The following is a 90277-nucleotide window of genomic DNA, read 5'->3' on the forward strand; positions in this document are numbered from 1 at the left end:
TGCTAAAGGCCTGGCCAGTCGGCCAAGCCTTGCCCAAGGCCGATCAGGTGCTGACTTTCAAACGTGGAGAAGCGCCACGCCTCAACGATCAACCGCTGCTGGAGATCACCGACAACCACGGCTGGAACGAGATCAATCAGATGCCACTGTTCGGCGATAACCCGTTGATGGGCGCCGAAGTTTTCAGTCGCGCCGATGGTGAGCAAGTCGCGGTGATCGCCTATGGCCCAAGCCTGACGCAGGTATTCAGCGAACGTTTCGCCAATTACGCGGTGGCCGTGCTCATCCTGATGCTGGCGATGCTCGGCGCTTCGCAACTGTTGATCCGCTTCCTGCTCAGCCAGCTCAACACGTTGAAAGATGTGATGTTGCATGTCGAAAAAAGCGGTGACCTTTCCGCCCGGGTGCCGCTGGCCTGCAAAGACGAAGTCGGGCAGATGGCCAATGCCTTCAACGCGATGCAGGCTGGTTATCAACGCGTAGTCACCACTGTCGCCAACACCGCGCAGCAACTGGATGTCGGTGCCGCGCGCCTGGCATTAAGCATGAACGAAGTGCGTCACGGCATGCTCGGTCAGCAAAGCGAAACCGATCAGGCCGCCACGGCGATCAACGAGATGACCGCCACGGTTTATCACATTGCCCAACACGCCGGCGCCACCCGCGATCTGTCGCAGACCGCCGACGGTCTGGCGGGCAGTGGTCAGCAAGTGGTGGCCCGGGTGCAGCATTCGATTGCCGGGTTATCGAGCGGCGTGCAGCAGACCGCCGAGATGATCCAGCGTCTGGCCGAGGACAGCCAGAAGATCAACGGCGTGGTCAGCGTGATCCACAGCATCGCCGAACAGACCAATCTGCTCGCGCTCAACGCCGCCATTGAAGCGGCCCGGGCCGGCGAGATGGGCCGCGGTTTTGCGGTGGTTGCCGATGAAGTGCGCAACCTCGCCAAGCGCGTACAGACCTCCACCGATGAGATCACCACCATGGTTTCGGCGTTGCAGGCCGGCACGCGCGATGCGGTGGATTTCATGCAGGAGAGTTCGTACAAGGCTGACGACTGCGTGCAGCAGGCGCAAGAGGCTGGCGAAGCACTCGCGGAGATCACCGGAGCGGTGGCGCAGATGCGTGAGAGCAACACGCAAATTGCCGTGGCGGCGGAGCAGCAGAGTCAGGTGGCCGAAGAGATGAATCGCGCGGTGGTGAGCATTCGCGATGTGACCGAGAACACCGTGCAACAGACGGTGGATTCGGCGACGACCAGTAATGAGTTGGCGACGTTGGCCGGGGAATTGAGCAAGGCTATCGGGCAGTTGAAACTTTAAGGGCCCTATCGCGGGCAAGCCCGCTCCCACAGAATCACTGGTGTGCACGGAATCTGTGTTCGGTGGAGATCCCTGTGGGAGCAGGCTTGCCCGCGATGGTGTCAGCCAAACCAGCATCAAATATGACCATTGTCCCTATCACTGCAATAGCCAAGCTTGATTCGCCGCCCTCCCCGCCCCGGCCTATTCTTCAACCCATGTGTTCAACATGGATCGAGGAGTAGTCAACATGGGCAAACGTCACCCCAACCTTCCCGCGTGGCAATGGCGCGCTTACCCGGGCAATCATCAGCACCCGACCAATCTGGTGCTGCACCTGATTGCCGTGCCGTTGTTCATCGTTGCGTTTCTGCTGATCGTGTCCGGGGTGTTCAGCCTGAGTCTGGCCAGCGTGGCCATCGGCGTGATCGGTATCGTCGCGGCGCTGGGTTTGCAGCGTCACGGTCACAGCCTGGAGGCGCAAGCCTCCGAGCCGTTCAGTGATCGCAAAGATGCCGTGTCACGGTTGTTGGTTGAACAGTTTCTGACTTTTCCGCGCTTCTTTTTCAGTGGAGGCTGGTGGCGCGCCTGGCGTGAGCGCCACCGTCGGCATTGAGTCAGGCGAAGATCGCGACGGTCTGGCGGCTCATCGCAATCAACTGACCTTGCGCGCTCCACAACTTGGCGGCGACGTGGCCGTAACCGTCGGCGGCGTATTCGATGTCGGCGAGGTATTTGCACCAGTCCAGCGTGCTCAGATCATGTAACGGCTGAACAAACTCAATGGTCCAGGTCAACGTGCTACCCGGTGCCGGCTTCTTCAGGTACGGCAGCAACGCCGGTGGCCACGCATCGACCAGCGCCAGCAGATGCGCCTCACTGACCGGCTCTTCCCTCACATCCCCGCGCAACCGCACCCAGCCGCCCATCAGCCGTGATGGAGTACCGGTGAACGGCATGCCGCCTACAGTCCAGCGCATTGCCAGATGGCGCATGAACTCAGGCGTTACGCCTTTGATGTAGGGCAACTCCGGACATTCGTCCCAGTGTTTCATTTCTGCTGCCGGATAGGCTTCAACCGTCACTTCCGAAGGCCGCGATGCACCGAAGCTGCCTTGCACTATCGTCACCACCTGACCGTTCTGCATGGCGCGCCCCAGCACTTGGCTGACCGCTTTGCCTTCACGCAGCACATCCACCTCGAAGCTCACCGGGACTTCAGGTTCGACCGGGCCGACAAAGGTGATCGCCAGCGAACGCACCGGGCGATCTGCCGGCACCCTGGCGCGCATGGCTTCGTATTGCAGCGCAGCCACCAGACCACCAAAACTGGCGCGACCCTGACCCCATTCGGCGGGAATGGTCAGTTGCGGATTGCGGCGGACCGCCTCGAGCAGATCACAAAAGCGCATGGCAACCTCGGAAAGCGAAAAGTGAATGCGGGGATCTTAACCAGCCAAAGAAAGCGCCGCATCGTCTATTCCGGTCAAATGCGCTGACAGAAAGGCCTTAAACCCATATCAGCCACACTGAAATCCCTTGTAGGAGTGAGCCTGCTCGCGATAGCGGTCTGACAGCCAACACAGTTGTTGAATGTCAGACCGCTATCGCGAGCAGGCTCACTCCTACAGGGGTTTTGGGTTGATTCAGGATTATTTGAAGCAAGTCGAACTGAGTTTTTCGAGGACGCGATCGGCTTTGCTTTCGGCCTTGATCATGGTCGCTTGCCACGTCGCGACGCAGGGCTGCAAGTCCGCTTCCTGCTCGGCTTTCGCCAGCCACTGCCAGCAATCGTGCCAGTCACCGAGCGCGCCTTGGGCTGACTTCAAACGCTCCAGCGCCGGTTGCGGCAAGCGATCCAGTTCGGGATAGGCTTCGATGCCATAGCGCACGCGCTTGATCAGCAGACGCAGACGATGGCGGTCATGGGCCGGATCGTGCAGCGCCTCGTCGAGTTTCTGCCATTGTTTGCCGAGGCGTTTTTCGATGCGTTTATCCAGCCCCTTGAGCAAGCCTTGACGCTGGGATGCGCGCAGAAAACGCGGGAACGCATCGAGCATCATCAACAGCGAAGCCACCTCCTGACTCGCCGCCAGTGCCGGATAGGCCTCGGCCATTTGCACCAGACGCCGTTGCGCGGCTTCAGGCTGATCGTGTTGAAGCAGATACGCCGCGAGCACTTCGCGATCACGCCACGGCGTGGTCAACTGGCCGACCGCCGATGCCGCGCCCTCCAACTGCTCGACACCCGGCAAACCACGCAACGGCCGCAACAGGCTGCGCAAGCGCCGTACCGTAGTGCGCAGATCGTGCAGCGCTTCGGGGTCGGTACGTGCAGTCAATCGCGCCTGACAGGCCAGCAGCCGCACTTCCAGGCTCAGGACATGGGCCACCAGACGATCAACCAATGCAGACATCACTTGCTCCTGATTCAAATGGCTTTGCGGATGAGTCTGCCGTTGTGTCGCAGCCGCATCCTTGCGCTACGTCAGCAGCTTAGCGTCCGGCGCGGGATTCGCGAATGTAGAAACGCGCCTTCTCGGCCTTGTTGCTGCACCCTTCGAAACCCTCGAATTGCTGTTGGGTCTTGGCGGCCGTCAGCAACGACAGGGCCTTGGAGTAGCTGACCGTACCGGCGAAACCTTCGGCCTTGGCCAGATCCAGTTCATGCCACGCCGCATCGAGCTGGCTGCCACAGCTGTCGCGGTAAGCGGTTTTACCGGCGCAACCGGCCAATGCCAGAGCCATCAACGGCACACAGATCCAGGCTTTCATCACTTACACCTCAAAATAGGTCAACAGTCGTGCGGGTAAGACGGTCAGGCGGCGAAAAAGTGCCTTGCCGGCGCTTGAATCCGCGCAACTGAGAAGGATAGCGCTGAAGGGTCATGCAGTATCGAAAAAACGACGTCAGCGGCGCACTCAACGACTTCGGCGATTGAGCCAGCCCGGCGATGGGTGCATTGTGGAACCTTGTCGGGAGGAAGCTGGATGAAAAAACGAGTCGCACTGGTGCTGGGCTCCGGTGGCGCCCGGGGTTATGCCCATATCGGAGTCATTGAAGAGATCGAGAAACGCGGTTACGAAATTGCCTGCATTGCCGGGTGTTCGATGGGCGCGGTTGTCGGCGGGATCTACGCCGCCGGCAAACTCGACGTTTACAAAAACTGGATCGAAAGTCTCGATTATCTGGATGTGCTGCGCCTGGTCGACGTGAGCTTCCGCCTCGGCGCGATTCGTGGCGAAAAGGTCTTCGGCCAGATCCGCAAGATCGTTGGCGAGATCAACATTGAGGACTTGCGCATTCCCTATACAGCCGTCGCCGCGGATCTCACCAATCAGCAAGAAATCTGGTTTCAGGAAGGCTGCCTGCATCAGGCGATGCGTGCCTCGGCGGCGATTCCCAGTCTGTTTACTCCGGTCATGCAGGGCAATCGGATGTTGGTCGACGGCGGCATCCTCAACCCGCTGCCAATCGTGCCGGTGGTGTCGAGTCACTGCGATCTGATTATCGCGGTCAATCTCAACTCGACCAACCAGCGCCATTACAAATTGCCGGTGATCCAGCGTCCTGCGGCATTTCGCAGCCGGTTCGACAGCCTGATCAGTTCGCTGGGTTCGAAGATGCCGTTCCGCCGGACACAAGCTGAACAGTTACTGCGACTGGAACAGGAAGCCTTGCGCGCCGAGGCCGCCGACATCAACCCGTGGCTCGAAGGCGCCGAACCCGAAGCCCAGCAACCCGCCGCCGCGCCCGAACGCGAAGGCGCGCCGAAATCCGCCACCGGATCATTCATCATCGATAACGTCGGCCCGGCCTCGCTGCTGGATTTGATCCACCAGAGTTTCGAGGTGATGCAGACCTCGCTGGCGCAGTACAAGATTGCCGGATACCCGCCAGATATCCTGATCAATGTGCCGAAGCGGGTTTGCCGGTTTTTCGAGTTCTACAAGGCGCCGGAGTTGATCGCGTTGGGACGCGAGATTGCGCGGGATACGCTGGATCGGTATGACAGCGAACAGAGCAGAGAGCCCTGAAGTTTTCCGCTGACTTCAGCGGCCCCATCGCTGGCAAGCCAGCTCCCACAGGTTTCACGAGTGTGGCTCAAATCTGTGCATCACATCGACAACTGTGGGAGCTGGCTTGCCAGCGATGAGGCCGGAAAAGACAACACAACATTCAAAGATTGTTGTCACTGATCAGTCGATACCCGACCCCCGCCTCCGTCACGATAAACCGCGGCTGCGTTGGATCATCCGCCAGTTTCTGGCGTAAATGCCCCACCACAATCCGCAGATAGTGACTGTCCTCGGTATGCGTCGGCCCCCAGATATCCTTGAGCAATTGCTGCTGCGTGATCACCCGCCCAGGATGCCGCGCCAGTTGCGCCAGCACCGCATATTCCTTGCGGGTCAGCGCCACTTCGGCGCCGTCCAGCAATACGCGCCGATACGCCAGATCCACCGTCAGCGGGCCGAAATTCAGCGCTGCCTGCTGCGCCTCGCCCGCCGGTGCCTGGCGCAACAAGGCGCGCACCCGGGCAAGAAACTCCTGAATGCCGAACGGCTTGGTCACGTAATCATTGGCGCCACCATCCAGCGCCTGGACTTTCTGCCCTTCGCTGGCGCGCACCGACAGCACCAGCACCGGCGCCGTGGCCCACTCGCGGAACTCGCGCAGCACCTGCTGACCGTCCATGTCCGGCAGGCCCAGGTCAAGCACCAGCAAGTCCGGTTTGTTCAGCGCCGCTTGCGCCAAACCCTCGGCACCGGTACCGGCCTCGAGCACTTTGTAGCCTTGTGAAGCGAGGCTGATGCGCAAGAACTTGCGGATCTGCGGTTCGTCGTCGATTACCAAAATGGTCGCAGTCTGGCTCATNCGATAGCGGTCTGACATTCAACAACTGTGTTGGCTGTCAGACCGCTATCGCGAGCAGGCTCACTCCTACAGGGGTTTTGGGTTGATTCAGGATTATTTGAAGCAAGTCGAACTGAGTTTTTCGAGGACGCGATCGGCTTTGCTTTCGGCCTTGATCATGGTCGCTTGCCACGTCGCGACGCAGGGCTGCAAGTCCGCTTCCTGCTCGGCTTTCGCCAGCCACTGCCAGCAATCGTGCCAGTCACCGAGCGCGCCTTGGGCTGACTTCAAACGCTCCAGCGCCGGTTGCGGCAAGCGATCCAGTTCGGGATAGGCTTCGATGCCATAGCGCACGCGCTTGATCAGCAGACGCAGACGATGGCGGTCATGGGCCGGATCGTGCAGCGCCTCGTCGAGTTTCTGCCATTGTTTGCCGAGGCGTTTTTCGATGCGTTTATCCAGCCCCTTGAGCAAGCCTTGACGCTGGGATGCGCGCAGAAAACGCGGGAACGCATCGAGCATCATCAACAGCGAAGCCACCTCCTGACTCGCCGCCAGTGCCGGATAGGCCTCGGCCATTTGCACCAGACGCCGTTGCGCGGCTTCAGGCTGATCGTGTTGAAGCAGATACGCCGCGAGCACTTCGCGATCACGCCACGGCGTGGTCAACTGGCCGACCGCCGATGCCGCGCCCTCCAACTGCTCGACACCCGGCAAACCACGCAACGGCCGCAACAGGCTGCGCAAGCGCCGTACCGTAGTGCGCAGATCGTGCAGCGCTTCGGGGTCGGTACGTGCAGTCAATCGCGCCTGACAGGCCAGCAGCCGCACTTCCAGGCTCAGGACATGGGCCACCAGACGATCAACCAATGCAGACATCACTTGCTCCTGATTCAAATGGCTTTGCGGATGAGTCTGCCGTTGTGTCGCAGCCGCATCCTTGCGCTACGTCAGCAGCTTAGCGTCCGGCGCGGGATTCGCGAATGTAGAAACGCGCCTTCTCGGCCTTGTTGCTGCACCCTTCGAAACCCTCGAATTGCTGTTGGGTCTTGGCGGCCGTCAGCAACGACAGGGCCTTGGAGTAGCTGACCGTACCGGCGAAACCTTCGGCCTTGGCCAGATCCAGTTCATGCCACGCCGCATCGAGCTGGCTGCCACAGCTGTCGCGGTAAGCGGTTTTACCGGCGCAACCGGCCAATGCCAGAGCCATCAACGGCACACAGATCCAGGCTTTCATCACTTACACCTCAAAATAGGTCAACAGTCGTGCGGGTAAGACGGTCAGGCGGCGAAAAAGTGCCTTGCCGGCGCTTGAATCCGCGCAACTGAGAAGGATAGCGCTGAAGGGTCATGCAGTATCGAAAAAACGACGTCAGCGGCGCACTCAACGACTTCGGCGATTGAGCCAGCCCGGCGATGGGTGCATTGTGGAACCTTGTCGGGAGGAAGCTGGATGAAAAAACGAGTCGCACTGGTGCTGGGCTCCGGTGGCGCCCGGGGTTATGCCCATATCGGAGTCATTGAAGAGATCGAGAAACGCGGTTACGAAATTGCCTGCATTGCCGGGTGTTCGATGGGCGCGGTTGTCGGCGGGATCTACGCCGCCGGCAAACTCGACGTTTACAAAAACTGGATCGAAAGTCTCGATTATCTGGATGTGCTGCGCCTGGTCGACGTGAGCTTCCGCCTCGGCGCGATTCGTGGCGAAAAGGTCTTCGGCCAGATCCGCAAGATCGTTGGCGAGATCAACATTGAGGACTTGCGCATTCCCTATACAGCCGTCGCCGCGGATCTCACCAATCAGCAAGAAATCTGGTTTCAGGAAGGCTGCCTGCATCAGGCGATGCGTGCCTCGGCGGCGATTCCCAGTCTGTTTACTCCGGTCATGCAGGGCAATCGGATGTTGGTCGACGGCGGCATCCTCAACCCGCTGCCAATCGTGCCGGTGGTGTCGAGTCACTGCGATCTGATTATCGCGGTCAATCTCAACTCGACCAACCAGCGCCATTACAAATTGCCGGTGATCCAGCGTCCTGCGGCATTTCGCAGCCGGTTCGACAGCCTGATCAGTTCGCTGGGTTCGAAGATGCCGTTCCGCCGGACACAAGCTGAACAGTTACTGCGACTGGAACAGGAAGCCTTGCGCGCCGAGGCCGCCGACATCAACCCGTGGCTCGAAGGCGCCGAACCCGAAGCCCAGCAACCCGCCGCCGCGCCCGAACGCGAAGGCGCGCCGAAATCCGCCACCGGATCATTCATCATCGATAACGTCGGCCCGGCCTCGCTGCTGGATTTGATCCACCAGAGTTTCGAGGTGATGCAGACCTCGCTGGCGCAGTACAAGATTGCCGGATACCCGCCAGATATCCTGATCAATGTGCCGAAGCGGGTTTGCCGGTTTTTCGAGTTCTACAAGGCGCCGGAGTTGATCGCGTTGGGACGCGAGATTGCGCGGGATACGCTGGATCGGTATGACAGCGAACAGAGCAGAGAGCCCTGAAGTTTTCCGCTGACTTCAGCGGCCCCATCGCTGGCAAGCCAGCTCCCACAGGTTTCACGAGTGTGGCTCAAATCTGTGCATCACATCGACAACTGTGGGAGCTGGCTTGCCAGCGATGAGGCCGGAAAAGACAACACAACATTCAAAGATTGTTGTCACTGATCAGTCGATACCCGACCCCCGCCTCCGTCACGATAAACCGCGGCTGCGTTGGATCATCCGCCAGTTTCTGGCGTAAATGCCCCACCACAATCCGCAGATAGTGACTGTCCTCGGTATGCGTCGGCCCCCAGATATCCTTGAGCAATTGCTGCTGCGTGATCACCCGCCCAGGATGCCGCGCCAGTTGCGCCAGCACCGCATATTCCTTGCGGGTCAGCGCCACTTCGGCGCCGTCCAGCAATACGCGCCGATACGCCAGATCCACCGTCAGCGGGCCGAAATTCAGCGCTGCCTGCTGCGCCTCGCCCGCCGGTGCCTGGCGCAACAAGGCGCGCACCCGGGCAAGAAACTCCTGAATGCCGAACGGCTTGGTCACGTAATCATTGGCGCCACCATCCAGCGCCTGGACTTTCTGCCCTTCGCTGGCGCGCACCGACAGCACCAGCACCGGCGCCGTGGCCCACTCGCGGAACTCGCGCAGCACCTGCTGACCGTCCATGTCCGGCAGGCCCAGGTCAAGCACCAGCAAGTCCGGTTTGTTCAGCGCCGCTTGCGCCAAACCCTCGGCACCGGTACCGGCCTCGAGCACTTTGTAGCCTTGTGAAGCGAGGCTGATGCGCAAGAACTTGCGGATCTGCGGTTCGTCGTCGATTACCAAAATGGTCGCAGTCTGGCTCATGAATTCACATCAACAGAAAAGATTGGCAAGAGAGTAGCGCACACGGATTCAGGCTTCATCGTCCATCCCCGGTTGCGCCTGCAACGGCAGGTGCAGGGTGATGCAGGTGCCGCGCCCGTCGATGCCGTCGGCAACGCTGATCCGTCCGCCATGCGCACCGACCATGCCCTGACAGATCGCCAGGCCCAGCCCCGTGCCCTGGCCGCCGCGATCCCCGCGTGCAGCGGTGTAGAACATGTCGAAAATCTTCGCTCGCTCGTCCTCGGGAATCCCCGGTCCTTCGTCACTGACCGAGAAGAAAATCTCTTGATCATTCGCTCCCGCGTTCAATTGCAAACGACCGTGAGGGGGCGAGAAGCGCGCAGCGTTTTCCAGCACATTGACCAACGCCTGCTCGATCAGCGCCGCATGCACGAACAACAATGGCAACTCGGCCGGCACATCGGTGCTGACCTGCAACGGTGCGAGCACCGCGCGCAGGCGATTGAGTGAACTGCCGACGATGTCGGCCGGCGACACCCAATCCCGCGCCAACTTCAGCGCGCCATGGCCGAGCCGGGTCATGTCGAGCAGATTCTGGATATAACGATCAAGACGTTCGGCCTCATCGCGTGTGCCTTCGAGCAGCTCACGACGATCCTCCAGCGGGATCGCTTCGCCGAGGGCCAACAGACTGTCAATGCTGCCGCGCATGGAGGTCAGCGGTGTGCGCAAATCGTGGGATACCGAGGCGAGCAAGGCGCTGCGCAGTTGCTCGGTTTCGCCGTGCAGGCGCGCCGCTTCCAGATCGTCCGCCAGTTGCGCGCGGGCCAGTGCTTGCGCCAATGGCTGACTGAGCGCGGTGAGCAAACGACGACGCTGGCCACTCAGAGTCTGGCCCTCTTTGGCGCAAACACCGAGCAAGGCCAACGGCCCGTCTTCGACCGACAGCGGCCACCACCACCAGCGACCGAACGGCAACGTGCCCGTGCCCATGCCGGCCGGTTGATCGTGCTGCCAGGCCCAGTCGGCGGCGGCGCGTTCGGACTCGGTGAATTCCAGTGGCCCGCCGGTCTCGACTTTCCAGCCACCCTGGCCGTCGCGATTGAGCAGACACAACTGCAGATCGCTCCAGCCATTGAGGTGCTGCGCGGCGGCGCTGACTACCGCTTGCCGATCAGTAGCAGCGGTGAGTTTGCGCGACAGATCGAGCAGCTCGCTGGTTTCTTCCTGGGTGTCGCGCAACGCCTGCAATTGCCGACGCTGACGTGCCGCGAGATTGCCGGTGAGCGCCGCCATCAACAGGAAGAACAGCAAGGTCAGCACGTCTTCTTCGCGCTGGATGCTGAAGGAAAAATTCGGTGGGATGAACAGAAAGTCGTAGGTCAGAAACGACAACGCCGCGCAGGCCAGCGCCGGGCCAAGACTGCTGCGCACCGCCACCAGCAACACTGCCGCGAGGAACACCAGCGAGATATTCGGCAGCGGCAACACACTCGACACCGCCCACGCCAGGGCACTGGCCAACACCGTGGCGACCAGCGCGAGCGCGTAGTCGAACCACACCAGTGTCGGCGCTGATCGGGGGCGCGGTTGATGCTGCTCCTGATCGCTGTCGAGGACGTTGATTTCCAGACCATGAGCCTGACGCAACAAGCGTGCAGCCAAGCCGCCACCGAACAAGCGACGACGCAGACGCGGTCGCGATTGGCCGACCAGCACCAGACTCGCCCGGCGTTCAGCGGCATGCTGGATCAGGGTTTTCGCCACTTCGCCGGCACGCAGCAACACCACTTCGCCGCCGAGGCGTTCGGCGAGTTGCTGGGCACTTTGCAGACGCAGACGCGATTGCTCATCGCGCACCGTGCCGTTGTCGACGTGCACCAGACTCCACGGCAAATGCCGACGCTGCGCCACCCGACTGGCGTGACGCACAAGGCGTTCGGCCTGCGCATCGCCATCGACACCGACCAGCAAACGTCCGCGCACCGCCGGCGCGGCCTGACCGAGTTGCCGATAGCCCTGAGCGAGATCGTTATCGACCTGTGCGGCAGCGGTTTGCATCGCCAGCTCGCGCAGTGCGGTGAGATTGGTCTGGGTGAAAAATGCATCGATCGCAGCGCGGGCCTGCTCCGGCACGTAGACCTTGCCTTCGCGCAGTCGCTCAAGCAATTCGCGCGGTGGCAAGTCGATCAGCAGCAGTTCGTAGGCTTCCTGCAGCACCCAGTCGGGCAGGGTTTCGCGCACTTGCACACCGGTGATGCCGCGCACCTGATCGTTGAGGCTTTCGAGGTGCTGGACGTTGACCGTGGTGAACACGTCGATGCCGGCGGCGAGCAGTTCCTGAATGTCTTGCCAGCGTTTGGTGTGGCGACTGCCGGGAGCGTTGCTGTGTGCCAGCTCATCGACCAGCACCAGTTTCGGTTTGGCGGCGAGGATGCCGTCGAGGTCCATTTCTTCCAGCATCACACCACGGTATTCCGAGCGCACCAATGGCTGCTGCGGCAGGCCGCCGAGCAGCGCTTCGGTTTCGGCGCGGCCATGGGTCTCGACGACCCCGGCGATGACTTTTACGCCCTGGCGCAGTTGGGTGTGGGCAGCCTGGAGCATCGCATAGGTCTTGCCGACGCCGGGAGCGGCGCCGAGAAAAACCTTGAGTCGGCCACGGCCGTCGCGGGGCAGGTCAGCTAACAGTGCGTCGGCGCGGCCGGAGTCGCTCATGCTTGATCTCTTCAGTCAGATGTTGATCGTTCCCACGCTCTGCGTGGGAATGCAGCCGGGACGCTCTGCGTCCCACTAATGCAGACGCGGAGCGTCCATTGATGCATTCCCACGCAGAGCGTGGGAACGATCATCTTCTACAGTTTTTCCAGTGCCATGTTCAGCTCAAGCACATTCACCACCGGCGGCCCTACCAACGGCTGTTCGATGTGCGCATCGAGCAGTTGCTGCAAGGTCGACACCGGCAGATTGCGCGCTTGCGCGACACGCGCCAGTTGATAGGCAATTGCCGCTGGAGGCAAGTGCGGATCGAGGCCGCTGCCGGAAGTGGTCAGCAGCGCCAATGGCACTGGACCTTGCCCGGGAACCTGCAATTTGTTGGCGTCGTCGATCACCCGTGTGGCCAGTGCCGGATTGCTCGGCGCCAGGTTGCTCGCGCTGCTGGAAACCGTCGCAAACGCACCGGCCGATGGCCGTGGGTGGAACCAGGCATCGCCGACAAAATCCTGGGCGATCAGAGACGAGCCGCGAACCTTGCCATCGGCGTCGTGAACCAGACTGCCGTTGGCCTGTGCGGGGAACGCGACTTGCGCGACGCCAGTCACCACCAGTGGATAGGCAACGCCGGTGACCAGGGTCATCAGCACCAGCAGGCTCAGGGCCGGACGTATCATTGTGGACATTTCAGAATCCTCGAATTCGTTGGGCAAACTTTGGTGGAGTGTCAGGGAATTCTTTTCCCCCTCACCCCAGCCCTCTCCCCCAAGGGGGCGAGGGGGAAAGGGAGCCGAACATCGCATTGTTCAAAACCTCAGTTCGACTCGATCTCTCAGGTCGGTGCAGCCCCAAAAAACACCTCGGTCAGTCCCCTCTCCCTCCGGGCGGTCCGACGTTTCGGGAGGGTCAGGGTGAGGGGCTCTTTGCAGCCTCACACCAGATGCAACGCCGTCAGCAGCATGTCGATCGCCTTGATCCCCACGAACGGCACCACAATCCCGCCCAATCCATAGATCAGCAGATTGCGTCGCAACAACGCCGCCGCACTCGCCGCCTGCACTCGCACGCCACGCAATGCCAACGGAATCAGCACGACAATGATCAGCGCGTTAAAGACGATGGCCGACAGAATCGCGCTCTGCGGGCTGGTCAAGTGCATGATGTTCAGCACGCCCAGTTGCGGATAGATCGAGGCAAACAGCGCCGGCAGAATCGCGAAGTATTTGGCCACGTCGTTGGCAATGGAAAAGGTCGTCAACGCACCGCGTGTCACCAGCAATTCCTTGCCGATCTGCACCACGTCCAACAGCTTGGTCGGGTCGCTGTCGAGGTCGACCATGTTGGCCGCCTCGCGTGCCGCTTGCGTACCGTCGTTCATCGCCATGCCGACGTCAGCCTGAGCCAGCGCCGGAGCATCGTTGGCGCCGTCGCCGCACATCGCGACCAGGCGACCGTCGTTCTGCTCATGACGAATACGCGCAAGTTTTTTCTCCGGGGTCGCTTCGGCAAGGACGTCATCGACGCCTGCCTCGGCAGCAATCGCGGCAGCGGTCAGCGGGTTGTCGCCGGTGACCATCACCGTGCGAATCCCCAGTTTGCGCAGTTCGGCAAAACGCTCGCGGATACCTGGCTTGACCACGTCCTTGAGATGGATCGCGCCGAGCAATTTACCGTCGGCACACACCAGCAACGGCGTGCCACCGCTCTGCGCGATCTTGTCGATTTCCCGCGACAGCGCCGGGGCCAGATCGGCGCGTTTCTGGCCGAGGAAATTCAACAGCGAATCCACCGCGCCCTTGCGATACACGCGGCCCTGATAGTCGACACCGGACAAGCGGGTTTCGGCGCTGAACGGCACAGCGGTCAAAGTGTCCAGCGACGGCTCAGGTTGCGGATGCAGACCGCGCAGGTACTCGACGATGGATTTACCTTCGGCGGTGTCATCTGCCAGCGAGGCAAACAACGCCCCCTCGGCCAGATCACGACCACTGACACCCGGCGCGGCGTACACCGCGCTGCAACGACGGTTGCCGAAAGTAATGGTGCCGGTCTTGTCCAACAACAACACATGCACATCACCCGCCGCTTCCACCGCACGTCCGGATTTGGCGATCACGTTCAGGCGCACCAGACGATCCATCCCGGCGATACCAATGGCCGACAGCAAGCCACCGATGGTGGTCGGAATCAACGTGACCAGCAGCGCCACCAGGAACACCAGCGGCAAGCTGCCATTGGCGAAGTGGGCGAACGGTTGCAGGGTCACGACCACCAGCAGGAAGATCAGGGTCAGGCCGATCAGCAGGATATCCAGCGCCACTTCGTTCGGGGTTTTCTGGCGTTTGGCGCCTTCGACCAGCGCGATCATGCGGTCGAGGGTCGACTCACCGGGGTTGGCGGTGATCTTCACCAGCAGCCAGTCGGAGACTAGTCGGGTGTTGCCGGTGACCGCCGAGCGATCGCCGCCGGACTCACGAATCACTGGAGCGGATTCACCAGTGATTGCCGCTTCGTTGACCGCCGCAATACCCTCGATGACTTCGCCGTCACCGGGGATCATTTCCCCCGCTTCGACGCGCACGATATCGCCTTTACGCAAGCTGGCTGCGGGCACAACCTGGAAGCTGCCATTGGCCTGTTTGCGTCGAGCGCTGAGGCCTTCGCTGCCGGCCTTGAGGCTGTCGGCGCGGGCCTTGCCGCGACCTTCGGCCAAGGCTTCGGCGAAGTTGGCGAACAGCACCGTGAACCACAGCCACAGGGCGATTTGTGCGGCGACGAACGTCGGTACGACATTGTCCGGAATGAAGCACAACACGGTGGTGAAGATCGCGGTCAGTTCAACCACCAGCATCACTGGCGAGCGCACCAGTTGCCGAGGGTCGAGCTTGACGAAGGCTTGCACCAGCGCCGGTCGCCACAGGGCCGAGATCGCGGTTTTCGCTTGTTCCGGTGCCTTGGCGGCAACGGGTTTGATTGCGGGCATATTCATCATTCAGTCCTCAGAAGCCCATGCTCAGATGTTCGGCGATAGGGCCGAGCGCCAGGGTCGGCAAGAAGGTCAGGCCGCCCACCAGCAAAATGGTCACGGTCAACAGGGTCACGAACAGCGGGCCGTGGGTCGGGAAGCTGTTCTGGCCGATCGGTGCGGTTTTCTTCATCGCCAAGCTGCCGGCCAGTGCCAGTACCGGAAGGATGTAACCGAAGCGCCCGATCAACATGCCCAGACCGAGCATCAGGTTGTGGAACGGTGTATTGGCGCTCAGGCCACCGAACGCCGAACCGTTGTTCGCGCTGGCCGAGGTATAGGCGTAGAGCAATTGGCTGAAACCGTGCGGGCCGGGGTTGCTGATGGTTGCCGCAGGGCCTGGCAGAACGGCGGCAATCGCACCGAGCACCAGCACGCCAACCGGCATCACCAGGAGCGTGACGACCAGCAATTGCACTTCCCGCGCCTGCAGTTTCTTGCCGAGGTATTCCGGGGTGCGGCCGATCATCAGGCCGGCGAGGAACACCGCGATGAGTACGTTGAGCAACATGCCGTAGAGCCCGGCACCGACGCCGCCGAAGATCACTTCGCCGACCATCATGTTGACCAGCGCCACCATGCCGCTGAGCGGGTTGAGGCTGTCATGCATGCCGTTGACCGAACCGTTCGACGCCGCCGTGGTGGTCACCGACCACAGCACAGTGGCGGTGGTGCCAAAGCGCGCTTCCTTGCCTTCCAGCGGCGCAGTCTGTTCGACAGCGGCGTTGTTCAGGGTTGGATTCGGTTGATATTCGGCCCACAGCGAAGTCGCGCCACCGATCAGGAACAGCGCGAGCATGCAGGCGATGATCGCGCGGCTCTGACGCAGGTCTTTGACGTAATGGCCGAAGGTGAACACCAGCGCTACCGGGATCAGAATGATCGAAGTGACTTCGAACAGGTTGCTCCACGCGGTCGGGTTTTCGAACGGGTGCGCCGAGTTGACGCCGAAGAAACCACCACCGTTGGTGCCCAGTTGCTTGATCGCAATCTGGCTGGCCGCAGGACCCAGCGGGATCACTTGATCAACGCCCTGCATCGTCACGGCATTCACATATTGCGCGAAAGTTTGCGGCACGCCCTGCCAGACCAGATACAGCGCCAGCAGCAGGCACAGTGGCAACAAGCCGTAGAGGGTGGCGCGGGTCATGTCGACCCAGAAGTTGCCAAGGGTCTTGGCCGACTTGCGACCAATACCACGGCACAGCGCAACCAGCACAGCCAGGCCAGTCGCGGCGCTGACGAAGTTCTGCACGGTGAGGCCGACCATCTGACTCAGGTAGCTGAGGGTCGCCTCGCCGCTGTAGGACTGCCAGTTGGTGTTGGTCATGAAACTGACGGCGGTGTTGAACGCTTGCGTCCACTCCTGGCCCGGCAGGTTTTGCGGGTTGAGCGGCAGATGATCCTGGAACAACAGGATCGCAAACAGCAGCAGGAAACCGGCGAGGTTGAACGCCAGCAGCGCCAGCGTGTATTTCTGCCAGCTCTGTTCAGCCTGCGGATCGACCCCGGCAATGCGATAACAGCCGCGCTCGACCGGGCCGAGAATCGGCGTCAGCCAGGTGCGCTGACCTTCCATCACTTTGTAGTAGAAGCGCCCGAGGAAAGGCGCCGGCAGCAAGACCACCGCGAAGAACGCGAGGATCAGCCAATAGTCATAACTGTGCATAGCCGCTCCTAGTTCCGGTCCGCGCGCAACAGCGCAACCAACAGATAAATGAACAGTCCCACTGCCAGCAGCAGGGACACCCCGTCCAGAACGCTCATGGAAGATCTCCGTGTTACGGCGTATTGCCGCGTGTGGAGGCATTGTCGGAAAGGAGGCTGTAAAGGAACGAGACCGAGGGGATTGGCTGGGCATAAAGAAAGCGTAAAGAGTCGGTTTATGCGTTCGTTACAGCCAGGTTTTGCGCTGGCTGGGCCGGCCTCATCGCGGGCAAGCCCGGCTCCCACAGGTTTCGCAGTGAAAGCAGATTCTGCGATCGGCACAAAACCCTGTGGGAGCGGGTTTGCCCGCGATGGCGGCAGTACAGACAACATCGCACTCAACTGGCGCACAGAAATGTGCTGGTCAGGCGGCGAACATCCTCGATACGACAGCTTTCAGCACATTACGACCTGATTCCCCGCAATGGCACGCCCGCTGCACACAGCCTCCCCCGAGCTTTCCAAACCTTCAGGGAGCAAACACATGAACACACAACTCAAACCTACCCTGGGCACCTTGCATCTGTGGGGCATCGCTGTCGGGCTGGTGATTTCCGGGGAATACTTCGGCTGGAGTTATGGCTGGGGCGTCGCCGGAACACTGGGATTTCTGGTGACTTCGTTCATGGTCGCGACCATGTACACCTGCTTCATTTTCAGCTTCACCGAACTGACCACGGCGATCCCTCACGCGGGTGGACCGTTCGCCTACAGCCGCCGCGCTTTCGGTGAAAAAGGTGGATTGATTGCCGGGCTGGCAACGCTGATCGAATTCGTTTTCGCGCCGCCGGCCATTGCCCTGGCCATCGGCGCTTACCTGAATGTGCAATTCCCCGCTCTTGATCCGAAACACGCGGCGGTCGGTGCTTACATCGTGTTCATGGGGTTGAACATCCTCGGCGTGAAGCTGGCGGCAACCTTCGAGTTGATTGTCTGTGTTCTGGCCGTCGCCGAGTTGTTGGTCTTCATGGGCGTCGTCGCACCGGCGTTCAGCTTCAGCAACTTCGCCCTCAATGGCTGGGCGGGTTCAGATGTGTTCGGGGCGCCGGCGATTGCCGGAATGTTCGCGGCGATTCCGTTTGCCATCTGGTTCTTCCTCGCCATCGAAGGCGCAGCCATGGCCGCCGAAGAAGCCAAGGATCCAAAACGCACGATTCCCAAGGCCTATATCAGCGGCATCCTGACCCTGGTGTTGCTGGCGATGGGCGTGATGTTCTTTGCCGGCGGCGTTGGCGACTGGCGCACCCTGGCCAACATCAATGACCCACTGCCGCAAGCCATGAAAACCGTGGTCGGCGACAACTCCGGCTGGCTGCACATGCTGGTGTGGATCGGCCTGTTCGGCCTGGTGGCAAGTTTCCACGGGATCATCCTCGGTTACTCGCGCCAATTCTTCGCCCTCGCCCGCGCCGGTTACCTGCCGGCCTCACTGGCCAAGCTGTCGCGCTTCCAGACCCCGCACCGCGCAATCATTGTCGGCGGCATCATCGGCATCGCCGCCATCTATAGTGACGGCCTGATCAATCTCGGCGGTATGACCCTCACGGCGGCGATGATCACCATGGCCGTGTTCGGCGCCATCGTGATGTACATCATGAGCATGCTCAGCCTGTTCAAACTGCGTAAATCGGAACCGAATCTGGAGCGTACTTTCCGCGCGCCGTGCTATCCGTTGATTCCAATGATTGCATTGGTGCTGGCGGTGGTTTGTCTGGTGGCGATGGCCTGGTTCAACGCATTGATCGGGCTGATTTTCCTCGGCTTCATGGCCGTAGGCTTCGGCTACTTCCTTCTTACCGGCCAACTGCGCGCCAACGCACCAGCCGATGCCATGCTCACCGGTCTTTAGGATTTGATCGCATGCAACAGGCATAACGGGCCTAGAATGGAACCACTGCGAACTGATCTCGCTCAAAAGTTATATGCAGCGGTTCACGGCGAAATCCTCGCCCACCGATCTGCCTTTAAGGAGAGCCGTTATGCCTTGGTATGCCTGGTTGATTCTGGTCGTTGCAATCGGCTCGATCGTTGGCGGGTTGATGATGTTGCGAGACACCGCCAACAAGGTCGAACTGACCGATGAAGAACGCAAGCGCGTCGCGCAACGCAACGCGGAAATGGACGCGAAAGAAGCGCAAGACCGCTAAAGAAAACCCCGCCTGAATGGCGGGGTTTGTTTTTTCAGATCCGTTCGGACCTGCCTGCATGCTTTTTAGAAGTAGAAGTACAGTCACCATCTAATTTTCCTTGGTTAAGATGGGGGCATTGTTGCGGAGAGCTCCAAATGCGTTACTCGCAAGACCACAAAGCCCAGACCCATCAGCGCATCATCAAGGAAGCCTCGGCACGATTTCGCAAGGACGGCATCGGCGCGACCGGTCTGCAGCCACTTATGAAGGCATTGGGTTTGACCCACGGCGGTTTCTACTCGCACTTCAAATCCAAGGATGAGTTGGTCGAAAAGGCACTGCAGGAAGCGAGTGATCAGGTTGATGGGCTTTGCGCGGAAATCTTTGCGCAAGAAAATCCGCTGCACGTGTTTATCGACACCTATCTGTCCGAATGGCATCAGACCTCCCCGCAGGAAGGCTGTCCTCTCCTGACCATCTCCTCGGAACTGGGTCTGCGCGGACAACCCAGCCCGACCAGCGATGCCGTACTCAACGCGCGACTGGGGCAGATCGATAACACCCTTGAAGGTGACAATCGTGCCGACCGCGCCATCGTCATCATGTCGACCCTGGTCGGCGCTCTGTTGCTGTCACGCAGTGTCGCGGATGCCGAGTTTGCGCAGCGCATTCTTGACGTCACCCGCGACCATCTCAAACAGTCGGAAGACTAATCCTGCCAACGCTTGAATAGCACGCTGGCGTTTACCCCGCCGAAACCGAAGCCATTGGACAAGGCATATTCGATCGGCATCACCCGGGCCTGGCCATGGACAATGTCTACCCCTTCGCTCGCAGGGTCGGGGTTTTCAAAGTTGAGCGTTGGCGGTACGACCTGATCACGAATTGCCAGTAATGTGAAGATCGCTTCAAGCCCGCCGGCAGCGCCAAGCAAATGTCCGGTGGCGGACTTGGTTGAGGTCACAGCGATTTTGTTTTCCTTGCCGAATACGCTTTTAATCGCCGCCAGTTCCCCCAGATCACCCACCGGTGTGGACGTGGCGTGAGCATTAAGATGCTGCACCTGAGCCGGCTTAACGCCGGCCTGAGCCAGCGCCAACTCCATTGCGCGCCCTGCACCGCTGCCGTCTTCAGGACCCGCTGTCAGGTGATAGGCATCGGCCGTGGTGCCGTAACCTACCAACTCCGCCAAGGGTTTCGCGCCACGGGCCAAGGCGTGCTCCAGAGATTCGATCACCAGCAGGCCCGCGCCCTCGCCCATGACAAAGCCATCACGACCGCTGTCGAACGGTCGCGAGGCGCGCTGTGGGGTGGCGTTGTAGCCACTGGACAGCGCCCGAGCTGCCGCGAAACCGGCAAGGCTGACCCGATCGATCGAAGCTTCCGCTCCACCGCATACAGCGATGTCGGCTTCACCGGCACGAATCAATCGCGCAGCGTCACCAATCGCTTGAACTCCGGCGGCACACGCCGTCACCGGCGCGCCCAGCGGACCTTTGAGGCCATGCTGGATCGATACGTGACCGGCCGCCAGATTGACCAGAAAAGAAGGAATGGTGAAAGGCGACAAACGACGCGGGCCTCGGCTGTCTGTCGTACGTACGGCATCGGCAATCGCCCCGAACCCGCCCACACCCGAGCCGATAATCGTCGCGGTGCGCTCGCGGCTTTTCTCTTCAGACGGATGCCACCCAGCCTGCTCCAGCGCCTGCCGGGCGGCCTCCATGGCAAACAGAATGAAGCGATCCATCTTCTTCTGTTCTTTGGGCGGCGTGGCGCGATCCGGATCGAAACCGGCCTCGGCATCCTCTTCCACGGTTGGCACCCTGCCGCCGACACTGGTGGGCAAGTCAGCGACCACAGCTTCAGGCAAATTGCGCAGGCCCGAACGCCCTTCCAGCAAACGCTGCCAGACAACTTCGACACCGCTGCCCAAGGGTGAAACCAGGCCCATGCCTGTGACGACTATTCGACGCTGATCCATACCGCGTGTACCTCTGACCGATTGAGGAAAACTTACTTGTAACGATTGGCTGCCGAGCTACGGGAAAGGTTCGGTACCATGACGTGCCGCGCAGCGACAAAGGCTTGCCACTCGCCCGCATCCGGCAGGGACGGGATAGTAATGAGTTCCCCCTGATCCAGACCTGCCAGCGCGGCATCGACCATCTCGCCGGCCTCCATCACCATTTCGGCCGGGATAGCGCTGGCGTCGATCCCTGATCGCTCCCAGATTTCCGTACGGGTAACACCGGGCAGCACCGCTTGCACTTTGACGCCGGTGCCATCGAGCTCGGCATTCAACGATTGTGTGAGGCTCAGCACGTAAGCTTTGCTGGCGCTGTAGGTCGCATTGAAACGCTCCGGAAACAGCGCCACCACCGAGGCAATATTGATGATCGTGCCGCGACCGGCCTTGGCGAAACTCGCTGCGGCCGCAGAGGCCAGCAACGTGACGGCGGTAATATTCAACTGGATCAGACGCTCCAGCTGTTCCGCATCGGAGTTGGCTAACAACCCGTCCGCCGCCACACCGGCGTTGTTCACCAGCAAACTGATGCTTGAGTCACTGCGCAGTCGTTGCTGGAGTTTCAGCACATCATCTTTCTGCGTCAGATCCGCCTTCAGTACCTCGACCTGAACGCCATGGGCATCACGCAACTTGCTCGCTGCACTTTCCAGACGCACCTGGTCACGGGCGACCAATAGCAAATCAAAACCGCGAGCCGCCAGTCGCTGCGCGTAAATCGCACCAATACCGGACGATGCGCCAGTGACGAGCGCTGTACCTTGGGACTGAACAGAATTCATGAACGTGCTCCTGACATGCATAAGGGACATGGCCTCCTGTTTGATCGAAGGCAACGGAAATTATTATAGGCATAATTTTTACGTAATATGATAGCCGTAATTCTCAGTTTTCCGATAAACGCCTCAACACCGTCTCCGCCTAGCCTTGTTCACCTGAAAACAAAAAGGCCGGTCAATGACCGGCCCCTTGGCGTTGAACAATCAGCTTAGTTCACTTCCAGCTTATCGCGATTGCGATCCAGGATCGCCTTGCCGATCCCCTTCACTTCCAGCAACTCATCCACCGATGCGAACGGCCCGTTTGTTTCACGATAAGCAACAATCGCTTTGGCCTTCGCCTCGCCTACACCGGACAGCTCCTTTTGCAGCGTTGCTGCGTCGGCACCATTGAGATCGACTTTTGCACTTTGAGAAGGTGTCGCAGCGTCCATCACCATCGGCGCCTTCGCTGGCTCGGGGGGTGTGGCAGGTGCCGCAATTGCTGCAATCGACGCGCTGGTCAGGAAAGCGAATATCAGGGAGTAGAAGTAACCGGTACGCATAAGTGACGCTCCATCATCATTTGAGAAAGCAGCTTTTCCCAAGCTGCTATTCAAAAGTAGGTCATGGATGGAGCATGTCAAAAATGCGTGCGTTACAGGATGTGAAACAATCAGGGTTCGAGACGGCGTTGCTGGTAGATCCAGTCGACGATCTCGCCGTCGGGGGTGTAGCCGCTGACAGTTTCGCGCAGGAGTTGGCGAACGCGGGAATAATCGTCTTTCTCAACGGCAAAAAGCAGATCGCTCAATCTGATTTTCAACACATCCCAAGGCAGATGATCCTCGTTGGCCGTCATGATCATCGGGTGTGGTGTAGCGGCTACGTTATCGCCGATCAACAATTCCTCGTAGAGCTTTTCGCCTGGGCGCAAACCGGTGAACGCAATGGAGATATCGCCTTGAGGATTACGTTCAGAACGAATGCTCAGACCGGAAAGATGAATCATCTTCTCTGCCAATTCGACGATTCTCACAGGTTCTCCCATATCCAGAACAAACACATCGCCGCCCTGACCCATTGAGCCAGCCTGGATGACCAGTTGCGCAGCTTCAGGAATGGTCATGAAATAGCGGGTGATCTTCGGGTGAGTGACCGTGAGAGGGCCACCGGATTTGATTTGACTGTGAAATAGCGGGATCACCGAACCAGATGACCCCAGCACATTGCCAAAGCGCACCATGGTAAAACGCGTCTTGTTGACCCGAGATACTTTGTCGTTATCGCCAAACAACACGGGGGCAATTTCACGGCTGAGAGCTTGCAGGGTCATCTCGGCCAACCGCTTCGTGCTGCCCATGACATTGGTCGGACGTACGGCCTTGTCCGTGGATATCAAGACAAAATTGGAAACCCCGGACTGCAACGCTGCCTGAGCAGTATTAAGCGTCCCGATAACATTATTGAGCACACCTTCGGCAATATTGTGTTCAACCATGGGCACGTGCTTGTAAGCCGCCGCATGGTAGACCGTTTCAACTTTCCAGGTCTTCATTACATCCAGAAGTTTGTCCTGGTGCCGAATGGAGCCCAGGATCGGCAACAGACGGACAGTCACCGACTCCCGACAGCCCCGCTGCTCCAATTCAGACAGAATGCTATAGAGATTGAATTCGCTGTGCTCGAACAACAGAAGTGTTGTCGGACCAAGTGAGAAAATCTGTCGGCAAAGCTCTGCACCAATCGAACCGCCAGCGCCAGTGACCATCACTGTCTTGCCTTTGATACACCGTTCAAGCAAGTCCGCTTGCGCTGGTACCGAATCGCGTCCCAGAAGGTCAGCAATATCTACTTCCTGAATGTCTTCGACCTTTACTCGACCGCTGGCAAGGTCGGTGAAGTTGGGTACGCTTCTGACGTGCAGCGGGAAACGCTCCAGAATAGTGAGGATTTCTCTACGTCGCGCACGGGTAGATGAAGGTAAAGCCAAGAGAATTTCCTGCGCGCCCGTCACGTCGATCATCTGCTGGATATGTTTGGGCTTGTACACTTGAAGACCCGAAATTGATCGGTCGGCAATGCTGGCATCGTCGTCGATAAAAGCCACCGGGCGCATCACCTTGCCCATACGCAGTGCTGCCACAAGCTGGTTGCCAGCAACACCGGCCCCGTAAATCGCAACTTTGGTCAACCCGTTGTCACGGTTGGCAAACGGCACGTGCTGAGCCGCACTGAACCAATCGCCCATAAAATACTGGCGCATGCACAGTCGCAATCCACCGATAATGACCAGGCTGAGCCACCAGTAGTTGAACACGATGGAGCGCGGTACCACAGACTCATGATTGCTGTACCAATACACCACGAGCGCCAGAATCAGCGAAGACAAACTGACAGCCTTGATAATGGCGATCAAGGCATCGTTACCGAAGTAACGCATGACCGCCCGATACATGCCGAAGCGGATAAAAAGAGGAATTGCGACGACAGGAGCGCAGACAAAAAGCCAGAAATGCACCCTGAACGGGTTGTACATATCATCAATACCCAGACGAACGATGAACGCCAACCACAAGGCAGTCCAGACCAAAAAAATGTCTGTGCCGACCTGAATCAATCGTTTCTGACGCCGGGGGAGCGCTAACAGACGCTCTCTGACCTTGTCCATAAACTCTTCAAACACCTCAGAATTCTCCCTTCAGCTGCGCTCAAGCTAGTGAAACCTTATAAGCCCATCCCACTCACTTTAAAACCAAAAAAACAGATTTGGTGACCCGTCTTTTTTCGTCAGCATCACCGTCGTCCCTTCAGAACCCGATCCTCGCCACACCCAAAATAAAAATTCATTGGCAAATGCCCCCGGCCATCCGATCGAATCTGAGCAAGTGAGCAGCCTTAAATCCTACAAAGAAAGGTAGATTGACGCAGAAAAGGTGTGGGAAATGCAAACGTATGAACCTTCCTTATGGTGAACCGAAGTGGAGGCTCACGGTAGAGGTGAAAGCCAAGCGTACACAACAAATCGATTGGTACGGTATCGCACCATTCGGGCTGTCAAAATACGTTTGTTGCTGTTTATTCGAAATATCTGATGTGTGTTCAGGAAATAATCGATTCGGCATTAACCCGGTCAACACCACTTCATCGAGAAGAAACCAGAACGTTATCATCGGAAGCGACGCGCTCTATTCGCGACTCACCGCATTATATTCTTAGAGTTTTACGCCCAGCCTCAGATATCGAAGAAAATTAGCCAATGACGCAAAAGCCTTGCATGAAACTTAATAAATGCGGTAAAGCTCACTGTAACTAAAGAAACAAAAAATCAATCGGGATGATGAGATCACCCCGGATAGACCAAAGCCAAAAAACATTTAACCCAAAACTACAGCCCCGAGGACTTTATCCAGTTATAGGTTTCAAGTATTCCATCCTGCCAAGCAACCTGAGGACTCCACCCCAAATGGGTTTTGGCGCGATTAATGTCCAAAATGCTTACAGGAATATCCATATTCCGGCCAGGCAAATAATTAACGGCGATCGACTTTCCGACCGTATGTTCTAGTGTCGAGATAATCTCATTGATACTGATACCCGCGCCAGAACCAATATTGAAGACCTTATAAGGACTACTATTACTAAGTGCCAGTTCAATAGCATTGACAACGTCATCAATGAATACGTAATCCCTTACAACTCCACCATCCCCCCAAACATCTATCGGCTCATCGTGTATGGCGTGTTGAAAAAACGCCGAAATGACACCCTGATTCTTTTTGTTGGTCTGATACGGTCCATATGGATTGGCAACACGCAGAACACAATAGTCAAGTTTGTACAGATGATAATATAGAGAAAGGTACTTCTCAATGGTGAGCTTGCTGACGCCATAGGCGGTTATTGGGTTGTTTTCGGAGGCTTCGGGAGTCGGAATGACTGATGGAACGCCATACACCGTTCCACCCGAAGATAAAAATACTATCTTCTTCACCCCGGAATTTACGCATGCATCTAACAGATTCAGCGTCGATACAACATTCGCCTGAAGATCAGCAACACGATTAATATTTGCACTTGCTGGCGTAGAAGCGTTAACCAGATGAATCACTGTATCGCAATCACCAATTGCGTTCGCAATCTGGTTGGCGTCGGCAAAATCACCCTCAATCCACTTGCATTTCTTGAATGCATCCTTATACATGGGATTTCGACCGAAGGCTTTGACATTGGGGTATTTCTCCCCAAGCTTTTCGCAAAGACGGGAACCAATAAATCCGCTGGCGCCTAAGACTATACAACGAGGATTGTTATGCATTACCGGGCCCTGCAAATTAGTTATCAATTTCAATTAACGCATTCTTGAGCTTTTCAGCTTCTAATTCCCAACTGGAAAAATTCGCAGTCTCCAGTCCCTCAGAGCGAATTGCAGCATGCGTCTCTGGGCTCTGTAACAGCTCACAAATTGCGTCAGCGAGACGTTCAGGTACTGCTTCAGTCAGGATGGAATTACGATCATTCAACAGCCACTCAGTGCAAGGAGCACGATTGCTGACAACAGGCACCCCACACGCCATCAACTCTAGCGGAAGGAGCGACAGATTCGTAAACGAGAGCACAAGAGCCACATCGCACTGGTTGTAGAGATCGGGTAGATCACTAACTTTCATGGTCCCGGCATTCACGTGAGCGAACGGTATTTTAAAGGACGAAACGTCCCAACCGGCAAATATAACCTCCACATCGGGAATTCGCTTGACTACTTCATTCAACGTAATCAACCCAAGCTCAAAGGCGCGCCGCGGAGTAGGAGGACGGGCATAGAAGAAGACCTTTTTCCCAGTTGTTCTTTTCGCCTCTTTGACTTTATACAAAGCACGATCATATGAAAAACCAATAGGATATGCATCAGCCCCATATTCCGCTCGAAGCTTGTTTGCCAGCCAATCTCCGGCAGTTATACAGTTGAATCCGAAAGAATATGTAGCTTCGGCCAGCGCAGACTCCGATCCGACAGCATAAAAATAGGGCTCAAAATCCTGAACAAAATAACATTTATGCTTGGCATTTTGAAAGTTGCGAACATAGTAAGCGGTCTGCCAGGATGTTGCCATCATGTAGTAAGAAGCCGGAACAGAAGCCAGACCATCATACACTTGAGCTTTTAATGGGAAAAACCAGTCAGAAATCTGTCTCTTTGCTTGTTTAATGTCGTATTCCGGGTGAGACCCGACGATTACAACCCGACACTCGTAGCCGAGCTTCTCTAGCAGGAACACAAAACGGAAAATATTGAGGTGCCCGCCTGATCCTTTGCCATAAGCAGGTACAACCCATGTAACCGTGTTTGCTTCAGCACTCCCTTCCACATAGGTCACACCTGAAGGTTGGTAGAGTGCAAAATCATAAAAACCAAGAACATCATTCTTTGTAAAAATCGCCGACTTGTTTGACTCGATGCTTTCAATCGTTTTCTTTACCAGGGGCAGCAGTCCGTGCGTACGATAATAGCTTATCGCTTGCTTGGCTTTGTTCTTCGCGACTGTAAAATTCATGGAAATCCCTACTGAGCAAATAACTTTTTATCGCGAGATATACGGCTGACAATTGCGGCGGGTATTCTGTCACCTCGTGCTCCCAAGTAATGTCCCAAAACCCGCATCACATTATCCACCAACGCGTGAAGGACGATTCCGGGGGAGCCTTTCAGTAATCCTGTTTTTTTGGCGAAGCTGATGTCTCTCCGACTCAGTGCGGCAACAGAACGGATCATGGACTTGAGATCTGGAGAAAGAACGTAGCCGAAAAAACGCCGAAACGCATAGCTCTCATCGAAGCTGCGCTGGAAGCGCTCGAACAACGTGTAGTCATGAGAATGATAAACCGCGCCAGCTTCGGAGTACGCTTTGCGATACCCAGCCTCGATAATAAGCTTGGCCCATGCCTGATCCTCAGCAAAGTCAACATCCGGATAGGGTATGGACTCCCATACCGAGCGCCTGATCAACGCATTATTGTCCGAAAAAAAATGTAAAAACTGCCTGTATCCAACATCATTGGCATAACGACTTTCATCTTCCATATGAACGATCGGAAAGGAGTCAAAACCGCCGAAATGAAGTTCCAGTTCTCTTTTTGTGAAAATTGACGCGTTTGGGTAAGCTATATGACGACCAAATACTCCAGCAATTCTTTCGTCGCTTTCTGCGCAAGAGACCAAGTTAGCCAACCAGTCATGATTAACAGGCTTGGCGTCATGAGTAATAACCGCGACAAACTCACCCCTGGATTTCGAGATAGCAAGATTGCGTGTGCGGCCATGGCCAAACTCAATGGAAGGAATCTCGATTAGCGACGCCTGAGGAAAACTTCGTACAAACTCAACCGTGCCATCTTTAGAACCGGAATCGATAACTATTATTTCAAATGGCCAATCGGTTTTTTGCGCAACAACCGCGCTGAGAACGTCCTGAAAAATCATCCCAGGGTTCTTTGTAGGTATTATGACGGAGGCTTTTATGGTGTTCATATTAGGCTCTAATAGCAACGGACATGCTATTCAGTTAATTTTCATCCGTGCATTACGTATTTGTATCAGTTTTCGACCATTTTCCGGGAAATGCACACCTGAATACGGCCATCCAACAATTTGTACTCCGCCCAGGGCAAAAACGAAGTTGTTTCCATATGATTGAGCCAAAAAATCTATGGATTTTTCAGCGCCCCATATTTGACGAACACAATGAGAAGATTCCAGCAGGTTCATTGTGGCAACGGTATGCGCAGAAAAGGATTCGCCGAGACGTACCCTGGTACAGGCGAACAATCAATTTGCTCAGATCCTCGCGCCAATGCTGAGCGATCCAGTGGGTGCCGCCGCGGTTGACTGGCATAACCTGACATTAATGGCCGCCCTCATGAGCAGAAAACTATTGAAAACGCTTGTACATTATCATACGCAGGCCAGAGAGGCATTCGGTGAGGGCATGCAGCAGCTCGGCGAGACAGCCATTCCCGTGTTTGGCGCAGCGCAAACTCTTGAGCCTTCATATTTTCCCGAGGCAGGCCGCGACGATCAAGCTGATGTTGGCCGCGTGCGTCTGACGATAGATACCAGCCCTGTAGAACTCACATAGCCGCCCTTTGAAGCCCAGGGTACGCCCGGCTTCAAAGTGTTCAAGCGTTGCTCGGGCTTCTTGAGTCATCAATGGATAAAAGGCCCTGAGAATTTCGAGATTCGCGTCATTCCACTCGACAAATCGCCCCGAGAGCATATTGCGGACCCTAAAGAGGCGATCTTTGTAGCTCGCATTCGCCCCGATAATGTTACCCCCATGCTGCCGATAGTCCAGAGTTGCTCCAGAGTCGTAGAACGTGCAGCCACCGCACGCAGTGACCAATAAATACGCAAGCCAATCATGCGCTACCACCGTGGAATCCTCAGGAACGCTCAAAAGGACTTCCCGAGCAGCCTGATTGATCAGCATGGTATTCGCACCCGCAAGGCTCTGGACGAGTGCGTTCTGAAAAGATGGCGGACGAGCGAAAAGAGGGGAGAATCCGATCGGACTACCCTCGGCATCAGTCAGCCTGGTTCTTGAACAATATAATGCCGGCTTCTGCTCTGGCATGGACGCCAAACGGACCACGCTGCGCTCAAGCTTGTCATCGAACCAGACATCATCCTGATCGCTAAACGCGTAATAACGCGCTTGCACCTCAGGTCTTTTGAGGAGCGACATGAAGTTCTTTGCGAAGCCTTGGCAAGGCCCGTCAAAAACGAATAGCTTGCCGCTCCCCCAGCGACGCTGATATTCATCAAGTATATCGCGCGTCGAATCAGCAGACGAATCGTCCGAAACGTAAAGCGTCCAGTCACGATAGGACTGCCGACCGAAAGAGTCTAACTGCTCCCGCAGGAATGAAGAGCCGTTGTAGGTGCACATCAGTATTGCGACATCGGCGCGCTCTTCATCAGCACCTGCGCCCTGCAACTCAGGTAAGTCGCTTACCAACCCAACGCCGCGACCCTTATCTTTTTCTGTAAGCTGGATTTTCAAAGATTTATTCGCTAGCAAATTGCCCATTGTAACCCTAGCGATGACGGAGGTCGAAGCGGATATTTGCTTCCCATTGATTTAGCCAAACCGAGGCATCGGTAAAGTCTGCTTTGCGAACTGATCATCACTTTTTTGGAGTCAAGCATGCCGTCGTAGCGCAATGGGTGCCTCGCCCGCCATTGGCATTTGAGGTTCAGCCTGGGGGGAATACCCCTTCCGTCCCAGCTGAAAGCCCAAAACCAGGCTTCTTGAAGCTGCCGCGTGCCATCCAGGGGGGTGCCCACGCCAATCAATGTGGACAGGCAGCCGCGCCGAACTGATGGCAATAGAAAATTCACCCACTCTAGATTACAATCTGCGGCGCTATGGCCAGCAGCTACTTTACAGGAGTCAAAGGCGAGCGCCGGATCGGATTCAATGAATACGAAAATGAAAACACAACCCTACCCTTAGATAACACTTTAGGGGAGTAAGCCAAGTTTCAGGAATAGAGAATGACGTCGGTCACAGGCGGTGGAGGGTTGATAAATGCAAAACTTATGCAGGACTTTCAGCCTGTATCTGATCGAATGGTCAAATTCATCAAGGAAGTTAACTATTCGGATAAACGCAAGAACGCACTCCCACAACATCGGGATGAAGCACGTTTTTTCATGCGAATTTTGATCAATTACTCCCTGTTTGTTTCTGCTATTCCTGACCGCGCGCAGGCTGATTTCCTTAGCCATGTGCAGGGCAACAGCGCCTTGCGAAAATCTCAGGATGGAAAACCTGGACCTCTCGCCACGCTTTCCGACTCCTTGGCAAATACAGATTGTCGTAAGCGCCTTGATCAGCACTTAGCGAGCCACATCTAATGCAGGCCCAGTCTACCTGTGACCGCGGCCCGCACCTCAAGAGGCTAAAGCGCCTCTCACCCCCTGAAACACATTTGGCTATCAACATTCGCGGCTGCAGCCAGACTGCCTCGGACCAGAGATGACCAGCCAGATGTGATTTTGCCCTTGAGGAAGGCGATGTGACACCTCCTCGCATACTTAAACATGACGTTACCGCACGCAAACTAGCGAGCACAGCGTGGACACACAAAGAGGTATATCTATGATTTTAGTTACAGGTGGAGCAGGCTACATTGGCTCGCACACTGTCATAGCTCTTGCTCAGGCGAGCTGTAAAACGCTGATTCCAGACAATTTTTCCGACAGCCATCACTCTGCTCACGACATACTGGAACCCCGTCCGAACTTCATCGGAGGTGACATCCGGAATAGTGTTTTGCTGGAGAGTGTTTTCAAGCAGCACCTTGGCTCCTCCCATGCAGAAAGTGTTTGGGGCTGGAAGACGAGCCGTGACCTAGAGCAGATGTGCGCAGACAGTTGGCGCTGGCAAGAACGAAACCCAGAGGGATACCAATGAACCCACACGCCAATCAACCTACCTCCATCTTCGCGTTGACCCGAAGCCTTTGTACCAATCGTCGGTTGATCATGCAGATGATCAAGCGGGAGGTGGTAGGACGCTACAAAGGGTCTATGATGGGCCTGCTTTGGTCATTTTTGAACCCTGTTTTCATGTTGCTTATATATACCTTCGTTTTTTCGGTAGTATTTAAAGCACGCTGGAATGTTGACACTGGGGAAACAAAAACTCAGTTTGCTGTCGTCTTGTTTGTCGGAATGATTGTACAAAGCCTGTTTGCCGAAGTACTGAATCGAGCACCAGGGTTAATTATCGGCAATACTAATTATGTAAAAAAAGTAGTGTTTCCTCTGGAGATACTTCCGGTGATCAGCTTGGGGGCCGCACTGTTCCACTGCGCAGTTAGTTTCATTGTGCTGTTGGGAGCCTTTGTTATTTTGAACGGCTTTTTACATTGGACAGCTATTTTTGCACCACTCATTATCGTGCCATTGATAATCATGACACTAGGGTTTGCATGGATGCTGGCGTCGCTCGGAGTTTTCCTACGCGACATTGGGCAAACCATCGGCGTACTAATGACGGTTATGACCTTTCTTGCCCCGGTTTTTTATCCTGTCAGCGCCTTGCCTGAAAACCTCCGACCTATAATGAACGCCAACCCATTAACGATGATCATCGAACAGCAAAGGGCGGTGTTGATTTTTGGGCAAATGCCGGACTGGTATGGGTTAGGAATATATACGCTAGTGGCGATCGCCATTGCTTGCCTGGGCTACGCCTGGTTCCAAAAAACGAGAAAAGGATTTGCTGATGTCCTCTGATGTCGTAATTTCTGTAGAAAACGTTTCCAAGATGTACCAGGTGTACAGCAAGCCGAGCGATCGGATGATGCAAATGATCTATCGCGGTCATCGCCAACTGTATAAGGAGTTCTGGGCTCTTAACGACGTTAGTTTCGAAGTTCGACGCGGCGAAACAATTGGCGTGATTGGACGTAATGGGTCAGGAAAATCAACGTTACTCCAAATCCTGGCGGGCACCTTGACACCCACATCAGGTAAGGTAGCTATCAACGGACGCGTAACTGCTCTTCTAGAGTTGGGCTCAGGTTTCAACCCTGAATTTACAGGCCGTGAAAATATCTTTCTGAACGCTACAATCCTGGGCGTTTCGCAAGAAGTCGTAGAGAACAAATTCGATGAAATCGCTGCATTTGCCGACATCGGAGATTTTCTCGAGCAGCCAGTGAAGACATACAGTAGCGGGATGTACGCACGTCTTGCTTTCGCTGTCGCAATATCCTTCGAGCCTGAAATTTTAATCGTCGATGAAATCCTGTCGGTCGGTGACGTATTTTTTCAAGCCCGCTGCATGCGCAAGCTAGATGAGTTCCGAGAAAACGGGGGTACTGTGTTCTTCGTTACTCACGACACCCATGCGGTCGAGCGAGTATGTACACGAGCCATCGTTCTCAGTCACGGGAAGAAAGTGTTCGAGGGCGGTACGGCCGATGGCGTGACGGTGTACTACAAAATGAGCCGGGAAGAGGCAAAAGCCCCGACCAAGCAGGTCGATTCGAGTACCGTAACAACTGCTCAATCAGAGGAAAAGCACTCCCAGCTGGCCGAACTTGAGTCTATTGACATTCGGCGAGACCATGTCGTGGGTGATCACAGCGCGCTCATTGAAGAAGTGTATATAACCGATGATGAAGGCGTTCAGCGCTCGAATTTTGGTATAGGGGAATGGATGACCGTTCGCCTGGTCGTGAAGTTTAATGCAGCCTTTGACTCGGTGGATTTCGGTGTCGGCATTCGCGACCAGTCGGGCACATTGATTGGGGGGGCACACTCAATGTATGAAAACTCATCGATTGGCCCAATAAAAGCTGGAGAACGACGCTGCCTTTTAACCAAGATCAAGCTTGACGTGGCACCACGCGAATACTTGCTAATCGCAGGAATAGCGCGACACGACTCCCTGCAAGTTTACCAAGAGTGCTATGGACTCTACGATTTTTGCGCTATCAGCGTGACTGGCAACAAGAAGTTCTGGGGAGAGGTCGCGCTGCCAAGCAGCACGGCAGACGAAGGCGAGCCGACCTCCTCGCCCGAATCAACTGTGTAAATATCGTTTAAAAACATCGTACCTTACATTCGTAGAGATATTTTTCAGGCCTATGTCAAAATTTAACTTCGAAAACGAACTAATCGCCACGCAAGAGCATGAATTACCAGCGATTGGTCTGCATTTTACAACGCCTGAGCGTAATTTTTCCTCCGAAGGTGAGGCACGCTCCGTTAACGTCATTTACGAAGACGCCCAGAATAACGACGTAGTCTGGCAACCGGATGTTCTCTGGGAGGCGAGAAATATAGCTGATCGCCAGGGAATCACCCATGTGATCGATATCGGGTGCGGTGGCGGCCATAAGCTCGTTCACTATTTCCAGGGTGGCGGATATGACGTCATGGGGATCGACTATCATGGTTCCCTATCCCTAAGCCGCGCCGCCTATCCTGAATGGCAATGGGTAGAATGTGACCTGACATCCTGGGATGATCTTTCCCGAATCTCACTGGAACTGACGAATACAGCTCCAGTCGTCATGATTTTGTCAGATGTAATCGAACATTTGACCGACCCAAGACCTCTGGTCGCATGGATGCGCGCGCAATTAATCGCGCGCCCTGGCAGCCGTCTAGTTGTATCAACTCCTGATCGTACACTTCTCGATTATGAAGACGTAAATAGCCGACCTGAGAACAAATCACACGTCCGGGAATGGTCCTTTACGGAACTTGAACGTTATTTCGTCTCAAGTGGCTTGGAGATCATCCGATCAGGGCATACTCGTGCGAATCAATACGATCCGGTTATCTCTACGATTTTCATTGAATGCGCTTGCTCCGAAGAGTTCTACAAAGAATTCCTTATCGACGTTGGCTTACTGCATGGCGATGAGTGGCCACAGCATCTTCTAGTGACTACGGAATACGCCGGAATTCACAACACTGGAGGAATTGGTACATTCGTTCGAGAGCAACGAGAGTCTTACGGCTACGACAAATCACTTTGCTTGTTCGGCGGCGTAGCTAACGGACTCACCCAGGAAATTCTGCGTGCTGAAAAACTTGTGTCCACTTCAATGTTATTGGTTGAATCCGACATACAGTCCTTACCTTTAGAAGATCAATTTCTAAAAGCAGTGCAGCAATTTCTATTTTATTTTCCTGATATTTCGACAATTCAATATGGCGATTATCAAGGTATCGGCTGCCGAATCGCTCAGGCGAAACAAACAGGGTTGCTGCCGCAAACGATCAGAATTATCGCCCACTGCCATGGCATAACCCATTATCTTGAGAATGCGCATGAATCGTGGCTCGGACTATCCCATTCGGGTACGGCCGAAAAAGAAAAAATTTCTGTGGAAGGTGCTGACTTAGCAGTCTTCCCTACTACCTTCCTGCGCGAGCTTTATGCTGAAGCCGGCATTAACGTCCCAGCGGAAAACAATGTCCTGCTGCGCTACCCTCTTCATAGCCCAGTCTCTGAGCTTGACGCATCGACCAAGATTGATACGTTGATTTTTTACGGGAAACGTTCCCGTATGAAAGGCTATGACTTGCTCCTGGACTCCCTTGCTGGCGTGGATGTAGAGCAATGGAAAAAAGCCGGGATTACCACCATTTGCCTGATCGGGCCTAAAGTTCATGGCAACCCACAAACAGATTCCATGCTTGAGGTATTGCGAGAGCATTATCAGGTTGAGGAATTTTGTAATTTAAGTCGGCAGCAGGCGATTGATACTTTACACGAGCGAGCGCACCGCGCGATTTGCCTGATGCCCTATCTTGGTGACAATCATCCCTACGCACTACTTGATGTTGCCTTCTCCACAACTGTCCCGTTGATGGCCAACGCCGGCGGGGTTCCTGAAATGATCCCCGAGGAATTCCGAAGCATTTGTTTAGCCGACCCCAATGCTTTGAGCTTCCGCGCGCGAATTCATGGCCTCCTCTCATTGTCGTCAGCTGCATTTCATGATTTGCGAGAGTCCTTCGTTTCGACGATGGCTCAAACTCAAAATGATATCAATGAGTTGGTCAAGGCGTTCCCTGGAGATCAGCAGCCCAAGCTACTTGCAGGGAACACAGGCGAAGCCACGATAATTGTTCCTGTATTTAATACACCGCTTGATTACATCGAAGACCTCATTTTCGGAATCAACAATCAAAGCCTGAAACCAGCAGAAGTTGTTTTCGTCGATGACGCGTCAGAGGAAGATTACGTTGATGGATTGCAAAGTCTGGTAAAAGAACATCTGCTATTACCATACCGGATAATACGGCACCCCCAGAACAAGGGCTTGGCTGGGGCGCGAAATACGGGCCTCGCGGCCGCACAAACTGATTTCATCATCAATATCGACTCAGATGATGTACCGTTGAATGATTTTGTAAGAGATATCGTTTTCTCTCTCAGATCAAATCCGCAGCACGCCGCGGCCGTTCCTTATCTTTGTGCTTTTGATGACGGTACTGATTTCAACATCGTGCGATCTGGCATGTATGTGTACCGCCCTCTTGGCGACGGTGTAATTGCGTCGCAACTGGATAACCAGCTTGGGCATGCGAACGCAGGGTTTAGAACATCCACGCTGAGAGAGTTTGGTGGATGGGACGAATCCAGCAAGGCCATGTGGGAAGATTGGGCGCTTTACTTGAAGTTGACGGCAGCGGGTCGAAAAATTGCGATCATTCCAAAGATTGGTTGCCTTTATCGTGTCCGCCCACAGTCAATGCTGCGTACATATAAGACCTGGCCTGCGATGCGTCGACTGGCGAACAACATGCTCGGGCTGCCTAGATATGAAAATTTCCGCCTGCAGGCAATGCTCCGTAGCTATCGCGACGTCACAGCGCAGGAAGCGGAATCTCGACATCGCTTAGCTGCACTTCAGCTAGAGTTCAGTATCCTTCAGCAAGAGATTAACTCTAGTCGCCAGGAGCTAAACAGAGGCGGAGTCAGAGCGGTGCGCAGCCTGGCCAACCGGCTCGCACAATACCCTGCGTTGTTTGATGCAGTAAGAAAATGTGGGCGTACCGGGTGGAAAATCTTACGCAAACTGGCTCATCTGGGCCGCCGACTCAGAGGATGAGCCGGCGCCTAACAGGAAAACAACTCAACTGAATTGAGCCCAATGTAATCTAAACAGCCCGCCGTTTTTTGAACGCCTACGAAGTTGCTTTCAAAAAACAGCGGGCTGTTAACTATAAGATCTCAGCCACCTTGATCGCGGACTGGCTAGCTCGCAAAACATCGACAGATAGGCTTATTAAAAGGAAGCCCTGGAAACTCTCTTTTCCTCGAAAATTTTAATATCCCTTCAAATATCTCCGACTACTTGGATGCCGCCACTCCAGCATTAAACTTCCATGCCAGCACCATTAGCGGGGAATAGGCCAAGAGCGCACCGAAAGCACCATTTAACCAATTGTTTCCGACCATCAATGCCAGTGGAAACAAGTAACACACATTTATTATCACGACCCCCGCCGTTACCAGTCCATGACTACCCCACCGATCAGTTGCATGCTGATATCCGTGACTACGATGGGCTTCGTATACTTTGTCGCCGCGCAAGAGACGCTGAATTAAAGTCCAGGTTGCATCGACAATAAAAACGCCGAGCATAATCATCCAACTCCACAGCATTTCCGGTGAATTTCCCGAAGACTGGATTGCCACCCCCCCAAGCACCAACCCCAGAAAACCACTTCCTGCATCTCCCATAAAAATCCGTGCGGGTGGAAAATTCCACCATAGAAAACCTGCTACTGCCCCTGCCAGAATCAAGGGCATCCAAGCCAAGTCACTGCTCCCGCTGATCCAACAAACCAACCCCATTCCAAGGCAAACACTGATAGCCTCGGCGCTGGCCAAACCATCAATCCCGTCCATGAAGTTATACAGATTCAACATCCAAACCAAATACACCACACCCAGGATGTCACCAAACCACCCCAGATTTATAACGACGCCAAATAAATCGATTGTGGGGAAACCGTTAAACCAGAACAGAGCCCATCCCGCCGCAATGAAATGACCCAACAAACGCCACCTGGCGGCAATATGGCCATGATCATCAGCGAACCCTATCAACGCGACGAGTAGACCCGAGCCAAAGACCCCATACAGCGTAGAGGCGCTTATCAGATTAAGACCCGCAAGCACGGGAAGCGCTAGAAGGAAGGAAACTACAATGGCCACCCCGCCCCCGCGCGGCGTAGGGACCGAATGAGAGCTACGCTCGTTAGGTATATCCATCAAACTCTTCGTCAGCGCATAACGGCGCAAGACAAACGTCGATGCCCATGAAATGGCGAAAACTGCGAATAGAAGCCACCAAACAGTCATTTCGATTGTTCATCCAGATAATAGCCAGCGGTCTGACGCATGGCTTTGTCCATATTGACGGAAGGACTCCATCCCAATAAATCACGATTTTTACTAATATCGACTTGGAGGGAACCGCAGACTCTCTGCGCGATAGCCTTCCTCCCCAGCGCTGATGCCATTAGCGTTAATAACGTCTCAGGGAATGGCACAAGCCGCGCGGAGTTACCCAACGCCTTAGAAAGCCGACGGAGCAGTTCAGTTGTAGACAAGTCTTCACCGTCGCTCACCAGAAAGATCTGATTGGCGGCTGCGGGATGATCAATGCACGTAACAATAAGACTCACCAGATTTCCGATCGAAACCAGACTTCGTTGATTGCTGATAGCACCTAGAGGCAAAGGGATACGTCTGGCCAGCCAACTCAGCATGCTGCGAAAGTTTGCTTTCACCCCTGGACCATAGACCAGTGGAGGGCGAATGATCACCACTTCCATGCCGGTGTCTCGACTTAATTGCTTTAATCCCTCCTCAGCCTCGTATTTGGATACGCCGTATGGATCCTGCGGATCGGGTCGATCATCGGCTTTGAACGGCATACCCAAGCATGTACTTTCGCCATTGACCTTAATTGAACTAACGAAGATGAAGCGTTTAACCCCTGATGCAGCAGCATGCTCCGCCAACCTGAGGGTGCCGATCACATTTACTTTACGGAACTCGGCCAAAGCGTCCATTGAGGCCTCATTCATGACATGCACTCGAGCAGCGGCATGAATGACAACTTGTACATCATCAAGGACGGGCAAGGCATCGACGCGGGTCAAGTCGAAGATTTGGGTCGGGCACAGTCCATTCAGGCGCGTGATACCGCGCGCAGATGCAATTGGGGAGAACTTCTTGTCCACTAACAGCTTGAAAACTACCGCTTCGCCAACAAAACCAGCCCCCCCTGTAACTAATACCTTCGGGGCCATCATCTAGTCATCTTCCCTATCAACGCAGTAACCCAGCAAATGCAAAAGAAAAAAATCTTATCGCGCATCCGGCGTCGACAATGGCAGGCGCTGAAGGACAGCCTCAAAAGGTGCCTGCGCCGCAATTTCAGCCAGGTTCGTACAAAGGGGTGTGAGTCATGCCCGATCAAGTGCGCAATCAGTTGCACCTGATTAAACCACCAACCATCGTGAATGGTTTTGTAGCGGGCAACCAGTGGGCTTAAACCCTTGTTGGCGCCCACTTGGTTACGCTCGTGTTGGCGGTAGTTCATGGATGGTTCAGGATCGATGTACCAACGATAATCATGGCTGCGGGCAAATGCATAGCAATACCAGTCATGCAAACTGACATCTTGTAAAAGCCGCCAATTATCGAGCATCGATTTTTTTAGAGAATCCGCGAGGCGCTTACTCATTACGTACGTACAGCCGGGCCCCGCAGCCTCGAAAAGAAAATCCCAGGCAACCTGAGGTTGTGCCTTGTCCAGAAAATGAGTTTTGCCATTTGGCCAGAAAGCCGTGACGTTACTGGAGTAGGCATCCACCTCACGGGTTTGGAGGACATGCGTCGCACGCTGAAGCTTGTTCGTGTGCCAGATGTCATCCTGATCAGCGAAGGCAACAAAATCGTAACCGTCAAAGTTAACATCGCGTATGAGTCGAAAGAAATTTCGAGATGCTCCACCGAAGCTGCCGGCAGCCGGCAAGACTAAAACTTCAGGATGCTCAGCGGCGTAAGCAGCACACCACCCTTCGGTACCATCAGTGGAGGGATCAATACTGATATAAATAGTTACGTCGATAGCTAACTGGCCGAGGATCGAGGCCAATTGCTCCTCGATCCACTGCATACCATTGTAGGCAGCCAGCAAAACCGCGACCTTGGGATGTTTTACTGGCATGCCATTCCTGCTTGCACCGGTTAAAACGCTTCGACTCGAAAAGGCTCGGCGCTCGAATCAGCGAGATGGTGAATCCAGCAGCTTCTGCAGGTACTGACCGTACCCGGTCTTCTTTAGTGCATCAGCTTGAGCGCCCAACTGCTCGGCGGTAATCCAACCATTGTGATAGGCAATCTCTTCAAGACAAGCCACTTTCAGGCCTTGGCGTTGCTCAATGGTGTGCACAAAGTGGCTCGCTTCGAGTAGAGAATCATGGGTCCCGGTATCGAGCCAGGCGAAACCACGCCCTAGCATTTCAACATTGAGTGTCTTGCGCTCGAGGTACGCACGGTTAACATCGGTGATTTCAAGTTCGCCACGATCGGAGGGTTTGATATTTTTAGCGATCTCGACAACATCGTTGTCGTAGAAATACAGCCCGGTAACTGCATAGTTGGATTTTGGCTTCAGCGGTTTTTCTTCAATACTTAGCGCCCGACCGGTTTTGTCGAACTCTACAACACCAAAACGCTCGGGATCGGAGACGTGATAACCAAATACGGTCGCACCATGCTGCTGAGAGCTGGCAGAGCGCAAATTATCCGAGAAGTGCTGACCGTAGAAAATATTATCACCGAGGATCAGGCAGCAAGGGGATTCGCCGATGAACTCTTCACCAATAATAAAAGCCTGTGCCAGGCCATCCGGACTTGGTTGCTCGGCGTACGTCAGCTTGATGCCATACAGGCTGCCATCACCCAACAGTTTACGGAAACATGGCAAATCTTCAGGCGTGGAAATAATCAGGACTTCACGCATGCCCGCCAGCATCAGCACCGACAGCGGATAAAATATCATCGGCTTGTCGTAAATCGGCAACATCTGCTTGGACACCCCAAGAGTCAGAGGATGCAGACGAGTGCCGGAGCCACCGGCGAGGATGATGCCTTTACGATTTGTCGTGGTCATTTGTTCAAAACTTCCCTAAGCATTCGGGTTACACCACTTTGCCAATCCGGCAAGTGCAGAGAAAAATTGTCGCGCAACTTCTGAGTATTCAGCCGTGAATTGAGTGGGCGACGTGCAGGCGTTGGATAAGCAGTCGTGGCTATCTCGTTTACAGACGTCACGGCGAGCGCTTCGCCGTTGTCTTTGGCGAAATCGATGACTTGGGTTGCATACCCATGCCATGAAACCTCTCCACGGGCGGCCAAGTGATAAACACCCGCCAATTCGGGACGCTGCATCACTTTGAGAATTGCAAAAGCAGTCACGTCGGCAATCAGATCAGCACCGGTTGGCGCGCCTACCTGATCGGCAATAACATCGAGAGACTCACGATCTTTCGCCAGTCGCAACATGGTTTTCGCGAAGTTGTTGCCGCGAGCAGCATATACCCAACAGGTACGAAAAATCAGATGCTTACACCCCGAATCGACAATCGCCTGCTCGCCTAGAAGCTTGCTGGCACCGTACTGATTCAGGGGAGCGACCGGATCATCTTCCCGCCAAGGTGCAGAACCATCCCCACTGAATACATAATCAGTCGAGTAATGAATCAGCCATGCATCGCAGGACAGCGCTTCCTCTGCCATCACACAAAGTGCCCGACCATTTACTCGCTCAGCGAGTTGCGGCTCAGACTCTGCCTTATCCACGGCAGTATATGCAGCGGCGTTGACGATAACATTCGGGGCTACCTGACGAATGGTGGCGCGTAACGCGTCCAGGTCAGACACGTCGCCGCACAAGCCATCGACCGTATCGCGATCAAGGGAAATCAACTCACCAAGCGGCGCCAAGGAGCGCTGCAGCTCCCAACCAACCTGGCCATTTTTTCCCAACAAGAGAATTTTCATACCTTGTTCGAGCGACCTGCGTAATTCTGATCAATCCATTGCAGGTAGCTACCACTCTTTACGTGCTCTACCCATTCGGTGTTACTCAAGTACCATTCGACGGTCTTGCGAATACCGGTTTCAAAAGTTTCCTGGGGAGTCCACCCCAGCTCGCGCTGGATCTTGCTCGCATCGATTGCGTAGCGTTGATCGTGACCAGGGCGATCCTGAACATAAGTGATCAAACTTGCGTGCGGACGGTGAGCGGAGTCAGGGCGCAGCTCGTCCAGCAATGCACATAGGGTATGCACCACTTCGATATTCTGCTTCTCATTATGACCACCAATGTTGTAGGTCTCACCGATGTCCCCCTCCGTCACGACCTTGTATAACGCACGAGCGTGATCCTCTACGTACAGCCAGTCACGAACCTGATTGCCCTTGCCATAGACCGGCAGCGGCTTGCCTTCAAGTGCATTGAGAATGATCAGAGGAATCAATTTCTCAGGAAAATGACAGGGGCCGTAATTGTTCGAGCAATTGGTGACCAGAGTAGGCAGGCCATAAGTACGGGCCCAAGCGCGAACCAGATGGTCGGAACTTGCCTTGCTTGCCGAGTAAGGCGAGCTTGGCTGATAAGGCGTAGTTTCGGTGAAGAGGTCTTCCGGACCTTCAAGATCACCGTAAACCTCATCAGTAGAAATGTGGTGAAAGCGGAAGTTGGCTTTACGCCCATCCTCCAATGCAGCCCAATAGTGGCGCGCGGCTTCCAGCAGGGTGTAAGTACCGATGATATTGGTTTGAATGAACTCGGATGGTCCGGAAATCGAGCGATCGACATGAGACTCTGCGGCCAGATGCATGATCGCATCTGGTTGATGTTCATGCAGAACACGGTCGATTTGATCGCGATTGCAGATATCAACGTGCTCAAATGCATAACGCGCGTCCTGGCTAACCTCTGCCAGGGATTCCAGATTACCGGCGTAAGTCAGTTTATCGACGTTAACGACTGAGTCGGTTGTATTGGAGATGATATGACGGATGACTGCCGAGCCGATGAACCCGGCGCCGCCGGTAACTAAAATTTTCACGCGAAACCATACCCTTGAGCTGCGGACAGTGCCATCAACGAGCACCATCTAATCCATGAATTCAGAAGCCATCAATTATGGCCTCCGTCAAAGTCAGTCTGAATCGACGTGCGTTAAAGGCGTTGTCGAACAAGGGCTGCATTTTACAGCTTAACGGACGTTTTACGAATGGATATAGGCAGGTAGAGACGCAATTCGACAGATGCCCTGCATCTATCGTTTCAAGTAAGACGTTTGCGCGCTGCTTTGGACGAACGTCCTAGAAACCAGCCGAGAATCGGACCAATCAGCATGCCGATGAGCAACGCCAAAACCGCAACAAGCGAAACCGGCAACTGCGGACCAGACAAACCCAGAAACACTAACGATACCGACTGCTGGTTCTCCAGCACAAATGCCAGAATCAATAGCACCAATAAAAGAATGAAAACGCCAAGAAAGATACGCTTGAGGTTACGCATGAGCCACCCCAGGAAAAATAGCGATTGTCAAACCCCCTCCTCCTCTTCCTCGTTCACTCGATCACGCAGCTCTTTACCTGGCTTGAAATGCGGAACGAACTTGCCATCCAGACTGACCGACTGACCGGTCTTCGGATTGCGCCCAACGCGCGGCGCACGATAATGCAGAGAGAAACTGCCAAACCCACGGATCTCGATGCGATCTCCGGTAGCCAGGCACTGGGACATTTGTTCAAGCATGGTCTTGATGGCCAACTCCACATCCTTGGATGAGAGCAGCCCTTGATGGGTGACAATTCGTTCGATCAACTCCGACTTCGTCATATTTTTCCCTTCTTTTTCAAGCAGCTAGATCAGCGCTTGAAAGGTTTTAGCACGCCCGCAAGATTTTGAACAGCCCAGGGATTGACATATCTTCCACCGCGTCGAAACGCCCGTTTTCAGGGCATCACAGCAACAAACAGGGCACGGCATGCTTAACGGCAGATCACCAGCATGGTACGCGTCACGTAGCCCGCCGGATTGAAGCCAAAAGGAAACTCATCCTCATCCTTGGCATCATCTGAACGCGTGATCACTTTGTACCCCGCGCCCTTGCACTCCTTTGCCGCGCGCTTCTGGCATTTCTCCCAGCCAGAGCCCAACCCAGAGCAGTCGACCTCTATACCACTGACACCACGCACGGCATGGGTCTTGGCACTGGTCGTACAGCCAGCCAGAACCAGTACAGCCATGAGGACAATAAACTTGTTCATCCACTTCCTTATGCCAGGCAAATGCCCGACGACTACACGCTTAAGACCAAGCTTAGACGTGAATAGACGATTGATCCGATTAAAGAAACAGACCAGCCCGAAGTGGAATTGGTTTCACCGAAACACTGGCGAAAACCTGGAAGCACCAAATCGCACGCACAAAAAAGGGCGACCGAAGTCGCCCTTTTTCATGATCAAGCAGAACTTAGTTCTGTTTGGCCATTGCCTGGCGCAGCAGTGCCGCCATGGTGGTGTCGCCTTTTTCTTCCGGAGCAGTTTCTTTCAGGCTCTGGATAGCTTCTTTCTCTTCAGCATCATCTTTCGACTTGATGGAGAGTTGGATCACGCGGCTCTTACGATCAACGCTGATGATCTTGGCTTCTACTTCCTGGCCTTCTTTCAGAACGTTGCGCGCGTCTTCAACGCGGTCACGGCTGATTTCGGAGGCTTTCAGAGTCGCTTCGATATCGTCGGCCAGAACGATGATGGCGCCTTTGGCGTCAACTTCTTTCACGGTGCCAGTAACGATTGCGCCTTTGTCGTTAACCGAGACGTACTCGGAGAACGGATCGCTTTCCAGTTGCTTGATACCCAGGGAGATACGCTCGCGCTCTGGGTCAACCGACAGGATAACGGTGTCCAGCTCGTCGCCCTTCTTGAAACGACGAACAGCTTCTTCGCCAACTTCGTTCCAGGAGATGTCGGACAGGTGAACCAGACCGTCGATGCCGCCGTCCAGACCAATGAAGATACCGAAATCGGTGATCGACTTGATGGTGCCGGAGATTTTATCGCCCTTGTTGAACTGGCCAGAGAAATCTTCCCATGGGTTAGATTTGCACTGCTTGATGCCCAGGGAGATACGACGACGCTCTTCGTCGATGTCCAGAACCATAACTTCCACTTCGTCGCCGACTTGTACGACTTTCGAAGGGTGGATGTTCTTGTTGGTCCAGTCCATTTCCGAAACGTGTACCAGACCTTCAACGCCTTCTTCCAGCTCAGCGAAGCAGCCGTAGTCGGTCAGATTGGTTACACGAGCGGTAACGCGAGTGCTTTCTGGGTAACGGGCTTTGATAGCAACCCATGGATCTTCGCCCAGTTGCTTCAGGCCCAGGGAAACACGGTTGCGTTCGCGATCGTATTTCAGAACCTTGACGTCGATTTCGTCACCAACGTTGACGATCTCGGAAGGATGCTTGATGCGCTTCCAGGCCATGTCGGTGATGTGCAGCAGGCCGTCCACGCCACCCAGATCGACGAATGCGCCGTAATCGGTGAGGTTTTTGACGATACCTTTGACTTGCTGGCCTTCCTGCAGGGATTCCAGCAGAGCTTCACGCTCGGCGGAGTTCTCGGCTTCCAGGACGCTGCGACGGGAAACGACAACGTTGTTGCGCTTCTGGTCCAGCTTGATGACCTTGAATTCCAGCTCTTTGCCTTCCAGGTGCGTGGTGTCGCGCACTGGACGGACGTCAACCAGGGAACCTGGCAGGAACGCACGGATGCCGTTAACGTCGACAGTGAAGCCGCCTTTAACCTTACCGTTGATAACGCCCTTGACCACTTCCTCAGCTGCGAAGGCTGCTTCCAGAACGATCCAGCACTCGGCGCGCTTGGCTTTTTCACGGGACAGCTTGGTTTCACCGAAACCGTCTTCAACCGAGTCCAGAGCAACGTGAACTTCGTCACCGACATTGATAGTCAGATCGCCAGCGTCGTTGTAGAACTGCTCAAGCGGGATGAGTGCTTCAGACTTCAGGCCAGCGTGAACGGTTACCCAGCGAGCTTGGTAATCGATATCAACGATAACACCGGTGATGATGGAGCCTGCCTGAAGGTTCAGGGTTTTTAGGCTTTCTTCAAAGAGTTCCGCAAAGCTTTCGCTCATTTTAATTCCTGTAGATGAGGGCGAAGAATACGCCCATCTCCACACCCCAGACGGTGTGGGTTAGTTTCATTTAAAAGAAGCGCTGCAGGACTATGACTGGTCCCCTGCGGCCTTCTTGGTCACCCGGCGATATCGCGAATGGCGATCTCGCTCATGATGCGTTCAAGCACCTGATCGATGGACAACTCCGTGGAATCCAGCTGTATCGCGTCGGCCGCCGGTTTGAGCGGGGCCACTGCGCGCTGGGTGTCACGCTCGTCGCGTGCACGGATCTCATCTAGCAGACTCGACAGACTAACACCCTCGACTTTGCCCTTCAACTGCAAATATCGACGGCGCGCCCGTTCCTCGGCACTGGCAGTCAGGAAAATCTTCAGCGGTGCATCGGGGAAAACCACCGTACCCATGTCGCGACCGTCGGCTACAAGGCCCGGCGCTTCCTGGAAAGCACGCTGGCGCTGCAGCAGCGCCTCGCGCACAGCCGGCAATGCAGCCACTTGCGAAGCGCCGGAGCCGACGCTTTCGGTGCGAATGACATCGCTGACCTCGTCCCCTTCCAGAATGATCCGTTGCAATTGACCGTCGGTCGCCGCAATGAACTGAACATCCAGATGAGCGGCAAGTTTCTTCAACAGCTCTTCATTGGTCAGGTCGACACCATGGTTGTGCGCAGCGAACGCCAGCAAACGGTAAAGCGCACCGGAATCCAGCAGATTCCAGCCAAGACGCTTGGCCAGAATCCCGGCAACGGTGCCTTTGCCCGAGCCGCTTGGCCCATCGATGGTGATGACCGGTGCAATGTTCTTCACGACTGAGCCTCTTGTGCCACACGAATACCGACCTGACCGCACAATGCGAGGAAGTTCGGGAACGACGTCGCGACGTTGGCGCAATCATGGATGCGGATCGGTGCAGTGGCGCGCAAGGATGCAACGCTGAAGGCCATCGCGATACGGTGATCGCCGTGACCATGCACTTCGCCGCCGCCAATCTGGCCGCCGTCGATGATGATGCCGTCCGGAGTTGGCTGACATTTGACGCCCAGCGCCAGCAAACCGTCCGCCATCACCTGAATGCGATCCGATTCCTTGACCCGCAGCTCTTCGGCACCAGTCAGCACGGTGCGCCCTTCGGCACAGGCAGCGGCCACGAACAGTACCGGGAATTCATCGATGGCCAGCGGAACCAGCGCTTCGGGAATCTCGATACCCTTGAGTTTAGCTGCCCGCACGCGCAGGTCAGCCACAGGTTCGCCGCCGACTTCACGCTGGTTTTCCAGAGTGATGTCCGCGCCCATCAGACGGAGGATGTCGATGACGCCGGTACGGGTCGGGTTGATGCCGACGTGTTCAAGCACCAACTCCGAACCTTCGGCAATCGAAGCAGCCACCAGGAAGAACGCCGACGACGAGATGTCGCCTGGTACTTCGATATGAGTAGCGGTCAGCTTGCCGCCGGACTCGACCGAAGCCGTCGCACCATCAACGCTCACCGGGTAGCCAAAGCCACGCAGCATGCGCTCGGTATGGTCGCGGGTCGGCGCAGGCTCGGTAACCGTGGTCTTGCCTTCAGCGTACAGACCGGCGAGCAGCAGGCAGGATTTCACCTGAGCACTGGCCATCGGCATGGTGTAGGTCAGACCTTTGAGCTTGTGGCCACCACGAATGATCATCGGCGGACGACCTTCAGCGGCAGTTTCGATCACGGCGCCCATTTCACGCAGTGGATTGGCCACGCGATTCATCGGACGCTTGGACAGCGAAGCATCACCGGTCAGGGTGCTGTCGAAGTTCTGCGCGGCCAACAGACCGGACAGCAGACGCATCGAGGTACCGGAGTTGCCCAGATAGATCGGGCCCGGCGCAGGTTTCAGGCCGTGCAGGCCAACACCGTGAATGGTCACGCGGCCGTGGTGCGGGCCTTCGATGACCACGCCCATGTCGCGGAATGCCTGCAAGGTTGCCAGGGCGTCTTCGCCCTCAAGGAAACCTTCGACTTCGGTGACGCCTTCGGCCAGCGAGCCGAGCATGATCGAACGGTGGGAAATGGATTTGTCACCCGGTACGCGAATCCGACCGGACAGGCGGCCACCAGGTTGAGCCAGGAAGATCAGATCGTTGGAATTCATAGCGTCCACATAGGCCCTGCGGGCCAGGATTTTACTGAAATGCTCGCGGGCAACCCGGGCGCGAGTGAAAACGCCCAACAATTGGTGCCCATCCCCTGCATCGACCGCGTCGCGCAAGGCGTCGAGGTCGCTGCGAAATGTATCGAGTGTGCGCAGGACAGCCTCGCGGTTGGCGAGGAAGATGTCGTGCCACATCACCGGGTCGCTTCCGGCGATTCTTGTGAAATCGCGGAAACCGCCCGCAGCGTAACGGAAGATCTCAAGATTTTCATTGCGCTTGGCCAACGAATCGACCAGACCGAACGCCAGCAGGTGCGGCAGATGACTGGTTGCAGCCAACACTTCATCGTGACGCTCGACCTGCATGTGCTCGACATCGGCGCCCAGTTCGCGCCACAGACGATCAACCACCGCCAGCGCAGCCGGATCGGTTTGCTCAAGCGGCGTGAGGATCACTTTATGGCGGCGGAACAGCTCGGCATTGGAGGCTTCCACCCCGCTCTGCTCGGAACCGGCAATCGGATGGCCCGGCACGAAGCGCGCCGGCATAGCACCAAACGCTTCGGTTGCCGCGCGCACGACATTGCCTTTGGCGCTGCCGACATCGGTCAGAATCGCCTGACCCAGATCCATGCTCGCCAATCGCGCGAGCACTTTCTCCATCGCCAGAATCGGCACCGCCAACTGAATCACGTCCGCGCCCTGGCATGCAGCCGCCAGGTCATCTTCGCAGCGATCCACCACACCCAACTCGACCGCCAGCTTGCGCGATTGCGGATCGAGATCGACCCCAACCACTTCGCGGCACACGCCGCTTTCACGCAAGCCCTTGGCAAACGAACCACCGATCAACCCCAGACCGACCACTACAAGGCGACCGATCATAGGTGCAGCAGATTGCAGAGCAGTGACATCACCCACGAGCCAGAACCTTGCGCAGCGCTTCGAGGAAGCGGCTGTTTTCCGCCGGCAGACCGATGGTCACCCGCAGGTGGTTCGGCATGCCGTAATTGGCCACTGGACGCACAATTACGCCTTCGCGCAGCAAGCCCTGGAACACCGGAGCCGCCACCTGACCGAGATCGACGCAAATGAAGTTACCCTTGGACTCGATCCAGCCCAAGTCCAGCTCCCGGAAACCGGCTTGCAGTTGCTGCATGCCTGACTCGTTGAGCTGACGGCTTTGCGCCAGATACTCTTCATCTTTCAACGCCGCACACGCCGCAGCCAAAGCCAGGCTGTTGACGTTGAACGGCTGGCGAACACGGTTCAGCACGTCCGCCACTACCGGAGTGGACAGGCCATAACCAACGCGCAACGCCGCCAGACCATAGGCCTTGGAGAACGTGCGCGAAACCAGCAGATTCGGGTACGCAGCGAGGAAGTCCAGACCGTCCGGCAGATCGCTGCCTTCGGCGTACTCGATGTACGCCTCGTCCAGCACCACCAGCACATGCTCCGGTACGTCCTGCAGGAATTCGTCCAGCGCTTCGGCGCCGAACCATGTGCCGGTCGGGTTGTTCGGGTTGGCGATGAATACTACGCGGGTGTTGGCATCGATGGCCGCGAGCATCGCCGGCAAATCGTGCCCCCAATCTTTGGCTGGGACGACTTTGGCCTCGGCACCGACCGCCTGAGTGGCAATCGGATACACAGCGAACGCGTGCTCGCTGAACACGGCATTCAGGCCCGGCGCAAGATAGGCGCGCGCGACCAGTTCGAGAATGTCGTTCGAGCCATTGCCCAGGGTGACCTGGTTCAGGTCGACACGGCACTGCTCGGCCAGCAGGGATTTCAGCGCGAAACCATTACCATCCGGGTAACGGGTCAGCTCGGCCAGTTCTTCGCGGATCGCCGCCAGCGCTTTCGGGCTGGCGCCCAGCGGGTTTTCGTTGCTTGCCAGTTTGACGATTTTGGCCGGATCAAGGTCCAGCTCACGCGCCAGTTCATCCACAGGCTTGCCCGGAACGTACGGCGAAAGTTGTTGCACGCCCGGCTGTGCCAGAGCGAGGAAATTGCCACTCATTACTACCGCCCCTTACAGAACTGCTTTCGGGTAGGAACCCAGCACTTTGAGTGCCACTGCTTCCTGACTGATCTTCTCCAATACACCCTTGATCAACGGATCACGGTGGTGGCCGACGAAGTCGATGAAGAACACGTAAGTCCATTTGCCGCTGCGCGACGGACGGGTTTCGATGCGGGTCAGGTCGATCCCGTTGTCATGGAACGGCACCAGCAACTCGTGAAGCGCGCCGGGTTTGTTGCTCATCGACACGATGATCGAGGTCTTGTCGTCGCCGGTCGGCGGCACTTCCTGGTTACCGATCATCAGGAAGCGCGTCGAGTTGTCCGGACGGTCTTCGATCTTCTCGGCCAGACGAGTCAGGCCATACAGCCCGGCCGCCATGTCGCCAGCGATTGCCGCCGAATTCCACTCGCCCTTGACCCGCTTGGCCGCTTCGGCGTTGCTCGACACCGCCACGCGCTCGACATTCGGGTAATGCGCATCCAGCCACTTGCGGCACTGGGCCAGCGACTGCGCATGGGAATAGATGCGGCTGATGCTGTCGGTCTTGGTATTTTCACCGACCAACAGGTGATGGTGGATACGCAGCTCGACTTCGCCACAGATCACCATGTCGTGCTCGAGGAAGCTGTCCAGCGTGTGGTTGACCGCGCCTTCGGTGGAGTTTTCCACCGGCACAACACCAAAGTTCACCGCACCGGCAGCCACTTCACGGAACACTTCGTCGATCGCCGCCATTGGCTTGCTGATCACCGCATGACCAAAGTGCTTCATGGCCGCCGCTTGAGTGAAGGTGCCTTCAGGGCCGAGATAAGCCACCTTCAGTGGCTGCTCCAGCGCCAGGCAGGAAGACATGATTTCGCGGAACAACCGCGCCATCTCTTCGTTGCCCAACGGTCCCTGATTGCGCTCCATCACGCGCTTGAGCACCTGAGCTTCACGCTCGGGACGATAGAACACCGGCACTTCGCCTTCGGCCAGCGAAGCCATCTTTACTCGTGCGACTTCCTGGGCGCAACGCGCACGCTCACTGATCAGCTCCATGACTTTGGTGTCCAGAGCGTCAATGCGAACGCGCAGCGCCTTGAGTTCTTGCTCGGACATCAGCCGTGTTCCTTCTCGAATTCAGCCATGTACGCCACCAGCGCATTGACGGCGGTGATGTCGACGGCGTTGTAGATGGAGGCGCGCATGCCGCCCACGGAGCGGTGGCCCTTGAGGTTGAGCAGACCGCGTGCGTCGGCGCCGGCGAGGAACGGCTTGTCCAGACGATCATCAGCCAGACGGAACGGCACGTTCATCCACGAGCGGTCGGACTTGTTGATCGGGTTGCTGTAGAGACCACTGGCATCGATGAAGTCATACAGCGTGCGCTGCTTGACGTCGTTGAGCTTGGCGATGGCTTCGACGCCACCCTGCTCTTTCAGCCACTGGAACACCAGACCGGACAGGTACCAGGCCAGGGTCGGCGGGGTGTTGTACATAGAGCCGTTATCGGCCGCGACCTTGTAGTCGAGCATGGTCGGGCACAGGGCACGGGCCTTGCCGAGCAAGTCTTCGCGGATGATGTTGACGACGATGCCGCTCGGGCCGATGTTTTTCTGCGCACCCGCGTAGATCATGCCGAAACGCGAGATGTCGACCGGGCGCGACAGAATGTCCGAGGACATGTCAGCCACCAGCGGTACGTCGCCGGTTTCCGGGATCCACTGGAATTCCAGACCGCCGATGGTTTCGTTCGGCGCGTAGTGAACGTAAGCGGCGTCTTTCGACAGGTTCCACTCGTTCTGACCCGGAATGGCGAAATAGTCGTAAGGCTTGGCGGTGGCGGCAACATTGACGTGGCCGTAGCGCGACGCTTCTTCGATGGCTTTCTGCGACCAGATACCGGTGTCGATGTAGTCGGCAGAGCCGCCTTCAGGCAACAGGTTCAGTGGAATCTGCGCGAATTGCTGGCTGGCACCACCTTGCAGAAACAGCACTTTGTAGTTCGAAGGGATATTCAGCAGGTCACGCAAATCCTGCTCGGCCTGGGTCGCGATGGACACGAACTCATCGCTGCGATGGCTCATTTCCATGACCGACAGGCCCTTGCCGTGCCAGTCAAGGAGTTCACCTTGGGCGCGTTGCAGGACAGCTTCGGGAAGCGCCGCAGGGCCGGCGCAGAAGTTATAGGCTCGCTTGCTCACATCCAGTCTCGCTCTGATTTGGTGATATCACGCAAAAAATCACACTACCGATCAACACGGCCCTGTGGGAGCGAGCCTGCTCGCGAATGCATCACCGCGGTGTGTCAGAGGTACCGCAGCGTCTGCATTCGCGAGCAGGCTCGCTCCCACAGGGAATCTCCATGATGTCGAAATTTCATACCGGACAAATAACAAGGGGGCGAATTTTCATCCGCCCCCTCGCTTGTCCGCTTATTCTTGCGGTTCTTCGTCTGCTGCGGCGTCGAGCTGCTGGTCTTCGGCGGCATCGTCGATCACGACGTTGCCCTCGAACTCCTCGCCCTCTTCACCTTCAAGCTCTTCACCTTCGACTTCCGAAGGCTCCTGAACCCGCTCCAGACCGACCAGGGTTTCATCCTTGGCCAGTTTGATCAGGGTGACGCCCTGCGTGTTACGACCCAGGCTCGACACTTCGTCGACACGGGTACGCACCAGAGTGCCCTGATCGGAGATCAGCATGATTTCTTCGCCATCCTGCACCTGAACCGCGCCGACCAGACGGCCGTTACGCTCGTTGCTGACCATGGCGATAACGCCTTGGCCGCCACGCTTGTACTCAGGGAACTCGGTGATGGCAGTACGCTTGCCATAACCACGCTCGGAAGCAGTGAGGATCTCGCTGCCTTCTTCCGGAATCAGCATGGAGATCAGCTTCTGCCCTTCCGGCAGACGCATGCCACGCACACCGCGGGCGGTACGGCCCATGGCGCGAACTTCGGATTCCTTGAAGCGGGTCACTTTGCCGCCGTCGGAGAACAGCATGATTTCCTGCTCGCCATCGGTGATGGCAGCGGAGATCAGAATGTCGCCTTCGTCCAGTTCCAGGGCGATCAGACCGACGCTGCGCTGACGGCTGAAGGCCACCAGCGGAGTCTTCTTGACCGTACCGTTGGCGGTCGACATGAAGATGAACGGCGCCTTCTTGCGGTCGGCAGCCTTGATGCGCGCGCGGCGCTCTTCGTCGGTTTCGTTGCTGTTTTCGAGGTCTTCTACATCAGCTTCAACGCCTTCGGCTTCTTCTTCGTCAGCCTGACGCTTCATGGCTTCGAGATCGACCGGCAGCATGGTGGTGATGTATTCGCCCTCGCTCAACGGCAAGAGGTTGACCAGCGGACGACCACGGGCGGCGCGGGACGCTTCCGGAATCTCGTAGGTCTTGAGCCAGTACACCTTGCCCTTGCTGGAGAACAGCAGCAGCGTGGTGTGGCTGTTGGCAACCAGCAGGTGAGCGATGTAGTCCTCATCCTTGACGCCGGTAGCCGACTTGCCCTTACCGCCACGACGCTGAGCCTGGTACGCAGCCAATGGCTGAGTCTTGGCGTAGCCACCGTGGGAAATGGTCACGACGCGCTCTTCTTCCGGGATCATGTCACCCAGGGTCAGGTCGAGACGGGCATCGAGAATCTCGGTGCGACGCTGATCGCCATATTCGGCACGGATCACTTCCAGCTCTTCGCGGATCACTTCCATCAGGCGCACGGCGCTGTTGAGGATGCGGATCAGCTCGCCGATCTGGTTGAGGATCTCTTGATACTCGGCCAGCAGCTTCTCGTGCTCCAGACCGGTCAGACGGTGCAGGCGCAGTTCCAGAATGGCTTGCGCCTGCTCTGGCGAAAGGAAGTATTTGCCTTCGCGCAGACCGTATTGCGGATCGAGGTTTTCCGGACGGCACGAATCGGCACCGGCTCGTTCAACCATCGCCACTACGGCGGAGGATTCCCAAGGCGTGCTGATCAGCGCTTCCTTGGCTTCCGAAGGAGTCGGCGAAGCCTTGATCAGAGCGATAACCGGGTCGATGTTCGACAGGGCGACGGCCTGGCCTTCGAGGATGTGGCCACGCTCACGCGCCTTGCGCAGTTCGAACACGGTACGACGGGTGACGACTTCGCGACGGTGACGAACGAAGGCTTCCAGCAGATCCTTGAGGTTAAGGATGCGTGGGCGGCCATCGATCAGCGCAACGATGTTGATGCCGAATACCGATTGCAACTGGGTCTGGGCGTACAGGTTATTGAGGATCACCTCAGGCACTTCGCCGCGACGCAGTTCGATCACGACGCGCATACCGTCCTTGTCGGACTCGTCGCGCAGTTCGGTGATGCCTTCCAGCTTCTTCTCTTTGACCAGCTCGGCGATCTTCTCGATCAGACGCGCCTTGTTCAGCTGGTACGGCAGTTCGGTGATGACGATCTGCTGACGGCCACCGACCTTGTCGATGTCTTCAATGATCGAACGGGCACGCATGTAAATGCGCCCGCGACCGGTGCGGTAGGCTTCGATGATGCCGGCGCGACCGTTGATGATCGCGGCAGTCGGGAAGTCCGGACCGGGGATGTATTGCATCAGCTCATCGACGGTCAGCTCAGGGTTGTCGATGAGTGCCAGGCAACCGTCGATGACTTCACCGAGGTTGTGCGGCGGAATGTTGGTCGCCATGCCCACGGCGATACCGCTGGAACCGTTGACCAGCAGGTTCGGTACGCGAGTCGGCATGACCGCCGGGATCAGTTCGGTGCCGTCGTAGTTTGGCACCCAGTCCACGGTTTCTTTATGCAGGTCAGCCAGCAGTTCGTGCGCCAGCTTGGTCATGCGCACTTCGGTGTATCGCATGGCCGCAGCGTTGTCGCCGTCGACCGAACCGAAGTTGCCCTGACCGTCGACCAGCAGGTAGCGCAGGGAGAAAGGCTGAGCCATGCGGACGATGGTGTCGTACACCGCGGTATCACCGTGCGGGTGATACTTACCGATCACGTCGCCGACAACACGGGCAGATTTCTTGTACGGCTTGTTGAAGTCGTTGCCCAGCTCGCTCATCGCGAACAGTACGCGACGGTGCACGGGCTTGAGGCCATCGCGCGCATCCGGCAGTGCACGGCCGACGATTACGCTCATCGCGTAGTCGAGATAGGACTGTTTCAGCTCGTCTTCGATATTGACCGGGAGGATTTCTTTGGCCAGTTCGCCCATGAGAAGCCTGATTCCTTTTTCTGGTGAAACTTCGTCATATCCATGTGGGAGCAACGAAGCTCGTCGGGGCAGGCTGAGTGCCATGCACCGACTTACGACAAATCAACAATCTGGAGAGTGGATTTGCGCAGTAAAGACAGCTCCGCGGAGCTGCCTCGGAAAACGCCGGATGTTATCACAAAGGCCGCCACGCACCTATCCCCCAGATGCGCATGGAGCATAGTTAGTTGACCGGTGACAGGCTTAACGGGGACGAGAGAGGCTCAGAGCTTCTTTGAATGCAGAATTGGGGCGTGGATTGCGGATGTTTATTGACTTTTAAGGCCTCATCGCTGGCAAGCCAGCTCCCACAGAATCGGTGGCAAGCACAAAACCTGTGGGAGCTGGCTTGCCAGCGATGCCGTCTTCACAGACGCCATACCCCATCAATGCAGGCGTTTGCGGCACATCAACTGGGCCATCTTCGCGGTATCCGGGCGCTCGACGATGCCTTTCTCCGTGACGATTGCATCGATCAGGTCCGCCGGCGTCACATCAAACACCGGATTGAACGCCTCAACATCGGCGCCGACACGTTTGCCGCCGACTTCGAGCAACTCGGCACCGTCACGCTCCTCGATCGGGATGTCATCGCCGCTGGCCAGATTCATGTCGATGGTCGAACTCGGCGCCACCACCATGAAGCGCACCCCGTGGTGCATCGCATTGACGGCCAGTTGATAGGTGCCGATCTTGTTCGCCACGTCACCATTGGCCGTGATCCGATCAGCACCGACGATCACCCAGGTCACGCCTTTGGTCTTCATGATGTGCGCGGCGGCGGAGTCGGCATTCAGGGTGACAGGGATGCCTTCGTTGGCCAGCTCCCACGCCGTCAAGCGCGAGCCCTGTAGCCATGGACGGGTTTCGTCGGCATAAACACGCTCGACCATGCCCTCAAGGAACGCCGCGCGGATCACGCCCAGCGCCGTACCGAAACCACCCGTGGCGAGTGCGCCGGTATTGCAATGGGTCAGGATCGCCTGGGCATTGCCCTGATGCTTACGGATCAGGTCGACGCCCAGCTGCGCCATAGTCAGATTGGCTTCGCGGTCGCTTTCATGAATGGCGATGGCTTCCGCTTCCAGCGCGGCGAGCGGATCGGCATTGTCCTTCAGCCGATCAAGCCGATCGTGCATGCGACCCAGCGCCCAAAACAGGTTGACCGCGGTCGGACGAGAATCGGCCAGAAGTGCGAAATCCTCTTCCAGCGCCGCGTACCAGTCGCCACCTTCGGCAACCCGCGCACGGGCCGCAAGCACAATGCCATACGCCGCACTGATGCCGATGGCCGGCGCGCCGCGCACCACCATCGAGCGAATCGCTTCAGCCACGCCGGCGGCGCTGGTGTAGGCAATCCAGGTTTCCTCGAACGGCAAAATACGCTGATCCAGCAGGTGGAGCGCGCCATCTCGCCAATCGATGGCCTTTACTTTCTCCGCAGCCAACAGTCGATCGCGCATCCCTCACCCCGCACTCATGAACAAAAGCCGCCGATTATAGCGATCCCCCCGCGAAGACGCTCGGGTATACTTCGCCATCCTTTATAAAAGCACTGGAACCGACCCTCGATGCCGAAACCTGCCATTGCGCTCGACTTATTATTGCTGCCGACCTGGCTGGTACCCGTCGAACCTGCAGGCGTTGTGCTCAAGGAGCACGGCCTGGGCATCCGCGACGGTCGCATCGTGTTTATCGGACCGCGCGCCGAAGCGTTGAAATGTAACGCCACGGAAATCCGCGAGCTGCCGGATGTGCTGCTCGCTCCCGGCCTGATCAATGCGCACGGCCACGCGGCGATGACGCTGTTCCGTGGCATGGCCGACGATCTGCCGCTGATGACCTGGCTGGAAAACCACATCTGGCCGGCCGAGGCCAAATGGGTCGATGAAGACTTCGTCCGTGACGGCACCGATCTGGCCATCGCCGAGCAGATCAAGGGCGGCATCACCTGCTTCTCGGACATGTATTTCTTCCCGAAGGTTGCCTGTGAGCGTGTACACAACAGCGGTATCCGTGCACAAATCGCCATTCCGATCCTCGACTTCCCGATTCCCGGCGCCAGCAGCGCCGATGAAGCCATTCGTCAGGGCGTCGAGCTGTTTGGCGACCTCAAGCATCATGAGCGGATCAAGATCACTTTCGGCCCTCATGCACCCTACACCGTCGGCGACGAGAACCTCGAGAAAATCCGCGTGATCGCCGAGGAGCTCGACGCCTCGATTCACATGCACGTCCATGAAACTGCCTTTGAAGTCCAGCAAGCGCTCGAGCAGCGCGGCGAACGGCCGCTGGCCCGCCTCGGTCGACTCGGTTTGCTCGGCCCGCGCTTCCAGGCGGTGCACATGACGCAGATCAGCGATGACGACCTGGCGTTGCTGGTAGAAAGCAACACCAGCGTGATCCATTGCCCGGAATCGAACCTCAAACTGGCTAGCGGTTTCTGCCCGGTGGAGCGTTTGTGGCAGGCCGGGGTGAATGTCGCCGTCGGTACTGATGGTGCAGCGAGCAACAACGACCTCGACCTGCTGGGTGAAACCCGCACCGCCGCACTGCTGGCCAAAGCCGTCGCCGGCTCGGCCACCGCGCTCGATGCCCACCGCGCCCTGCGCATGGCCACTCTCAACGGCGCGCGGGCGCTGGGCATAGAATCGCAGGTCGGCTCGCTGGAAATCGGCAAAGCCGCCGACATCGTCGCCTTCGACCTCTCCGGCCTGGCCCAGCAGCCGGTCTATGACCCGGTTTCGCAGCTTATATATGCCACCGGTCGCGATTGCGTGAAACATCTGTGGGTCGCCGGCAAACAATTGCTCGACGACCGGCGCCTGACGCGCATGGACGAACAACAGCTGGGCGCCACCGCCCGCGCCTGGGGCCAGCGCATCAGCGGCCACACCGAATCGTAAACACCGCGGAACACAATCCGCGGCTACAGCCTTTTTCAAGTTTTTCGAGGAATTGAACATGAGCAACGTCGACCACGCCGAAATCGCCAAATTCGAAGCCCTGGCCCATCGCTGGTGGGATCGTGAAAGCGAATTCAAACCGCTACACGACATCAATCCGCTGCGGGTCAACTGGATTGACGAGCGGGTCAATCTGGCTGGCAAGAAGGTCCTCGACGTCGGTTGCGGCGGCGGCATTCTCAGCGAAGCCATGGCCCAGCGCGGCGCCACCGTGATGGGCATCGACATGGGCGAAGCGCCATTGGCGGTGGCGCAACTGCATCAGCTGGAATCCGGCGTCAGTGTCGAATACCGGCAGATCACCGCCGAAGCTTTGGCCGAAGAAATGCCCGAGCAGTTCGACGTAGTAACTTGCCTTGAGATGCTTGAGCACGTGCCCGACCCATCGTCGGTGATCCGCGCCTGCTTCCGCATGGTCAAACCGGGCGGCCAGGTGTTCTTCTCGACCATCAACCGCAACCCGAAGGCGTACCTGTTTGCCATCGTCGGCGCCGAATACATCATGAAGCTGCTGCCGCGCGGCACCCACGACTTCAAGAAATTCATCCGCCCGTCCGAGCTGGGCGCCTGGAGCCGCATGGCCGGCCTGACCGTCAAGGACATCATCGGCCTGACCTACAACCCGTTGACCAAGCACTACAAACTGGCCAACGACGTTGACGTCAACTACATGATCCAGACCCTGCGCGAGGAGTAAGCCGATGGCCATCAGAGCAGTCCTTTTCGACATGGACGGCACCCTGCTCGACACCGCGCCGGACTTCATCGCCATTTGTCAGGCGATGCGCGCGGATCGCGGCTTGCCGCCGATGAACGACAAGCACATCCGCGATGAAATCTCCGGCGGCGCCAAAGCGATGGTCGCGGTGACTTTCTCGATGGACCCGGAATCGCCGGGCTTCGAGCAATTGCGTCTGGAATTCCTCGAACGCTATCTGGTTGGCTGCGCAGTGCACAGCAAGCTGTTCGACGGCATGGGAGAACTGCTGGCCGACATCGAGAAAGCCAATCTGCTCTGGGGCGTGGTGACCAACAAGCCGCTGCGCTTCGCCGAGCCGATCATGCAACAACTGGGGCTGGCCGAGCGCTCGGCGCTGCTGATCTGCCCCGATCACGTGAAAAACAGCAAGCCGGATCCGGAGCCGTTGATCCTTGCGTGCAAGATGCTTGATCTGGATCCGTCGACGGTTCTGTTTGTAGGCGATGATCTACGCGATATCGAGTCGGGCCGCGATGCCGGTACAAAAACGGCAGCGGTGACGTTTGGCTACATTCATCCGGATGACAACCCACGGCACTGGGGTGCGGATGTTGTGGTGGATCATCCGTCGGAGTTGCGCAAGGTGCTCGATAGCGCGCTTTGCAGCTGCTGACCCGACTGTTTGCAGGAGCCGTTTGTGGCGAGGGGATTTATCCCCGATCGATGGCGAAGCCGTCGTTAAACCTGCACGTCAAATCGACCTGAAAGAATGCTGGGCTGCTGCGCAACCCATCGGGGACAAATCCCCTCACCACAAAGGGTGAAGCAGGTCTTCATGAATGGATTGTGAGGTTTTTATGTTCGATTACTCCGCTCGTCCCGAATTGCTCAAGGATCGGGTCATTCTGGTCACCGGTGCCGGGCGCGGCATTGGCGCGGCTGCCGCCAAGACCTACGCCGCGCATGGCGCTACCGTGCTGCTGCTGGGCAAGACTGAAGCGAATCTGACCCAGGTTTACGACGAGATCGAAGCGGCGGGCCATCCGCAACCGGCGGTGATTCCGTTCAACCTCGAAACCGCCCTGCCCCATCAGTACGATGAGCTGGCAGCGATGATCGAAAGTGAATTCGGTCATCTTGACGGTCTGCTGCACAACGCCTCGATCATTGGCCCACGCACGCCGATCGAGCAGTTGTCCGGCGAAAACTTCATGCGCGTCATGCAGGTCAACGTCAACGCCATGTTCATGCTCACCAGCACTCTGCTGCCGCTGCTCAAGCTGTCGCAGGATGCTTCGGTGGTGTTCACCTCCAGCAGCGTCGGGCGCAAGGGTCGTGCCTACTGGGGCGCTTACGGCGTGTCGAAGTTCGCCACCGAAGGCCTGATGCAAACCCTCGCCGATGAAGTCGACGGCGTGGCGCCAGTACGCGCCAACAGCATCAACCCGGGCGGCACTCGCACCAGCATGCGCGCGCAGGCTTACCCGGGAGAAAACCCGCTGAACAATCCGACTCCGGAGGAAATCATGCCGGTCTATCTGTACTTGATGGGCCCGGACAGTACCGGCATCAACGGCCAGGCATTCAACGCACAGTAATGCCATACGTCGCATTTGTTGCCGTGGCGGATTACCGTCGCGGCACGCATTTGCCGCTGCCTGCCGTCACATAACAGTCAAATATCCAGCACGACCTCCTTACCTTTCATATCAAGTCGTTGATTTATAACGGGTTAAATAAAACCGAACCGAATGGCACGACTTTCGCTCTAATTTTCCTCAAAGCATGCCGTGTGAAGGCAATGGGGCAAGGCCTGATTCGATAGCTGACTAATCGTCATCAGGCAGACTAAACTTACGCCAAATGTCCTACGGGACTGATGGATCAGTATGACGCGCAGCCCATAGCCGCTCTCACCCAGCCTGTAAGACAGACTTACTGCTTAGGGGCTCACGCCATATGAAATCACCCTCCCAGACCAATGCAATTGACTTTGACAGTGCCAAATTGCAACGCCTGGGCTTTGGTCAACTGCCTCCCCTTCTGGAGCGACCGACCAGCCTGGCGCAACTGCGCCAGCAAATGAGCCTGCAACTGCAAACCAGTCTTGAACCGCAACGGATCCTCGGTCTGTTCTTCCGCGAAGTACAACGTCTTGTGCCGCTGGATGCCTTGAGCTACGCGCATCAGGGCAGTGACCTGCGCCTGGAATTCGGCGCCCGAGGCCATCATTCGGTCAGCTATAGCTTGAGCCACGAAGGCGAGCACATGGGCGAACTGGTGTTCCGGCGCAATCAACGTTTCAACGAACAGGATCAGGGCAATCTCGAATCGCTGCTGTCGTCGTTGCTGTTTCCGATGCGCAATGCCCTGCTCTATCGCGCCGCGACGCAAAGCGCATTGCGTGATCCGTTGACCGGCGCCGGCAACCGCATCGCCATGGAGCAAACGCTGCAACGCGAGATCGAAATGTCGCGTCGGCATCTGCAACCTTTATCCGTGCTGATGCTCGATATCGACCACTTCAAACGCGTCAATGACAGTCATGGACACAGCGCTGGCGACACCGTGCTCAAAGCCGTGGCCGCATCGATCAAGGGACAGTTGCGCAACGTCGACATGGTGTTTCGCTATGGCGGGGAAGAGTTTCTGATCCTGCTGTCCAACACCAGCCGGGAAGCGGCGGCGATGGTCGGCGAGCGTCTGCGCTATGCGGCGCAGGCGGCGGAGTATTACGCGGATGGGCAGTTGATCGAATTGACGGTCAGCCTCGGTTGCTCGACCCTGCTTCCGGGCGAATCGGTAGAAAGCCTGTTGCGCCGCGCGGACAGTGCGCTATACGTGGCCAAACGCGAAGGGCGTAATCGCTTGGCGATGGCGGGCTGAGTCCCTCCATACACCACAAAACAGTGTGGGAGCGAGCCTGCTCGCGAATGCGATCTGACATTCAACAATGAGTTGACTGACACACCGTTTTCGCGAGCAGGCTCGCTCCCACATTTGGTTTTGCGTTTAGCCGAATATCAGCTCTCGACCACGGCCCTGCGCTCACGACTTACCAGCAAACGCTCCGACGTTTCGAGCTGCATGCAGCGTTCCAGGAACAGGTACATGTAGTCATAGCTCTTGCAGATCGCCTGACGCAGCTCGGCCTGCAAAGCCTTGCTCGGGTTCATGCCCGCCAGGGTGCAGATGATTTCCAGCGCCTCCCACGGATGAGCATCATCGTATTGGGCGTGCATCTTCAGCCACTTCATCGCCCGCTTTCGGTCTTCTTCGGGGAACGCAGCGGCGTAAACCCCGGTAGAACAGACCAGCGCCGACCACTCCCCGGTCGCGCCTTCGATAGCGTAATTGGTCGCGGCGATGGCCACGATCAGCGAATCGGCAGAACTGGTGTGCCAGCACCAATGACTCAGCGCATGCAGTTCGGGCGGCACGTGCTGGGCTTGGAGATCTTCCAGACTGACGCCGTGCGCGCGACTCCAGTGCACCCAGTAATCGGCGTGATTGAGTTCAACGCGGATGTTGCGCATCAACCAGCGCCGCGCCATGTCTTCGCCCGGGTGACGGGCAAATTTGGTTTTGGTGAGATTCTGCGCCATGTACAAGGCAAATTGCTCAACCACCGGCCAGCCCCCGATCAGGTACTGGCGCATGGTTTTGGCGCTGAGCTTGTTATCGCGCATGCGCAGATACAACTCATGTTCGACAACCCGGCGCTTGCTCTCGCTGCAATCCTCGATCAGCTGTTGTGCCCAGCCGGGATAACTTGCAGCTTCCATGAGTGGTCCGGTTCGGTTGAATGTGTCGATCACTGTTCGGCTCCTTTTGATTTGTGATTGTAAGGATCGGCGAGAGATTTCAACGGAACGTGCCAGGCGCTTTGAATAACAGCGGCTGCGGTCTGGCGGGGCGACTTAGCAAACTGTCGCAGGTAAACAATTGCGGGCGTTCAATAACATAACCCTGAGCGTAATCCACACCAATCTCAAGCAATGCCTGCTCGATCTGGGTTGTTTCAACAAACTCGGCAATTGTCTGCTTACCCATGACATGGCCGATGTGATTGATCACTTCGACCATTGCGCGGTTAATCGGGTCGTCCAGCATATCCTTTACGAAACTCCCATCGATCTTCAGGAAGTCTACAGGCAAATGTTTCAGATAAGCGAATGAAGACATTCCGGCACAAAAGTCATCAAGCGAGAAATAGCAGCCCAAGCCTTTGAGTTCATTAATAAATCTGATTGCACTACCCAAGTTTGAAATTGCACTGGTTTCAGTAATTTCAAAACAAATCATTTCAGGCGGAATCGAATAAATAACAAACTGTTCCCGCAGGAAGTGCAAAAACGCGTCATCTCCGATAGTAATGCCTGACAGATTAATCGCACATATTGCTAATGGGCCTTTATGTTCTTGTGCAATACATTGAGCAATAACCTTAAATACGTTTTGCACTACCCAGCGATCCAACTGACTCATCAAACCATAACGTTCGGCGGCCGGAATGAAACTGTCCGGCAGAATCATCCGACCGGCTTCATCGTGCAGACGCAGCAGAATCTCGATGTGCCCACCCTTGCCGTCGCTCGGTTTCAGCGGCGAGATTTCCTGGGCATAGAGGCAGAAGCGGTTCTCTTCCAGCGCCATGTGCAGTCGTTGCACCCAGGCCATTTCGCCGAAGCGCAGCGACAGCTCGGAATCGTCGGCATGGTAGACCTGCACGCGGTTGCGCCCCTTCTCCTTGGCCATGTAGCAGGCCATGTCGGCAGCACGCAGCGAGGCTTCGAGGGTTGTCGGCGTTTGCGCGACATGGACCAGGCCGATACTCACGGTGGTCAGGAAGGGCCGCCCTTTCCAGACAAAATGCAGATTCTGCACGGTCTGGCGCAGCGACTCGGCGATCTTCTCAGCCGCTTCCGGCGCGCAGTTCTCCAGCAGAATGCCGAACTCGTCACCGCCCAGGCGCGCCAGCGTGTCGCCCTCGCGCAGGCCTGATTGCAACAACGTGCAGATGTGCCGCAACAGTTCATCGCCGGCGGCATGCCCGCAGGTGTCGTTGACCAGTTTGAACTGATCCAGATCGAGGAACATCAGCGCATGCCGCCCGGACTGGCGCGTGAGGTTGTGCAATGCCTGTTCCAGGCGATATTCGAACTCGCGGCGGTTGGCCAGCCCGGTCAGCGCATCATGGGTGGCCTGCCACGACAGATTGGCGATGTATTGCCGCTCCTGGGTCATGTCGTGCAGCACCAGCACCGTGCCAATGACCTTGCCGCTATTACGGATCGGCGCGCCAACCAGCGTCACCGAAACCGTGCTGCCATCCAGACGCTGGATCAGCTTGGAGTGCTCGCTGCCACCACTGAGCTGGCCGCTGAGTATGTGCTCGATCAGGGTCAGGCCTTCGGTCTGGGCGTTGTCGTCGAGCAAGTTGAACAACGCCGCCAGCGGCAATCCTGCGGCCTGCTCGGCCTTCCAGTGGGTCATGGCTTCGGCGGCGGGGTTCATGTAATCGATAGCGCCGCTCACGTCAGTGGTGATGACGCCATCGCCAATCGATTGCAACGTGACATGCGCGCGGTCCTTCTCCAGTTGCAGCGCTTCGGCGAAGGCATGACGCTGCTTGAGCAGTTTGTGCGTGCGTAACAAGGCCAGCACGATCAAGCCCAGCGCCGTGGCCAGGTTGGTGAACAGCAGCAGCCGCAGGATCATCCGCGAGCCTTCGCCCAGGGCATCGCTGAACGCTTTCGCCGCCGGTGTCACGCCGTCATTGATGGCAAAGATCCGCGCCTTCCAGCCCTGGATGTCGGCGCTGCTGGCGCTGTTCTGCGCAATGCTCCGATGCATCTCGCGCGCCACGTCATTGAGCTCGACCAGATAGGCGTCACCCACGGTCCAGCGGTCGATGGCGGTTTCCAGGTAACTGAAATGACGGAAGTTGAGGTACAGCCAGATCAGGCTGGAGACGTCATCGGGGTGATTGCCGCCCTTGAGAATGCCTTCGCGCGCAGCAGCCAGATCCGGCGGCTGGCGATCCAGCGCGAGGCGTAACTGATGGCCGCCCTGAGGCACGGCAATCGCATTCTGGTATTTGAGGAAAATCGACTCGTCACGACTGTCGGCGTACAGATTGAGGTAGTAGATGGCGTCTTTCTGGCCCTTGGACCAAAGACTCTCCCCCGCCACATACCCGCGAACGGCCGACAGCACGTAAAGACTCACGCCCCCCAACAGGGCCTGAAATAACACGACGGCAATAAATGGCCAGACGATGCCCAACAACCGTGGCGTTCCGAGAGTCCGCTTTTGCTTCATGAGATCCCTTGCGCAAGCACTGCCAGATGAACACCGGAAAATACCGCTCCTGACAGCTCAGCCTAGGCTAATTTTCGACATGTCAAAGGGACAGCTTTGCCGTCCTCTATGTCGATCGTGCAACGTTGCTGTCCGCGGAGGTATTCCGGGCGTCTTTAGTCAAAGCAATTCAAGCACTAAGCACAGAAACGCCGACAAAACTCAAGGGCGCTGGATTTGTTGCAGGTGGCCATAGAGTTTGGCGTACAGCCCGCCGTCGGCAATCAACTGCTGATGATCGCCATCTTCGGCAACCTGCCCGCCATCGAAGACCAGCACCCGATCAGCCTGCTTCACAGCCGACAGGCGGTGGGCAATGATCAGCGTCGTGCGGCCGTTGAGAAAGCGCGCCATGGCTTGGTGCAAGTTGTATTCGGTGGCGGCGTCGAGGGCCGAGGTGGCTTCGTCGAGGATCACCACTTTCGGCTCGGCGAGGATCATTCGCGCAATCGCCAAACGCTGGCGCTGGCCGCCAGACAGACGCACACCGGAGCGCCCGACGATGCTGTCGAGGCCGTCCGGCAAGGCGCGGATAGCGGGTTCGAGCTGGGCGATTTCCAGCGCCTGCCAACAGGCTTCGTCGCTGCGGGTGCGGCCCATGGTCAGGTTGGCGCGCACGGTATCGTTGAACAGCGCCGGGTGTTGCAACACCACAGCGACGTTTTCGCGAACCGTCTCCAGGCCGATTTCCTGTTGGGTCGAACCGCCGAAACGGATGGTCCCGGCGAGCGGCGTGTACAGTCCCAACAGCAACTGCACCAGGGTACTTTTGCCGCCGCCGCTGGCGCCGACGATGGCCACCTTCTCACCGGGCGCGATGGACAGGTCCAGCTTGTTCAGCACCAATTCGTCGCCATAACCGAAGCTCAGGCCTTGCACCTGAATGCCCACGGTGTCGCGGCCCTTGAACGGATCGACACCGCCCGGGTACTGCGGCTCATCGGCGCGTGCCAGCAACTCGTTGATCCGCGCCAGCGCACCGCCGGCCGCGTAGTAGGCGTATTGCAGATTCAGCAGCTGTTCCACCGGGCCGATCATGAACCACAGGTAACTGAACACCGCGAGCATCTGACCGATCGACAGGTCGGAAAACAGCACGGTGAGCATCGCCGCCGCACGGAATATATCGATACCGAACTGGAACAGCAGGCCACTGGCGCGGTTGGAGGCGTCGGTTTTCCACTGGGAGTTGACTGCGTAATTACGCACTTCCTGCGCGCGCAAGCCGAGCCGGCCAAGGAAGTAACCCTGACGGTTGCCCGCACGCACTTCCTGAATCGAATCGAGGGTTTCGCTCAGCGCCTGGGTGAAACGCGCCGTGCTGTCGTTCTCGAGTTTCTTCAGATGCTTGACCCGTTTGCCCAACTGCACCGTGGCGTAAATCACCAGCGGGTTGAACAGCAGAATCAGCAAGGCCAGTTTCCAGTGCATCCACATGAGAATGCTCGCGGTGCCGACCAAGGTCAGCATCGCCACCAGAAAACGGCTGAGGGTTTCACCGACAAACTTGTCGAGGGTGTCCAGGTCCGTGACCAGATGCGTGGTCACCGTGCCGCTGCCGAGACTTTCGTACTCGCCGAGGGAAATACGTTTGAGCCGATCAATCAGGCGCACGCGGATGCGATAGACGATGTCCTTGGCCAGCCGTGCGAACAGCCGCGACTGCAACACGCCAAAACACAACGCGCTGCATCGCAGTGTCAGGGTGACCACCAGCATGAGGCCGATATAACCCGCCGCTTGCTGCCACATCGTCGGCAGCACATGGTTCATGACTTTCAGCGCGGCGTCGCCGTGGCCGAGCAACACCTCGTCGACCAGCAATGGCAGCAGTAGCGGAATCGGCACGCTGCACAGCGTCGCCAGCACGGCCACGCCGTTGGCGATCCACAGGGATTTTTTGTGATGCAGTGCCAAGCGCCGGACTTCTGCCCAGCTCAGCCGGTCGACACGCTTTACGGCTGGCGTGTCATCGGCCCGATCAGGCACAGGCAGCGCGCTCCAGCCAGCGGCCGAGCAAGGGCGACAATTCGCTGAGCGGTTGATAGCCGTTGGTGAGCAACGCCAGTTGGCCATTGCGTTCGGCGAGCAAGGTCGGGAAACCGGCGATGCCGAGATCCTGTACCCAACTGAAATCGGCCTGAGTCGCTTTGTGTTGATCGGCATGATCGAACAGCGCGGCGAATTCGATACGCGGCACACCGGCCTGTTCGGCCAGTTCCACCAGTACGCTGGCCTGAGTGACATCGCGACCTTCAGCGTAAAACGCCTGCTGAATCAGCCCAACCAGCGTCCACGCACAATCGGGCGCAAGGCTGCGCGCGGTGACGATCGCGCGGCAGGCAGGTTCGGTGTCGTAAACAAAACCATCGGGCAGCGCGCCGTCGAACTTGAACGGCTGGCCGGTGGCCTCGGTGACCGCTTGCCAGTGCTCAAGGATGTAACGACGCGTGGTCGGTTCCAGCGCCGAACCGCTGCCGGTGCGCAAACCACCGACCACCAGATGCAACTCCACCCCGGCTGCCTGCGCCTGCTCGACCAGTGCCTTGGCCACCGGAGCGAACCCCCAGCACCACGAACACATCGGATCCATCACATAGAGCAGGCGCGCAGACATGGTTAAGCCTCGGTGGATGCTTGCTTATAGTTGTAGCCGATCGGGTGCGGCTGGTTGCGCGCCTTGGCCAGTTCGATCTGCTTCTGCCGATCGGTGGCGCTGCGACGGGTTTTCTCGCTCAGGCTGTTCCAGCAGTGCGGGCAGCTGATACCGGCGACGTAATGTTCGGAGGCGCGATCTTCAACGCTGACCGGCGTGCGGCAGGCATGACATTGATCGTAGTCGCCTTCGCTGAGGTCGTGGCGCACGGTCACGCGGTTGTCGAACACAAAGCAGTCGCCCTGCCACTTGGTTTCTTCCTGCGGCACCTCTTCGAGGTACTTCAGGATGCCGCCCTTGAGGTGGTAAACCTCTTCGTAGCCTTCACCGAGCATGTAGCTCGACGCTTTCTCGCAACGAATGCCACCGGTGCAGAACATCGCGACCTTCTTGTGCACGGCCGGGTTGAAGTGTTCTTTGATGTAGTCGGGGAATTCACGAAAACTGGTGGTTTTCGGATCGATGGCGCCCTCGAAGGTGCCGATCGACACTTCGTAATCGTTGCGCGTGTCGATCAACAGCACTTCCGGGTCGCTGATCAACGCGTTCCAGTCTTGCGGATCAACGTAGGTGCCAACCTTTTTGTTCGGGTCGACGCCTTCGACACCGAGGGTGACGATCTCTTTCTTGAGTTTGACCTTGGTGCGGTAGAACGGCTGCTCGTCGCAGTACGATTCCTTGTGGTCGATGTCGACCATGCGCGGGTCGTTCTTCAACCAAACGAGCAGGCCGTCGATGCCTTCGCGCGTGCCGGAAACCGTGCCGTTGATGCCTTCTTCGGCGATCAGCAGGGTGCCTTTGATGCCGTTGTCGACCATCGCTTGCAGCAGTGGCTCGCGCAGGTTGACGTAATCTTCGAGGGTGACGAACTTATACAGTGCCGCCACGACAATCGGTTGTGTCATGGGTATTTCTCCAGGTGGCTACCCTCGTAAAGGGTGAACCGGATTCAAAAAAAACGCGCCGACTAAGCGGCGCGTTGCGGATTCTAGCAAAAACACTGTGGTTTTAGGATCTGCTGATGTCTCTGTGGCGAGGGGATTTATCCCCGATGGGGCGCGAAGCGGCCCCAACCCCTGATAATGCGTATTTCAGGCATATCGAGTTCTGTGGTTTTGGGGCTGCTGCGCAACCCATCGGGGATAAATCCCCTCGCCACAAAAATTCCCTCATCACAAAAGCACCACGAACAAAACCGTCCAATATCAGTGTTTGCTACCGCCGGCACAGGTCGGCGACGCCGGGGCGGCGCCGATCTCTGCCCATTCCTGCGGGGTGTAGGTGTGCAGCGCCAACGCATGGAACTCACCCATCAGCTCGCCGAGCGTGCCGTAGACCTTCTGGTGGCGCTTGACCCGGTTCAGGCCGTCGAACTGCGCGCTGACCACCACAGCCTTGAAGTGGGTCTGTAACCCGCGACTGTGCATGTGGCTTTCATCCAGCACTTGCAGATGCTCGGGCTGAAGCAGACCCAGCGTCGATTCGATGCGTTGTTGCATGGTCATCACGAACTCCGCTTACGGCTTTTTCTTGGCCGGAGCAGCGCCTTTCGGGGCCAGCTCGTTGGTCATGTCTTCCAGCAGCTTGTTGACCACCGGTACTGCGCTTTCCAGCTTGGCCTGGGTCATCTGGGCCGATTGCTGGGTCAGCTGCGGCATTTTTTCCAGGACTTTCTTGCCCAGTGGCGACTGGTAGAACGCAACCAGGTCCTTGAGCTCGGATTCGCTGAAGTTGGTGGTGTAGAGCTTGACCATGTCCGGCTTCAGCTTGTTCCAGCCAATGGCCTGGTCCAGAGCGGCATTGGCCTTGGCCTGATAGGTTTCCAGGGTGGCTTTCTTGGATTCCGGGGCTTTGGTCTGTTCAAAACGCTGGGCGAACATTTGCTGCACTTGCATGTACACCGGGGTACCCAGTTTGTCAGCGTGCGCCAGGGTCAGGAAAGCTTCGGCACTGGCGTTGTGGCTGGCGGTATCGGCAAGCACCTGGCCGCTGGCGCAAACCAGTGCAACCGCGGTACAGATGGCACGAAGACGAGTCATCGAGTTTCCTTTTAAGCAAAGCGAGGTAAAACCCCAAGGGCGACCATTCTGCGCCTAAAAATCGCTGCGGCTCAACCCCCGGGCCTTGCCGCGCTTGATTGACGGGGATTTGCCGGTCAACAATCGGATCGAGGGAACCACCTGGGCCGACACCGGCCTAAACTGCGCAAACAGACCAACAGGAGTGTGCACGATGAGCCGTATCGAAACCGACAGCCTGGGCCAGATCGATGTCCCGGACGACGCCTACTGGGGTGCTCAGACGCAACGCTCGCTGATCAACTTCGCCATTGGTCAGGAACGCATGCCGCTGCCGGTATTGCATGCCCTGGCCCTGATCAAGAAAGCCGCCGCACGGGTCAACGACCGCAACGGCGACCTGCCAGCCGACATCGCCCGCCTGATCGAACAAGCCGCCGACGAAGTCCTCGACGGCCAGCATGACGACCAGTTTCCACTGGTGGTCTGGCAGACCGGCAGCGGCACGCAGAGCAACATGAACGTCAACGAAGTGATCGCCGGTCGCGCCAACGAACTGGCCGGCAACCCGCGCGGCGGCAAGACGCCGGTGCACCCGAACGATCACGTCAACCGCTCGCAAAGCTCCAATGACTGCTTCCCCACCGCCATGAGCATCGCCACCGTCAAAGCCGTGCAGGAGCAACTGCTGCCGGCGATTGCCGAACTGTCCGGTGGCCTCGCCGAATTGGCCGCCCGGCACATGAAACTGGTGAAAACCGGTCGCACGCACATGATGGATGCGACGCCGATCACCTTCGGTCAGGAATTGTCCGGTTTCATCGCGCAGCTGGATTACGCCGAACGGGCGATCCGCGCCGCGCTGCCGGCGGTGTGTGAACTGGCGCAGGGCGGCACCGCGGTCGGTACCGGGCTGAACTCGCCGCACGGTTTTGGCGAGGCAATTGCGGCGGAACTGGCCGCGCTGTCGGGCCTGCCGTTCGTCACCGCACCGAACAAGTTCGCCGCACTGGCCGGCCACGAACCGCTGACCAGCCTGTCCGGCGCGCTGAAGACCCTCGCCGTGGCGCTGATGAAAATCGCCAACGACCTGCGCCTGCTCGGCTCCGGCCCACGCGCAGGTTTTGCCGAAGTGCGCTTGCCGGCCAACGAGCCGGGCAGCTCGATCATGCCCGGCAAGGTCAACCCGACCCAGTGCGAAGCGCTGTCGATGCTCGCCTGCCAGGTGTTGGGCAACGACGTGGCAATCGGCATTGCCGCCAGTCAGGGTCACTTGCAGTTGAACGTGTTCAAACCGGTGATCATCCACAACCTGCTGCAATCGATCCGCCTGCTCGGCGACGGCTGCAGCAACTTCCAGCAGCACTGCATTGCCGGTCTTGAGCCGGACGCCGAAGTCATGGCGAAACATCTGGAACGTGGGTTGATGCTGGTGACGGCGCTGAACCCGCACATCGGTTACGACAAGTCAGCGGAAATCGCCAAGAAGGCTTACGGCGAAGGGCTGACCTTGCGTGAGGCCGCGCTGGAACTGGGCTATCTGACTGATGAAGAGTTTGATGCGTGGGTGCGGCCGGAAAACATGATCGAGGCTGGCGCCAAGGGCTAAGTCCTTCAGCACCTGAACGTCCGCCATCGCGGGCAAGCCCGCTCCCACAGGGTTATGTGCATACCTGTGGGAGCGGGCTTCCCGCGATGAACGATGACGCGGTTCAACTCGCTGCCACCTTCAGCCGCCGCGCCCTCAGCCCGGCAATCAACGAAGGCCCCAACGCCACCAGCGCCGACCCCAGCACCACCAGCACTGCGCCGCCATAACCGAGCGCATTGATCTGCTCGGCATGCACATATTCCGGCCAGACCCCGGCCGCAATTGCCACCGCCCCGAACGTCACCAACGGCGTGATCGCCAACGTCGCACTGACCCGCGATGCCTCCCAATGCGCCAACGCTTCGGCAAACGCGCCATAGGCAATCAACGTGTTCATGCAGCACGCCAGCAGCAGCCAGCCCTGCAACGGGCTCAACTCAAGCGCTTCGAGCGGATGCACCCAAGGCGTCAGCAACAAGGCGCAGAACAGGTAGATCACCATCATCACTTGCAGCGAATTCCACACCGTCAGCAATTGCTTCTGACCCAGCGCATAAAAGGTCCAGACCGTCGACGCCAGCAGCACCAGCAACACCCCGGCGGTGTAATCCGACAGCGAGGTCAGCAACTCCGCCAGACGCTGATTGAAAAACAGCACAAACCCGATCAGCAACACCGCCAGGCCAATGCCCTGGCCGATGCTGAAGCGCTCCTTGAACACAAACAGACTGGCGATCAGCAACATGATCGGCCCCATCTGCACCACCAGTTGCGCAGTGCCGGGACTCAGCAGGTTCAGGCCCATCAGGTACAAAACGTAGTTACCGACGAGCCCGAGCACGGCCATCAACACCAGCCAGCCGCCCTTGGGCCCAAGCACTTTGCGGCTCGGAAGGCGTTTGACCGCCGCCAGGTAAATGAACAGACAGCCGCCGGACACCGTCAGGCGAAACCAGGTCACCGTGATCGGGTCCATCACCAGCAAGACCTGTTTGAGCTTGATCGGCAGGATGCCCCACAAAAACGCCGTCAGCAGCGCCAGGAACAAGCCGTACACCCAGCGACCCGATGAAATGTGCATGCGAACCCCGAAGCCTGCCGACAAGTGCGCTCATTCTAGGCTTGGCAATGGACGCAACACAGGGACAGTTCAGGACACGCCGCGAATGAAACTGTGCAGGTCGCAGCATTAAATTGACGCGGCGCCGTTGATCGGCAGAGCAAGCAGGGTAAGTGCTTCAGGCATAAGCTCATTGGATCCGTTTCAGCGCATCATAAAAAGGAGACCGACCATGTTAGGCATGCGCCGCCAGGACCCCGCCCCCGCCACGCACTTTCGCAGCGACCGGGTGTGTCGGGTCAATGGCGAACTGTTTTTCAGCACGCGGGAAAATACCCTTGAGGGGCCGTTTGACAGTCCCGAGAAAGCTGAGCTGGAGATAAAAGCCTATATCGCGCGGATGCAGCTTCTGGATTCAAACCGGTAATCAAGGGTGATCCAATCGCTGGCAAGCCAGCTCCCACAGGATCAGTGGCGAACACCACAAAACCTGTGGGAGCGGGCTTGCCCGCGAAGAGGCCAGATCAGACAACACAAATCCTGCCTATTTAACGCACCGCCTCAAACAACCCCGTCGCGCCCATCCCCCCACCAACACACATGGTGACGATGCCGTAACGCAGATTGCGCCGCTGCAACTCCCGCACCAGATGCCCGACCTGACGCGACCCGGTCATCCCGAACGGGTGCCCGATGGAGATAGAGCCGCCATTGACGTTGTACTTCTCGTTGTCGATCTCCAGCCGATCCCGGCTGTACAGGCACTGCGAGGCGAACGCCTCGTTCAGTTCCCACAAATCGATATCCGCCACCTGCAAGCCCTTGGCCTTGAGCAGTTTCGGCACAGAAAACACCGGACCGATGCCCATTTCGTCCGGCTCGCAACCGGCGACGGTGAAACCGCGGAAAAAAGCTTTCGGCTTGAGACCGAGTTGCAGGGCTTTCTCCAGGCTCATCACCAGCGTCATCGACGCACCGTCCGACAGTTGTGACGAGTTGCCCGCCGTCACCGAACCGTCTTCGGCAAACACCGGTTTCAACCCGGCGAGGCTTTCGTAAGTGGTGTCCGGGCGGTTGCAATCGTCACGATCAACGATGCCTTCGAGAATCTGCACGGCTCCGCTGTTCTTGTCCTCGACGCGATACTTCACCGCCATCGGCACGATTTCATCGTTGAACAAGCCGGCGGCCTGCGCCTGTGCGGTACGAATCTGGCTTTGCAGGGAATAGCGATCCTGCGCCTCACGGCTGACGCCATAACGCCGCGCCACGACTTCGGCGGTCTGCCCCATCGTGTAATAGATGCCCGGCGCCTGCTGTTTGAGCAGCGGGTTGATCAGGTGATCGGTGTTGACGCTTTTCAGGGTCAGGCTGATCGACTCGACGCCGCCGGCGACGATGATGTCGCTGCAGCCCGAGGCGATCTGATTGGCAGCAATCGCGATCGCCTGCAAACCCGACGAACAGAATCGATTGAGGGTCATGCCGGCCACGCCCGTGCCCAGTTGCGAGAGCACCGCGACGTTACGACCGATGTTGTAGCCCTGCGCGCCTTCGTTGGAGCCGGCGCCGACGATGCAATCTTCGATGCTCGCCGGGTCGATGTCATTGCGCGACAGCAGCGCGTTGACGCAGTGCGCCGCCATGTCGTCAGGGCGGGTCTGGTTGAACTTGCCGCGAAAGGACTTGGCCAGGCCCGTCCGGACGCTGTCGACGATCACCACTTCACGCATGGCATACCTCATTGATGTTGTCGGTTGAGAGTGGACCTGAGCATAAGTCCACCCGATTACCGACCGCGACAATCATTCACCCCGCGTATGCGTGTTCATCGGCTCAGTCCTTGTGCTTTTTGGCCTTCTTGTCGGACTTTTCGAACGCCTCTTCCAGAGCCCGGTTGATCGTGCGCAAGACCTTGACCCGGGCCCAGCGCTTGTCGTTGGCCTCAATCAGCGTCCATGGCGAGATCTCGGTGCTGGTGCGGTCGACCATGTCGCCAACGGCGGCGCGGTAATCGTCCCACTTGTCGCGGTTACGCCAGTCGTCTTCGGTGATCTTGAAGCGCTTGAACGGGATTTCCTCGCGCTCCTGGAAACGCTCCATTTGCGTGTCCTTGTCGATGGCCAGCCAGAACTTGACCACGATCACCCCAGCGTCGGCGACCTGCTCCTCGAAGTCATTGATCTCGCCGTAGGCACGCATCCAGTCGGCGGTGCTGCAAAAGCCTTCGACCCGTTCCACCAGCACCCGGCCATACCAGGAACGGTCAAACACGGTGAACTTGCCCCGCGCCGGAATATGCCGCCAGAACCGCCACAGGTACGGTTGCGCCCGCTCCTCTTCGGTCGGCGCGGCAATCGGCACGATGCTGTACTGACGCGGATCGAGCGCCGCCGCCACCCGGCGAATCGCCCCACCCTTGCCTGCCGCATCATTACCTTCGAAGACGGCGACCAAGGCGTGGCGGCGCATGCGTTTGTCACGCATCAGCCCGGACAGCCGCGCCTGCTCGGTGATCAGTTGCTCTTCGTAGTCTTTCTTGTCCAGACGCTGGGTCAGATCAAGGCTGTCGAGCAGGTTCAACTGATCAACCGCCGTGCCCAATGGCGCAGCACTGACATCGTGGGGATGCACGTCCGGACGCTTCAGGGCGTTCTGCAAACCCTCAAGCAGAATCTTGCCGACCGCCAGACTGCGGTAATGCGCATCCACGCCTTCGATAATGTGCCACGGCGCGTAGTCGCGACTGGTCCGGCGCAGCACGCGCTCGCCGTACTTGACGAACTTGTCGTAAGTCTCCGATTGCTGCCAGTCCAGCGGGCTGATGCGCCAGCTGTGCAACGGGTCGTCAGCGAGGGCCTTGAGCCGCGCCTTCATCTGTTTCTTGGACAGGTGGAACCAGAACTTGAAGATCAGCGCGCCTTCATCGCAGAGCATTTTTTCCAGGCGCTCGGCCGCATTGATCGCTTGATCCAGGCGCGGGTCCTTGAACAATCCGTGCACCCGGCCCTGGAGCATCTGGCTGTACCAGTTGCCGAAGAAAATCCCCATCCGCCCCTTGGCCGGCAGCATCCGCCAGTAGCGCCAGGCCGGTGGCCGCGCCAGTTCTTCGTCGGTCTGCTGATCGAAAGTGCGCACCTCGATCAGGCGCGGGTCCATCCACTCGTTGAGCAATTTGACCGTCTCGCCCTTGCCCGCGCCCTCGATACCGTTGATCAAAATGATCACCGGGAAGCGCTTCTGCTGCTGCAACTCGAACTGCGCTTCCAGCAGTGCTTCACGCAGTGCCGGGACGGCAGCCTCATAAGTGTCTTTGTCGATGGCGTGACCGATTTCAGCGGATTCAAACATGGGACGGCTCCTTCCAGGGTTCAGCAAGACTAGCGGATTGGGCACGGGCAAGGAGGAGAAATTCCCCTGATTTTGTGCGCAATGGCAACCCTTGAATTGCGTGCCAAACCTGACGTGCATGGAAACCCTTGTGGTGAGGGGATTTATCCCCGACCGGCTGCGTAGCAGTCGTAAAGCCATTAGACGCGGTTTGACTGAGGCAGCAGGGTTGAATGGTTTTGGGGCCGCTTCGCTGCCCATCGGGGATAAATCCCCTCGCCACAGGGTTATCGGTTCAGGTCTTGAATCACCCATTGTCCTTGAGCTTGCAAACCCAAGCCTTGCCATGGATCAAGCAGCCCCAGCGCGATCGGCTAGAATGGCGGCCTTGTTGCTGCCGAGCCTGCCATGAAACCTGTAATGCCCCACGCCCAACTCGACTGGGATGACCAGGGACGCCCGCGTTCGCGAGTGTTCGATGACGTGTATTTTTCCGACCAGTCGGGGCTGGAGGAAACCCGTTATGTGTTCCTTGAACAGAACCGTCTGGCCGAGCGCTTTGCGGCATTGCCGGCGGGCGGGCGACTGGTCATCGGTGAAACAGGATTCGGCACCGGGTTGAATTTCCTCTGTGCCTGGCAACTGTTTGAACAACACGCGACGGCCAGTGCGCGACTGCATTTTGTCAGTGTCGAAAAGTACCCGTTGAGCCCTGCCGACCTGCAACGCGCACTGGCGTTATGGCCGGCGCTGAAACCGCTCGCCGATCAATTGCTCAAGCATTACGTGGCCATCCATCAAGGCTTCCAGCGCATCACCCTGGCCAACGGTCGAGTGACGCTGACGCTGTTGATCGGTGATGCCTTGGAGCAGTTGCCGCAGCTGGACGCGCAAATCGACGCGTGGTTCCTCGACGGCTTTGCCCCGGCGAAGAACCCCGACATGTGGACCGCCGAACTGTTCGTCGAACTGGCCCGCCTGGCGGCACCCGGCTCGACCATCAGCACCTTTACCAGCACCGGCTGGGTGCGGCGTTTGCTCAACGCCGCCGGGTTCAAGATGAAACGCACGCCGGGCATCGGCCACAAATGGGAAATTCTCCGTGGCGAATTCCTCGGCTGGCCCGAGGACGTCGCCCCGCCGCCAGCGGAAAAACCCTGGTTCGCGCGCCCTGCACCGCTGAACGGTGACCGGCGGGCGCTGGTGATCGGCGCCGGTCTGGCCGGTTGCGCCACGGCAGCCAGCCTTGCGGCACGCGGCTGGCAAGTGAGTTTGCTGGAGCGCCACGCAGCCGTTGCGCAAGAAGCGTCCGGCAACCCGCAAGGCGTGCTGTACCTGAAACTGTCAGCCCATGGCACGGCGTTGTCGCAACTGATTGTCAGCGGCTTCGGCTACACCCGACGCCTGCTGGAAACCCTGCAACGCGGCAGCGACTGGGACGATTGCGGCGTGCTGCAACTGGCGTTCAACGCCAAGGAAGCCGAGCGCCACGCGCAATTGGCAGAAGCATTCCCGCCAGACCTGCTGCAGTGGCTCGACCAGCCCGAGGCACAGGCCCGCGCAGGAGTCGGTGTGGCCCACGGCGGTTTGTACTATCCCGAAGGCGGTTGGGTGCATCCACCCGCGTTGTGTCAGGCGCAAGCCGCGCAAACGAATGTCGAACTGCTCAGCCATCGCGAAGTGCTTGATCTGCGCAAGGTCGATGACCAGTGGCAGGCCTTCGACGGCGACCGTCTGCTCGCCAGCGCGCCGGTCGTGGTATTGGCCGGCGCTGCCGAGATCAAGCGTTTTGCGCAAAGCGCCGAGCTGCCACTCAAGCGCATTCGCGGACAGATCACCCGGCTGGCGCAGACTGAACACAGCCAGACACTGGCCACGGTGGTGTGCGCCGAAGGTTACGTCGCACCCGCACGCTTGGGCGAACACACCCTGGGCGCCAGCTTCGATTTCAACAGCAACGAACTGACTCCGACCATCGCCGAACACTTGGGCAATCTGGCCATGCTCGAGGAGATTTCCTGCGATCTGGTGGCGCGTCTGCAAATCGCTCAACAGGCGCCTGAAGACCTCCAGGGCCGAGCGGCCTTCCGTTGCACCAGCCCGGACTACCTGCCGATCGTCGGCCCCCTTGCCGACCGCGAAGCGTTCATTCAAGCCTATGCCGCGCTGAGCAAGGATGCCCGGCAAGTGCCGGACATCGCCTGCCCATGGCTCGACGGTTTATACGTCAACAGTGGCCATGGCTCGCGCGGCCTGATTACCGCGCCATTGTCCGGCGAACTGCTCGCCGCCTGGCTGGACAACGAGCCGTTGCCGCTGCCAAGAAGCGTGGCGGAGGCCTGTCATCCGAACCGTTTCGCGCTGCGCCAGCTGATTCGCGGCAGGTAGATTTCACGCATCGGGCAACGCACAGATGCCCAGATCGACGAGGCGTATCGCATCGTCGGTCAGGCGTGAGAGTTCGGCTTGTACCGCCTTCTCTCGCTTTGACTGTATGGCATCCATCTGGCTCAGATAATCCGCCGTGGTCAGTTGGGTTGCCTGTTCGAAAACCGTGTTCATCTGCGGCGCGAATTTCTCATCAATGGCGGTGAATTTTCGTGCAAACGTGCGCTTGAGGTAGTCACCCCAGAATGGTTGACGCTGCATGAACGTCAGCCATTCGGAAGACAGCTCCGCCGCTTTGACCGTGTTTGTAGCCGTTTCCAGATCCGCCGCGGTCACTCCGCCCAACACGGCAAACTTCATATGCCGTGGCTGCCCCGGCAGATTGAGCGCATCGGCCAAGCCAATGCGATAGGCGAGGTTCACTTCCAGCTGATCAGCCGCCGGATTTTGGCTGGCATGCTTAAGCGCAATCCGATCAAGCTGATCCAGCCGGAACAGACCTCGGCCAAGCATGAGCAGCGGTTTCGCGCTGCTGCTTTGGCCGCTCGCAATTCGCGTCACTCTGTTGACTTCCACCGCGACTTCGAGATGACTGAAGTTCATGGCTGCACTGTCGGTGCAGTTGATCGGGTTGGCGGCCAGGTTCAGCACCTGCTCACTCAGGATCACATCGGGTTCGGCCGTTTCAAGCACCGACCAGACTCGTCGATGCATGTCCTCACTCACCTTTTCAGAGTCGGCCGTATTACCCAGTTCCGCGAGCAGATGAAACAAGCCCTCGGCCCTCGGATCATCCTTGAAGGCCGTCCAGATCCGGTTACGCCGCCCCCAATCCGCGCCAGCCCCATCCTTGAACCACAACGAGCGCGCCTGCTGCTCATCGAGGCGGGCGATGTCGTCTTCCAGATAGCCCATGCCGATGCCGATGTTTTTTCGATAGTCGGCCAGATGGGTGCGGCTGCTCAGCGACAACGGATTGCCACGCAGATTGAGTGCCTGAGTGAAATGTTTCGGAGCCTTGAACAGCCACGCCGGCAGGTCCTTGATCTCGTTACCGCGCAAATCGACCCAATCCAGATACGGCAGGCGTGCAAGGCCTTTGGGCAATTCGGTGGCGCGGGTGTCGTTCAGGGCCAAGGCACGCAAGTCAAACAGTTTGCTCACGTCCGGGGTCACGCCCAGCGGATTACCGCTCAGGTTCAGGCGGCGCAGTGTCCGCAATTGGCTCAGTTTGGCCAGGGTGTGTTCGGTCAGCTTGATCTGGTTGCCGGCCAGGCTCAACCGGGCAAGCTTGGGCATGTGCGACAGCACTTCAGGTAGCCGGGTCAGAGTATTGCTGTCGAGTTCAAGGTATTCGACCTGCTTGAAGGCCTTGAGGAAATACACGAGGTCGTCGTCCTGCGCCATATTCTTCAGCGACAACTGTTGTATGTGATCGAAATTCAATCCGGAGGGTAACGTTGGCAGTTTGCCGACCCGCATGCCGTCCAGATTCAAGGTGCAGACTGATTTTCCACTCTCATCGGTAGTCAGCAGAATCCGTCGAAAGCTGTTCTCGATCTGCTCGGCGGCCCACTTGCGACTGTGCTGCACTTCAGCCGAATCGCCGCCCACCGCTTTGATGGCGTCCTTGTCCTCGCTCCATTTATCCAGCACCTCGCGCAAGTGTTCAAGGTCGCGGCGCAACGTTCTGACCTGGGTTGCGCGGGTCAGCGAGTCAGTTCCCAGGCCGTCAATAAACTCACTGGCCTGCGTCTCGGAAAACCGTGGATAGAGCTTTTTGACCTTGCGCAGTAACGTCCGGGGATGGCTCGTCGCTGCCAGTGCTTGATCGGCCTGAAGGCAGGCAGGCTCAGCGACCAGAGGTTCAGGCTTGCCATCGGTCAGAATCCGCGCACTGGCTTCACGCTCATCCAGTGCCACATCGAGCAGCTTGCTGCGCAGCCGTGCACTGTCGGCGTCAACAGGATCGGGAAAACCGGCGGCCAGACGCTGGCGCGGCGACAGAGCCTTGAGGATCGCGGTGTAGAGGCTGTCCGGGCCCGCCGCCACGCATCCGAGAGATATTTCGTCGCCGGCGAATACCTCATAACCGTCACTGGATTTGACCAGCGTGCAGGTATTCGAGGGGGTCGCCGTCGTCTCGCCGATGGCTTCCAGTATTGGTCCGGTCAGTGACTTCTCCCGCACGGTCAGACGCAGAGCCGGATCCCAACCACTCAAACGGGGCAGCAACTGGATGGCGAGTTTTTCGTTATCCGGATTGGCAATCCGCGGCAGGTGAAACCCGCTCAACGCCCGATCCAGGCGCACAGCGGCGCTGGCATCACAGACTTTCTGCGCCAGCCCCAGGGGCACCCGCCCGGTCGCGCGCAAATGCACACGCTCGACGCTCGACGCCTGTTCGATCAACTGCTGAGCGTAACGCGCAGGAATGTCGGCAAACACGCTGCGCAACTTCTTCACCTCGTCGACCTCACTCTGTTCATAGCGCTGATACATGCGCTCGAACACCGCACGACGATCAGCCTTGAGTGCCGCGCCCAGCTTCTTCGCCAGTGCATGACTTTCGCCTTCGGCATTCGCCTTGCTGCCCAGCAACGTATCAACCTCCTTTTGATACAGGCCGTCGATCACCGTTTGCAGCAATTGCCCGGAATCCAGCTCATCCTCGCTGACCACCACACTGAGTGTGTCGTCAGGGGTGCTGGGCGCGGGATACCTGGCACTGACGGCTCCTTCGCTATCTTGGACTTCGATGTAACGGTCCGTCGGCCAACCTGACAACTTCGGTAAACCGTGCAGTTGTTCCTGCACTGGCTGATCCGAGTGGATTTCACCCAAGCCCAGCTCGCGGATGAGCTGGCGCAACTGCCGCTCGATGCGCACTCGTTCCACGGTATCGCGCAACCGAACAGGCAACGCGAGGTTGTCGATAAAGGCACGCTGCAACTCATCCTCGGTAACGCCGCTGAGTCGGCGCATCATGTCCAGATCGCTGTCGACGAACTCGCTCAGATGCGGGTCCATGCGCTTGAGGGTATAGGGCGTGCTGGTCCCCAGCTCGGGATGTTCGCTCGCCAATCGCCAGCCACCCTCGACATGGCGCTCCAGCTCAGGGGCATAGGCTTGCGGGCGCTGCGGATGGTCGAGACGCCAGCGCCGGGTCTGCGCATCGACGAAGCCGGAGACGATCCGATGGTCGACGCGACCGACCATCTTGCCCCTGATCTCGTACATTTCTTCGGAATCGGCGGCCACCGTGAACCCCTCCGGCAGTCGATGCTCATACATCGTGAAGTCAGGCTTCCACAGCCGTGGATGTCCGGCCGGATTGGTAATAGCAGTGAACTGCCCAAAGAACTCCGGATGAGCACTGAGCAGTTTGTTGCCCAGCAACCCCGCCGCTTTCTGCCCACCGGCCAACAGGCCCATCAAGGCGATGTTTTCCGCGACACTGAACAGATGCGAGAGTGCCTCCTGATGATCGCCCCGGCGCCAATCCTCGACACCTTCGTACACTTCGGCGAGCAGTTGCCCGGCCGCGACGCCCATCATCAACTGCCCGACGACCGGCACGAAAAAACCCGCCACCGTCGCAATCGTCACACCCAGCTCAAGGAAATCGAGCAGGCGTTTGTCTCGCACCTCTTCATCGATATCGGCGGTCGGCACGGCCAGTTTGCGCGCGTCGATCTGCAGCTTGCCGACATGACTCTGCAGCATGAATTCGAACAACGGCACGCTGATCGGCAATTGCCGGATGTGCCCTATATCGGAGGTGCTGGCGAAAGTTTTGAAGAAGTCTGCCTTGTCATCTTCATCGAGACTGTGGGTGAAGTAGTCCTTGTAGCTTTTCACGCTCAGCTTCTGCGTGAGGTACTGTTTGAACGCGGTAAAACTGGGGTATTCGTACAGCGGCCGTTCGGGCTCGCCGGCCATGTACACAAGGCACCATTCGTCCGGGTACGACTCGACCGACCGTGCGGAAAACACCACGACGCCCCAGATGCAACTGTCGAGGATTTCGATGCCTTGCATGATCATCGGGCTTTGCCCGTATCGCAGGGTTTGTGCGGAGGGCTTGCCGTCAGCGGCCGCCAATTGTCGCAGCATGCGCACGCCTTCCGGCGTGATGTGAGACCTGAGCCCGGCCAGATGCATATCCAGTTGCAGCAGGTATTTTTTCATCGTGGCGATGTCGCGGGTCATGCCGCTGCTGGCCGTAATCCTGCCGTCGCTTTCGACGATGCTGAACACCTTTTGAAGGTGTTCCTGATACCGCTTGCCCAGATCCAGTTCACGACAGAATTTGGCGAACGCGGCCGGGGTCAATCCCTCAACACCAGACGGCGCACTATTCACCCGCACCAGACTGCCCTCGGGGAAACCGTCGGCCGCCTCGTCTTCACTGAAATTCTGCATGGCGGCTTGCAGCAGGGACTGGGTGGCATGCGGGACGGTTTCAATGCCCTTGTCGTCGGTCGATGTCGGCGCACAACCGCAATCGGGCCCCGGCAGACTCAGAAGATCCTGTTCAACATCAAACACCGCTGACCACTTGCCCTTCAACGCAAGGGTCAATTCGGTGATACAGAAGGTGTTCAAGGGTTTGAGCGGGAGCAGATCCTTTTCAACCTTGAGCTGAATGGCATGCAGGTCACGCGCGATCTGATCCAGCGCGGCCAGTGTGGCAATCGAGCTTTTCAGGAGTATCTCGGGCAGGCTCTTTTGCAGCGTTTCGGCACTGTCCAGATCGCCGGTGGCTTCGAGCAAGGTGCCGAGTATCTCGGTCTGCGTCGGCGCCCGCAGCTCGGGTTTGTTCTGGGTGGTTGTCATCGCAATAGTCCTTTATTGCAGGTATGAGCCATTGACCTTATCGATTTAAAACAAAAACAGGAAATACAAAAACCGATAGTTTTCAATGCAGATGCAATAGACATATTCGGCCAATAAGCGTGCGGTATATACGTATATCAAACGTTCAAAATCTCGCTGAACTCACGCACCAAACCATTCATTAATGGCGTTATTTTTTCGCAGCCACTGCGCCTAACATCAGGGTTCCTTCCGCGATGAGAGTGTTTGTATGACTTTGCCATTGGAGCAACAACCTGCCCCACCAAGAAACGACAACTTACTGACTCAGGTCTTCAATGAGATCAATGACTGGGACAAAGCAAAAATTGTCGAAAAATTCCTCACTGACAAGCTGCCGAACGCCGACAAAACGAGAATTGCCGACTATCGATCCGAACTGAAAAAGGCACTGCCGCTCCAGACCTTTTTTGAAACATTGCTGCACACACTGGATAGCCCCAACAAGTTTTGCGGACGGATACTTCGAGACGAGTTGCGTACCACCTACGGCCCCCGGTTCAGGGTCCAGGACCTCATCAAGCTTGTACCCAAGGCAGGTTCGGAAAAGGACAGGCACGCCTGTACCTTGCTGCGGGGAGCGATGCTCAATTTCACCGAGACCGAGGCCGCTGCTGATTACTTTTCCGCCGATAGCGCAACGCTATCCGATGCTCAGGATGCACCCGCCGAAGGCGCCGCAGACTCAAGACTTACCGCGCAGGCGTTTGCAGCGTTGAGTCGTAAACTCGATCTCGGTGATCAATACCAGAAACTGATTGCGCAAACATTTGCAGGGCCAGATGTCCAGTTGCAAGCCATGCGGCTTGGCAAACTCAATATGAGGCTGGCTGCTTACAACCGGTACTTCAGTAAAGACATTCACCTATCGCAGTTATTCATGCTGACTCAATTTACCGAGGGCAATGACGATATATTCAATGGTGAGTGCTTCAATAACGCGCCGATCCAACTTTGTTCAGTGCAACTCTTTGGCAAGTATCTGGTAAATGCTGTGCTGATTATCTGTCGCCTGACTCATGAATCCACTCAGGATCGTTACATCCTTTATGTGCCTGAAGACAAAGGCAGCAGTTTTTACCAGGACGACAATGAAGACAACTGCCGGATCCGTCTGGCCGCCAGTTTGCTTGGCCAATCGCCGCTGCGGAACGTATTCGCCTCTCAACTGAACAGCAGCGATCAGGAGGATTTCCTCAATGAAAAACTGGCGGTCGTGTCATTTTCAAAAGACATAAATTTCGCCCCGTTGAGTCATGGGCTATTCGAATACCTGTTTAAACGGCAACTGGATAAATTCGCCTCCGACGTCAAGCAACTGGCTGTACCCGTCGCCGAGGTCAACCAGTCGATGCATGACAAACGACGTGAAAATCGCGCATTGCAGCAACGCCCGTCACTCTCCGAAACCTTGATCTACGATTTCAGCAGACGTATCCGCGCCGGTACGCCAGATACTCTGCTGAGCGAAGTGTTTATCGGTGTCGAAGACTGGACGTTCAGCGAAAAGCTGCAGGGACTCAACGCCCTGTTGGACCTGAAGGAAAAACTCTCCCCTGCGCAGGCCAATAGTCAAAGCGCCCATGCCCAAAGCCCCGATTCGTCCAGCGAGTTGGCAGCTGTTTTCTTCAAAAAGTTTGAGCTGCAAGACCATTCCAATCCGCAAAAAAACGCTTTGCTGTGGAAACGGGCTCTGTCCGGATACGAACAAAAAGCCCACGCCGCCAACCGGATCATGGATCAGGCGTATCCCGATGACGATGATCAGCGAGTTCGCAACTACAGCGGACGGCACTTCATCCGGGTTGCTGGCAGTGTCTATGAAGTCGAGCCAAACCCCTTGGCCTGGCGCATTCGTCATCCACTGAATGAAGCGGCCTACCGCCCGCCGGTGGTCTATTCCCCTGGCAGCGGCTGGAACTTGCAGCACAAACGCTCCGTCACCGGAGCAGCAAAAAAGGCTGAAACCCAAGTGGCAGCAGAACCGGTCAGCTCACTCCCCGCAGCGACACTGCCAGCGGTCTTATAACTTATCGTTCTAAAACTCCACTTACCGAGGCGGGTCAGTTTCTGAGTACCCGCCCTTTTGGCGAGGTAGTGTTTGACCCCTCCCCAACGGAAAAACCGGTAAGGACCTTATGTGCGGATTAGCTGGCGAGTTACGTTTTGATCATCAACCTGCAGACCTTGCAGCCGTTGAACGAATTACCCATCACCTGGCCCCTCGCGGCCCGGACGCCTGGGGCTTCCATGCCCAAGGGCCGATTGCCCTGGGCCATCGTCGCCTGAAAATCATGGACCTGTCGGACGGCTCGGCGCAGCCGATGATCGACAGTCAGTTGGGCCTGTCACTGGCCTTCAACGGTGCGATCTACAACTTCCCGGAACTGCGCGCCGAGCTCGAAGCGCTCGGTTACGCGTTCTATTCCGGTGGCGACACCGAAGTGCTGCTCAAGGGTTATCACGCCTGGGGTGAAGCGCTGCTGCCGAAACTCAACGGCATGTTTGCCTTCGCCATTTGGGAACGCGACGCCCAGCGCCTGTTCATCGCCCGCGACCGTCTCGGCGTGAAGCCGTTGTACCTGTCGCGCACCGGCCAGCGTTTGCGTTTTGCCTCGGCTTTGCCGGCGCTGCTCAAGGGTGGCGATATCAACCCGATCCTCGATCCGGTGGCGCTCAACCATTACCTGAACTTTCACGCCGTGGTGCCTGCGCCGCGCACCTTGCTGGCCGGTATTGAAAAGCTGCCACCCGCGAGCTGGATGCGCATTGAAGCCGATGGCACCACCGAGCAGAAAACCTGGTGGACCCTGCCCTACGGCCCACACGACGACGAGAAAAATCTGACCCTCGAAGACTGGGTCGACCGCGTACTCGACAGTACCCGCGAAGCCGTGGCGATTCGCCAACGGGCTGCCGTGGATGTCGGCGTGTTGCTGTCCGGCGGTGTCGATTCGAGCATGCTGGTCGGGCTGTTGCGTGAAGTCGGTGTGCAAGACCTGTCGACTTTTTCCATCGGTTTTCAGGATGCCGGCGGCGAGCGCGGCGACGAGTTTCAGTATTCCGACCTGATCGCCAAGCACTACGGCACCCAGCACCACCAACTGCGCATCGACGAGAAAGAGATCATCGAGCAACTGCCCGCCGCGTTCCGCGCGATGAGCGAGCCGATGGTCAGTCATGACTGCATCGCGTTCTATCTGCTGTCTCGCGAGGTGGCCAAGCACTGCAAAGTGGTGCAGAGCGGCCAGGGCGCCGACGAGTTGTTCGCCGGCTATCACTGGTACCCGCAAGTGGACGGCGCGACCGATCCTTACGCGGCGTATCGCCAGGCGTTTTTCGACCGCAGCTACGACGACTATGCCGCCACCGTGCAACCGAAATGGCTGACCGCCAATGACGCTGCCGGCGACTTCGTGAAGGAACATTTCGCACAACCCGGCGCCGAGGCGGCAGTCGACAAAGCCTTGCGTCTGGACAGCACGGTGATGCTGGTGGACGACCCGGTCAAACGCGTCGACAACATGACCATGGCCTGGGGCCTGGAAGCGCGCACACCGTTTCTCGACTATCGCCTGGTCGAACTGTCGGCGCGAGTGCCGGGCAAGTTCAAACTCCCGGATGGTGGCAAACAAGTGCTGAAAGAAGCGGCACGCCGGGTCATTCCGAGTGAAGTCATTGACCGCAAAAAAGGTTACTTCCCGGTGCCGGGCCTCAAGCATTTGCAAGGCGACACGCTGAACTGGGTGCGCGAACTGCTGCTCGATCCGAGTCAGGATCGTGGCCTGTTCAACCCGGCCATGCTCGACAAACTGCTGACTGATCCGCAAGGCCAACTGACGCCGTTGCGCGGCTCGAAGCTGTGGCAACTGGCAGCCCTGAACCTGTGGCTCAGTGAACAAGGAATCTGATTGATGAAACCCCACGCCACGGCCATCAACCAACGCCTGATTCGCGGCCAGACGCCGTCGTATGAACGTTTGCAGGCGCGTCTGGCCGAAGACGGCAACGAACTTGCGACCGCCCCGATTGCCGTGCATTGCGGCTGGGGCCGGTTGCTGATCGGCCACACCTTTCCCGACCCGGCAACGCTCGCTCAGGAACTGCTCAACGAGCAGCCGGGCGAGCGTGATATCGCCCTGTACGTTGCCGCGCCGCAGCAGATTCTCGGTCTTGAACCGACGCAATTGTTCCTCGATCCGTCCGACACGCTGCGCCTGTGGTTCAGCGATTACCGTCAGGCCACCCGCGTGTTTCGCGGCTTCCGCATTCGACGTGCGCAAAGCGAGGCGGACTGGCAGGCGATCAATCAGCTGTATCAGGCGCGCGGCATGCTGCCGATCGATGCCACGCTGCTCACCCCGCATCATCAGGGCGGCCCGGTGTACTGGCTCGCCGAGGATGACGATAGCGGCGCGGTGATTGGCAGCGTCATGGGCCTGAATCATCACAAGGCCTTCAATGATCCGGAAAACGGCAGCAGCCTGTGGTGCCTCGCGGTTGATCCGCAGTGCTCGCGTCCCGGTGTCGGCGAAGTGCTGGTGCGCCACCTGATCGAACACTTCATGAGTCGCGGTCTGAGCTATCTGGATCTGTCCGTGCTGCACAACAACCGGCAGGCGAAAAACCTCTACGCCAAGCTTGGTTTCCGCAATCTCTCGACCTTCGCGATCAAGCGCAAGAACGGTATCAATCAGACGCTGTTTCTCGGTCCGGGACCGGAAGCCAATTTCAATCCCTATGCACGGATCATCGTCGAGGAGGCTCACCGGCGCGGGATCGACGTGCAAGTCGATGATGCCGAGGCCGGATTGTTCACCCTCAGCCATGGCGGGCGCCGCGTGCGTTGCCGTGAATCGCTGAGCGATTTGACCAGTGCGATCAGCATGAGCCTGTGTCAGGACAAAAGCCTGACCCACAAAGCGCTGAAAGCCGCAGGGCTGAAATTGCCCTCGCAACAATTGGCCGGCAACGCTGACGACAATCTAGCGTTTCTCGATGAGCATCAGCGCGTGGTGGTCAAACCGCTCGACGGTGAACAGGGCCAAGGCGTGGCGGTGGATTTGCAAAGCATCGAAGAGGTGCAGCAGGCCATCGAAACGGCGAAGCAGTTCGACAGCCGCGTGCTGCTGGAGAGCTTTCATGAAGGGCTCGATCTGCGAATTCTGGTGATCGGCTTTGAAGTGGTGGCGGCAGCGATTCGTCGTCCGGCGGAAGTGATTGGCGATGGTCAGCATTCGATTGGTGCGCTGATCGAAGCCCAGAGCCGCCGTCGGCAAGCCGCTACGGGCGGCGAAAGCAAAATCCCGCTGGATCATGAAACCCAGCGCACTTTGCATGCGGCCGGTTACGACTACAGCAGCATTCTGCCGGCCGGTGAGCATCTGTTCGTCCGGCGCACGGCGAATCTGCACACCGGCGGCACCCTGGAAGATGTCACGGCGATTCTGCATCCGACCCTGGTCGATGCGGCCGTGCGGGCGGCGCGGGCGCTGGATATCCCGATGGTCGGCCTCGACCTGATGGTGCCGGCGGCGGATCAGCCGGAGTACGTGTTTATTGAGGCCAATGAACGCGCAGGGCTGGCCAACCATGAGCCGCAGCCGACGGCGGAGCGCTTTGTCGATCTGTTGTTTCCGCACAGTCAGCCGGCGGTTTCTTGAATCTCTGTTATCCGGGCTGACGCCATCGCTGGCGAGCCAGCTCCCACAGTTTTTGTGTGCACCATGAAACGTGTGGGAGCTGGCTTGCCAGCGATGAGGCCCGATCAGGCAACACAAAATTTCCTCTCATCGAAACCATCGATGTGCTCAACCCATCAGGAGTTTCCATGACCACACAAATCCCTGAACCAGATCTCAACTACCTGCAAAAAGTCCTGCTGGAAATGCTCGCCATTCCCAGCCCCACCGGGTTCACCGACACCATCGTGCGCTATGTCGCCGAACGTCTTGAAGAACTCGGCATTCCCTTCGAAATGACCCGCCGCGGGACCATTCGCGCCACGCTCAAGGGCAAGAAAAACAGCCCCGACCGCGCCGTCTCCGCGCATCTGGACACCATCGGCGCCGCTGTGCGCGCAGTCAAAGACAACGGTCGCCTGACCCTCGCCCCAGTCGGCTGCTGGTCGAGCCGCTTTGCCGAGGGCAGTCGCGTCAGCCTGTTTACCGACAACGGCGTGATTCGCGGCAGCGTGTTGCCGCTGATGGCCTCCGGGCATGCCTTCAACACCGCCGTGGATGAGATGCCGATCAGTTGGGATCACGTCGAACTGCGTCTGGACGCCTACTGCGCGACCAAGGCCGATTGCGATTCGCTGGGCATCAGCGTCGGCGATGTGGTGGCGTTCGATCCGCTGCCGGAGTTCACCGAAAGCGGCCACATCAGCGCCCGCCATCTCGACGACAAGGCCGGCGTTGCCGCGTTGCTGGCATCGCTCAAAGCCATCGTCGACAGCGGCCAGGAACTGATGATCGACTGTCATCCGCTGTTCACCATCACCGAGGAAACCGGCAGCGGCGCGGCGGCGGCATTGCCGTGGGACGTCAGCGAGTTCGTCGGCATCGACATTGCACCGGTCGCGCCGGGGCAGCACTCCAGCGAACACGCGGTGAGCGTGGCCATGCAGGATTCCGGCGGGCCCTACGACTATCACCTGTCGCGGCACTTGCTGCGTCTGGCCGGTGAAAACGAGCTACCGGTGCGCCGCGACCTGTTCCGCTACTACTTCAGCGATGCACACTCGGCGGTGACCGCCGGCCACGACATCCGCACCGCCCTGCTCGCCTTCGGTTGCGACGCGACTCACGGTTACGAGCGCACGCACATCGACAGCCTCGCGGCGCTCAGTCGCTTGCTCGGGGCCTACATTCTGAGTCCGCCGGTATTCGCCAGCGATGCGGCGCCAGCCAATGCGTCACTGGACCGCTTCAGTCATCAGATCGAGCATGACACGCAGATGGAAAGCGATACGCGCGTGCCGTCGGTGGACAGTCTGGTGGGGCAGCGTTCCGATAGCTGATCCATTTTCTGCGGTGACAGGACCGGCCCCATCGCTGGCAAGCCAGCTCCCACAGGTTCAGGGTGGAACACAGTATGTGTGTACCCCACAAATACTGTGAGAGCTGGCTCCAACAGGTTCAGGGTGGAACACAGTATTTGTGTACCCCTCAAATACTGTGGGAGCTGGCTCCCACAGGTTCAGGCTGGAACACAGTATGTGTGTACCCCACAAATACTGTGAGAGCTGGCTCCAACAGGTTCAGGGTGGAACACAGTATTTGTGGTAC

The 90277-nt window shown here is 57.6% G+C and carries 73 protein-coding genes (1 of these 73 cut by a window edge); 24 read left to right on the forward strand and 49 right to left on the reverse strand.

From position 1 onward, the window contains the following. Both ACVVH8_RS21090 and ACVVH8_RS21095 read left to right on the forward strand, forming a co-directional pair. Positions 1 to 1322 carry the 3' portion of a methyl-accepting chemotaxis protein gene (locus ACVVH8_RS21090; RefSeq protein WP_475226168.1) on the forward strand. Its footprint begins 160 nt before the window's first position, so 1322 of the gene's 1482 nt are visible here — the last part of the coding sequence; its start codon lies off the left edge, out of view; its stop codon occupies positions 1320 to 1322. A 229-nt stretch (positions 1323 to 1551) separates the two neighbouring features. After that, the gene (locus ACVVH8_RS21095) at positions 1552 to 1917 is read left to right on the forward strand and encodes a DUF962 domain-containing protein (protein WP_475226170.1); all 366 of its coding nucleotides are present in this window, start codon (positions 1552 to 1554) and stop codon (positions 1915 to 1917) included. A 1-nt stretch (position 1918) separates the two neighbouring features. Here ACVVH8_RS21095 and ACVVH8_RS21100 read toward each other — a convergent pair whose 3' ends face one another. The 3 genes from ACVVH8_RS21100 to ACVVH8_RS21110 form a co-directional block, all read right to left on the reverse strand. Further along, a complete protein-coding gene (locus ACVVH8_RS21100) occupies positions 1919 to 2713 on the reverse strand; it encodes an acyl-CoA thioesterase (protein ID WP_475226173.1) in 795 nt (264 codons plus the stop codon). 240 nt (positions 2714 to 2953) lie between these two features. Then, a complete protein-coding gene (locus tag ACVVH8_RS21105; RefSeq protein WP_315445852.1) occupies positions 2954 to 3718 on the reverse strand; it encodes a CHAD domain-containing protein in 765 nt (254 codons plus the stop codon). A gap of 79 nt (positions 3719 to 3797) precedes the next feature. Next, positions 3798 to 4076 (reverse strand): hypothetical protein, encoded by a 279-nt coding sequence (locus ACVVH8_RS21110; protein ID WP_064120270.1) that lies wholly within the window; start codon positions 4074 to 4076, stop codon positions 3798 to 3800. Positions 4077 to 4292: 216 nt separating this feature from the next. On the opposite strand from ACVVH8_RS21110, the gene ACVVH8_RS21115 reads away from it, so the two are divergent. Next, positions 4293 to 5339: a patatin-like phospholipase family protein gene (locus tag ACVVH8_RS21115; RefSeq protein ID WP_475226176.1), complete on the forward strand. Its 1047-nt coding sequence runs from the start codon at positions 4293 to 4295 to the stop codon at positions 5337 to 5339. Positions 5340 to 5481: 142 nt separating this feature from the next. Here the strand turns inward: ACVVH8_RS21115 and ACVVH8_RS21120 are convergent, their stop codons facing one another. The 3 genes from ACVVH8_RS21120 to ACVVH8_RS21130 all read right to left on the reverse strand — a co-directional run bounded on the left by ACVVH8_RS21120 (position 5482) and on the right by ACVVH8_RS21130 (position 7396). Further along, the gene (locus ACVVH8_RS21120; protein WP_401301621.1) at positions 5482 to 6180 is read right to left on the reverse strand and encodes a response regulator; all 699 of its coding nucleotides are present in this window, start codon (positions 6178 to 6180) and stop codon (positions 5482 to 5484) included. Positions 6181 to 6273: 93 nt separating this feature from the next. Further along, a complete protein-coding gene (locus tag ACVVH8_RS21125; RefSeq protein WP_315445852.1) occupies positions 6274 to 7038 on the reverse strand; it encodes a CHAD domain-containing protein in 765 nt (254 codons plus the stop codon). Between the two features lie 79 nt (positions 7039 to 7117). After that, positions 7118 to 7396, reverse strand: a complete 279-nt coding sequence (locus ACVVH8_RS21130; protein ID WP_064120270.1) for a hypothetical protein — start codon at positions 7394 to 7396, stop codon at positions 7118 to 7120. 216 nt (positions 7397 to 7612) lie between these two features. Between ACVVH8_RS21130 and ACVVH8_RS21135 the strand changes: the two genes are divergently transcribed. After that, positions 7613 to 8659 (forward strand): patatin-like phospholipase family protein, encoded by a 1047-nt coding sequence (locus tag ACVVH8_RS21135; protein ID WP_475226176.1) that lies wholly within the window; start codon positions 7613 to 7615, stop codon positions 8657 to 8659. 142 nt (positions 8660 to 8801) lie between these two features. On the opposite strand, the gene ACVVH8_RS21140 is transcribed toward ACVVH8_RS21135, so the two are convergent. The 6 genes from ACVVH8_RS21140 to kdpF all read right to left on the reverse strand — a co-directional run bounded on the left by ACVVH8_RS21140 (position 8802) and on the right by kdpF (position 16989). After that, a complete protein-coding gene (locus ACVVH8_RS21140; RefSeq protein ID WP_401301621.1) occupies positions 8802 to 9500 on the reverse strand; it encodes a response regulator in 699 nt (232 codons plus the stop codon). A gap of 48 nt (positions 9501 to 9548) precedes the next feature. After that, complete coding sequence (locus ACVVH8_RS21145; protein WP_475226179.1) at positions 9549 to 12200, reverse strand: DUF4118 domain-containing protein; 2652 nt, start codon at positions 12198 to 12200, stop codon at positions 9549 to 9551. A 137-nt stretch (positions 12201 to 12337) separates the two neighbouring features. Next, positions 12338 to 12883 (reverse strand): potassium-transporting ATPase subunit KdpC, encoded by a 546-nt coding sequence (gene kdpC / locus ACVVH8_RS21150; protein WP_103305699.1) that lies wholly within the window; start codon positions 12881 to 12883, stop codon positions 12338 to 12340. 245 nt (positions 12884 to 13128) lie between these two features. Continuing rightward, a complete protein-coding gene (kdpB, locus tag ACVVH8_RS21155) occupies positions 13129 to 15186 on the reverse strand; it encodes a potassium-transporting ATPase subunit KdpB (RefSeq protein WP_475226181.1) in 2058 nt (685 codons plus the stop codon). A 10-nt stretch (positions 15187 to 15196) separates the two neighbouring features. Continuing rightward, a complete protein-coding gene (kdpA, locus tag ACVVH8_RS21160) occupies positions 15197 to 16891 on the reverse strand; it encodes a potassium-transporting ATPase subunit KdpA (protein WP_103305697.1) in 1695 nt (564 codons plus the stop codon). 8 nt (positions 16892 to 16899) lie between these two features. After that, positions 16900 to 16989 (reverse strand): K(+)-transporting ATPase subunit F, encoded by a 90-nt coding sequence (gene kdpF, locus ACVVH8_RS21165; protein ID WP_007899818.1) that lies wholly within the window; start codon positions 16987 to 16989, stop codon positions 16900 to 16902. A 424-nt stretch (positions 16990 to 17413) separates the two neighbouring features. Between kdpF and eat the strand changes: the two genes are divergently transcribed. From eat to ACVVH8_RS21180, 3 genes are all read left to right on the forward strand, one after another. After that, complete coding sequence (eat, locus tag ACVVH8_RS21170; protein WP_475226184.1) at positions 17414 to 18778, forward strand: ethanolamine permease; 1365 nt, start codon at positions 17414 to 17416, stop codon at positions 18776 to 18778. Between the two features lie 130 nt (positions 18779 to 18908). Beyond that, positions 18909 to 19076, forward strand: coding sequence for a DUF2897 family protein (locus tag ACVVH8_RS21175; RefSeq protein WP_103305695.1), 168 nt, complete (start codon positions 18909 to 18911; stop codon positions 19074 to 19076). Positions 19077 to 19213: 137 nt separating this feature from the next. Continuing rightward, entirely contained in the window at positions 19214 to 19771 is a 558-nt protein-coding gene (locus tag ACVVH8_RS21180) for a TetR/AcrR family transcriptional regulator (RefSeq protein WP_475226186.1), read from the forward strand. Here ACVVH8_RS21180 and fabF read toward each other — a convergent pair. The 9 genes from fabF to ACVVH8_RS21225 form a co-directional block, all read right to left on the reverse strand. Beyond that, on the reverse strand, positions 19768 to 21042 hold the full coding sequence (fabF, locus tag ACVVH8_RS21185) for a beta-ketoacyl-ACP synthase II (RefSeq protein ID WP_315445847.1): 1275 nt from the start codon (positions 21040 to 21042) through the stop codon (positions 19768 to 19770). The genes ACVVH8_RS21180 and fabF overlap by 4 nt on opposite strands. A 32-nt stretch (positions 21043 to 21074) precedes the next feature. After that, on the reverse strand, positions 21075 to 21869 hold the full coding sequence (locus ACVVH8_RS21190) for an SDR family NAD(P)-dependent oxidoreductase (protein WP_475226189.1): 795 nt from the start codon (positions 21867 to 21869) through the stop codon (positions 21075 to 21077). A 206-nt stretch (positions 21870 to 22075) separates the two neighbouring features. Beyond that, positions 22076 to 22411 (reverse strand): ComEA family DNA-binding protein, encoded by a 336-nt coding sequence (locus ACVVH8_RS21195; RefSeq protein ID WP_103305691.1) that lies wholly within the window; start codon positions 22409 to 22411, stop codon positions 22076 to 22078. Between the two features lie 110 nt (positions 22412 to 22521). Next, a complete protein-coding gene (locus tag ACVVH8_RS21200; RefSeq protein WP_103305704.1) occupies positions 22522 to 24516 on the reverse strand; it encodes a polysaccharide biosynthesis protein in 1995 nt (664 codons plus the stop codon). Positions 24517 to 25233: 717 nt separating this feature from the next. Further along, on the reverse strand, positions 25234 to 26163 hold the full coding sequence (locus ACVVH8_RS21205) for an NAD-dependent epimerase/dehydratase family protein (RefSeq protein WP_146041258.1): 930 nt from the start codon (positions 26161 to 26163) through the stop codon (positions 25234 to 25236). A gap of 16 nt (positions 26164 to 26179) precedes the next feature. After that, positions 26180 to 27400 (reverse strand): glycosyltransferase family 4 protein, encoded by a 1221-nt coding sequence (locus ACVVH8_RS21210; RefSeq protein WP_401301647.1) that lies wholly within the window; start codon positions 27398 to 27400, stop codon positions 26180 to 26182. 8 nt (positions 27401 to 27408) lie between these two features. Further along, positions 27409 to 28374 carry a glycosyltransferase family A protein gene (locus ACVVH8_RS21215; RefSeq protein ID WP_103305688.1) on the reverse strand — a complete coding sequence of 322 codons (966 nt, stop codon included), beginning with the start codon at positions 28372 to 28374 and terminating at the stop codon, positions 27409 to 27411. A gap of 30 nt (positions 28375 to 28404) precedes the next feature. Next, the gene (locus ACVVH8_RS21220) at positions 28405 to 28611 is read right to left on the reverse strand and encodes a hypothetical protein (RefSeq protein WP_475226191.1); all 207 of its coding nucleotides are present in this window, start codon (positions 28609 to 28611) and stop codon (positions 28405 to 28407) included. A 280-nt stretch (positions 28612 to 28891) separates the two neighbouring features. After that, a complete protein-coding gene (locus ACVVH8_RS21225; RefSeq protein ID WP_475226194.1) occupies positions 28892 to 29932 on the reverse strand; it encodes a glycosyltransferase family 2 protein in 1041 nt (346 codons plus the stop codon). Positions 29933 to 30399: 467 nt separating this feature from the next. Here ACVVH8_RS21225 and ACVVH8_RS21230 point away from each other — a divergent pair, with 467 nt between their 5' ends. From ACVVH8_RS21230 to ACVVH8_RS21250, 5 genes are all read left to right on the forward strand, one after another. Beyond that, the gene (locus ACVVH8_RS21230) at positions 30400 to 30762 is read left to right on the forward strand and encodes a hypothetical protein (protein ID WP_475226196.1); all 363 of its coding nucleotides are present in this window, start codon (positions 30400 to 30402) and stop codon (positions 30760 to 30762) included. A gap of 244 nt (positions 30763 to 31006) precedes the next feature. After that, on the forward strand, positions 31007 to 31321 hold the full coding sequence (locus ACVVH8_RS21235) for an NAD-dependent epimerase/dehydratase family protein (RefSeq protein WP_475226199.1): 315 nt from the start codon (positions 31007 to 31009) through the stop codon (positions 31319 to 31321). Next, complete coding sequence (locus tag ACVVH8_RS21240) at positions 31318 to 32148, forward strand: ABC transporter permease (RefSeq protein ID WP_103305685.1); 831 nt, start codon at positions 31318 to 31320, stop codon at positions 32146 to 32148. The genes ACVVH8_RS21235 and ACVVH8_RS21240 overlap by 4 nt, the downstream gene beginning before the upstream one ends. Continuing rightward, positions 32138 to 33454, forward strand: coding sequence for an ABC transporter ATP-binding protein (locus ACVVH8_RS21245; protein ID WP_401301660.1), 1317 nt, complete (start codon positions 32138 to 32140; stop codon positions 33452 to 33454). The genes ACVVH8_RS21240 and ACVVH8_RS21245 overlap by 11 nt, the downstream gene beginning before the upstream one ends. A gap of 52 nt (positions 33455 to 33506) precedes the next feature. Next, positions 33507 to 36491, forward strand: a complete 2985-nt coding sequence (locus ACVVH8_RS21250; protein WP_475226201.1) for a glycosyltransferase — start codon at positions 33507 to 33509, stop codon at positions 36489 to 36491. Between the two features lie 242 nt (positions 36492 to 36733). Here ACVVH8_RS21250 and ACVVH8_RS21255 read toward each other — a convergent pair whose 3' ends face one another. The 17 genes from ACVVH8_RS21255 to mtnA all read right to left on the reverse strand — a co-directional run bounded on the left by ACVVH8_RS21255 (position 36734) and on the right by mtnA (position 56501). Continuing rightward, positions 36734 to 37750, reverse strand: coding sequence for an MraY family glycosyltransferase (locus tag ACVVH8_RS21255; protein ID WP_475226204.1), 1017 nt, complete (start codon positions 37748 to 37750; stop codon positions 36734 to 36736). Beyond that, positions 37747 to 38709 (reverse strand): UDP-glucose 4-epimerase family protein, encoded by a 963-nt coding sequence (locus ACVVH8_RS21260; RefSeq protein ID WP_103305681.1) that lies wholly within the window; start codon positions 38707 to 38709, stop codon positions 37747 to 37749. The genes ACVVH8_RS21255 and ACVVH8_RS21260 overlap by 4 nt, the downstream gene beginning before the upstream one ends. After that, entirely contained in the window at positions 38706 to 39629 is a 924-nt protein-coding gene (locus ACVVH8_RS21265; RefSeq protein WP_475226207.1) for a glycosyltransferase, read from the reverse strand. The genes ACVVH8_RS21260 and ACVVH8_RS21265 overlap by 4 nt, the downstream gene beginning before the upstream one ends. 57 nt (positions 39630 to 39686) lie before the next feature. After that, positions 39687 to 40577, reverse strand: a complete 891-nt coding sequence (gene rfbA / locus ACVVH8_RS21270; protein WP_103305679.1) for a glucose-1-phosphate thymidylyltransferase RfbA — start codon at positions 40575 to 40577, stop codon at positions 39687 to 39689. After that, positions 40574 to 41467 carry a dTDP-4-dehydrorhamnose reductase gene (gene rfbD / locus ACVVH8_RS21275; protein ID WP_475226209.1) on the reverse strand — a complete coding sequence of 298 codons (894 nt, stop codon included), beginning with the start codon at positions 41465 to 41467 and terminating at the stop codon, positions 40574 to 40576. The genes rfbA and rfbD overlap by 4 nt, the downstream gene beginning before the upstream one ends. Continuing rightward, positions 41464 to 42540, reverse strand: coding sequence for a dTDP-glucose 4,6-dehydratase (rfbB, locus tag ACVVH8_RS21280; protein ID WP_177431439.1), 1077 nt, complete (start codon positions 42538 to 42540; stop codon positions 41464 to 41466). The genes rfbD and rfbB overlap by 4 nt, the downstream gene beginning before the upstream one ends. 221 nt (positions 42541 to 42761) lie before the next feature. Next, positions 42762 to 43001 (reverse strand): LapA family protein, encoded by a 240-nt coding sequence (locus ACVVH8_RS21285; protein ID WP_213026229.1) that lies wholly within the window; start codon positions 42999 to 43001, stop codon positions 42762 to 42764. 27 nt (positions 43002 to 43028) lie between these two features. Next, positions 43029 to 43325: an integration host factor subunit beta gene (ihfB, locus tag ACVVH8_RS21290; protein WP_003189779.1), complete on the reverse strand. Its 297-nt coding sequence runs from the start codon at positions 43323 to 43325 to the stop codon at positions 43029 to 43031. Between the two features lie 152 nt (positions 43326 to 43477). Further along, the gene (locus ACVVH8_RS21295) at positions 43478 to 43756 is read right to left on the reverse strand and encodes a hypothetical protein (protein WP_007908433.1); all 279 of its coding nucleotides are present in this window, start codon (positions 43754 to 43756) and stop codon (positions 43478 to 43480) included. 205 nt (positions 43757 to 43961) lie between these two features. Further along, the gene (gene rpsA / locus ACVVH8_RS21300) at positions 43962 to 45647 is read right to left on the reverse strand and encodes a 30S ribosomal protein S1 (protein ID WP_034155290.1); all 1686 of its coding nucleotides are present in this window, start codon (positions 45645 to 45647) and stop codon (positions 43962 to 43964) included. 119 nt (positions 45648 to 45766) lie between these two features. Further along, entirely contained in the window at positions 45767 to 46456 is a 690-nt protein-coding gene (gene cmk, locus ACVVH8_RS21305; RefSeq protein WP_015093983.1) for a (d)CMP kinase, read from the reverse strand. After that, positions 46453 to 48660 carry a bifunctional prephenate dehydrogenase/3-phosphoshikimate 1-carboxyvinyltransferase gene (locus ACVVH8_RS21310; RefSeq protein WP_475226212.1) on the reverse strand — a complete coding sequence of 736 codons (2208 nt, stop codon included), beginning with the start codon at positions 48658 to 48660 and terminating at the stop codon, positions 46453 to 46455. The genes cmk and ACVVH8_RS21310 overlap by 4 nt, the downstream gene beginning before the upstream one ends. Before the next feature lie 28 nt (positions 48661 to 48688). After that, positions 48689 to 49801 carry a histidinol-phosphate transaminase gene (gene hisC / locus ACVVH8_RS21315; RefSeq protein WP_103305673.1) on the reverse strand — a complete coding sequence of 371 codons (1113 nt, stop codon included), beginning with the start codon at positions 49799 to 49801 and terminating at the stop codon, positions 48689 to 48691. Between the two features lie 12 nt (positions 49802 to 49813). Next, positions 49814 to 50908 carry a prephenate dehydratase gene (gene pheA, locus ACVVH8_RS21320; RefSeq protein ID WP_007908404.1) on the reverse strand — a complete coding sequence of 365 codons (1095 nt, stop codon included), beginning with the start codon at positions 50906 to 50908 and terminating at the stop codon, positions 49814 to 49816. Then, positions 50908 to 51993 carry a 3-phosphoserine/phosphohydroxythreonine transaminase gene (gene serC, locus ACVVH8_RS21325; RefSeq protein ID WP_213026232.1) on the reverse strand — a complete coding sequence of 362 codons (1086 nt, stop codon included), beginning with the start codon at positions 51991 to 51993 and terminating at the stop codon, positions 50908 to 50910. Before serC ends, pheA begins: the two co-directional genes overlap by 1 nt. Positions 51994 to 52224: 231 nt before the next feature. Then, positions 52225 to 54999: a DNA gyrase subunit A gene (gene gyrA, locus ACVVH8_RS21330; RefSeq protein WP_213026233.1), complete on the reverse strand. Its 2775-nt coding sequence runs from the start codon at positions 54997 to 54999 to the stop codon at positions 52225 to 52227. 425 nt (positions 55000 to 55424) lie between these two features. Further along, positions 55425 to 56501 (reverse strand): S-methyl-5-thioribose-1-phosphate isomerase, encoded by a 1077-nt coding sequence (gene mtnA / locus ACVVH8_RS21335; protein WP_103305670.1) that lies wholly within the window; start codon positions 56499 to 56501, stop codon positions 55425 to 55427. Positions 56502 to 56609: 108 nt separating this feature from the next. Between mtnA and ACVVH8_RS21340 the strand changes: the two genes are divergently transcribed. From ACVVH8_RS21340 to ACVVH8_RS21360, 5 genes are all read left to right on the forward strand, one after another. Then, entirely contained in the window at positions 56610 to 57944 is a 1335-nt protein-coding gene (locus ACVVH8_RS21340; RefSeq protein WP_475226214.1) for a TRZ/ATZ family hydrolase, read from the forward strand. Positions 57945 to 58002: 58 nt separating this feature from the next. Beyond that, a complete protein-coding gene (gene ubiG, locus ACVVH8_RS21345) occupies positions 58003 to 58701 on the forward strand; it encodes a bifunctional 2-polyprenyl-6-hydroxyphenol methylase/3-demethylubiquinol 3-O-methyltransferase UbiG (protein ID WP_025113081.1) in 699 nt (232 codons plus the stop codon). Between the two features lie 4 nt (positions 58702 to 58705). Continuing rightward, on the forward strand, positions 58706 to 59377 hold the full coding sequence (gene mupP, locus ACVVH8_RS21350; RefSeq protein WP_315445819.1) for an N-acetylmuramic acid 6-phosphate phosphatase MupP: 672 nt from the start codon (positions 58706 to 58708) through the stop codon (positions 59375 to 59377). Positions 59378 to 59561: 184 nt separating this feature from the next. Continuing rightward, positions 59562 to 60302, forward strand: coding sequence for a YciK family oxidoreductase (locus tag ACVVH8_RS21355; RefSeq protein ID WP_103305667.1), 741 nt, complete (start codon positions 59562 to 59564; stop codon positions 60300 to 60302). A 361-nt stretch (positions 60303 to 60663) separates the two neighbouring features. Continuing rightward, positions 60664 to 61590, forward strand: a complete 927-nt coding sequence (locus ACVVH8_RS21360; protein WP_103305666.1) for a GGDEF domain-containing protein — start codon at positions 60664 to 60666, stop codon at positions 61588 to 61590. Positions 61591 to 61727: 137 nt separating this feature from the next. Here ACVVH8_RS21360 and ACVVH8_RS21365 read toward each other — a convergent pair whose 3' ends face one another. The 7 genes from ACVVH8_RS21365 to ACVVH8_RS21395 all read right to left on the reverse strand — a co-directional run bounded on the left by ACVVH8_RS21365 (position 61728) and on the right by ACVVH8_RS21395 (position 69762). After that, positions 61728 to 62489 carry a TenA family transcriptional regulator gene (locus tag ACVVH8_RS21365; protein ID WP_371919323.1) on the reverse strand — a complete coding sequence of 254 codons (762 nt, stop codon included), beginning with the start codon at positions 62487 to 62489 and terminating at the stop codon, positions 61728 to 61730. Between the two features lie 79 nt (positions 62490 to 62568). Next, positions 62569 to 65028, reverse strand: coding sequence for an EAL domain-containing protein (locus ACVVH8_RS21370; protein WP_475226217.1), 2460 nt, complete (start codon positions 65026 to 65028; stop codon positions 62569 to 62571). A 201-nt stretch (positions 65029 to 65229) separates the two neighbouring features. Next, positions 65230 to 67056 carry an ABC transporter ATP-binding protein gene (locus ACVVH8_RS21375; protein ID WP_475226219.1) on the reverse strand — a complete coding sequence of 609 codons (1827 nt, stop codon included), beginning with the start codon at positions 67054 to 67056 and terminating at the stop codon, positions 65230 to 65232. Further along, the gene (locus ACVVH8_RS21380) at positions 67049 to 67651 is read right to left on the reverse strand and encodes a DsbA family protein (protein WP_172828209.1); all 603 of its coding nucleotides are present in this window, start codon (positions 67649 to 67651) and stop codon (positions 67049 to 67051) included. Before ACVVH8_RS21380 ends, ACVVH8_RS21375 begins: the two co-directional genes overlap by 8 nt. Positions 67652 to 67686: 35 nt before the next feature. Then, positions 67687 to 68628, reverse strand: coding sequence for an oxygen-dependent tRNA uridine(34) hydroxylase TrhO (gene trhO / locus ACVVH8_RS21385; RefSeq protein ID WP_475226222.1), 942 nt, complete (start codon positions 68626 to 68628; stop codon positions 67687 to 67689). A gap of 300 nt (positions 68629 to 68928) precedes the next feature. Then, entirely contained in the window at positions 68929 to 69228 is a 300-nt protein-coding gene (locus tag ACVVH8_RS21390) for a BolA family protein (RefSeq protein ID WP_095125183.1), read from the reverse strand. A gap of 12 nt (positions 69229 to 69240) precedes the next feature. Then, a complete protein-coding gene (locus ACVVH8_RS21395) occupies positions 69241 to 69762 on the reverse strand; it encodes a DUF2059 domain-containing protein (RefSeq protein ID WP_008079765.1) in 522 nt (173 codons plus the stop codon). A gap of 193 nt (positions 69763 to 69955) precedes the next feature. Between ACVVH8_RS21395 and ACVVH8_RS21400 the strand changes: the two genes are divergently transcribed. After that, positions 69956 to 71350, forward strand: a complete 1395-nt coding sequence (locus ACVVH8_RS21400) for a class II fumarate hydratase (protein WP_103305659.1) — start codon at positions 69956 to 69958, stop codon at positions 71348 to 71350. A 103-nt stretch (positions 71351 to 71453) separates the two neighbouring features. Here the strand turns inward: ACVVH8_RS21400 and ACVVH8_RS21405 are convergent, their stop codons facing one another. Beyond that, positions 71454 to 72413, reverse strand: a complete 960-nt coding sequence (locus ACVVH8_RS21405; RefSeq protein WP_315445815.1) for an EamA family transporter — start codon at positions 72411 to 72413, stop codon at positions 71454 to 71456. A gap of 211 nt (positions 72414 to 72624) precedes the next feature. Here ACVVH8_RS21405 and ACVVH8_RS21410 point away from each other — a divergent pair, with 211 nt between their 5' ends. Then, the gene (locus ACVVH8_RS21410; protein WP_103305657.1) at positions 72625 to 72819 is read left to right on the forward strand and encodes a DUF6316 family protein; all 195 of its coding nucleotides are present in this window, start codon (positions 72625 to 72627) and stop codon (positions 72817 to 72819) included. A gap of 121 nt (positions 72820 to 72940) precedes the next feature. On the opposite strand, the gene ACVVH8_RS21415 is transcribed toward ACVVH8_RS21410, so the two are convergent. Then, positions 72941 to 74125, reverse strand: a complete 1185-nt coding sequence (locus tag ACVVH8_RS21415; RefSeq protein WP_475226225.1) for a thiolase family protein — start codon at positions 74123 to 74125, stop codon at positions 72941 to 72943. 103 nt (positions 74126 to 74228) lie between these two features. Next, a complete protein-coding gene (gene pap, locus ACVVH8_RS21420; RefSeq protein WP_213026243.1) occupies positions 74229 to 75743 on the reverse strand; it encodes a polyphosphate:AMP phosphotransferase in 1515 nt (504 codons plus the stop codon). A 387-nt stretch (positions 75744 to 76130) separates the two neighbouring features. Between pap and mnmC the strand changes: the two genes are divergently transcribed. Further along, positions 76131 to 78110, forward strand: a complete 1980-nt coding sequence (gene mnmC / locus ACVVH8_RS21425; protein ID WP_475226228.1) for a bifunctional tRNA (5-methylaminomethyl-2-thiouridine)(34)-methyltransferase MnmC2/FAD-dependent 5-carboxymethylaminomethyl-2-thiouridine(34) oxidoreductase MnmC1 — start codon at positions 76131 to 76133, stop codon at positions 78108 to 78110. A gap of 3 nt (positions 78111 to 78113) precedes the next feature. On the opposite strand, the gene ACVVH8_RS21430 is transcribed toward mnmC, so the two are convergent. Continuing rightward, the gene (locus ACVVH8_RS21430; RefSeq protein WP_475226230.1) at positions 78114 to 82949 is read right to left on the reverse strand and encodes an NEL-type E3 ubiquitin ligase domain-containing protein; all 4836 of its coding nucleotides are present in this window, start codon (positions 82947 to 82949) and stop codon (positions 78114 to 78116) included. A 250-nt stretch (positions 82950 to 83199) separates the two neighbouring features. Between ACVVH8_RS21430 and ACVVH8_RS21435 the strand changes: the two genes are divergently transcribed. The 4 genes from ACVVH8_RS21435 (at position 83200) to ACVVH8_RS21450 (ending at position 90009) form a co-directional block, all read left to right on the forward strand. Beyond that, positions 83200 to 85017 carry a dermonecrotic toxin domain-containing protein gene (locus tag ACVVH8_RS21435; RefSeq protein WP_475226233.1) on the forward strand — a complete coding sequence of 606 codons (1818 nt, stop codon included), beginning with the start codon at positions 83200 to 83202 and terminating at the stop codon, positions 85015 to 85017. 109 nt (positions 85018 to 85126) lie between these two features. Further along, positions 85127 to 86899 (forward strand): N-acetylglutaminylglutamine amidotransferase, encoded by a 1773-nt coding sequence (locus tag ACVVH8_RS21440; protein ID WP_103305651.1) that lies wholly within the window; start codon positions 85127 to 85129, stop codon positions 86897 to 86899. A 3-nt stretch (positions 86900 to 86902) separates the two neighbouring features. Next, positions 86903 to 88651, forward strand: a complete 1749-nt coding sequence (gene ngg / locus ACVVH8_RS21445) for an N-acetylglutaminylglutamine synthetase (RefSeq protein ID WP_103305650.1) — start codon at positions 86903 to 86905, stop codon at positions 88649 to 88651. 167 nt (positions 88652 to 88818) lie between these two features. Further along, complete coding sequence (locus ACVVH8_RS21450) at positions 88819 to 90009, forward strand: osmoprotectant NAGGN system M42 family peptidase (protein WP_475226235.1); 1191 nt, start codon at positions 88819 to 88821, stop codon at positions 90007 to 90009. Positions 90010 to 90277: the final 268 nt, after the last annotated feature.

This window comes from Pseudomonas trutticola BRTCR10 (assembly GCF_056155105.1).

Coding starts and splice junctions, on each gene's coding strand:
- mtnA (WP_103305670.1), bottom strand. CDS start 56,501: ATGCGCGATCGACTGTTGGCTGCGGAGAAAGTAAAGGCCATCGATTGG.
- ACVVH8_RS21260 (WP_103305681.1), bottom strand. CDS start 38,709: ATGATGGCCCCGAAGGTATTAGTTACAGGGGGGGCTGGTTTTGTTGGC.
- ACVVH8_RS21135 (WP_475226176.1), top strand. CDS start 7,613: ATGAAAAAACGAGTCGCACTGGTGCTGGGCTCCGGTGGCGCCCGGGGT.
- ACVVH8_RS21265 (WP_475226207.1), bottom strand. CDS start 39,629: ATGCCAGTAAAACATCCCAAGGTCGCGGTTTTGCTGGCTGCCTACAAT.
- rfbD (WP_475226209.1), bottom strand. CDS start 41,467: ATGAAAATTCTCTTGTTGGGAAAAAATGGCCAGGTTGGTTGGGAGCTG.
- rpsA (WP_034155290.1), bottom strand. CDS start 45,647: ATGAGCGAAAGCTTTGCGGAACTCTTTGAAGAAAGCCTAAAAACCCTG.
- mnmC (WP_475226228.1), top strand. CDS start 76,131: ATGAAACCTGTAATGCCCCACGCCCAACTCGACTGGGATGACCAGGGA.
- ACVVH8_RS21245 (WP_401301660.1), top strand. CDS start 32,138: ATGTCCTCTGATGTCGTAATTTCTGTAGAAAACGTTTCCAAGATGTAC.
- ACVVH8_RS21365 (WP_371919323.1), bottom strand. CDS start 62,489: ATGGAAGCTGCAAGTTATCCCGGCTGGGCACAACAGCTGATCGAGGAT.
- ACVVH8_RS21230 (WP_475226196.1), top strand. CDS start 30,400: ATGACGTCGGTCACAGGCGGTGGAGGGTTGATAAATGCAAAACTTATG.
- ACVVH8_RS21205 (WP_146041258.1), bottom strand. CDS start 26,163: ATGCATAACAATCCTCGTTGTATAGTCTTAGGCGCCAGCGGATTTATT.
- ACVVH8_RS21255 (WP_475226204.1), bottom strand. CDS start 37,750: ATGACTGTTTGGTGGCTTCTATTCGCAGTTTTCGCCATTTCATGGGCA.
- ACVVH8_RS21220 (WP_475226191.1), bottom strand. CDS start 28,611: ATGAACCTGCTGGAATCTTCTCATTGTGTTCGTCAAATATGGGGCGCT.
- ACVVH8_RS21180 (WP_475226186.1), top strand. CDS start 19,214: ATGCGTTACTCGCAAGACCACAAAGCCCAGACCCATCAGCGCATCATC.
- ACVVH8_RS21360 (WP_103305666.1), top strand. CDS start 60,664: ATGAAATCACCCTCCCAGACCAATGCAATTGACTTTGACAGTGCCAAA.
- ACVVH8_RS21410 (WP_103305657.1), top strand. CDS start 72,625: ATGTTAGGCATGCGCCGCCAGGACCCCGCCCCCGCCACGCACTTTCGC.
- ACVVH8_RS21195 (WP_103305691.1), bottom strand. CDS start 22,411: ATGCGTACCGGTTACTTCTACTCCCTGATATTCGCTTTCCTGACCAGC.
- ACVVH8_RS21430 (WP_475226230.1), bottom strand. CDS start 82,949: ATGACAACCACCCAGAACAAACCCGAGCTGCGGGCGCCGACGCAGACC.
- ACVVH8_RS21310 (WP_475226212.1), bottom strand. CDS start 48,660: ATGATCGGTCGCCTTGTAGTGGTCGGTCTGGGGTTGATCGGTGGTTCG.
- ACVVH8_RS21415 (WP_475226225.1), bottom strand. CDS start 74,125: ATGCGTGAAGTGGTGATCGTCGACAGCGTCCGGACGGGCCTGGCCAAG.
- ACVVH8_RS21215 (WP_103305688.1), bottom strand. CDS start 28,374: ATGAACACCATAAAAGCCTCCGTCATAATACCTACAAAGAACCCTGGG.
- ACVVH8_RS21130 (WP_064120270.1), bottom strand. CDS start 7,396: ATGAAAGCCTGGATCTGTGTGCCGTTGATGGCTCTGGCATTGGCCGGT.
- ACVVH8_RS21440 (WP_103305651.1), top strand. CDS start 85,127: ATGTGCGGATTAGCTGGCGAGTTACGTTTTGATCATCAACCTGCAGAC.
- mupP (WP_315445819.1), top strand. CDS start 58,706: ATGGCCATCAGAGCAGTCCTTTTCGACATGGACGGCACCCTGCTCGAC.
- ubiG (WP_025113081.1), top strand. CDS start 58,003: ATGAGCAACGTCGACCACGCCGAAATCGCCAAATTCGAAGCCCTGGCC.
- ACVVH8_RS21095 (WP_475226170.1), top strand. CDS start 1,552: ATGGGCAAACGTCACCCCAACCTTCCCGCGTGGCAATGGCGCGCTTAC.
- ACVVH8_RS21380 (WP_172828209.1), bottom strand. CDS start 67,651: ATGTGTTCGTGGTGCTGGGGGTTCGCTCCGGTGGCCAAGGCACTGGTC.
- ACVVH8_RS21225 (WP_475226194.1), bottom strand. CDS start 29,932: ATGGGCAATTTGCTAGCGAATAAATCTTTGAAAATCCAGCTTACAGAA.
- ACVVH8_RS21295 (WP_007908433.1), bottom strand. CDS start 43,756: ATGAACAAGTTTATTGTCCTCATGGCTGTACTGGTTCTGGCTGGCTGT.
- gyrA (WP_213026233.1), bottom strand. CDS start 54,999: ATGGGCGAACTGGCCAAAGAAATCCTCCCGGTCAATATCGAAGACGAG.
- ACVVH8_RS21340 (WP_475226214.1), top strand. CDS start 56,610: ATGCCGAAACCTGCCATTGCGCTCGACTTATTATTGCTGCCGACCTGG.
- ACVVH8_RS21405 (WP_315445815.1), bottom strand. CDS start 72,413: ATGCACATTTCATCGGGTCGCTGGGTGTACGGCTTGTTCCTGGCGCTG.
- ACVVH8_RS21145 (WP_475226179.1), bottom strand. CDS start 12,200: ATGAGCGACTCCGGCCGCGCCGACGCACTGTTAGCTGACCTGCCCCGC.
- ACVVH8_RS21370 (WP_475226217.1), bottom strand. CDS start 65,028: ATGAAGCAAAAGCGGACTCTCGGAACGCCACGGTTGTTGGGCATCGTC.
- ACVVH8_RS21450 (WP_475226235.1), top strand. CDS start 88,819: ATGACCACACAAATCCCTGAACCAGATCTCAACTACCTGCAAAAAGTC.
- ACVVH8_RS21175 (WP_103305695.1), top strand. CDS start 18,909: ATGCCTTGGTATGCCTGGTTGATTCTGGTCGTTGCAATCGGCTCGATC.
- ACVVH8_RS21125 (WP_315445852.1), bottom strand. CDS start 7,038: ATGTCTGCATTGGTTGATCGTCTGGTGGCCCATGTCCTGAGCCTGGAA.
- ngg (WP_103305650.1), top strand. CDS start 86,903: ATGAAACCCCACGCCACGGCCATCAACCAACGCCTGATTCGCGGCCAG.
- ACVVH8_RS21115 (WP_475226176.1), top strand. CDS start 4,293: ATGAAAAAACGAGTCGCACTGGTGCTGGGCTCCGGTGGCGCCCGGGGT.
- ACVVH8_RS21390 (WP_095125183.1), bottom strand. CDS start 69,228: ATGACCATGCAACAACGCATCGAATCGACGCTGGGTCTGCTTCAGCCC.
- rfbA (WP_103305679.1), bottom strand. CDS start 40,577: ATGACCACGACAAATCGTAAAGGCATCATCCTCGCCGGTGGCTCCGGC.
- fabF (WP_315445847.1), bottom strand. CDS start 21,042: ATGGATCAGCGTCGAATAGTCGTCACAGGCATGGGCCTGGTTTCACCC.
- ACVVH8_RS21105 (WP_315445852.1), bottom strand. CDS start 3,718: ATGTCTGCATTGGTTGATCGTCTGGTGGCCCATGTCCTGAGCCTGGAA.
- eat (WP_475226184.1), top strand. CDS start 17,414: ATGAACACACAACTCAAACCTACCCTGGGCACCTTGCATCTGTGGGGC.
- trhO (WP_475226222.1), bottom strand. CDS start 68,628: ATGACACAACCGATTGTCGTGGCGGCACTGTATAAGTTCGTCACCCTC.
- kdpB (WP_475226181.1), bottom strand. CDS start 15,186: ATGAATATGCCCGCAATCAAACCCGTTGCCGCCAAGGCACCGGAACAA.
- ACVVH8_RS21140 (WP_401301621.1), bottom strand. CDS start 9,500: ATGAGCCAGACTGCGACCATTTTGGTAATCGACGACGAACCGCAGATC.
- ACVVH8_RS21395 (WP_008079765.1), bottom strand. CDS start 69,762: ATGACTCGTCTTCGTGCCATCTGTACCGCGGTTGCACTGGTTTGCGCC.
- pheA (WP_007908404.1), bottom strand. CDS start 50,908: ATGTCCGAGCAAGAACTCAAGGCGCTGCGCGTTCGCATTGACGCTCTG.
- ACVVH8_RS21200 (WP_103305704.1), bottom strand. CDS start 24,516: ATGGACAAGGTCAGAGAGCGTCTGTTAGCGCTCCCCCGGCGTCAGAAA.
- ACVVH8_RS21100 (WP_475226173.1), bottom strand. CDS start 2,713: ATGCGCTTTTGTGATCTGCTCGAGGCGGTCCGCCGCAATCCGCAACTG.
- ACVVH8_RS21235 (WP_475226199.1), top strand. CDS start 31,007: ATGATTTTAGTTACAGGTGGAGCAGGCTACATTGGCTCGCACACTGTC.
- ACVVH8_RS21355 (WP_103305667.1), top strand. CDS start 59,562: ATGTTCGATTACTCCGCTCGTCCCGAATTGCTCAAGGATCGGGTCATT.
- ACVVH8_RS21435 (WP_475226233.1), top strand. CDS start 83,200: ATGACTTTGCCATTGGAGCAACAACCTGCCCCACCAAGAAACGACAAC.
- ACVVH8_RS21285 (WP_213026229.1), bottom strand. CDS start 43,001: ATGCGTAACCTCAAGCGTATCTTTCTTGGCGTTTTCATTCTTTTATTG.
- kdpF (WP_007899818.1), bottom strand. CDS start 16,989: ATGAGCGTTCTGGACGGGGTGTCCCTGCTGCTGGCAGTGGGACTGTTC.
- pap (WP_213026243.1), bottom strand. CDS start 75,743: ATGTTTGAATCCGCTGAAATCGGTCACGCCATCGACAAAGACACTTAT.
- kdpC (WP_103305699.1), bottom strand. CDS start 12,883: ATGTCCACAATGATACGTCCGGCCCTGAGCCTGCTGGTGCTGATGACC.
- ACVVH8_RS21400 (WP_103305659.1), top strand. CDS start 69,956: ATGAGCCGTATCGAAACCGACAGCCTGGGCCAGATCGATGTCCCGGAC.
- ACVVH8_RS21190 (WP_475226189.1), bottom strand. CDS start 21,869: ATGAATTCTGTTCAGTCCCAAGGTACAGCGCTCGTCACTGGCGCATCG.
- kdpA (WP_103305697.1), bottom strand. CDS start 16,891: ATGCACAGTTATGACTATTGGCTGATCCTCGCGTTCTTCGCGGTGGTC.
- ACVVH8_RS21120 (WP_401301621.1), bottom strand. CDS start 6,180: ATGAGCCAGACTGCGACCATTTTGGTAATCGACGACGAACCGCAGATC.
- ACVVH8_RS21210 (WP_401301647.1), bottom strand. CDS start 27,400: ATGAATTTTACAGTCGCGAAGAACAAAGCCAAGCAAGCGATAAGCTAT.
- ACVVH8_RS21240 (WP_103305685.1), top strand. CDS start 31,318: ATGAACCCACACGCCAATCAACCTACCTCCATCTTCGCGTTGACCCGA.
- ACVVH8_RS21110 (WP_064120270.1), bottom strand. CDS start 4,076: ATGAAAGCCTGGATCTGTGTGCCGTTGATGGCTCTGGCATTGGCCGGT.
- hisC (WP_103305673.1), bottom strand. CDS start 49,801: ATGAGTGGCAATTTCCTCGCTCTGGCACAGCCGGGCGTGCAACAACTT.
- ACVVH8_RS21250 (WP_475226201.1), top strand. CDS start 33,507: ATGTCAAAATTTAACTTCGAAAACGAACTAATCGCCACGCAAGAGCAT.
- ihfB (WP_003189779.1), bottom strand. CDS start 43,325: ATGACGAAGTCGGAGTTGATCGAACGAATTGTCACCCATCAAGGGCTG.